Annotated in this window: 112 protein-coding genes, 1 pseudogene, 1 riboswitch and 2 other annotated features (1 of these 116 only partly in view); of the genes and pseudogenes, 94 read left to right on the plus strand and 19 right to left on the minus strand. The window is 38.1% G+C overall.

Going from position 1 to position 115,343, the window contains the following annotated elements; all coding sequences use genetic code 11:
- Positions 1-386 carry the 5' portion of a hypothetical protein gene (locus tag CEF18_RS02170; RefSeq protein ID WP_110934961.1) on the minus strand. The gene continues 16 nt to the left of window position 1, outside the view, so only the first 386 of its 402 coding nucleotides appear in the window; its start codon is at positions 384-386; its stop codon lies off the left edge, out of view.
- A gap of 220 nt (positions 387-606) precedes the next feature.
- Between CEF18_RS02170 and CEF18_RS02175 the strand changes: the two genes are divergently transcribed.
- The 7 genes from CEF18_RS02175 to CEF18_RS02205 all read left to right on the plus strand — a co-directional run bounded on the left by CEF18_RS02175 (position 607) and on the right by CEF18_RS02205 (position 11,253).
- Positions 607-1,668, plus strand: coding sequence for a tetratricopeptide repeat protein (locus CEF18_RS02175; protein ID WP_110934962.1), 1,062 nt, complete (start codon positions 607-609; stop codon positions 1,666-1,668).
- A gap of 146 nt (positions 1,669-1,814) precedes the next feature.
- Positions 1,815-3,110 carry a trigger factor gene (tig, locus tag CEF18_RS02180; RefSeq protein WP_110934963.1) on the plus strand — a complete coding sequence of 432 codons (1,296 nt, stop codon included), beginning with the start codon at positions 1,815-1,817 and terminating at the stop codon, positions 3,108-3,110.
- Positions 3,111-3,468: 358 nt separating this feature from the next.
- Positions 3,469-4,740, plus strand: a complete 1,272-nt coding sequence (clpX, locus tag CEF18_RS02185; protein ID WP_110934964.1) for an ATP-dependent protease ATP-binding subunit ClpX — start codon at positions 3,469-3,471, stop codon at positions 4,738-4,740.
- A gap of 587 nt (positions 4,741-5,327) precedes the next feature.
- On the plus strand, positions 5,328-7,013 hold the full coding sequence (lonB, locus tag CEF18_RS02190) for an ATP-dependent protease LonB (RefSeq protein WP_110934965.1): 1,686 nt from the start codon (positions 5,328-5,330) through the stop codon (positions 7,011-7,013).
- Between the two features lie 233 nt (positions 7,014-7,246).
- Positions 7,247-9,574 carry an endopeptidase La gene (gene lon / locus CEF18_RS02195; protein ID WP_110934966.1) on the plus strand — a complete coding sequence of 776 codons (2,328 nt, stop codon included), beginning with the start codon at positions 7,247-7,249 and terminating at the stop codon, positions 9,572-9,574.
- Positions 9,571-10,206, plus strand: a complete 636-nt coding sequence (gene yihA / locus CEF18_RS02200; RefSeq protein WP_110934967.1) for a ribosome biogenesis GTP-binding protein YihA/YsxC — start codon at positions 9,571-9,573, stop codon at positions 10,204-10,206. The genes lon and yihA overlap by 4 nt, the downstream gene beginning before the upstream one ends.
- Before the next feature lie 324 nt (positions 10,207-10,530).
- Complete coding sequence (locus tag CEF18_RS02205; RefSeq protein ID WP_110937558.1) at positions 10,531-11,253, plus strand: amino acid ABC transporter ATP-binding protein; 723 nt, start codon at positions 10,531-10,533, stop codon at positions 11,251-11,253.
- Positions 11,254-11,374: 121 nt separating this feature from the next.
- Here the strand turns inward: CEF18_RS02205 and CEF18_RS02210 are convergent, their stop codons facing one another.
- The gene (locus CEF18_RS02210; RefSeq protein WP_110934968.1) at positions 11,375-11,860 is read right to left on the minus strand and encodes a hypothetical protein; all 486 of its coding nucleotides are present in this window, start codon (positions 11,858-11,860) and stop codon (positions 11,375-11,377) included.
- 507 nt (positions 11,861-12,367) lie between these two features.
- Between CEF18_RS02210 and hemA the strand changes: the two genes are divergently transcribed.
- The 6 genes from hemA to hemL are packed head-to-tail and all read left to right on the plus strand — an operon-like array spanning position 12,368 to position 18,662.
- On the plus strand, positions 12,368-13,756 hold the full coding sequence (gene hemA / locus CEF18_RS02215; RefSeq protein WP_110934969.1) for a glutamyl-tRNA reductase: 1,389 nt from the start codon (positions 12,368-12,370) through the stop codon (positions 13,754-13,756).
- 12 nt (positions 13,757-13,768) lie between these two features.
- Complete coding sequence (locus tag CEF18_RS02220) at positions 13,769-14,590, plus strand: cytochrome C assembly family protein (RefSeq protein WP_110934970.1); 822 nt, start codon at positions 13,769-13,771, stop codon at positions 14,588-14,590.
- 33 nt (positions 14,591-14,623) lie between these two features.
- Positions 14,624-15,562 (plus strand): hydroxymethylbilane synthase, encoded by a 939-nt coding sequence (gene hemC / locus CEF18_RS02225; RefSeq protein ID WP_110934971.1) that lies wholly within the window; start codon positions 14,624-14,626, stop codon positions 15,560-15,562.
- Between the two features lie 15 nt (positions 15,563-15,577).
- Entirely contained in the window at positions 15,578-16,351 is a 774-nt protein-coding gene (locus CEF18_RS02230; protein ID WP_110934972.1) for a uroporphyrinogen-III synthase, read from the plus strand.
- 21 nt (positions 16,352-16,372) lie between these two features.
- Positions 16,373-17,356, plus strand: a complete 984-nt coding sequence (hemB, locus tag CEF18_RS02235; protein ID WP_110934973.1) for a porphobilinogen synthase — start codon at positions 16,373-16,375, stop codon at positions 17,354-17,356.
- A gap of 19 nt (positions 17,357-17,375) precedes the next feature.
- Positions 17,376-18,662 (plus strand): glutamate-1-semialdehyde 2,1-aminomutase, encoded by a 1,287-nt coding sequence (gene hemL / locus CEF18_RS02240; protein WP_110934974.1) that lies wholly within the window; start codon positions 17,376-17,378, stop codon positions 18,660-18,662.
- Between the two features lie 350 nt (positions 18,663-19,012).
- On the opposite strand, the gene CEF18_RS02245 is transcribed toward hemL, so the two are convergent.
- Positions 19,013-20,407 (minus strand): class II fumarate hydratase, encoded by a 1,395-nt coding sequence (locus CEF18_RS02245; protein ID WP_110934975.1) that lies wholly within the window; start codon positions 20,405-20,407, stop codon positions 19,013-19,015.
- A gap of 142 nt (positions 20,408-20,549) precedes the next feature.
- Between CEF18_RS02245 and CEF18_RS02250 the strand changes: the two genes are divergently transcribed.
- From CEF18_RS02250 to tatC, 10 genes are all read left to right on the plus strand, one after another.
- Entirely contained in the window at positions 20,550-20,996 is a 447-nt protein-coding gene (locus CEF18_RS02250; RefSeq protein WP_110934976.1) for an NUDIX hydrolase, read from the plus strand.
- A gap of 251 nt (positions 20,997-21,247) precedes the next feature.
- On the plus strand, positions 21,248-22,414 hold the full coding sequence (gene spoVID / locus CEF18_RS02255) for a stage VI sporulation protein D (RefSeq protein WP_110934977.1): 1,167 nt from the start codon (positions 21,248-21,250) through the stop codon (positions 22,412-22,414).
- 17 nt (positions 22,415-22,431) lie between these two features.
- On the plus strand, positions 22,432-23,346 hold the full coding sequence (locus tag CEF18_RS02260; protein ID WP_110934978.1) for a hypothetical protein: 915 nt from the start codon (positions 22,432-22,434) through the stop codon (positions 23,344-23,346).
- On the plus strand, positions 23,343-24,350 hold the full coding sequence (gene ysxE / locus CEF18_RS02265) for a spore coat protein YsxE (protein WP_110934979.1): 1,008 nt from the start codon (positions 23,343-23,345) through the stop codon (positions 24,348-24,350). The genes CEF18_RS02260 and ysxE overlap by 4 nt, the downstream gene beginning before the upstream one ends.
- Positions 24,351-24,515: 165 nt before the next feature.
- Complete coding sequence (locus CEF18_RS02270; protein WP_310793585.1) at positions 24,516-25,277, plus strand: gluconate 2-dehydrogenase subunit 3 family protein; 762 nt, start codon at positions 24,516-24,518, stop codon at positions 25,275-25,277.
- Positions 25,278-25,295: 18 nt separating this feature from the next.
- Entirely contained in the window at positions 25,296-27,035 is a 1,740-nt protein-coding gene (locus CEF18_RS02275) for a GMC family oxidoreductase (RefSeq protein ID WP_110934981.1), read from the plus strand.
- Positions 27,036-27,074: 39 nt separating this feature from the next.
- Positions 27,075-27,293 (plus strand): twin-arginine translocase TatA/TatE family subunit, encoded by a 219-nt coding sequence (gene tatA / locus CEF18_RS02280; RefSeq protein ID WP_110934982.1) that lies wholly within the window; start codon positions 27,075-27,077, stop codon positions 27,291-27,293.
- A gap of 24 nt (positions 27,294-27,317) precedes the next feature.
- Positions 27,318-28,628, plus strand: coding sequence for a GMC family oxidoreductase (locus CEF18_RS02285; protein ID WP_456114855.1), 1,311 nt, complete (start codon positions 27,318-27,320; stop codon positions 28,626-28,628).
- Between the two features lie 317 nt (positions 28,629-28,945).
- Positions 28,946-29,167 carry a twin-arginine translocase TatA/TatE family subunit gene (tatA, locus tag CEF18_RS02290; protein WP_110934983.1) on the plus strand — a complete coding sequence of 74 codons (222 nt, stop codon included), beginning with the start codon at positions 28,946-28,948 and terminating at the stop codon, positions 29,165-29,167.
- A gap of 17 nt (positions 29,168-29,184) precedes the next feature.
- Entirely contained in the window at positions 29,185-29,937 is a 753-nt protein-coding gene (gene tatC, locus CEF18_RS02295) for a twin-arginine translocase subunit TatC (RefSeq protein WP_110934984.1), read from the plus strand.
- 313 nt (positions 29,938-30,250) lie between these two features.
- Here the strand turns inward: tatC and CEF18_RS02300 are convergent, their stop codons facing one another.
- Positions 30,251-30,472: a hypothetical protein gene (locus CEF18_RS02300; RefSeq protein ID WP_110934985.1), complete on the minus strand. Its 222-nt coding sequence runs from the start codon at positions 30,470-30,472 to the stop codon at positions 30,251-30,253.
- A gap of 280 nt (positions 30,473-30,752) precedes the next feature.
- Positions 30,753-31,042 (plus strand) — a binding site (T-box leader).
- A gap of 51 nt (positions 31,043-31,093) precedes the next feature.
- Between CEF18_RS02300 and CEF18_RS02305 the strand changes: the two genes are divergently transcribed.
- The 3 genes from CEF18_RS02305 to CEF18_RS02315 all read left to right on the plus strand — a co-directional run bounded on the left by CEF18_RS02305 (position 31,094) and on the right by CEF18_RS02315 (position 35,012).
- Entirely contained in the window at positions 31,094-33,742 is a 2,649-nt protein-coding gene (locus tag CEF18_RS02305; RefSeq protein WP_110934986.1) for a valine--tRNA ligase, read from the plus strand.
- Between the two features lie 46 nt (positions 33,743-33,788).
- Positions 33,789-34,637, plus strand: coding sequence for an aminotransferase class IV (locus CEF18_RS02310; RefSeq protein WP_110934987.1), 849 nt, complete (start codon positions 33,789-33,791; stop codon positions 34,635-34,637).
- 201 nt (positions 34,638-34,838) lie between these two features.
- Positions 34,839-35,012: an imidazoleglycerol-phosphate dehydratase gene (locus CEF18_RS02315; RefSeq protein ID WP_120689067.1), complete on the plus strand. Its 174-nt coding sequence runs from the start codon at positions 34,839-34,841 to the stop codon at positions 35,010-35,012.
- Between the two features lie 229 nt (positions 35,013-35,241).
- Here the strand turns inward: CEF18_RS02315 and CEF18_RS02320 are convergent, their stop codons facing one another.
- Positions 35,242-35,742, minus strand: coding sequence for a hypothetical protein (locus tag CEF18_RS02320; protein ID WP_110934989.1), 501 nt, complete (start codon positions 35,740-35,742; stop codon positions 35,242-35,244).
- Between the two features lie 346 nt (positions 35,743-36,088).
- Here CEF18_RS02320 and CEF18_RS02325 point away from each other — a divergent pair, with 346 nt between their 5' ends.
- The 8 genes from CEF18_RS02325 (at position 36,089) to CEF18_RS02360 (ending at position 44,577) form a co-directional block, all read left to right on the plus strand.
- The gene (locus CEF18_RS02325) at positions 36,089-36,433 is read left to right on the plus strand and encodes a lmo0954 family membrane protein (RefSeq protein WP_110934990.1); all 345 of its coding nucleotides are present in this window, start codon (positions 36,089-36,091) and stop codon (positions 36,431-36,433) included.
- A 65-nt stretch (positions 36,434-36,498) separates the two neighbouring features.
- The gene (locus CEF18_RS02330) at positions 36,499-37,149 is read left to right on the plus strand and encodes a PspA/IM30 family protein (RefSeq protein ID WP_110934991.1); all 651 of its coding nucleotides are present in this window, start codon (positions 36,499-36,501) and stop codon (positions 37,147-37,149) included.
- Between the two features lie 103 nt (positions 37,150-37,252).
- A complete protein-coding gene (gene liaF / locus CEF18_RS02335) occupies positions 37,253-37,981 on the plus strand; it encodes a cell wall-active antibiotics response protein LiaF (protein WP_110934992.1) in 729 nt (242 codons plus the stop codon).
- The gene (locus CEF18_RS02340; protein ID WP_110934993.1) at positions 37,978-39,027 is read left to right on the plus strand and encodes a sensor histidine kinase; all 1,050 of its coding nucleotides are present in this window, start codon (positions 37,978-37,980) and stop codon (positions 39,025-39,027) included. Before liaF ends, CEF18_RS02340 begins: the two co-directional genes overlap by 4 nt.
- Positions 39,020-39,655: a response regulator gene (locus CEF18_RS02345; RefSeq protein WP_110934994.1), complete on the plus strand. Its 636-nt coding sequence runs from the start codon at positions 39,020-39,022 to the stop codon at positions 39,653-39,655. Before CEF18_RS02340 ends, CEF18_RS02345 begins: the two co-directional genes overlap by 8 nt.
- A gap of 292 nt (positions 39,656-39,947) precedes the next feature.
- Positions 39,948-41,561, plus strand: coding sequence for a gamma-glutamyltransferase family protein (locus tag CEF18_RS02350; protein ID WP_110934995.1), 1,614 nt, complete (start codon positions 39,948-39,950; stop codon positions 41,559-41,561).
- A gap of 54 nt (positions 41,562-41,615) precedes the next feature.
- Positions 41,616-43,760 carry a M20/M25/M40 family metallo-hydrolase gene (locus CEF18_RS02355; protein ID WP_110934996.1) on the plus strand — a complete coding sequence of 715 codons (2,145 nt, stop codon included), beginning with the start codon at positions 41,616-41,618 and terminating at the stop codon, positions 43,758-43,760.
- Between the two features lie 7 nt (positions 43,761-43,767).
- On the plus strand, positions 43,768-44,577 hold the full coding sequence (locus CEF18_RS02360; protein ID WP_220693834.1) for an N-formylglutamate amidohydrolase: 810 nt from the start codon (positions 43,768-43,770) through the stop codon (positions 44,575-44,577).
- Between the two features lie 579 nt (positions 44,578-45,156).
- Here the strand turns inward: CEF18_RS02360 and CEF18_RS02365 are convergent.
- The 3 genes from CEF18_RS02365 to CEF18_RS02375 all read right to left on the minus strand — a co-directional run bounded on the left by CEF18_RS02365 (position 45,157) and on the right by CEF18_RS02375 (position 48,045).
- The gene (locus CEF18_RS02365; protein ID WP_110934998.1) at positions 45,157-46,092 is read right to left on the minus strand and encodes an acetamidase/formamidase family protein; all 936 of its coding nucleotides are present in this window, start codon (positions 46,090-46,092) and stop codon (positions 45,157-45,159) included.
- 178 nt (positions 46,093-46,270) lie between these two features.
- Positions 46,271-47,125, minus strand: a complete 855-nt coding sequence (locus CEF18_RS02370) for an ATP-grasp domain-containing protein (RefSeq protein WP_110934999.1) — start codon at positions 47,123-47,125, stop codon at positions 46,271-46,273.
- Entirely contained in the window at positions 47,122-48,045 is a 924-nt protein-coding gene (locus CEF18_RS02375) for an ATP-grasp domain-containing protein (protein WP_110935000.1), read from the minus strand. Before CEF18_RS02375 ends, CEF18_RS02370 begins: the two co-directional genes overlap by 4 nt.
- A 132-nt stretch (positions 48,046-48,177) precedes the next feature.
- Here CEF18_RS02375 and CEF18_RS02380 point away from each other — a divergent pair, with 132 nt between their 5' ends.
- The 3 genes from CEF18_RS02380 to CEF18_RS02390 all read left to right on the plus strand — a co-directional run bounded on the left by CEF18_RS02380 (position 48,178) and on the right by CEF18_RS02390 (position 51,483).
- Entirely contained in the window at positions 48,178-49,407 is a 1,230-nt protein-coding gene (locus tag CEF18_RS02380) for a bifunctional folylpolyglutamate synthase/dihydrofolate synthase (RefSeq protein WP_110935001.1), read from the plus strand.
- Positions 49,408-49,535: 128 nt separating this feature from the next.
- A complete protein-coding gene (locus CEF18_RS02385) occupies positions 49,536-49,799 on the plus strand; it encodes a hypothetical protein (RefSeq protein WP_110935002.1) in 264 nt (87 codons plus the stop codon).
- Positions 49,789-51,483, plus strand: a complete 1,695-nt coding sequence (locus CEF18_RS02390) for a VanW family protein (RefSeq protein WP_110935003.1) — start codon at positions 49,789-49,791, stop codon at positions 51,481-51,483. Before CEF18_RS02385 ends, CEF18_RS02390 begins: the two co-directional genes overlap by 11 nt.
- A gap of 342 nt (positions 51,484-51,825) precedes the next feature.
- On the opposite strand, the gene CEF18_RS02395 is transcribed toward CEF18_RS02390, so the two are convergent.
- From CEF18_RS02395 to CEF18_RS02405, 3 genes are read right to left on the minus strand one after another with little or no spacing between them, the layout of a single operon-like run.
- Positions 51,826-53,337, minus strand: coding sequence for a DUF7305 domain-containing protein (locus CEF18_RS02395; RefSeq protein WP_110935004.1), 1,512 nt, complete (start codon positions 53,335-53,337; stop codon positions 51,826-51,828).
- Between the two features lie 14 nt (positions 53,338-53,351).
- Positions 53,352-53,807 carry a PilW family protein gene (locus tag CEF18_RS02400; RefSeq protein WP_183041163.1) on the minus strand — a complete coding sequence of 152 codons (456 nt, stop codon included), beginning with the start codon at positions 53,805-53,807 and terminating at the stop codon, positions 53,352-53,354.
- The gene (locus CEF18_RS02405; protein ID WP_110935006.1) at positions 53,807-54,256 is read right to left on the minus strand and encodes a type IV pilus modification PilV family protein; all 450 of its coding nucleotides are present in this window, start codon (positions 54,254-54,256) and stop codon (positions 53,807-53,809) included. The genes CEF18_RS02400 and CEF18_RS02405 overlap by 1 nt, the downstream gene beginning before the upstream one ends.
- A gap of 235 nt (positions 54,257-54,491) precedes the next feature.
- Between CEF18_RS02405 and CEF18_RS02410 the strand changes: the two are divergent.
- The 17 genes and pseudogenes from CEF18_RS02410 to CEF18_RS02490 all read left to right on the plus strand — a co-directional run bounded on the left by CEF18_RS02410 (position 54,492) and on the right by CEF18_RS02490 (position 70,178).
- Positions 54,492-56,100, plus strand: a pseudogene (locus tag CEF18_RS02410) (GspE/PulE family protein).
- An 8-nt stretch (positions 56,101-56,108) separates the two neighbouring features.
- Complete coding sequence (locus CEF18_RS02415) at positions 56,109-57,149, plus strand: type IV pilus twitching motility protein PilT (RefSeq protein WP_110935007.1); 1,041 nt, start codon at positions 56,109-56,111, stop codon at positions 57,147-57,149.
- Complete coding sequence (locus CEF18_RS02420) at positions 57,149-58,354, plus strand: type II secretion system F family protein (protein WP_110935008.1); 1,206 nt, start codon at positions 57,149-57,151, stop codon at positions 58,352-58,354. The genes CEF18_RS02415 and CEF18_RS02420 overlap by 1 nt, the downstream gene beginning before the upstream one ends.
- 4 nt (positions 58,355-58,358) lie before the next feature.
- Positions 58,359-58,444, plus strand: a riboswitch (cyclic di-GMP riboswitch).
- 32 nt (positions 58,445-58,476) lie between these two features.
- Complete coding sequence (locus tag CEF18_RS02425; protein WP_110935009.1) at positions 58,477-58,893, plus strand: competence type IV pilus major pilin ComGC; 417 nt, start codon at positions 58,477-58,479, stop codon at positions 58,891-58,893.
- A 126-nt stretch (positions 58,894-59,019) separates the two neighbouring features.
- Positions 59,020-59,787, plus strand: coding sequence for a prepilin peptidase (locus tag CEF18_RS02430; protein ID WP_110935010.1), 768 nt, complete (start codon positions 59,020-59,022; stop codon positions 59,785-59,787).
- Entirely contained in the window at positions 59,787-60,785 is a 999-nt protein-coding gene (pilM, locus tag CEF18_RS02435; protein WP_110935011.1) for a type IV pilus biogenesis protein PilM, read from the plus strand. Before CEF18_RS02430 ends, pilM begins: the two co-directional genes overlap by 1 nt.
- 2 nt (positions 60,786-60,787) lie before the next feature.
- Positions 60,788-61,429, plus strand: coding sequence for a PilN domain-containing protein (locus CEF18_RS02440; protein ID WP_110935012.1), 642 nt, complete (start codon positions 60,788-60,790; stop codon positions 61,427-61,429).
- Complete coding sequence (locus CEF18_RS02445; RefSeq protein ID WP_110935013.1) at positions 61,426-62,235, plus strand: hypothetical protein; 810 nt, start codon at positions 61,426-61,428, stop codon at positions 62,233-62,235. The genes CEF18_RS02440 and CEF18_RS02445 overlap by 4 nt, the downstream gene beginning before the upstream one ends.
- 125 nt (positions 62,236-62,360) lie before the next feature.
- Positions 62,361-63,404, plus strand: a complete 1,044-nt coding sequence (locus tag CEF18_RS02450; RefSeq protein ID WP_110935014.1) for a hypothetical protein — start codon at positions 62,361-62,363, stop codon at positions 63,402-63,404.
- A gap of 133 nt (positions 63,405-63,537) precedes the next feature.
- Complete coding sequence (locus CEF18_RS02455) at positions 63,538-64,104, plus strand: Maf family protein (protein ID WP_110935015.1); 567 nt, start codon at positions 63,538-63,540, stop codon at positions 64,102-64,104.
- A 70-nt stretch (positions 64,105-64,174) separates the two neighbouring features.
- Positions 64,175-64,855, plus strand: a complete 681-nt coding sequence (radC, locus tag CEF18_RS02460) for a RadC family protein (protein ID WP_147422008.1) — start codon at positions 64,175-64,177, stop codon at positions 64,853-64,855.
- A gap of 383 nt (positions 64,856-65,238) precedes the next feature.
- Positions 65,239-66,276: a rod shape-determining protein gene (locus tag CEF18_RS02465; RefSeq protein WP_110935017.1), complete on the plus strand. Its 1,038-nt coding sequence runs from the start codon at positions 65,239-65,241 to the stop codon at positions 66,274-66,276.
- A 16-nt stretch (positions 66,277-66,292) separates the two neighbouring features.
- Entirely contained in the window at positions 66,293-67,243 is a 951-nt protein-coding gene (gene mreC / locus CEF18_RS02470; protein ID WP_110935018.1) for a rod shape-determining protein MreC, read from the plus strand.
- The gene (mreD, locus tag CEF18_RS02475; RefSeq protein WP_223292210.1) at positions 67,240-67,767 is read left to right on the plus strand and encodes a rod shape-determining protein MreD; all 528 of its coding nucleotides are present in this window, start codon (positions 67,240-67,242) and stop codon (positions 67,765-67,767) included. Before mreC ends, mreD begins: the two co-directional genes overlap by 4 nt.
- 45 nt (positions 67,768-67,812) lie before the next feature.
- Complete coding sequence (gene minC / locus CEF18_RS02480; RefSeq protein WP_110935019.1) at positions 67,813-68,493, plus strand: septum site-determining protein MinC; 681 nt, start codon at positions 67,813-67,815, stop codon at positions 68,491-68,493.
- A 176-nt stretch (positions 68,494-68,669) separates the two neighbouring features.
- Positions 68,670-69,470: a septum site-determining protein MinD gene (gene minD, locus CEF18_RS02485; protein ID WP_110935020.1), complete on the plus strand. Its 801-nt coding sequence runs from the start codon at positions 68,670-68,672 to the stop codon at positions 69,468-69,470.
- 204 nt (positions 69,471-69,674) lie between these two features.
- Entirely contained in the window at positions 69,675-70,178 is a 504-nt protein-coding gene (locus CEF18_RS02490; RefSeq protein ID WP_110935021.1) for a hypothetical protein, read from the plus strand.
- A gap of 189 nt (positions 70,179-70,367) precedes the next feature.
- Here CEF18_RS02490 and CEF18_RS02495 read toward each other — a convergent pair whose 3' ends face one another.
- Positions 70,368-70,874: a DUF421 domain-containing protein gene (locus CEF18_RS02495; RefSeq protein ID WP_110935022.1), complete on the minus strand. Its 507-nt coding sequence runs from the start codon at positions 70,872-70,874 to the stop codon at positions 70,368-70,370.
- 394 nt (positions 70,875-71,268) lie between these two features.
- Here CEF18_RS02495 and CEF18_RS02500 point away from each other — a divergent pair, with 394 nt between their 5' ends.
- The 6 genes from CEF18_RS02500 (at position 71,269) to rpmA (ending at position 75,876) form a co-directional block, all read left to right on the plus strand.
- A complete protein-coding gene (locus CEF18_RS02500) occupies positions 71,269-72,105 on the plus strand; it encodes a M23 family metallopeptidase (protein WP_183041162.1) in 837 nt (278 codons plus the stop codon).
- Positions 72,098-72,937: a M50 family metallopeptidase gene (locus CEF18_RS02505; protein WP_110935024.1), complete on the plus strand. Its 840-nt coding sequence runs from the start codon at positions 72,098-72,100 to the stop codon at positions 72,935-72,937. The genes CEF18_RS02500 and CEF18_RS02505 overlap by 8 nt, the downstream gene beginning before the upstream one ends.
- 139 nt (positions 72,938-73,076) lie before the next feature.
- Positions 73,077-74,582 (plus strand): Rne/Rng family ribonuclease, encoded by a 1,506-nt coding sequence (locus CEF18_RS02510; protein ID WP_183041161.1) that lies wholly within the window; start codon positions 73,077-73,079, stop codon positions 74,580-74,582.
- Between the two features lie 235 nt (positions 74,583-74,817).
- Positions 74,818-74,894: a sequence feature (ribosomal protein L21 leader region), on the plus strand.
- Between the two features lie 12 nt (positions 74,895-74,906).
- Positions 74,907-75,215 carry a 50S ribosomal protein L21 gene (rplU, locus tag CEF18_RS02515; RefSeq protein WP_110935026.1) on the plus strand — a complete coding sequence of 103 codons (309 nt, stop codon included), beginning with the start codon at positions 74,907-74,909 and terminating at the stop codon, positions 75,213-75,215.
- A 13-nt stretch (positions 75,216-75,228) separates the two neighbouring features.
- The gene (locus CEF18_RS02520) at positions 75,229-75,564 is read left to right on the plus strand and encodes a ribosomal-processing cysteine protease Prp (protein ID WP_110935027.1); all 336 of its coding nucleotides are present in this window, start codon (positions 75,229-75,231) and stop codon (positions 75,562-75,564) included.
- A 12-nt stretch (positions 75,565-75,576) separates the two neighbouring features.
- A complete protein-coding gene (rpmA, locus tag CEF18_RS02525) occupies positions 75,577-75,876 on the plus strand; it encodes a 50S ribosomal protein L27 (protein ID WP_110935028.1) in 300 nt (99 codons plus the stop codon).
- Positions 75,877-75,932: 56 nt separating this feature from the next.
- On the opposite strand, the gene CEF18_RS02530 is transcribed toward rpmA, so the two are convergent.
- Together CEF18_RS02530 and CEF18_RS02535 are read right to left on the minus strand one after the other, a co-directional pair.
- Positions 75,933-76,799, minus strand: a complete 867-nt coding sequence (locus CEF18_RS02530; protein WP_110935029.1) for an IS3 family transposase — start codon at positions 76,797-76,799, stop codon at positions 75,933-75,935.
- The gene (locus CEF18_RS02535) at positions 76,763-77,326 is read right to left on the minus strand and encodes a helix-turn-helix domain-containing protein (protein ID WP_110935030.1); all 564 of its coding nucleotides are present in this window, start codon (positions 77,324-77,326) and stop codon (positions 76,763-76,765) included. The genes CEF18_RS02530 and CEF18_RS02535 overlap by 37 nt, the downstream gene beginning before the upstream one ends.
- 245 nt (positions 77,327-77,571) lie before the next feature.
- Here CEF18_RS02535 and CEF18_RS02540 point away from each other — a divergent pair, with 245 nt between their 5' ends.
- From CEF18_RS02540 to CEF18_RS02640, 21 genes are all read left to right on the plus strand, one after another.
- A complete protein-coding gene (locus tag CEF18_RS02540) occupies positions 77,572-78,312 on the plus strand; it encodes an MBL fold metallo-hydrolase (RefSeq protein ID WP_110935031.1) in 741 nt (246 codons plus the stop codon).
- A 251-nt stretch (positions 78,313-78,563) separates the two neighbouring features.
- Positions 78,564-79,070 (plus strand): DUF2243 domain-containing protein, encoded by a 507-nt coding sequence (locus CEF18_RS02545; RefSeq protein ID WP_407690380.1) that lies wholly within the window; start codon positions 78,564-78,566, stop codon positions 79,068-79,070.
- On the plus strand, positions 79,070-79,873 hold the full coding sequence (locus CEF18_RS02550; protein ID WP_110935032.1) for a cytochrome c oxidase assembly protein: 804 nt from the start codon (positions 79,070-79,072) through the stop codon (positions 79,871-79,873). The genes CEF18_RS02545 and CEF18_RS02550 overlap by 1 nt, the downstream gene beginning before the upstream one ends.
- A gap of 102 nt (positions 79,874-79,975) precedes the next feature.
- Positions 79,976-80,323 (plus strand): ArsR/SmtB family transcription factor, encoded by a 348-nt coding sequence (locus CEF18_RS02555; RefSeq protein ID WP_110935033.1) that lies wholly within the window; start codon positions 79,976-79,978, stop codon positions 80,321-80,323.
- A gap of 64 nt (positions 80,324-80,387) precedes the next feature.
- Positions 80,388-80,807, plus strand: coding sequence for an arsenate reductase (thioredoxin) (gene arsC / locus CEF18_RS02560; RefSeq protein WP_110935034.1), 420 nt, complete (start codon positions 80,388-80,390; stop codon positions 80,805-80,807).
- Between the two features lie 80 nt (positions 80,808-80,887).
- The gene (gene arsD, locus CEF18_RS02565; RefSeq protein WP_110935035.1) at positions 80,888-81,262 is read left to right on the plus strand and encodes an arsenite efflux transporter metallochaperone ArsD; all 375 of its coding nucleotides are present in this window, start codon (positions 80,888-80,890) and stop codon (positions 81,260-81,262) included.
- Positions 81,262-83,031 carry an arsenical pump-driving ATPase gene (gene arsA / locus CEF18_RS02570; protein WP_110935036.1) on the plus strand — a complete coding sequence of 590 codons (1,770 nt, stop codon included), beginning with the start codon at positions 81,262-81,264 and terminating at the stop codon, positions 83,029-83,031. Before arsD ends, arsA begins: the two co-directional genes overlap by 1 nt.
- Positions 83,032-83,414: 383 nt before the next feature.
- A complete protein-coding gene (locus CEF18_RS02575) occupies positions 83,415-84,452 on the plus strand; it encodes a PstS family phosphate ABC transporter substrate-binding protein (RefSeq protein ID WP_223292211.1) in 1,038 nt (345 codons plus the stop codon).
- 93 nt (positions 84,453-84,545) lie between these two features.
- Positions 84,546-85,478 carry a phosphate ABC transporter permease subunit PstC gene (gene pstC, locus CEF18_RS02580; RefSeq protein WP_110935037.1) on the plus strand — a complete coding sequence of 311 codons (933 nt, stop codon included), beginning with the start codon at positions 84,546-84,548 and terminating at the stop codon, positions 85,476-85,478.
- A gap of 2 nt (positions 85,479-85,480) precedes the next feature.
- Complete coding sequence (pstA, locus tag CEF18_RS02585) at positions 85,481-86,365, plus strand: phosphate ABC transporter permease PstA (protein ID WP_110935038.1); 885 nt, start codon at positions 85,481-85,483, stop codon at positions 86,363-86,365.
- A gap of 17 nt (positions 86,366-86,382) precedes the next feature.
- Complete coding sequence (pstB, locus tag CEF18_RS02590; RefSeq protein ID WP_110935039.1) at positions 86,383-87,222, plus strand: phosphate ABC transporter ATP-binding protein PstB; 840 nt, start codon at positions 86,383-86,385, stop codon at positions 87,220-87,222.
- A 13-nt stretch (positions 87,223-87,235) separates the two neighbouring features.
- On the plus strand, positions 87,236-87,895 hold the full coding sequence (gene phoU / locus CEF18_RS02595; protein ID WP_110935040.1) for a phosphate signaling complex protein PhoU: 660 nt from the start codon (positions 87,236-87,238) through the stop codon (positions 87,893-87,895).
- A 34-nt stretch (positions 87,896-87,929) separates the two neighbouring features.
- A complete protein-coding gene (locus CEF18_RS02600; protein WP_110935041.1) occupies positions 87,930-88,754 on the plus strand; it encodes a response regulator transcription factor in 825 nt (274 codons plus the stop codon).
- 68 nt (positions 88,755-88,822) lie between these two features.
- Positions 88,823-89,185 carry a DUF1516 family protein gene (locus CEF18_RS02605; protein ID WP_110935042.1) on the plus strand — a complete coding sequence of 121 codons (363 nt, stop codon included), beginning with the start codon at positions 88,823-88,825 and terminating at the stop codon, positions 89,183-89,185.
- Between the two features lie 287 nt (positions 89,186-89,472).
- Complete coding sequence (gene phnD, locus CEF18_RS02610; protein WP_223292212.1) at positions 89,473-90,486, plus strand: phosphate/phosphite/phosphonate ABC transporter substrate-binding protein; 1,014 nt, start codon at positions 89,473-89,475, stop codon at positions 90,484-90,486.
- 119 nt (positions 90,487-90,605) lie between these two features.
- Positions 90,606-91,379 carry a phosphonate ABC transporter ATP-binding protein gene (gene phnC, locus CEF18_RS02615; protein ID WP_110935043.1) on the plus strand — a complete coding sequence of 258 codons (774 nt, stop codon included), beginning with the start codon at positions 90,606-90,608 and terminating at the stop codon, positions 91,377-91,379.
- A complete protein-coding gene (phnE, locus tag CEF18_RS02620; protein ID WP_110935044.1) occupies positions 91,379-92,197 on the plus strand; it encodes a phosphonate ABC transporter, permease protein PhnE in 819 nt (272 codons plus the stop codon). Before phnC ends, phnE (CEF18_RS02620) begins: the two co-directional genes overlap by 1 nt.
- Positions 92,197-93,000: a phosphonate ABC transporter, permease protein PhnE gene (gene phnE, locus CEF18_RS02625; protein WP_110935045.1), complete on the plus strand. Its 804-nt coding sequence runs from the start codon at positions 92,197-92,199 to the stop codon at positions 92,998-93,000. The genes phnE (CEF18_RS02620) and phnE (CEF18_RS02625) overlap by 1 nt, the downstream gene beginning before the upstream one ends.
- A gap of 62 nt (positions 93,001-93,062) precedes the next feature.
- Entirely contained in the window at positions 93,063-93,914 is an 852-nt protein-coding gene (locus CEF18_RS02630; RefSeq protein ID WP_223292213.1) for an inositol monophosphatase family protein, read from the plus strand.
- A gap of 58 nt (positions 93,915-93,972) precedes the next feature.
- Complete coding sequence (locus CEF18_RS02635) at positions 93,973-94,785, plus strand: HAD family hydrolase (RefSeq protein ID WP_110935046.1); 813 nt, start codon at positions 93,973-93,975, stop codon at positions 94,783-94,785.
- Positions 94,786-94,905: 120 nt separating this feature from the next.
- Positions 94,906-96,384: a methyl-accepting chemotaxis protein gene (locus tag CEF18_RS02640; RefSeq protein WP_183041049.1), complete on the plus strand. Its 1,479-nt coding sequence runs from the start codon at positions 94,906-94,908 to the stop codon at positions 96,382-96,384.
- 47 nt (positions 96,385-96,431) lie between these two features.
- Here the strand turns inward: CEF18_RS02640 and ald are convergent, their stop codons facing one another.
- Positions 96,432-97,553, minus strand: a complete 1,122-nt coding sequence (gene ald / locus CEF18_RS02645; RefSeq protein ID WP_110935048.1) for an alanine dehydrogenase — start codon at positions 97,551-97,553, stop codon at positions 96,432-96,434.
- A 127-nt stretch (positions 97,554-97,680) separates the two neighbouring features.
- Positions 97,681-97,896 (minus strand): KTSC domain-containing protein, encoded by a 216-nt coding sequence (locus CEF18_RS02650; RefSeq protein WP_110935049.1) that lies wholly within the window; start codon positions 97,894-97,896, stop codon positions 97,681-97,683.
- Positions 97,897-98,170: 274 nt separating this feature from the next.
- Between CEF18_RS02650 and CEF18_RS02655 the strand changes: the two genes are divergently transcribed.
- The 8 genes from CEF18_RS02655 (at position 98,171) to trhA (ending at position 107,156) form a co-directional block, all read left to right on the plus strand.
- A complete protein-coding gene (locus tag CEF18_RS02655) occupies positions 98,171-99,985 on the plus strand; it encodes a GGDEF domain-containing protein (RefSeq protein ID WP_110935050.1) in 1,815 nt (604 codons plus the stop codon).
- A 264-nt stretch (positions 99,986-100,249) separates the two neighbouring features.
- Complete coding sequence (locus tag CEF18_RS02660; protein WP_110935051.1) at positions 100,250-100,678, plus strand: disulfide oxidoreductase; 429 nt, start codon at positions 100,250-100,252, stop codon at positions 100,676-100,678.
- 5 nt (positions 100,679-100,683) lie between these two features.
- Positions 100,684-101,160, plus strand: a complete 477-nt coding sequence (locus CEF18_RS02665; protein WP_110935052.1) for a thioredoxin family protein — start codon at positions 100,684-100,686, stop codon at positions 101,158-101,160.
- Between the two features lie 85 nt (positions 101,161-101,245).
- Entirely contained in the window at positions 101,246-101,512 is a 267-nt protein-coding gene (locus tag CEF18_RS02670; protein WP_110935053.1) for a hypothetical protein, read from the plus strand.
- Positions 101,513-101,630: 118 nt separating this feature from the next.
- Entirely contained in the window at positions 101,631-105,062 is a 3,432-nt protein-coding gene (locus tag CEF18_RS02675) for an efflux RND transporter permease subunit (RefSeq protein ID WP_110935054.1), read from the plus strand.
- 288 nt (positions 105,063-105,350) lie between these two features.
- Entirely contained in the window at positions 105,351-105,641 is a 291-nt protein-coding gene (locus tag CEF18_RS02680) for a hypothetical protein (protein WP_110935055.1), read from the plus strand.
- A gap of 190 nt (positions 105,642-105,831) precedes the next feature.
- A complete protein-coding gene (locus CEF18_RS02685; protein WP_110935056.1) occupies positions 105,832-106,482 on the plus strand; it encodes a hypothetical protein in 651 nt (216 codons plus the stop codon).
- A 26-nt stretch (positions 106,483-106,508) separates the two neighbouring features.
- Positions 106,509-107,156, plus strand: coding sequence for a PAQR family membrane homeostasis protein TrhA (gene trhA, locus CEF18_RS02690; protein WP_110935057.1), 648 nt, complete (start codon positions 106,509-106,511; stop codon positions 107,154-107,156).
- 67 nt (positions 107,157-107,223) lie between these two features.
- Here trhA and CEF18_RS02695 read toward each other — a convergent pair whose 3' ends face one another.
- A complete protein-coding gene (locus CEF18_RS02695; RefSeq protein WP_110935058.1) occupies positions 107,224-107,514 on the minus strand; it encodes a 4a-hydroxytetrahydrobiopterin dehydratase in 291 nt (96 codons plus the stop codon).
- 345 nt (positions 107,515-107,859) lie between these two features.
- Between CEF18_RS02695 and CEF18_RS02700 the strand changes: the two genes are divergently transcribed.
- The 3 genes from CEF18_RS02700 (at position 107,860) to CEF18_RS02710 (ending at position 110,487) form a co-directional block, all read left to right on the plus strand.
- Positions 107,860-108,906 (plus strand): EAL domain-containing protein, encoded by a 1,047-nt coding sequence (locus tag CEF18_RS02700; protein WP_183041048.1) that lies wholly within the window; start codon positions 107,860-107,862, stop codon positions 108,904-108,906.
- A 54-nt stretch (positions 108,907-108,960) separates the two neighbouring features.
- Entirely contained in the window at positions 108,961-109,539 is a 579-nt protein-coding gene (locus tag CEF18_RS02705) for an NAD(P)H-dependent oxidoreductase (RefSeq protein WP_183041047.1), read from the plus strand.
- A 285-nt stretch (positions 109,540-109,824) separates the two neighbouring features.
- A complete protein-coding gene (locus CEF18_RS02710) occupies positions 109,825-110,487 on the plus strand; it encodes a hypothetical protein (RefSeq protein ID WP_110935061.1) in 663 nt (220 codons plus the stop codon).
- A 22-nt stretch (positions 110,488-110,509) separates the two neighbouring features.
- Here the strand turns inward: CEF18_RS02710 and CEF18_RS02715 are convergent, their stop codons facing one another.
- Both CEF18_RS02715 and CEF18_RS02720 read right to left on the minus strand, forming a co-directional pair.
- Complete coding sequence (locus tag CEF18_RS02715; protein ID WP_110935062.1) at positions 110,510-111,307, minus strand: hypothetical protein; 798 nt, start codon at positions 111,305-111,307, stop codon at positions 110,510-110,512.
- Between the two features lie 162 nt (positions 111,308-111,469).
- A complete protein-coding gene (locus tag CEF18_RS02720; protein WP_110935063.1) occupies positions 111,470-112,639 on the minus strand; it encodes a KamA family radical SAM protein in 1,170 nt (389 codons plus the stop codon).
- A gap of 261 nt (positions 112,640-112,900) precedes the next feature.
- On the opposite strand from CEF18_RS02720, the gene CEF18_RS02725 reads away from it, so the two are divergent.
- Together CEF18_RS02725 and CEF18_RS02730 are read left to right on the plus strand one after the other, a co-directional pair.
- Positions 112,901-114,298, plus strand: a complete 1,398-nt coding sequence (locus CEF18_RS02725; RefSeq protein WP_110935064.1) for an aspartate aminotransferase family protein — start codon at positions 112,901-112,903, stop codon at positions 114,296-114,298.
- Between the two features lie 13 nt (positions 114,299-114,311).
- On the plus strand, positions 114,312-115,166 hold the full coding sequence (locus CEF18_RS02730; protein ID WP_110935065.1) for a MurR/RpiR family transcriptional regulator: 855 nt from the start codon (positions 114,312-114,314) through the stop codon (positions 115,164-115,166).
- Positions 115,167-115,343 lie beyond the last annotated feature (177 nt).

Consider the following 115,343-nt stretch of genomic DNA (forward strand, 5'->3'; position numbering starts at 1 on the left):
AGGAAATTACGTGTATCTATTCCATCAAGCATAAGTGTCATGTCCTCGTGTGAAGATTTGACAGAGAAAGAAACGACGTGCCAGCCTTTTAATTTCAAATATAATAAAGAGAGTCTAGAAAAAAGCGTTCTAGGTTTTTCTTCAATGAAAGCCACTCTAAATGGTTCGAGTGCTAAAGGGATAAATACAAAATTAAGTTGCAAACCGCATGATACATAGTATCTTCGAGCAACAAGGGCTTCATATAATTGTCGTTGACTGTCCGTTAAGATACTTAGTTCGTATTTTTTCACAGTAGTAAAATAGGGGCGCGAATAGTGTACGGTCATGGTATGTGTTAATACGATAACGAACATAGCTATCAGCATAAAGAAGAGAGTAGTCATTTTTATCCATCCTCACTTTCTATCTATCGATTGAAAAACTATATGTATACTTAACATTTTCAAAATCGTTGAAAAATAAACGTGAATCACAAAAGTATTGAAAAAAGACGACGATAGTCATAATTGTATTTGTTTTTCTACTTGACAATTGATAAACTAATGAGACAGATGTGAGAAATCTACATAATACAGAATTAAAAACGAAAGGAGGATAGCTAAAATGGGGAAGCAGGCAAATGGTCATGATGACAATGTTATCCTTTTTCCAGGACTTGTTGCAAGGCTTGTAGAAAAAGGAATGTCATCTTTAAAAGAGAAAAAATTGTATGATGCGCTAACATATTTTAAACAGTCGACAGATTTGGAACCGCAGCATCCACAAGCCCGTTATGGACTAGTCATCACGAATATCGAGCTGAACCGTTTAAATGAGGCAAAGAAATATTGTGAATCCATGCTTAAAGAAGGGATTGGAGAATATTTTGATGTGCTTCAAGTTTACGTCTCTCTTCTTATTCAGTTAGGTGATTACGAAGAAGTAGTAGGATTACTGGAGACGGTAATGACAGAAGAGAAACTGCCTGCAAAAATGGCAGAATCATTTTACCACTTGTTGGATTTCGCAAGGAATATGACAGAAGGGTTTGAAGAGATCGCGGACGAAGTAGACTTCGGGGAAAAGGATTCGCTTGAAATGGTCCCTTCAACCGATGAACTTATTAAGGTTTTGGAAAAGGGTCATCCTGATCAGCAATGGGGGGCGATTCAACAACTGAGTCACTATGACTCCAGTGAGGTTCAAAATGCGTATCGTGCTTTTCTGAAAGATAAAGATCATTCACCAGTTCTAAAAAGCTATCTCCTTCAAATTTTAAGAGAAATGAAGCATCAAGGAGTATATGAAGTACATAAATTTAATGAGCAGTATCAAGTGAATATTGAAGACTTGGAAGATGTATTTCATGAAAAGTTTGGAAACGAAGTGATTCACAGACTTGAACATGAACTCGGACAAGAAAATCCATCATTATTTGAAATGGTGGGGCAAGTCTGGTGGCACTATTTATTTGCGATATACCCTCAGGCACCCATTCCTTTAGATATTGAAGTGTGGGCTTGTGCCTTGCATCACATGGGAAACAGTTTAATGGAAGAGGAAACGTCGTATATAGAAGATGTCCTTCCATTCTATGGAAGCGAAAAAGAAGCAACAGTAACCGCAGTGAAACAAATGAAGGAAATCGAGTCATTACTATTTGCAACGGATCAGACACATACATAATAATGGAAAAGAAATTACATACAGATATCTGCATTTTCTAATCAAGCAGAAATCATTGAAATGAATGCAACGTGTGTTATAATGTAGGGGTTGCAAAAAGCTGAAGCGATAAATATGATTTTTTTTATGTTGGAGGGAAAGTATACATGACAGCTAAATGGGAAAAAAAAGAAGGTAACTCCGGAGTCTTAACTGTGGAAGTGAACAGTGAGCGCGTAGACGATGCCTTAGATCAAGCATTTAAAAAAGTATCTAAACAGGTGAATATTCCAGGATTTCGTAAAGGCCGTGTACCGCGTCCGATTTTCGAACAACGTTTTGGTGTAGAATCACTATATCAAGATGCATTGGATATTCTGTTGCCACAAGCTTATACAGAAGCAGTGGAAGAAACGGGAATTAATCCTGTGGACCAGCCTGATATTGATATTGGTGATATGGAAAAGAGTAAGCCTTTATCTTTCACAGCAACTGTAATTGTGAAACCAGAAGTGAAACTTGGTGAGTATAAAGGATTAACAGTAGAGGAAGAAGATACTACTGTTACGGATGAAGATGTGGATCAGGAAATTACACAACTTCAAGAAAAGAACGCAGATCTTGTCGCTGTAGAAGATGGAGAAGTGCAACAAGGCGATACAGTGGTAATGGATTTTGAAGGATTTGTAGACGGCGAACCTTTTGAAGGTGGAACAGCTGAAAACTATTCTTTGGAAATTGGCTCAGGTCAATTCATTCCAGGGTTTGAAGAACAGCTTACAGGTGCAAAATCCGGAGCGGATACAGAAGTAAATGTAGAGTTTCCTGAAGACTATCATTCAGAGGAACTAGCTGGTAAAAAAGCGACATTTAAGGTGAAAGTTCATGATATTAAGCGTAAAGATCTTCCTGAACTTGACGATGAATTCGCGAAAGATGTCAATGAAGAGTATGAAACGTTAGAAGACTTGAAGAAAAATACTCGCGAAAAGCTGGAAACGGCAAAACAACAAGAAGCAGACGCTAAGAAAAAGGATGTTCTTGTTGAAAAAGCAGCAGAAAATGCTGAAGTTGACATTCCTGAAGCAATGGTTAAGACAGAAGTCGACCGTATGCTCGAAGAATTCGGTCAACGTTTGCAGTCACAAGGGATGTCTTTAGACATGTATTACCAATTCTCTCAAACAGATGAAGAAGGTATGAAAGAGCAATTTAAAGAAGACGCTGAAAAGCGTGTTCGAATGAACTTGACTCTTGAAGCTATTTCTATTGAAGAAGAATTGGAAGCATCAGATGAAGATGTTGATAAAGAAATTGAGCAAATGGCTGGCATGTATCAGCGCTCTGCCGATGAAATTAAACAGATTCTTGCAATGCAGGGTGGAGTAGATACGCTTAAGAATGATTTAAAAGTTCGAAAAGCAATTGACTTCTTAGTAGATAACAGCAAAAAAGAAAAATAATTATTTAGTAGGGCAAGGCGCGAAGTAATTCGTGCCTTGCTTTATACATAACCTAATTACATAAAGCTTAAAGCGAATAACTTGACTTTTAAACCGTGACTCCCGTATTCTAGATCAGACTTAGAAGATTTGATTACCCTTTCTTTATGCTCCCGAAATAAAATGTGGTACAATTTAAGGAAAAGGTGTCAAATACAATCTTTTAAGGAAACAAAAATAAATTTAGTGATCATCGTATGAGAACGTGATTAAAAACAGATACGGCTACGTACAATGTAAAGATAGCATAATAAAATATCGAACAGACGAATTTAAGGTTTCCGTGCGAGTTTCAATTTTACTGTAAGGGGTGAAGAGAATGTTTAAATTTAATGAGGAAAAAGGGCAGTTAAAATGCTCTTTTTGTGGAAAGACACAAGATCAAGTGAGAAAGTTAGTTGCCGGACCTGGCGTGTATATATGTGATGAATGTATCGAGCTTTGTACAGAAATTGTAGAAGAGGAGCTAGGTAGCGAAGAGGAAGTGGAGATGGAAGACATTCCAAAGCCTCAGGAAATTCGTGAGATATTAAACGACTATGTCATTGGTCAGGACCAAGCGAAGAAAACTCTATCCGTAGCTGTTTACAATCATTATAAGCGTGTCAATGCGACAACGAAAAATGATGAAGTGGAACTAGCGAAAAGTAATATTTGCTTGATCGGTCCAACAGGTAGTGGTAAAACATTATTAGCTCAAACGCTAGCTAGAATTTTAAATGTTCCGTTTGCTATTGCAGATGCAACATCATTAACAGAAGCCGGGTATGTTGGTGAAGATGTGGAAAACATTCTGTTGAAGCTTATTCAAGCAGCAGATTATGATGTTGAAAAAGCAGAGCGCGGTATCATTTATATTGATGAGATCGACAAAGTGGCCCGAAAATCAGAGAATCCTTCGATTACAAGAGATGTTTCTGGTGAAGGTGTTCAACAAGCATTATTAAAAATTCTTGAGGGAACAACAGCGAGCGTACCTCCACAAGGTGGACGAAAGCATCCTCATCAAGAATTCATTCAAATTGATACAACCAACGTACTGTTTATTGTTGGGGGAGCATTTGATGGTATCGATCAAATTATTAAACGACGTTTAGGCAAAAAAGTTATTGGTTTTGGTTCCGATATAGATAAGGATGACTTGAAGGAAGACCAATATTTATCAAAGATTTTACCAGAAGATTTGCTTAAATACGGACTTATTCCAGAGTTTATTGGTCGACTTCCGGTTATTGCGAGCTTGGAACATTTAGATGAAGCTGCATTAGTAGAGATCCTAACTGCACCTAAAAATGCTCTCGTCAAACAGTATCAGAAGCTGTTGGAATTAGATGAAGTGGAGTTAGAATTTACTGAGGGTGCACTTCGTGAAGTGGCTCATCAAGCAATTGAGCGAAAGACAGGGGCTCGAGGACTAAGATCCATTATTGAGTCAATGATGCTTGATGTCATGTATGAACTTCCATCACGTGAGGATATTGCTAAATGTATCATCACAGATGAAACGGTCCGTGATCTTAAAAGACCAACGCTTCTTTCCAAAGATGGGGAAGAAATCAAAGATCAAAAAGAACCAAAGGAAAGTGCATAATACAATCAAAACCGCTTAAAGGCCTCGGCTTTTAAGCGGTTTTTTTCTGTTTAGGTGGCTCAGTTTAGTTATAAAGTTTTTAGTTTTTTACATATTGTTGTTGACTCTTGAACAGAGGTTCTCGAATCCGCTCTAGGCGGACGCTTTCCGCGGGCAACGACTTCAGCCTCTTAGGGAAAGTTCGCCCTGCAGGGGTCTTCAGTCGTTGCTAATCCGCAGGAGTCGCCGTCTTCGCTTCTTCGAGTTATTTAAGTTAACGTAGCTAGCCTTTCTACATGGTTGGTGTTTATTTACTTTTTTAAGCCTCTTATCAGAAACAATAACGGTTACCTAAACTGCTTTATAATAAATTGTTGTTTGGAAGAATCCGCGAGACTCCTGTGGAAGAATGATCCAAGCGAGACCCCGCAGAGCGTTTGTTAGCTCGAGGAGGCTCCACGGAAAGCGAGCGGTCATTCTTCCAAACAACCTTTCGTGATATCTATTGCGTCATTGCTTCTCCAATTTTTACCTCCTTCCAAAATACAGATTAACTAAACATGGTCGGGAGAGACTAAGTGAACCATGTAATATTAGGAGGATGAAGGATGGCGTTTACAACTTTAGCTTTATTAATTCAACTCTTTTTTGGGTGTGTAATTGGGTTATATTTTTGGAATTTACTACATACACAAAGAAGTAACCGTGTTTCTATTGATAAACAATCACAGAAAGAAATGGAAGAACTTCGCAAGTTACAAAAAGTAAGGCTGAATGAACCTTTATCAGAAAAAATCAGACCGTCAGTTTTTCAGGATATCGTGGGACAAGAGAATGGAATAAGGGCATTACAAGCGGCAATCTGTGGACCAAACCCACAGCATGTCATCATTTATGGACCACCAGGTATCGGTAAAACTGCGGCAGCCCGTTTAGTGCTGGAGGAAGCAAAAAGAAATCCTCATTCTCCGTTCAAACCTAACTCTGTTTTTGTAGAGTTAGACGGTGCTACTGCTCGTTTCGATGAGAGAGGAATAGCAGATCCTTTAATAGGTTCTGTTCATGACCCTATTTATCAAGGTGCCGGAGCGATGGGGCAAGCAGGTATCCCACAACCTAAACAAGGAGCTGTAACAAAAGCACACGGGGGAGTCCTATTTATTGATGAAATAGGAGAATTACATTCTATTCAAATAAATAAATTATTAAAGGTTTTAGAGGAACGAAAGGTAATACTAGATAGTGCTTATTATCATGAAGAAAACAAGCAAATCCCTGAACATATTCATCATATTTTTCAGCACGGGCTTCCGGCAGATTTCCGGTTAATTGCAGCAACAACAAGAAGACCCGAAGAAATACCTCCAGCGATACGGTCAAGGTGCGTAGAAGTCTTTTTCAGGGCACTAACTGCAAATGAAGTTGTCACTGTAGCGAAAAAAGCCGTACAACAACTGAAAATGGATATCGAAACCCCCTCTTACGAATGGATAGGAAGATTTGCCTCTAATGGGCGTGAAGCAGTAAATATGATTCAATTAGCAGCCGGGATAGCGATTAATGAAGGTAGACAAATTATTAAAGAAATTGATATTGAATGGGTCATTCAATCCAGCCAGCACAATCCGAGAATGGATGAACGAGGATCCACCTTACCAAAGGTTGGATTTGTGCGAGGACTAGCTGTTGTGGGCTCTAATGTTGGGATGGTATTAGGAATAGAGGTTACAGCTATTAATAATCCGGGAAGAGGTGCATGTATTGTAACCGGAGTGGTAGACGAAGAAAGTACTGGTGGGGAAGGAAGAACACTGACTCGGAAAAGTTCAGCAAAGAGTTCTGTAGAGAATGTTTCTACCGTACTTCGGCAAATGGGTGTAAAAGTCTCAGATTATGATATACACATTAATTTTCCAGGCGGGGTACCGATGGACGGACCATCTGCTGGTACTGCCATTATTACAGCGATATACTCAGCGATTACAAATACACCAATATCTCCAGATGTAGCTATTACCGGGGAGATAGGTATTCATGGTGACGTTAAACCTGTCGGCGGTGTTATAGCCAAAGTTGAAGCCGCAAGGGAAGCTGGCATAAAAGAAGTTCTAGTACCAAAAGAAAACATGCAAAAAATACTGGAAGAGATGAAAGGTATTCAAGTTTATCCGATGGAAAACGTAAAACAAGTTTTTGATCGAGCATTACTTGTGAAAGATAGAAAAAGAGAAGAAAGAGATGAACTGCTTCAGTCATCCTTTGCTTTGTTAGACAAAGAAGAGACAATAGGATAGAATTGTACAAGAGAATCATGTAAGAGACAAGGCGTGATCCACATACAGGATGACGTCCGTTTTTTTCTAAACTAAAAGTGAATAACAAGCTTTTGGAGTCTCTGTTTGGGGAAAGATGGAGTAGAGCCCTTTAAAAAAGATATAGCAATTTATTTAATAAATTTGGATGTAAGATGTCTTTCAAAGAGAAAATAAGCATAAAACAGAACGAGACATATGGAGGTGTCGTACATATGAGTGATAAACAACAATTAAAAAGATTAGCTTTACTGCCGTTGAGAGGACTACTTGTCTACCCTACGATGGTTTTACATTTAGATGTCGGAAGAAAGAAATCAGTACAGGCTCTCGAAAAAGCTATGGTTGAGGATCATGAAATTTTCTTGACTACTCAAAGGGAGATCTCAACTGATGAGCCGGAAGAAAAAGATATTTATACAATAGGAACACTAGCTAAAGTGAATCAAATGCTGAAGCTTCCGAATGGTACCATTCGAGTCCTTGTCGAAGGTCTTCAACGAGGCACTATCGAAAACTATATCGACAGCGAAGAGTATACAGAAGTAGAAGTAGAATTAATTGATGAACGACAGGAAGCAACAGTAGAGGAACAAGCATTAATGCGTAATGTATTGGATCAATTTGAACAATATATTAAGCTGTCTAAAAAGATATCACAGGAAACATTCGCATCTGTTGCTGATATTATTGAGCCGGGGAGATTAGCAGACATTACATCTTCCCACTTACCGCTTAAAATCGTTCAAAAGCAACAGATCCTTGAAACCTTTTCAGTAGAGGACCGTTTAAAACAAATATTAACGATTCTTAGTAACGAAAAAGAAGTGCTCGGTCTTGAAAAGAAAATAGGACAACGCGTGAAGAAGTCCATGGAAAAAACGCAAAAAGAATACTATTTGCGTGAACAAATGAAGGCCATCCAAAAAGAACTCGGCGATCGAGAAGGAAAAGAAGGCGAAATTGAAGAACTAACCGAAAAAATAACCGAAGCCTTAATGCCGGAAACAGTTGCGGAAAAGGCTTTTAAAGAACTAAAACGCTATGAAAAGATGCCGGCAAGTTCTGCAGAAAGTTCCGTCATTCGAAACTATATTGAATGGTTGACGCAAATACCATGGCACGAGGAAACAGAGGATTTACTTGATATTCACCGTTCTGAAAAGATATTGGATGAGGACCATTACGGTTTGGAAAAAGTAAAGGAACGAGTCTTGGAATATTTAGCAGTACAACAGCTTACGAATGAGTTAAAAGGACCGATTTTATGTCTAGCAGGTCCTCCGGGCGTAGGTAAAACATCGCTGGCTCGTTCGATTGCAAGATCTTTAGACCGAAACTTTGTCCGAATGTCACTGGGTGGGGTGCGGGATGAAGCGGAAATCCGCGGACATCGTCGCACGTATGTAGGGTCTATGCCGGGACGTATTATACAAGGAATGAAAAAAGCAAGCACGATTAACCCTGTTTTTCTATTAGACGAAATCGATAAAATGGCCAATGATTTCAGAGGAGATCCTTCCTCTGCACTTCTCGAAGTGTTAGACCCGGAACAAAACAACACATTTAGCGATCATTTTATTGAGGAACCATATGATCTTTCAAAAGTAATGTTTGTCACAACCGCGAACAACATTGGCGGCATCCCTGCTCCTTTACGGGACCGTATGGAAATTATCCATATTCCAGGGTATACAGAGCTTGAAAAGCTTCAAATTGCCCAAACTTATCTTTTACCGAAACAAGTAAAAGATCATGGTCTTACAAAGGGGAACTTGCAAGTTAAAGAAGAAGCTATTTTAAAAGTGGTGCGTTACTACACAAGAGAAGCCGGGGTTCGTAACTTAGAACGTCAAATGGCAACTATCTGTCGTAAAGCTGCAAAAATGATTGTTTCTAATGAACGGAAAAAAGTAATCGTAACAGAAAAAACGATTGAAAATATGCTCGGTCAACCAAAATTCAGCTATGGTAAAGCAGAATCTGAAGACCAAATTGGTGCGGCTACCGGACTTGCTTATACAACAGCCGGTGGGGATACATTATCCATAGAGGTTTCTTTATCACCAGGAAAAGGAAAGCTTACATTGACTGGAAAGCTTGGCGATGTCATGAAGGAGTCTGCGCAAGCTGCGTTTAGTTATATTCGCTCGAAGTCAGAGGAGCTGAACATAGATCCAACCTTTAATGAGCATAATGATATTCACATTCATGTACCAGAAGGAGCAACACCAAAGGATGGACCTTCAGCTGGAATTACGATGGCAACAGCGCTAATTTCCGCCTTAACAAATCGAGCAGTTCGGCGTGAAGTTGGTATGACAGGAGAAATTACCCTTCGTGGACGAGTGCTTCCAATCGGTGGATTAAAAGAAAAATCGATGAGTGCCCACAGAGCAGGTCTCACGCATATAATTATGCCGAAAGAAAACGAGAAAGATTTAGAAGACATTCCGGAAAGTGTGCGAAAGGACTTAACGTTCATTCCTGTTTCACACTTAGATGAAGTCTTAAAACACGCATTGGTAGGGAATAAAAAATGAAAATATCAAACGCAGAATTAATTATAAGTGCCGCAAAGAAGTTTCAGTTTCCAGAAGGGCCATTTCCAGAAGTGGCTCTTTCTGGACGTTCAAATGTTGGGAAATCCTCGTTTATAAACACTCTTTTGACGAGAAAAGGATTAGCCCGGACATCTCAACAACCAGGAAAAACACAGACTTTGAATTTTTACTTTATTAATCGTCGCTTTCATTTTGTAGATGTGCCCGGGTATGGCTATGCAAAGGTCTCGAAAAGTGAACGTGCAGCCTGGGGTAGAGTGATGGAAACATATATTTCAACCAGGGAGCAATTAAAAGGTGTTGTTTTGCTTATAGATGCTCGCCATAAACCGACAGAAGATGACTTGAAAATGTATGATTGGTTGAAATACCATGATTTGTCTGTATTAATCGTTGCAACAAAGGCGGACAAAATCCCGAAAGGAAAATGGGATAAACATGTGAAAATAATTAAAGAAGATTTGCAAGTAGAGGAAGAAGATACTGTAATTCTTTTTTCCTCGGAAACAAGCTATGGAAAAGATCGGGCATGGAAAGAAATTAACGCGTTACTCTATTCGGATAAAGAACGTGATTTATCGGATGAAGAAGAACCAGCAAAGGAAGAATAATATATTCAAAAGGTCGGCAGAAAAACTATTTCTGTGGGCTTTTTTTTACTAGATAAGAGTTTATATAATTGGCAGCTACCTTCACACCGCGCGTATCAAGGGAAACCCATCCTCCTTTCGAAGTAGCACCTACACGCACTACGTAGGTGCTACTCGGGGCGGTGGAAGCTGACGCTGTACTTAATAAAAGACGGCTATGCCGTTTTTCTTACTAGATAGTCTAGTTGGATGCTATTTGTTGAGAATCCTAAAAAATACTGATAACGTTAATTTCAAAGAATAAAGAAAACGAAGATGCAAATGAGGAGGAACATCATGAAAGAAATGATTCGGGTGGAAAAACTAAATAAATCCTTCGGGGAGTTACATGTGTTGAAGGACATCGACCTGACTGTGAATGAAAAAGATGTGTTATGTCTGATTGGAGCAAGCGGCTCAGGGAAAAGTACGTTGCTTCGTTGTATGAACTTCTTAGAAATCAAAGATACTGGTAAGATAATTTTTGGTGGGGACCAGATTGAACCTGATACACATAATTTAAATAAAGTACGGCAAAAGGTAGGGATGGTCTTCCAGCATTTTAACCTTTTCCCTCATAAAACTGTTTTGGAAAATGTGACAGAAGCTCCGATTATGGTTAGAAAAGTCAAAAAAGCGACAGCAGTATCTGAAGGAAAAGCCTTGTTGGATAAAGTGGGTTTAGAAGATAAATACGATGTCTATCCATCGACACTTTCCGGTGGGCAAAAACAACGTGTTGCAATAGCCAGGGCATTGGCAATGAAGCCTGATATTATGCTGTTTGATGAACCAACGTCAGCGTTAGACCCTGAACTCGTCGGTGAAGTATTAGAAACGATGAAGGACCTTGCAAAGGAAGGAATGACGATGATCATCGTTACCCATGAAATGGGCTTTGCAAAAGAGGTGGCTGATTATACGATTTATATGCATGACGGGCGTATTGTAGAGCGAGGGAATTCGAAAGAACTTTTTGATCACCCACAAGAACAAAGGACAAAAGAATTTTTAAGTAAAGTGCTATAAGAGATAGTCTCAAAAAGTATATAGATATTATTTGAGACTATCTTTATCTTTTCTTAGAGATTGTTGTTACTTTTTGAACAGATGAGCTCTAATACGCTCTAGGCTGTTGCTTTGCGTTTTGTTATCTCTTCTTGAAAAATAATAAGTAGATGCCTATTATAATTAAAATTACCGGCCAATAGGATTCATAACCCGTCATTAGGTTTTGGTAACGTGCCATCAATTGGGGCAGAAATAAAGCACTGGCTGAAATCAGCAGAAGGATAATAGCAGGTGTTATGCCATCACGTTTATTCACAAAGTATTTCATGAAAAAAGCGAATGAAATGATTAAGGTGAAATAAGGCCAATTGTAATTCCAGTAGCCGAATGTGTGGATGCCGTGGAATAAGGTACCAAGACCTAGTAGCACTATCCCCGAAAACATTTTATTATCATCCTTATTTGAGAATCCTTGCCAAGAAAGAATCATTCCAATTAAGAATAAAATAGATGGCCACTTCAGAACAATTTCTGTATAAGGTAATGAAAAAGCAAATTGTTGAGATAAATAATAAATACCGATGATGACTAAAATTAATCCTGGTAAAGCTTGTTTAGATTTCATATTATCATTCTCCTAGGTTGTTTTTTTATGAATGGTTGTTTTCAAAAGGACAGTAACAATGGAATCAGCTTCAGGCAGCTCTCTAAGCTTATTTCCCAAAACAAAGTGTAATTAACCTCTTGTTGGGAAAGATAAAAAAGTAGATAAAAAAAAGTGATCAGAATGCCTTTTAAAGTTGCTTTTGGCTAAGTTTTTATTGAATTAGACATGAAATAGTGGTAATCTAAGAACTTGTATACATATACTTTTTTCAGCATCTTTTTTAAAAGTAACCCGTGACTTTTACTGGTAATATCTAAGGTGAAAGTGTTCGTTTTTATCAACTTTCACAAAAAAGTCATATTACTTGAGCATTTACCTAAATACTTATAGATTAAAAATGTTATAATGTAATACGAGTTATCATTTAGCAAATAATGAAAAGAATAAAAATAAACGACTATATTGTCATTTAAAGAAATACCATGTAAAATGGATGTCGGTTCTAAAGTCAGGGGGGTGACGGTTTTGCACATCCTAGCAGTCAGTTTGAATTATAAATCAACGCCAGTTGAAATACGAGAAAAATTTTCTTTCCAGGATGATTTGGAAGAAGCTTTACCAAAGCTTAGAGACTCCAAAAGCATTTTAGAGTGCGTGGTTGTTTCAACCTGTAATCGCACAGAATTATACGTTGTAGCCGATCAGCTCCATACCGGCCGTTACTATACAAAGGTTTTCCTTTCGGAGTGGTTTAACATTCCTAAAGAAGAATTCAGTCATTACCTTCAAATCAGAGAAGATGAGCATGCGATTGAACATTTGTTTCGTGTAAGTTGTGGGTTGGACTCTATGATTCTTGGGGAAACACAAATTTTAGGTCAGGTCCGTTCCAGCTTTTTAGCTGCTCAAAGCCAGCAAACAACGGGTACAATTTTCAATCATTTATTTAAGCAAGCTATTACACTTGCGAAAAGGGCACATTCTGAAACAGCCATCGGGGAGAACGCCGTGTCTGTCAGTTATGCTGCAGTGGAACTTGGTAAAAAGATTTTTGGCGACTTTTCTAATAAAAAGGTCCTGATCATGGGTGCGGGTAAAATGAGTGAACTCACTGCTAAGCACTTGTCATCCAGTGGTGTAAATGATATTACAGTCATTAATAGAACAAAAGAGAAAGCCGAAGAATTAGCCACGAAGTTTTTTGGACGGGCAGGCAGTATGGATCAGCTCAAAAGTTCTCTTGAAACGACGGATATCGTAATTACCTCAACAGGATCAAAGGATTATGTCATCCGAAAAAAGGATGTACAAGAATTGATCCGCAAGCGAAATGGCCGTCCGTTATTTTTAGTGGATATTGCTGTTCCAAGAGATTTGGATCCTGACTTGGCAGATCTTGAAAATGTCTATTTATATGATATTGACGATCTGCAAGGAATCGTTGCTGCTAATTTAGAAGAACGAAAACAGGAAGCTGAAAAGATTGAATTGATGCTGGAAGAAGAGCTTGTAGAATTTAGTCAATGGCTGGATAAATTAGGGGTAGTCCCTCTTATATCGGCACTTCGTGACAAGGCTACTTCTATTCAACTTGAAACGATGCAAAGTTTAGAAAGAAAGCTAACGAGTCTTTCTGAACGTGAAAAGAAATTAATTCGAAAACATATGAAGAGTATTATCAACCAGTTACTGCGCGATCCAATAACAGCAATCAAAGAGATTCCTGATGAAGATCAGTCAGAGGAACTTCTGGCGTACATGACGAAAGTATTTGCTTTAGAGGAAAAACTTAGTGAACAAGAGAATGTTCTTGCGTGTAATATAAAGATTAACAAAGTTGAGCGAGAGTGGAATATTGAAAAGAAAAAGTCAAAATTGGCTGCGCAAAATGAAGCGGTTGTTCGCTCTATCTAGAGAGGATACATTATGTTCGGTTTAAATCTGTTATATGTCCTCACTATCGTTTTCTACAGTTTGAGTGTGCTAGGTTATTTCATTGACTTTATCCAAAACAACCAGAAGGTGAATCGTGCTGCCTTCTGGTTGCTTTCTAGTGTTTGGGTATTACAACTCTTGTTTATTTTGATGAGAATGATTAAATACGACCGATTTCCCATCATGACAATATTTGAGGGGATGTTTTTCTATGCCTTTATACTGGTTACGATTGCATTAATCATAAATCGGTTATACAAGATGGACTTCTTAGTATTTGTCGTGAATCTTGTAGGGTTCTCAATATTAACGATCAGTTTATTCGCCCCGGCAGGAGATATATCTAGCCGATTATCTGAATTGTTTATATTAGAACTCCTGATCATTCATGTAGTTGTATTACTTCTTTCCTATGGGATGTTTACGCTCTCCTTTGCGTTCTCTATGCTCTATTTTCTGCAACACCAAATGCTGAAGAGAAAGCTCTGGGGAAAACGAATGTCCCGAACAGGAAATTTATCCAATTTAGAAAGAAGGTCTTTTATATTTAACCTGGTAGGTTTTCCTCTCATGCTCATTGGTCTTATTTTAGGTGTCATCTGGGCGTGGGTAACCGTAGAGACAATTCCATGGAACGATGTGAAGGTATTAAGTTCTTTTATCGTATTATTTGTTTATGGGGTATACCTTTTTCAATATCAGGTGAAAAAGAGAAGAGGATATGAACTGGCACTACTTAACATTGCTGCATTTCTAGTGTTGTTAATCAATTACTTTTTATCCAGCTCATTTTCAGAATTTCATATTTGGTAAAATAGACGTGATCTAGGCAAAACGGAGGTTGTTATGAGAAAAGTAGTTATTGGTTCAAGACGAAGTAATTTAGCGATGACCCAAACAAGATGGGTTATTGACCAACTAAACGAATTAAATCTTCCATACGAATTTGAAATTAAAGAAATTGTCACAAAGGGAGATCAAATCCTTGATGTTACACTATCAAAAGTTGGCGGAAAAGGATTGTTTGTAAAAGAAATTGAGAAAGCCATGTATGATGGTGAGATTGATATGGCAGTACATAGTATGAAGGATTTACCTTCAGAAATGGCAGAAGGACTCGTAATCGGAGCAGTCCCGGACCGTGTTGATCCTCGGGATGCATTTATCTCTAACAGTGGTGAAAAGCTGATGGAACTACCGCCAGGATCAATTGTAGGTACAAGCAGCTTAAGACGAAGTGCGCAAGTATTAGCAAGTCGTCCGGATTTGGAAATTCAATGGATTCGGGGGAATATTGATACCCGGCTACGTAAGTGTAGAGAAGAGAACTTCGATGCAATCATTCTAGCTGCAGCTGGACTTGAGCGAGTAGGATGGACGAAAGAGAAAGACTTGGTTACCGAGTATCTTGATCCGGAAACCTGCTTACCTGCAGTAGGACAAGGAGCTTTAGGTATCGAATGCCGAGCAGATGATGAAGATTTATTACAATTGCTAGATAAAATCAATCATCCGGATACTGCAAGAACTGTTTCTGCGGAACGCTCTTTTCTTCATACAGTTGAAGGCGGCTGCCAGGTTCCGATTGGCGGATATGCCGTGTTACAAGAAGACGGTCAGGTGAGTTTAACTGCCCTAGTAGGATCACCCGATGGAAAAATCATTTTCAAAGAAAACATTGTAGGACAGGATCCTATTGCAATCGGGAAAGAAGTTGCTGAAAAAATGTTAAATCAGGGTGCAAAAGAAGTACTCGATAAAGTAAAAGCTGAATTAGATCAATAACTGAGGGGATACACGATGAAAGCACTCCAAGGTGTAACAGTATTAAACACGAGAGCGACTCATCAAGCTGCTTCGTTAACTGAAATGATCGAAAAACGAGGGGGAATTTCAATAGAAATTCCCCTTATTGCGATTAAAGAACCTGAAAATTTTCTTGAAAGAAATCGTCAGCTTCAACAAGTAATGCACTGTGATTGGCTTATTTTCACGAGTGCAAATAGCTTCGAGTTTACAATGAATGCGATGATAGCAGGAAATATGCCTTTCCGTGAAATTATCATGCAGCGAAAAATTGCAGTAGTGGGCTCGAAGACAAAGGCCGCCGTAGAAAAAAAAGGGTTTAACGTCGATTTGTATCCACGAGATTTTGATGCAGAGCACTTAGCAGAAAAACTAATTGATCATACTAGTAAAGGGGAGACCTTTTTTTATCCTAGAAGCAACTTATCAAGAAAAGTATTAGTGGATAAATTGAAGCTGTCAAATCGCCATGTTAGTGAAATGGTTGCCTATGAAACAACGATAAATAAGCAGTTTCAAGAAGAATTGAATGAAATCATTTATAAAAAATCTGTCGATGTCGTTATTCTCACAAGCCCATCCGCTGTGTGTTCCTTTTTTGAACAAATCACAAGCGAGAACAAAGTATACGTAAAAGAAACTTTAACGATAGCAGTGATAGGGCGTGTGACAGAAGAGGCACTTTCGCGATATGATGTAAGTAACATCCTTGTACCTGAAACATATACACTGGAAGCCGTTCTGGCATTAATTGAAAAAAATACATAACGTTTTGAAGGAGGAAATACAATGGAAAATGCTGAATTCCGTCGCCATCGTAGGTTAAGAAGGACTGCTGGAATCCGTTCGAGTGTCCGAGAAACACATCTTCGCACAGAAGACTTTATCTATCCTCTTTTTGTTGTAGAAGGCAAAAATGTAAAAAATGAGGTAGCATCTATGCCGGGTGTTTATCACCGCTCTCTCGACTTATTAAACGGAGAAGTAGATGAAGCCGTTGAGAGAGGCATTCAGTCGATTATTTTATTTGGCCTTCCTGATGAGAAAGATGATGTAGGTTCGTGTGCATATGATACAAATGGAATTGTTCAAAGAGCAACAAGACAAATTAAAGCTAGCCATCCGGAGTTAACGGTGATCGCTGATACGTGTCTTTGTCAATTTACAGACCATGGACACTGTGGGGTAGTGGAGGATGGAAACATCCTTAATGATGAATCACTGGCATTACTCGCAAAGACAGCCGTATCCCAAGCAGAGGCGGGTGCAGATATTATTGCACCGTCGAATATGATGGATGGTTTTGTTTCAGCCATCCGTGCCGGGTTGGACCAAGCAGGCTATGAAGACATTCCGATTATGAGCTATGCTGTGAAATATGCTTCAGCATTTTACGGACCATTCCGTGATGCTGCGAATAGTTCGCCGAAGTCTGGTGACCGTAAAACATACCAAATGGACCCAGCGAACAGACGTGAAGCTTTCCGTGAAGCACAATCGGATGTCGATGAAGGAGCGGACTTTTTAATTGTGAAACCTGCTCTGTCCTATCTCGATATTATCCGGGACATTCGTGATCGTCATGATTTGCCAATCGTTGCCTATAACGTCAGCGGGGAATATGCGATGGTGAAGGCTGCCGCACAAAACGGCTGGATTGATGAGAAAGAAGTAGTATTGGAGAAACTAACAAGTATGAAACGCGCCGGTGCAGATATGATCCTGACTTATTTTGCAAAAGACGCAGCAGCTTGGTTGAACGAAAGTAATTAATAGAAAGGTGGAAACATGCATGAATTGGAGTAAATCTGTCGAAGCATTTAACGAAGCAAAGCCACTAATGCCAGGCGGGGTAAATAGTCCCGTACGAGCATTTAAATCAGTAAACATGGATCCTATTTATATGGACCACGGAAAAGGTTCTCATATTTGGGATATCGATGGCAATGAATATATTGATTATATTCTTTCATGGGGACCACTGGTTCACGGTCACGCAGATGACCAAGTGGTAGATGCAATAAAAGCTGTCGCAGAAAAAGGGACGAGCTTCGGGGCTCCTCATGAAATGGAATCAAAGCTTGCAAAACTAGTGATTGAGCGCGTTCCGTCGATAGAGGTTGTGCGAATGGTCAACTCAGGAACAGAGGCGACGATGAGTGCACTACGGTTAGCGAGAGGTTATACAGGACGTGATAAGATCTTGAAATTTGAAGGCTGTTATCACGGACACGGGGATTCATTATTAATTAAAGCAGGATCCGGTGTCGCAACGTTAGGGCTTCCTGATAGCCCTGGTGTACCCAAATCAGTGGCAGCAACAACACTGACGGTCCCTTACAATGATTTAGATAGTTTAAAGGTTGCTTTCGAAAACTTTGGTGACGATATTGCTGCTGTAATTTTAGAGCCAGTAGCCGGTAATATGGGTGTTGTTAGACCTGAACCCGGATTTTTAGAAGGTGTACGAGCTGTTACGGAAGATCACGGTTCATTAATGATTATGGATGAGGTAATGACCGGATTCCGTGTCGGTTACAACTGTGCGCAGGGAGAACTTGGAGTAACACCCGATCTAACTTGCTTAGGAAAAGTTATTGGGGGCGGTCTTCCTGTAGGTGCTTTTGGTGGTAAAAGAGAAATCATGGAGCGAATTGCTCCGGCTGGAGACATTTATCAAGCTGGCACACTTTCCGGAAATCCGTTGGCAATGACAGCTGGTTACGAAACATTAAGTCAGTTAACGAAAGAAAGCTATGAGCACTTTGATAAATTAGGGAAACAACTTGCAAAAGGTTTGGCAGCAGCAGCAGCTAAACATAATATCCCTCATTATGTAACGAGAGCAGGATCAATGGTAGGTTTCTTCTTTACGAATGAAAAAGTAATTAATTTTGAAACAGCGTCGTCGTCAAATTTAGATATGTTTAATCAGTATTTCCGGCTTATGCTCGAGAGTGGAGTATCCATCGCTCCTTCCCAATTTGAAGGGATGTTCTTGTCAACAAAGCATACGGAACAAGATATTAATCAAACAATTGATGCAGCAGAGAAAGCTTTTGCTCAAATTCAAAAATAACAGTAATAAGATCCCTTGAAGAAAGTGTCATTCTTTTAAGGGATCTTTTTTTGATTGTCTTTTTAGTGACACGTAGATTAGCATTTGGGTGTGAGTGTCACTAAGATGCCCAGATAGGATAGGTACTCTCAACTGTCTTCAGGCGTGTGAATGTCGGCTAACCAACAGGATAGTGACATTCAGACTAGAGAGCCGCATCTGAGTGTTTCTAAGGGATGTTTACAGTTCCACTCAGATGAGATCAGCCAGACTCAGTGTCACTATAAAACATAAATGGAGAAAAAACACTCGCCTCCTGACCCTTATCTAGAAAAACAAGACTACTTTTTTAATAAAAGAGCCATTTCGATTTAAATCAGTCCCTCATGCGTGATCGCTTTTTCCACTTCATCGGTTAATAAACCCATTTCTAGAAGCACCTGCTTCAAGGTTTTATTCTCGATATCCGCCTGCATCCCGATTTTTGCAGCAAGGTCATAACCCATAATTGGATTAAGTCCTGTTACAAGAGATAAGCTCGATTCCATAAACGTTTTACATGCTACTTCATCTGCTTGGATGCCAAGGATACATTTTGCAACAAGTGTCGATATAGCATTCGACATAATTTCAATGGAATCTAGTAAAGTGTGTGCAATGAGGGGCATCATCACATTGATTTCCAACTGGCTGGCTATTCCGGCTGTAGCTATGGCTGTTTCATAACCGATGACTTGGCAGCATACCATATGGACCATTTCTAAGATTGCCGGGTTAACCTTTCCGGGCATAATGGTCGACCCAGGTTGGACAGGAGGAAGGCTGATTTCAGCTAACCCTGTTCGAGGACCTGAGCTTAATAGTCGTAGGTCGCTAGTAATTTTAATTAAATGGACGGCCAGTTCTTTCAGTGCCCCCATGGTATGAATCGCGGCATTTCTATTTTGCATAAAACTAAACATATTACTAGGTTGTCGAAAAGGCATTTCTAATCGATTACTAATGACCTGGACTACTTTTTTTGGGTAATCTGGATGAGTGTTGATGACTGTTCCAATTGCATTTCCGCCAAGACCGATTTCATATAATGGGTCTAGAGTAGCTTCAATTTGGGTATAAACCGATTGAATAGTGCTTGCAAAACCGGAGAATTCTTGTCCTAATTGAATGGGAACTGCATCGTGTAAATGAGTTCTACCGGATTTCAATATCGGCATAAATTCAACTGATTTATCTTGAAGTGCCTGTTGTAAATCTAACAGTGCAGGCATAAGTTTACTAGTGATATTTTCAACTGCTGCTATATGGAGTGCAGACGGAAAAGTATCGTTTGTTGATTGGGCCATGTTGACGTGATCATTTGGGTGGACTCGAAAAGATCCCACCGGTCCATTGGAGGAATTCTTTAATAATTCAGTAGCACGGTTTCCAATAACCTCATTTGCATTCATATTTTGAGAGGTTCCAGCACCGGCTTGGTAAACATCCACTTTAAATTGGTCATCCCATTTTCCTTGGATAACCTCTTCAGATGCCTCTATAATGGCATTAGCCGTTTCTTTAGGTAGTTTTCCTAATTCCATGTTTGTTAAAGCTGCAGAAGACTTAATGATCCCTTGAGCTCTAATAAAAGACCGGGGTAATGTTTTATTACTTATTGGAAAGTTTCCTATGGCACGTTGAGTTTGAGATCCATAATACGCGGAAGCAGGAACCAGTACGACACCCAACGTATCCATTTCTTTACGGTATTGATCGGAAGACATGAAATCCACTCCTTCGTTACCAATTTTATAGTAAACTTTGACTAACCGTTATTATGACCATAGGTGAGGATTAATAACCGAATGTTAAAAGACAAACGCGACAAACAAAAAAAACTTATTTTGAAATGGAGCATGATAGAAAATGAGTTATTATAAAATGTTACGGGATCATGTAGGGCAAGAACCGTTAATTTTACCAGGATCGACAGTGATTTTAATGAAAGAAAATCAAGTTTTATTACAAAAGCGAGATGACGGAGACTGGGGACTTCCAGGTGGTCTGATGGAGAGAGGAGAAAGTTTTGAGGAAACAGCTGTGCGAGAGGTTTTTGAAGAAACAGGCTTGCGGATTGAAAAAAAAGCCCTGAACAAAATAGATGTGTTCTCCGGAAAAGATTATTATGTAGTGGCACCAAATGGGGACCCCTTTTATGTTATCGCCGCGCTGTTTTATACGAATAATTTTACAGGTGAATTAGTCATTGATAACGAAGAAACGTTAGACTTAAAATATTATTCTTTGAATGAACTTCCGGAAAAAATAAAAGGATCTCATCGGCATTTTTTAAAGTTATTTTCAGAGATATAGATATATTTTGTAACTATTATCGACGGGGATTCATGTTGGACCCGTCGATGGAATATCCTCTGATAGCGACATTAATATTTTTATCCTCCGTCTTTACTTCTCTATCCTCATATTCTCCTATTAGGCATAATTGACTTCCTTTTTACATACAAGTGTATCGTATGAGTCTTTGTTCGTTCAGAAGTTGGACAACAAGCTAAAGTGCTCAATAGTAGTGAGATTTAGCAGGATGGAAAAGAGGAGGAATCATATTGAATAATGAAGGGTCTACATCGTTATCCTTTCCCATGAAAGAAGGGATTTGGCTTGATCGAGGGAAAAAACTAGATGAATTATTGACACTATCCTTAGAACCGGTTATCGACGTGGATGAAAAGGAAGATGAAGTAACTGTAAAAGGCGTACTTCAACTGTTTGGTGAATATCGCCCCTTAGAAAAGGAAGAATCTACGGGGAATCAGGCATCGTCCCTTGTTGATCAGTCAGCCTTCCGATCCGTGGAAGAGGTATCGTTATCTGAGGAAGGAATTGGTGAAATCCGGCACGAGTTCCCGATTGAAGTAACTATCCCTAGAGAACGTGTAGCTCGCCTTGAAGATATTTCTGTGGAAATAAATGAATTCGATTATGTTATGCCTGAGAAAGGTTTTCTGGAAATTACCGCTGATCTATCTATTTCTGGTGTGAGAGCCGAAGAACCAGTCTCAACTTCTGATGACGCAGAAGAGAGCACAGAGAAAGAGCTTGCACGTGAGGATAGGTCCTTTACGTTTGAGCAAGTAAGGAAAGTGGATGAGAAGGAACCGGATCAACTGTTTGGTGTTAGTGAGTCATCAGAAGGTTCTGAAGAGGAAGATTCAAGTGAAGAAGAAGAAAGTCAAGAAAATGAATTGACTTTCCAAGAACCGGTTACAGAAATCAAACGAGAACCATCGTGGTTGGATGAGAAAGAACTAGTTGGTACCATCGATGTTGAGGAAGAAGAGGATCATGCACCAAAAGTAAGCTTCCGATCCGTATTAGACGAAGAGGAAACGATAGAAGTTAGGGAAGAGCCAGAAGCATCCCATGATAATGACTATCAAAAAGAAGTGGTAAAAGCGCCACGTCGTTTCCCAAAAAATGAGACCAGAAAGCTAGAGGATGAGGAAAAATCCACGGAATCAAATGTGAAAGATGAAGAAGAAAGAGAACATGAAAATGCTCTGTATTTAACAAAGATGATGGCAAATGAGGCAGAAGCTTATTCAAAATTAAGGATGTGTATTGTCCAAGATGGCGAATCTTTGGATATGATTGCTGATCGCTACAAACTACAAGTGAGTCACCTGATGAGAACAAATCGTTTAGATGAGGAACAGGTTTCTGAAGGGCAAATATTATATATTCCAAGTCGACAATCTTCCTCAACCAGTTAAGGAAAGGGGGAGGAGTTATGATTAAGATTGAGCTATTGGAAAGAAGTTATCCTTTTCAATCGATAAGATGGATGATTGAAGGGAAAATTATGGATACGAATAAAGGAATGAAGGCTGTTCAACTTTGGAAAGACGAAGATTTATTAGCATGGCATATCAAGTGGAGAGATGCATTAGCAGAGCACACTGGTATCATGACCAATCGTATGATTCAGACAATTACGGGGGAGAAGGTTCTATCGACTGATCTTGGGTTTATTACGGTCCATGATGTTGTGGAAGAAGCCTTTCCAATTTTCGATCATCCCAAGCAGATAGGGCAGTTTCTGGGGAAATATCTCGCATGCACGGCTACTGAAGAAGATGATAGAGAAGTTCCTATCATTCCCGATCTAGAAAGAGATTTTGACATTCGTTTTTTTGAAGATTTGTCACAATGGGATATTCTCCAAAAATTGAATCTAGAAGCTAAAAAAAGAGTGACAAAGGTTCGTGAACTGTTAAAAAATCATAGTCAGATCGTCTACCATAACATCGTGCCACCGATTGAGTCTCTTATCCAAGCAAGATCTATTCATCACCAGCTGTTCTGGGAGACCAGTGAAAAGAAACCTATATCTTGTTATGAAGCCTTAAGAAATGTGCTCCATGAATGGCATACAGAGGGACATGGGGCAAAAATAAAAGAAGTACTAGATGGTATTGATGAAACTTTCCCTCTCTCGGAAGAACGTGGAACGGCGTTATTAGCGAACTGTTTGTATCCTTGGGAATTACGGTCATTCGTTGCGAACGCTCTTGATAATGATGGTACTGGAACAATGGAGCAGCACTTTCAGTCATTTGCGCAGGAGTGGGACATTTCAAGGCAGCTTGTCAAAGATGTTGCAGGATGGTTGGTAAATAGCAGAGAGGGGGTTGTTCAAGGATGAAGGAAACCTTGTCTACACCGTCAATAAGGGCAATCCTCTTTCACTATGATCTTTTCCCGCAAAAATTAGAAGCGATAGGAAAAATAGTTAAAGTAGAGACCCGGTACGGGACCTTTGCATTGAAACAAACAAAAATGACTCGGGAGGAAGGGGAATGGTTTATCCATGTTATCCGGCGACTAGATAGAATGAACTATCCGTTCGTTGTCCCAATCATTCCTACAAAATACGGGGATTACCTTGCGATGGATGATCATTCCACCTATTACCTCATGCCCTGGTACGAGGACCATCATGAGTTTCGTCACCCTGTCCAACCGGAAGAAACGCTCATTGAAGAAATTGCTAAGTTACATGGGCTAACGGAAAGAGTGCAGGATTATTCCGAAGAGTCTTTATTAGAATCTTATAACCATTTGAAAAAAAGGTGGGATTTAAGGAAACTTGAGGTAGAAAAATTTGTAGATAGGATAGAGGCGCATACGTTTTATTCTCCATTTGAAATGGCATTTCTTACTCATTTCGAACGAGTTTCGCAAATGGCTCAAGAAGCAGAAAGAAATTTAGACCTATGGCTTGAGAAAGCAAAAGAATTGAAAAGTTACCGAAGTGTCTTGTGTCATGGACGTGTGAAACGAAACCATGCACTGTTTGATCCTTATGGTGCAGCACATTTTATTAACTTTGAAAAAGCTGTACTTGATTCTCCGGCAAGAGACCTGGCAACGCTTTTCCGGCACTTTTTTCATGAAGAACCTTGGAATGACATTGACGGGCTTCACTGGCTTGCGATCTATGAAAAACAATTTGCACTTTTTGATGATGAGCGCCACTTATTCATTAGCTATTTAGCGTTTCCAGAAAGTATTTATCAGATGATGGACCATTATGTGAAGCCAAATCGAACTATATCTGAACTCGCTTGTGTAAAGCAGCTTGAACGTCGTTTGTTAACGATGGGAAGAATTCATCGGTTAATGAGTGAAATGTATAAAAAAGAGTAATCGGGTGTAAGGGAAAACCTGACAAAAGGAAACTACCAATTTATAGTTGGTAGTTTCCTTTTTGATCTATAAGCTCTAAATTCAGATGTAGTTATGAATAAATGTGTAAATGGTGGAAATAATACTCATAATTACTAATGTTAAATTTGGAAAGGAGTGAAAAAAGTGACAGAAAAAAAGACTTCAAAAATGTCCCGGCGCCGGTTCATCAAAAACTCGAGCTATGCAGCCGGGGGTGCGATCGGCGGGGGCTTTCTAGGTACGGTCCTTAGCAAGAACCTTTTTGGCAACAACAATGAAAACCAGGGACAGAAACAGGGAGCAACCAACAACGAATCAACGAATTACAATCAGGCATTGATGTACTTTACGAGACAGAGTGATTTTGAAATTCTCAGCTCCGCGACGGAACGGATTTTCCCGGAGGATGATAATGGACCAGGGGCAGTGAAACTCGGAGTGCCGTTTTTTATCGATCACCAGTTAGCCGGTTCATACGGCAGAAACGACAGGGAATATATGCGGGGTCCGTTTTATCCTGCTTCTGACTTTCAGGGCTACCAGACGAGACTGAAAAGACATGAAGTATTTGATGTCGGCATCCAGGCAATCGAACGAGAAAGCAAAAACCAATTTGACACTTCTTTTGTCGATCTTGAAGGCGAACAGCAAGATCAAATACTACAAAAATTCCAGGACGGAGAAGTCGACCTGAAAGGGGTAACTCCCACTACTTTCTTTGAATTACTCCGGTCGGCAACGATTGAAGGGGCTTATTCTGACCCGCTTTACGGAGGGAATAACAACATGGAAGGCTGGATGATGAAAGAGTTTCCGGGCAACTACATGAGTTACATCAATGAAATCGACAAAAAAGATTTTATTAAAAAAGAACCAAAAGCTTTAAGAGCACACATCGCTCACTAGAGAAAAGGAGGACGAACAGTGGCTACAACATTGGATAAGGTAGAAGTAGTTACCGTCGGAGTTGGCTGGACAGGCGGTATTATTGCAGCTGAACTTGCCAAACAAGGAGTTCAAGTCGTCGGTCTTGAACGAGGCAAAGCAAGATCCACGGAAGACTTTCAACATATCCACGACGAATACCGTTATGCGATCCGATATGAATTGATGCAGGATCTTTCCCGGGAAACTATTACATTTCGTAATCACCGGGATGAACGCGCTTTGCCAATGCGGCAATTAGGTTCTTTCCTATTAGGAGAAGGGCTTGGTGGTGCGGGCGTCCACTGGAACGGCCAGACATATCGGTTTTTGCCATATGATCTGCAAATCAAGACGATGACCGAAGAAAAGTATGGAAAAAACAAACTCGGTGAAGACTACATCCTTCAGGACTGGGGGATCAGTTACGAAGAGTTGGAACCGTATTTTTATAAATTCGAACAGACGGCAGGAATAAGCGGAGAAGACAACAAGAACAGTGCTCCGCGAGAAAACGATTATCCGACCCCGCCGATGAAAGAAACACCGATCACGAAGCGATTCAAGGACGCAGCAAAAAACTTGAAATTGAGTCCCTACCATATGCCATCCGGAAACCTTTCTGAAAATTATGAGAACCCTGATGGCCAAACGATCAACCAGTGCCAATATTGTGGTTTTTGTGAACGTTTCGGTTGTGAATATGGGGCGAAATCTTCCCCGAATGTGACGGTAATTCCTACGGCTGAGAAAACAGGGAAATTTGAATTAAGAACCCATGCCAATGTGACGGAAGTGATCTATGAGGGAGGCAAAGCTACCGGAGTAAAATATATCGACCTGCAAACAGGCGAAGAATTTATTCAACCCGCAGATATTGTCGTGCTGACAAGTTATGTCATGAACAATGTCCGGTTATTGTTGAATTCCGGAATCGGACGTCCTTATGATCCGGAGAGTAGAACCGGAGTTATTGGCAAAAACTATTGTTATCAAATATTACCTGGTGCGACAGGTTTCTTTGAGGAAGAAAAATTCAACACCTATATGGGGGCAGGTTCGCTTGGGGCTTCTGTGGATGATTATAATGGCGATAACTTTGATCATTCGAATCTGGACTTCATACACGGGGGTGTAATAGCGATTACGCAAACGGGGAAGCGTCCTATCAACAACAACACCGCGCCTAACGATACACCGAACTGGGGGAAAGAGTTCAAGTCCCAGTCGATCAAATATTATCACCGGAATCTGGCAGTCGGTGTACAAGGTGCTTCCATTCCCCATCGCAACAATTACTTGAGCCTGGACCCGGAATATGAGGATATTTTCGGTTATCCGCTGCTCCGTTTGACCTATGACTATACCGAACAGGACCGGAATCTGCACAACTATTTGACAGAGAAGAGTGCAGAAATCATGAAGGAAATGGGTGCAAGCAGGGTAGAACCTAGAGAAATCAGCGACCATTACAGTATTGTCCCATACCAAACCACTCATAATACCGGCGGAGTGATCATGGGAGGGGACCCCGAAACCTCGGCCGTGAACAATTACTCCCAAATGTGGGATGTCGAGAATTTGTTCGTGGTCGGTGCTTCGGCTTTCGCACATAATGGTGGTTACAACCCGACAGGTACAGTAGGTGCTTTGGCATACCGGGCAGCCGAAGGTATCTTGAAGTATCGAGAAGAAAGCGGACAATTAGTGAAAATTGTTAACGACAGGAAACACGCTTAGAAGAATGCTTGATGGATAATTAAAAAGGAGGGACTGGGGATGGGACTAACGAATATTGGCATTCCAGGGTTGATTATTATTCTGATAGTGACATTGATCATTTTCGGACCGAAGAAATTGCCGGAAATCGGTGCCGCGTTCGGTCAAACACTGTCAGAGTTTAAGAGATCTGCAAGCAATCTGATGAATGATGATTTAGAGGAACAGAAAGTACCTATAGAGTCCGCGGAAACAGACAAAAAAGATAGTCCATCTTGACCAGCCGGGGGGAATCGATGATGCGTGAAGCACATATGGACAATCAAACGTTGGAAGCAGAACAGACGCTCGTTGAACACCTTACCGATTGAAAAAATGGCCGGAACTAGTGGCGAACTTAATCCATTAAGGCCTGAAAGAGAAAATGACTATCCCACACCACCAATGAAAAGTACTCCAATGCTTGACCGTTTTGTGTCAGCAGGGAAAAACTTAGGTCTTCATCCTTTTCGATTACCATCTGCTAACATATCTGAAACCTATGAAAATCCCGATGGAGAAACGTTATATCAATGCCAGTATTGTGGATTTTGTGAAAAATTCGGTTGTGAATATGGGGCAAAATCTACACCGAATGTTACGGTCATTCCAACTGCAAAAAAAACAGGGAACTTTGATCTAAGAACACGTGCCAATGTAACAGCGATCCACCATGACGGAAAGCGTGCAATAGGTGTTAGGTACGTGGACGTCCAAACAGGAGAAGAGTTTGATCAGCCAGCAGATATCGTTGTGTTAACGAGTTATACGTTGAACAATACTCGTCTTTTGTTACAGTCAGATATAGGTCGTCCTTATGATCCTGCAACGGGAAGCGGAGTGATAGGTAAGAATTATTGTTACCATATTACTCCAGTTGTTACTGGTTTCTTTAAGGATAAATTCAATGCTGCTATGGGAGCAGGATCACTAGGATCTACATTAGACGATTATAACAATGACAATTTTGACCACACGAACTTAAATTTTATCCACGGTGGTTCGATAACGATCAAACAATTGGGAAAAAGACCTATTAACGAAAATGCTGCGCCAAGAGATACTCCAACTTGGGGAAAAGAATTTAAAGCAGAATCAATTAAATACTTTAACCGATCTATTCCCGTTACGTCTCAAGGGACATCGTTGCCACATCGCAACAATTATTTAAGTCTTGATCCAACATATAAAGATAGCTATGGAAATCCACTAATTCGTCTAACGTATGACTTTACTGAACATGATCGTACGTTGCATGACTTTATCACAGAAAAATGTGGAGAGATTTTAGAAGAGATGGGTGCGGAGACTGTGGAACCTCGTGAACTGATGGAACACTTTGATATCGTCCCTGGTCACAATGACCATATTACTGGCGGTGTCATCATTGGAGCTGATCCGGAAACCTCCGCATTAAATAACTACTTGCAAATGTGGGATATGGATAATTTATTCGTCATCGGAGCTTCTGCTTTTCCACATAATGGAGGTTATAATCCAACAGGTACGGTTGGGCATTGGCATATCGGGCAGCAGAAGGTATCATCAAGTACCGAGAAGAAAACGGTCCACTAGTAACAGTCAAAAAAGGCAGTGAACATGTATAAGCTTGCAGCTACTTTTACGTCACACGTTCAAGGGAAACCCGACCTCCTTTCGAGTAGCACCTACACTTAGTACGTAGGTGCTACTCGGGGCGGTGGAAGCTGACGCTGCATTTAATAAAAGACGCTTTGCGTTTTTCTTACAAGATAAGAATATATAAGTTGACAGCTATCTTTACGCCACGCGTGTCAAGGGAAAACCACCCTTGACACTTAAATGATGGTGGCGAAAGATAACGATGTATATAAGAAAAGACGCTACGCGTTTTTCTTAAGGAGGTAACACATATGAGTTTAACTAACATAGGTATTCCTGGCTTGATCATTATCCTTGTTGTAACCTTGATTATTTTTGGACCGAAAAAACTCCCTGAAATTGGAGCGGCATTTGGCCAAACTTTATCGGAGTTTAAAAAATCAGCAAATAGTCTGATGAACGAAGAAGAGTCTGAAAAGAAAAGCAAGAATTCGTCAGAGGATGAAAAAGATACTCCATTTAAAAACGTATAGTTTTAGGGGGGATAATGATGCCTGAAGCAAGTAATCCATCATTAGATGAAGAACAGTCACTGATAGCACATATTACGGATCTTAGAAAATCAATCATTCGTTCTGTTGTTTTCTTTTTAGTTTGTTTTATCATATTTCTAGTAGCTATTAATTATGTAATACCACTACTGACAAATGAAAATAAACTAGTGATGTTAGGTCCACTCGATGTAGTAAGGTTTTATACTGGGATTGCAGGAAGTTTGAGTCTTGGATTTTCTGCTCCATTTATTGGTTATCAAATATGGAAGTTTGTAAAACCTGCTTTGACACCGCAAGAAAGTAAAACAGCTTTGTCGTTTATTCCAAGTATTTTTCTTAGCTTTCTAGCAGGTATTGCTTTTGGTTTTTTTATTATCTTTCCAACTTGTTATGGGTTTCTTATGAATATAGGAACCAATAATTTTGATATGATGATCACGGCCAAAGAGTACTTTTCCTTTATGCTGATGACATCCATTCCGCTTGGATTTTTGTTTGAAGTGCCGTTATTACTTATGTTTTTAACGGCGGTTGGGGTAGTGACACCGAAGAAATTAGCGGAAATCAGAAAGTATGGTTATCTCATGATGGCTATTGTATCTGCATTGATCACCCCCCCGGATGTGATTTCGCAAATTATTGTTCTAGGGCCTTTAATTGGTTTGTACGAGTTGGGATTAATTCTTTCAAAAGTGATGTATAAACGTAAATTGCGCCAAGAGGAGAGTCCATCAGAAACTATATCTTAGACCTAAAAGCTATATGCCTAGAAAATTAGACCACTAATAAAGTCTGAAATTACCTGGCAATGTCTTCGCTCTCCGCAAGCCTATTTGGAGAAATGTGCTCCTAATAGGCTTGCGAAGGATGCATAGGCTTCATCGAATCAGAAAAAGGGCACTGAAAAAGTAAAAACCAACTTTTTCCAGTACCCTTAGGCATGTGGGCGTTCTTTTAGAAATGAGATTTTATAGTTTACAGCTATCTTCTTGCCGCTGTCTCAGGGAAAAATCTTAAACATGCAGAAGAAGATTAACGCTGTATAACCTGCTCGTCGTCTCTTTATTTAAAATAATGAAATAAATAAATAACAGTTAAAATACCGAGAAATATTACGTCGAAGGTTGTTGGCAAGAGTAAGGTACGAATAAATTGAAAAATGATTAAAAGAAGCACCACTTGAAAAAATCCGTCTACAATATATTGAAAACGCCAATGAGTTCTTTTTCTTCCCATATTTCTCTGCATTTTACGATACATGTGATGTTGCTTGATTTTTCTCATTATAACGATACCTCCTCTTTTTCTTAAGTGTCATTCTGTAAGTTCCTACGGTGGTTTCTGAAAGGTGGGATAGCCTTAAAGTTCACTCTAGGCGACTACTTTTCTGCAAAACAGTTTAATAACAACCTCATGTATATTGCAGACTATGCTACAACTGTTTAATTGGTGTGTAAGAGGATTAATTATCATTTATTTTGGTAATCCTATAGTAAATTGGATGGAAAATGAAACCTCTATTGATTATATGAATCATAAGGGGTAAAATACGAATATAGTTGAAAATGAAATGTGGAAAGGGAAGAGTACATCTCGAAACCATAAGAGAGGAAAACCAGCGTATATCGTTGCTGAGAGGTTTTCTTGGTGTTAAAGATGGAAAGTCGCCCTGGAGTTGTGGTTTTGAACAGAAAAGAGATTCTTTTCTTAGTAGTTATTGCCGGATCAGCCCGTTAACGCCTTGAGTGTACAGATCTGTTTTCGTTTGTTTTTTGGAAAATGAAAGTTTGTGTTGCTAGGAAGATCTGTAAACAAAGGTGGTACCGCGAGGAATATAATCCCTTCGTCCTTTGACGAAGGGTTTTTTTTGTATGCAATTTAATCGTTTTCAAGGAGGAGTTTATTATGACAGAGGAACAAAATCAAGTTTCAATGCCGTCTAAGTATGATCCGTTAGGAACAGAAGCGAAGTGGTATAAATACTGGATCGACGGTAAATTTTTTGAAGCTACTGGTGATAAAACGAAAGAACCATATACCATTGTTATTCCACCACCGAACGTAACAGGAAAGCTCCATTTAGGCCATGCTTGGGATTCAACGTTACAGGATATCCTTGTCCGTGTGAAGCGGATGCAAGGCTATGATGCACTTTGGTTGCCTGGGATGGACCATGCGGGGATTGCAACACAAGCTAAAGTTGAAGGAAAACTTCGTGAACAAGGCACCTCTCGTTATGATCTAGGCAGAGAAAAATTCATAGAAAAATCATGGGAATGGAAAGGCGAATATGCGGAGTTTATTCGTGAACAATGGGCAAAACTTGGACTATCCCTTGATTATTCCCGTGAGCGGTTTACGCTGGACGAAGGATTGTCAGAAGCGGTTAAAGAAGTATTTGTTCGTCTTTATGAGGAAGGGCTTATTTACCGTGGAGAATACATTATAAACTGGGATCCTGACACCAAAACAGCGCTGTCGGACATTGAGGTTATTTATAAGGATGTGCAGGGTGGTTTTTATCATATGAAATATCCGCTCGCAGATGGTTCTGGACATATCGAAGTGGCAACAACCCGTCCGGAAACAATGCTTGGTGATACAGCTGTTGCTGTTCATCCTAAAGATGAGCGATATCAAGATCTTGTCGGAAAAAAAGTAATTTTACCGATTGTAGGAAGAGAAATTGAGATTGTTGCCGATGATTATGTAGATATGGAATTTGGTTCTGGAGCAGTGAAGATTACGCCAGCTCATGATCCGAACGATTTTGAAATAGGGAACAGACATGATCTTGAGCGAGTCTTGGTCATGGACGAAGGCGGTAAAATGAATGGAAATGCCGGGAAGTATCAAGGAATGGATCGTTTTGAGTGTCGGAAGCAAATCGTAAAAGACTTGCAAGAAGATGGGATTCTATTTCATATTGAAGAACATGCGCACAGTGTTGGACATTCGGAACGAAGCGGCGCTGTTGTGGAGCCATACCTTTCTACACAATGGTTTGTTAAAATGGGGCCATTAGCGGAACAAGCGATTGAATTGCAGAAAAGTGAAGGAAAAGTAAACTTTGTTCCAGAACGATTTGAAAAAACATATATGCACTGGATCGAAAATATCAGAGACTGGTGCATTTCCCGTCAATTATGGTGGGGTCACCGGATTCCGGCATGGCATCATAAAGAAACGGATGAAATTTATGTTGGAAGAACAGCACCTCAGGATATTGAGAAGTGGGAGCAGGATGAAGATGTATTAGATACGTGGTTTAGCTCTGCGTTATGGCCGTTCTCCACAATGGGCTGGCCGAACGTGGATGCAGAAGATTTCCAACGGCATTACTCGACTAACGCACTCGTTACAGGATACGACATCATCTATTTCTGGGTGGCTCGCATGATTTTCCAAGGAATACATTTCACTGATGAAAGACCGTTTAAAGATGTGTTAATCCATGGGCTTATTCGTGACGAACAAGGTCGTAAAATGAGTAAATCCTTAGGAAATGGTGTTGATCCACTTGAAGTGATTGATAAGTACGGAGCAGATGCTCTTCGCTTTTTCATCAGCACTGGCAGTTCTCCAGGGAATGACCTTCGTTTTTATTGGGAAAAGGTCGAGGCGAACTGGAACTTTGCAAATAAGATCTGGAATGCATCCCGTTTTGCGTTAATGAATATGAATGGATTAAAGTATGAAGAGATCGATATTAGTGGCAAAAAATCGATCGCGGATAAGTGGATTCTTACCCGATTACAGGAGACAACCGATCACGTTACCAAATTTATTGATACGTATGAGTTTGGTGAAGTTGGCCGATCGTTGTATAACTTTATTTGGGATGATTTCTGTGATTGGTACATTGAAATGGCAAAGTTACCGTTAAATGGGGAAGACGAAGAAGCCAAGCATACGACGCGATCCATTCTTGCCTATGTATTAGATGAAACGATGAGATTGTTACATCCGTTTATGCCTTTTATTACGGAAGAGGTTTGGCAACACCTTCCTCATAAAGGGGAATCGATTACGATTGCTTCATGGCCGGTGAAAGAAGAGTCTCTTATGGACACCGAGTCTGTAAAAGATATGCAACTTTTGCAAGAGATCATTCGCTCTGTTAGAAATACCCGTTCAGAATTAAATGTTCCAATGAGCAGAGAAATAAAGCTTTACATTAAAGCAAACTCTTCTAATGTGCTAGCACAATTGGAACGTGGAAAGTCATACTTAGAGCGTTTCTGTAATCCAAGTGAATTAGTGATCTCGACAGACTTAGAGGCACCAGAGAAATCAATGAGTTCCATTTTATCAGGTGTTGAACTTTACATGCCGCTTGAAGGACTTTTGGATCTTGATGCCGAAATAGATAGATTAAACAAAGAAGTAAAACGTTTAGATGGAGAAGTAATCAGACTTCAGAAAAAACTAGGAAACGAAGGCTTCATCAAAAAAGCACCTGAAAGTGTGGTTGCTGAAGAACGAGAAAAAGAAAAAGACTACACAGCTCAACGTGAAAAAGTCCAATTAAGAATAGCAGAATTGAAAAAATAACTGTTTTCCAAATAATGGGGGGTCTGTCCCCCATAGAGGTGATGACATGCAAGAGATTGCTTTTTACAATGATCAATTTGTAGATATGAATGAAAAAGTGGTACCAATTCAGGAACGTGGCCATCAATTTGGTGATGGCATTTACGAAGTAATTCGCGTCTACCATGGCGTCCCGTTTTATTTGGATGCTCATATGCAGCGGCTCAAAAAAAGTGCGGCTGCAATTGAGCTTCAATTACCTTTTTCTGTTGCTGAAATAAAAGAATTATGCATGGAAGGACTTCGCAGGTCTGACATGGAGGAAGCAGAAATATATATGCAGATTACCCGTGGAATTCACAGTCGTCAGCATCACTATCCAGATCAAGCAAACTCTGTTTTTTCGATGACTGTTAGAAGAGCAAAAATTATCTCCAGTCAAGTCCGGACTGAAGGAATTAATGTTTTAACAGTAGAAGACGATCGTTGGAAAAAATGCTATATCAAATCTCTTAATCTATTACCTAATGTGATGGCAAAGCAAAAAGCTATCACAAATGGCTGTCAAGAAGCGGTTTACCATGACAATGGGATTGTGAAAGAAGGATGCAGCAGTAATCTCTTTATCGTAAAAAATGGAGTATTAGCGACATATCCGGCGTTAGATGGTATTTTACATGGAATTACTAGACAAATAGTTATGGAATTAGCAAAAGAGAGAAACATAAAAGTCGTTGAGAAAACTTTTACACTTGATGATCTTAAACAAGCAGACGAGGCATTTGTGACGAGTACGAATATGGAAATTGTTCCTTTGAAGCAGGTAGATGAAGATATTCTGCCAACGGAGCGACCAATAAGTAATCAACTTATCAAAGCATATCAACGAAAAGTACTGGAAAAAGTAACTAGCTAAACAAGTAAAATAACAACAACCAAATTATATTTCTAGAAGAGGCTGAATTAAATCAGTCTCTTTTTTTTTTTGCGGGGATTTATAAATTATTTTATCCTAATCAGTCGTCAATAATTCCCATCACTTTTATAGGTGGTTCGTAATGAAACAAGTTCAACTTTGGAATGATAACAAGGCGTGTAAAAATAGGAGGTGTTAATGATGACTAAGCGTAATAATAAAGGTGGCAGTAAAAATCAAAGCGCTCCGGAAAGAGGCGGAAACCTAGACACAGAATTTGGTCAAGAAGTAGCTAGTGGCGATAACAATAAAGGAAAAGATTATAACTCCAAACGTGGCAGCAAATCGTCATTAAAAAACCCAAGTAATCATTAATTAAGAAAAACGCAAAGCGTCTTTTATTAAACACAGCGTGATCTTTAAAGCTACCCCGAGTAGCACCTACGTAATGCGTGTAGGTGCTACTCGAAAGGAGGACGAACTTCCCTTGACGCGTGTGGCGTAAAGATAGCTGTCAACTTATAAATTTTTGTAAAAAGGGAGCCATTCTTGGTTCCTTTTTCTACTCAGTTCTTATCTAGCATTCTTTATAGTATTGACCTTATTAAAACATATGAATGATATAAAAACAGCAAATTTGATAGATATATGTTAAGGAAAGGATAAATAAAATCAAATTCATCACCGACTGAGTATGTTTGCTTTTATTTTTGTTCTTTGCATACCTGTAAAAGAGCCAGTACCAAATAACAAGCATCATAACGGGTGTTCCAAGAAACATCCATAATGGAGCAGATTCAATAGGTATGGGAAACAAAGTTGTTAAAAATAAACTAAAGACCGTGGATACACCCGCAAGGAAAAGACTGATAAATTCCCAACTTTTCAGTCGAAAAAAGTGATTCACACCATTTGGATATGATTCTAAATGAAGGAAAATCCATAAATAACCACTGATCCACAACGCACTTAAGACAGAAGGAGTAAGTAATACATATATGTTAATCTCTCCTACAAATCCAAAACCAAATAAAATAGCAAAGGAAAAGAAAGATAGGATAATAAGGGCGATTAAATAAACCGTATGAAAAAGAAATACCTTCACAATAATCTCCCACCTCGTAAACAAACTTAAGATAAGTCCCGTGCATAGTTCAACAGAATGAAAAGTCATTTTATACTTCTAGTTAAATTTTAACATAAATATCCAATTACTTTTGGAACACAGCTATACCTAAAATGCCTGACAAATTATATGGTAATTTGTCAGGCATTTTAGGTTATTATGAAATCGATTTTATGCGTGTGAAATTATGACGCTCTTCATTGTCACCTGTGCTTTTCTTCTAAATTACGCCTTAAGTCTTATGAAAGATAATACTCAGGAGCATTATACCGACAAAGGTTTCCAGATAAGATGAAGATAAGAAATTAAGAAAGGAGGAGAAGCAATGAAATCATTTCTCATGTTTGTGTTAGGAATTGCGGCAGTGTTTGTATTCTTAGCGAATTTAGGACCATTAATCTTGTTTGGCATAAGCCTATTCCTACTCTATGTCATTTACAAACAGTTTATAAAGTCAGAATCTACTTTCTCGAAGGTGGTTTGGATCGTTCTAGGGCTAATCGTATTAAGTATGACGGTCTCTAATATATTTGCCCTTGTGGGAGTTTTAGCTCTTTATTTGCTGTATGTTATGTTTCGCGGAGATAAGGAAGAAAAAGCGGAGAAAGCTTCAAAAACAGAAGACCCATTTGTGAACTTTGAACGAGAGTGGGCAGAGCTAAAAAATTAATATTAATACCAGATAAAAGTCTAAAAGCGGATTGTATTTAAATAAATTTACGAGGAGAGAATATCATGTCAAATATATTTACCAGAATGAAGGAAACGGTAGCGAGTGATTTGCACGGAATGATGGATAAAAAAGATGAAAAAAATCCAATTTCAGCCTTGAATCATTATTTAAGGCAAAGTGAGCAAGAAACGGAAAAAGTACGTGTGTTAGTGGAAAGACAGCACCGTTTAAAAGAAGAGTTTTCACGTGAACGACTGCTGGCAGAAGAGATGGCTGAGAAGCGAAAGCGCCAGCTGGAAATAGCCAAAGAAGCAGGAGAATCGGAGTTGACTCAATTCGTCCAGCATGAATATGAAGAATACTCAGAACGGGCGGAGCGATTAACGTTAAGCCAAATAGAAGCGATGAAGCAGCTTGAAGCCCTAGAGAAAAAGTACGAAGAAATGATGCACAAGTTGAAGGATATGCGTATAAAACGCATGGAACTTATGGGCCGTGAAAATGTCGCAAAAGCGCGTCACCAAATGAGTAGGATAACAGAAGAAACGGTCGAAGAACCTTACTCGAAATTTGGAGAGATGGAGCGTTACATCGAGGGATTAGAACATAAATTAAATCGTGATTATTATCACCATACGATTGATAGCAAAATCGCAGCCTTAGAGAAAAATCGTAATTTTCAACAAAATAATACGGTATTAGAGGAAAAGTGATATGATAGAAAAAGACGTTTCAGCGTTTTTGTAACACTCAAAAATGCGAACAATACCTAGTCAAACCTTGCCCAAAACACTCAACTAGAAGGAGGCCACCATCATGCTGAAGAAACTGTCAACGAATACGGTAAATTGGATCATCATGATTACTTTGGCGATTCTTCTAGTTGAATTAATGTTTTTTGGCGGGGGATTTTTGTTTAACACCCTCTTCCTCGGATTTCTTATATTTCTAGGTTGGAAAAATTACCATGGACTGATTGGCAAAGTTTTATTTTGGATAGGAATAGTGAGTCTTGCACTAACCGTATTAAACATGGTTGCTATCAGGTTTTTGTTTATATCCCTTATTATTCTTTTCTTCATACAATACAGACGTTCAAAAAATGAACCGGAATATATAAAGCCAAGATTTGATGCCAGTATAAAGCCGGAAACAGAAACCTTAACAGAAATTAAACCGCTTTTGCAGCATCGTTTTTACGGGGAACATAAAACAGAGGATGTCCCTTACCAGTGGCGTGATGTGAATATTCATGGAGGTTTCGGAGATCGGATCATAGATTTAAGTAACACCGTTATCCAGGAAGATGCCGTGATCTCGATCCGCCATTTTATGGGAAGTATCAAAATATATGTACCGTATGAAATGGAAGTCTCTGTCCAACACAGCTGTATGTTTGGACATCTTTCTATTTTTCAGAGTCATGAAATGAAACTGTTTAACCAATCTGTTGTCTTTCAAACGGATAATTACACCGGCGGCAAGCCAAGAGTAAAGATCGTAACCTCAATATTCTCTGGAGATATTGAGGTGAGACGATCGTGAATCTCTTTATTCGGCAAACGTTGCTCGCCTTTCTTGGATTTAGTATCGTAGCATTGATCTTATTATTCGTTACCTTTACTGCTTTTCCAATCACAGAATGGTCTCTTCTTTGGCAGGTAAAAGTCTTCGATCTTCCCTACCTGTATTTTATTTTGGCGATTATCGGAGCTTCCTCTTTAATTGTAGGCATGTCACAGAGTGCTTTTTGGAGAAAGAAGCTGGGAGCGATTCGGCAAAATTTAGATGACTTAATAAAAGGGCAAAAATTAGGCTCAGCGTCAGAAGAAACTGTTCAGGAATTGACAACGGTACAGGAACAGATCTTTCGTTTGGAATCGAAACTGTTAAAACAGACGGAAGCTGCCCAAAAGCTTGCGACTGAAAGAACAGATGAACGAGAGAAAAGTCTTCAAGAAGTAGTTATCCAGGAACGGAACAGGCTGGCAAGAGAACTTCATGATTCCGTAAGTCAGCAGCTTTTTGCTGCATCCATGATGATGGCAACAATTAATGAAACGAATCCGCCTGAAGATCGTGTGATGAAAAAGCAATTAGCGATGATTGAAAAAATGATTGACCAATCTCAGTTAGAAATGCGAGCATTGTTACTTCATTTAAGACCTGCAGCATTAAAAGGGAAGTCACTCACAGAAGGAATAAATGAATTACTGATTGAATTAAAAGAGAAAGTACCAATGGAGATGGAAACGAAGATAGAATCGTTGGATTTAGATAGAGGCGTTGAGGATCATCTTTTTCGGATTTTACAAGAAAGCATCTCTAACACATTGAGACATTCCAAAGCTAGTCATCTACAAGTAATGCTGATTGAGCGAGATGATAATGTCATTATGCGAATTGCCGATGATGGCGTTGGTTTTGATGTGCAGGAAGTGCAAAATCACGGCTCCTATGGCATGCAGAATATGAGTGAACGAGCGTTGGAAATCGGCGGAACATTAAAAGTTGTAAGTGTCAGGGAAGAAGGAACTCGGTTAGAAGTAAAAGTGCCTGCGATCAGGAAAGAGGGAGAAACGGATGATTAGCGTATTATTTGTAGATGATCATGAAATGGTCCGCATAGGAGTGTCAGCATATCTATCTGCTCAGCCAGATATTGATGTCATTGCAGAGGCAGATGATGGAACAAAGGCAGTTAAACTCGCGTTGGATTTAAGGCCTGATATTATATTAATGGACTTGGTTATGAAAGAAATGGACGGTATCGAAGCAACCAAACGGATCATTAATGAATGGCCGCAAGCAAAGATTATTATCGTAACCAGTTTCTTAGACGACGAAAAGGTGTATCCTGCTTTAGAAGCCGGGGCAACAAGTTATATGCTGAAAACTTCAAAGGCAAGTGAGATTGCAAAAGCGATTCGAGCAACGTACGAAGGGCAAACAGTACTAGAGCCGGAAGTCACCGGAAAACTAATGTCAAAGATGCGCAAAAATAGTCAGGCGCCGGTTCTCCATGAACAATTAACAGAGAGAGAGAAAGATGTATTACGGCTCATGAAACAAGGTAAGAGCAATCAGGAAATCGCCGATGAACTTTACATCGCTCTTAAAACAGTCAAAGTCCATGTGAGTAATATATTAGGAAAATTGGACGTTCACGATCGGACACAAGCCGTGATTTATGCCTTTAATCAGAAGTTGTATGAATAAATTGTGATAATAGAATGTAACAGTACTGCTAAAGTCAATATTCGCTAAAAAAAGTGAGGATTCTGATAAATCTTTTATTGTACAGAACTTAAACGTGACATATAATTACAAGTGAAACGTCAGTTAAAAAGTGTACGAGAAGTACAATCATATTAAATTTCAAAGCTTTTCTTTTTAGGGAAGCTTTTTTTACATTCGTGAATGTATTGTATGTCAAAAAAGTAATACCTTTCGTTTTATAATTAAAAGTCTGAATTATCAATCTTTTTAATGCGTAAGGAGAGGTACAATCATGGAGGACAACGAGAGAGAAATTTCATCCGCACAAGGTAGCTACGGGATGGTTTCAACAGCTTCAAAACAATCAACAGAAGCAGGAGTAGAGATATTAGAAAAAGGAGGCAATGCGATTGATGCAGCAGTAGCCGCTGCTTTTTGCCTCGGAGTTTCAGAGCCTCAGGCTTCAGGTATTGGAGGACAATCTATGGCTTTAGTGCATCTTGCGCAAGAGAAACGTATTTTTGCATTGGATGGCTCTTCACGTGCCCCTTTTGCACTTCAACCTGCAAGAAATCCAAAGAAACCGATTAAATTAGGACTAAAATCCAGTACTGTTCCGTCGACAGTAGCCTCTTTAGGATACTTACAAGAAACATACGGAAACTTATCGTTTTCGGATGTACTGGAACCTGCAATTAAAGTTGCAGAACAAGGGTTTACTGTGACCCCACTTATTCATCGACTATTAAGAAAAGAGACAGTTCAACTGTTAAAAGACAGAAATATTAAGCGATTATTCTTTCACAATAATACGCCAAAACAACCTGGGGATACCGTCATTCAACCTGAATTGGCAGCAACTATGCGGAGAATGGCTGTGAAGGGTTGGCGTGATTTTTATACGGGGGATATTGCAGGTTTTATCGTTAAGGACATGCAAAAACGTGGGGGATTAATTACGAAACTGGATTTGAACCAGATTCCTATGCCAGTTGAAAGAGAAGCACTTGAGAGTACATACAGAGACTATGATATATACACGTATCCACCACCAGGAGCGGGAAGAGTACTTGTACAAATATTAAATACGCTCGAGGGTTTTCCTTCAGAAAGCTTAAATCCTGATAAGCCTATAGGAGCAGTGATTTCTGCGCTAGCATTTCGATTCGCTCTTAATTATCGAAAACGGATGCCAGTCCATCCTGATCATTATTTACAGTCCGTTAACCAGATGTTGGTTGATAAAGGGTACGCAAAAGAAATTACGAAACGAATCCAAGAAATTTATAATTTAGCACTGAAAGATACGTTTTTGCCACCACCTACCAGTGGGGAGACGACCCATTTATCGGTTGTTGATAAGGATGGAAATTCAGTAGGCATCACACAATCCATTGAACTCGTTTTCGGAAGTAAGACAATGGCTGATGGACTTGGATTTTTTTATAACAATTATATGAGTGCATTTGAATACAAAAATATAGCTCATCCATATTATTTATTACCTGGTGGAAGACCATGGAGCAGTGTGGCACCCGTACTGTTATTTTCGAAAGGAAAGCCGCAGTATTTGCTGGGGAGTCCTGGAAGCAGCCGAATATCAACGGCTTTGGCTCAAGTCATTGTTCGTCTCATAGACAATGAAGAGTCCCTGGAAGAAGCAATCAGCGCTCCTCGTTTTCACGCCTCCGATACCGGGGAGTTATTAATAGAAAAAGATCGGTTTGACCAAGAGATTTATACAGCACTTGAAATTTCGGGATTTGATTTGAAAAAACGAGGCTCTTACAGTTTTTCTTTAGGATGTGTGCAAGGAGTTCAAATGCCAGTGAAGTGGCGTGAATCTTATAAGGGGGTGGCAGATCCTAGACGTGATGGAACAGCCCGCGGACCAGAAGAGGCCTAGACAAGAAGTCGGTTAAGTCAAATATGAAAAATCGGGAATAGGGGTTGAACAGGAATGAAAATAGCTGTGGTCTATAATAGGGAAAGTCAGGCAGTTATTAATTTATTTGGTACGCAAAACCGTGAAAAATACGGGCTGGAAACGATTAAAATGATAAAGGAAGGTCTCGTTTCCGGGGGACATCAAGTCAAGACCTTTGAGGGAGATAAAAACCTCATTAAAAATCTGGAAGAATTTATGCCAACTGTTATTTCCGGTGAACGTCCTGGACTTGTGTTTAACCTTAGCTACGGTATTCAAGGAAGAGGAAGATACATGCATGTTCCAGGCATTCTTGAAATGCTGGGCGTGCCTTATGTTGGATCAGGACCGGAAACTCATGCCTTGGCCCTTGATAAAGTAGTGACGAAAATGATCCTTCTTCAAAAAGGATTGCCGACACCAAAATTTTCAGTTCTTGATAATCCTGATTCGCCGCTTACAGAAAACTTAATGTACCCGCTTATCGTCAAGCCGAAAGATGAGGCTGTTTCATTTGGTTTGAAGATTGTTCATAACGAAGAGGAACTCCGCGAAGGTGTGCAAGTAATCTATGAAACATACAATGCGCCAACTTTAGTAGAAGAATATATTGCCGGAAGAGAAGTAAACGTCGGGATCTTGGGAAATAATCCTGTGCAAGCACTTCCACCTGTGGAGCTTGTATTTGGTGAAGGACCGCAAATCTTCACATACGAAGATAAAAAGAATAAAAGTGGGCGAACAGTTGAAAAAGTGTGTCCTGCACCGTTAACTGAAAAGGAAACAGAAAGGATTCAAGAGTTAGCGATCCAAACATTTAAAGCATTAAATTGTTATGATACGGCTCGTGTGGATTTCCGTATTGACAACGAAGGAAACCCATATATTTTGGAAGTGAATTCGATGGCCAGCTTAGGTGCAGATGGCTCATTTATTTATGCTGCAGAGCAAATCGGACTGACTTATAAAGCATTAATGAATCGAATTATTGATATAACGTGCGAACGGTATTTTGGGGCTGATTTCCTTGCACCGGTGGAGGAAGACTTTCAGAAGATGGATGTCCGTTTATTTAATCGACTTACGAAAAAACGAAGTATGATGGAGACGGACTTAAAGGCTTGGACAAATATCTCAAGCCGAACGGAAGATCCTGTAGGTTTAAGCAGAATTAGAAATAAGCTTGAAGAGAGATTACTTAAATTAGGGATGAATCCTGTTGATGAGTTTACGAATGGTCGCTCTGCATGGACATTTGAAACTGGAGCAGGAATGAAAGATGGGACACTTATCGTCGTGCCTATTGATGTTCCGGGAGAAAGAACAGGATTCCCAATTCCATTTAGAACAGAACAAGAATGGCTCTATGGAGAGGGAATAGCATCGAGTAGAGGCGGAATTACTGTGATGTTAAGTGCTTTAAATGCCTTAAAAGAGCAGAAGCTTTTAAGTAAAAAAAATGTTGGTGTACTCTTCTATTCAGATGAAGGCCGGGGAATGCGCTATAGCTCTTCGACATTGCGGAAAGCAACGAAAGAAGTGAAAGAGGTTATCGTACTACAACCTGGCTTTACAGATGGGAAAGTGGTGGATCAACGCCGCGGTACAAAGCAGTTCAGCGTAATCGTAGAAGGAGATCCAGTACGAATCGGTAAGGAAACAAAATCGATAGATGTTCTTCAGATGTTTATAAAAAATGCTGAAAAAGTACAGAAATTAAACAACAGAAAAGGGAAATTAGCTATTGCGATACAGGATGTCAGGTCTGAACGGTATTCTGTCTTAAAACCACACCGTGTCTATGCGACGTTGTCGATTACTTATATTGACGAAGCTCTTGCTGAAGAAACCGAAAAAGCTATTAGAGAGTTGTTTACCGTAAATTCAAAAGGGATACGTACCAATATTGAAAAGCTGGTCGAGCGTCCACCGTTAATTAGGAAGAAGAATCATTTACTATTAGATACATTAAAGAATTTGAGTGAAGCGTGGAACTTACCTTTTGGAACAGAATCCAGCTTGTTATCTTCGGCTGCAGGTGAGGTTGCTAAAGATACACCGGTTGTATGTGGGTTTTCGCCAGCAAGTAAAGGGCTCTATACACCGGAAGAAAGCCTTCATCGCAGTGAATTAGTTCAGCGATCGTTACTTCTTGCTTTGTATTTGAATGAGGGATAATGACACCATGACCGAGAAATTGCCGATACTCATTTCTGTTCCACACGCTGGGATGAAAAAACCAGCCTTTATTCAAACTACATGCTTACTAACTGATATGGATATTTTACTGGATGGCGATACATGGACAGATCACCTCTTTGCATTTAATGGCCGAGTAGAAGAATTTCATCAAATGGATGTGTCGAGAATTTTTCTGGATTTAAATAGGGAAGAAACCGATCTTCCTCCCTTAAATCCCGATGGCATTGTAAAAACAAGGACGGTCACCGGCAAGAAGGTGTGGGATACCCCTTCCGGACTTCGCCCATTAGAGCGGGAGAAGCTCATTCAAGATTACTACCTTCCATATCATCGTAAACTCGAAAAGGCTGCTAGAAATCCTAAAGTAAAAGTGGCGATTGATTGCCATTCGATGCTTGATTATGGCCCGGGTAATAAACTAATTAATTGGCAGCATCGTCCTTTATTTTGTATTGGGAATCGCGGGACGACATCGGGAGAACAAGGAGATGAGGACCTGACAGCGCCGGTGGAAATGGTCGTGAAGTTAAAGAGATTATTGGAAAAGAAGTTTCAAAGGTATAAGACAGACAGTCAGCAATTTGTCACAATGAATGATCCTTTTAAAGGTGGATTTGTCACACGCCATCATGGCGCTTTAGGGGAGATTCCTTGGATTCAGCTGGAAGTTAACCGCAACTTGTATTTACCGGAGCGAGAGTTCATGAATCTTCAGCCTAGTGAATCGCAAAAGCAGAAACTTGGAGAATTCAGAGAGATGTTATATGACGTCTTGCTGAGTTTCTCAAAGTAATTCCGTTTAATGGGGAAGAAGATTTATAGTTGCAAGGGCACTGAAAAAGTTTATTTTAACTTTTCCAGTGTCCTTTTGTTGTAGTGAGCCAAGCTGCTGCAGTTTTTCTAAGCCTATAAGAAACGTTTTTCGTAATAGGCGCGAGGAAAGGGATTTGTCATTCTTCCAAACAACCTTCGATTAGATTAAGGTGACAAAATGCTTACCTAGCTGCAAGTTAAATTTAGAAAGTTTTACAGTGTTTGCATTCCAAAAGTGTTACGACGGAAGGCAGAAGTCTTTAAGTGACACTCGCACCGATAAAACGGACATGAATGTCACAAATAATAGTGCATAGTAACTTTCAAGCTCCCAGATCGGATTAAATGTCACTATAAGAGGCTCAAAGTGACAATCAGAAGAGTTTGGTCACCCCTGAGTGTCGCTAAAAAAGATTATGGCTACATTCAGCTTGCCACGCTCGTGTAAATGGCACCCAAATTCAATAATTCTCTTTGCCGATAATTCTTTGGCAAGATAAGATAGCATAGATTCAGACCATTTTTACATTATTTTAATTATGATTCTGCACCTTGTTTCTTATCGAATGGATCCGTGTGGTAATACAGCGTGAACACCTTTGACGCCATTCACAACTTGGGTGACTCTTAAATCAACAGCTACACTTGCCAATGCCGTTGCTTCTACCTTAGTGATCTGATAGTGCTGTTCCATCAATTGAACCATTTCATCTAGAGCATCTGCAGCAGCTTTGTTCAAGTCTTCTGCAAATCCAAACGTAATCCATCCCGCCGGCGTATTGGCTCTTGGTAGTTTTAAAACCATATCATCCCTAACCGTTAGCGTAAGATCCACATGGTCCATCGGACATTCGATCGCGGTTCCGGAAACTTCCCCGTCCCCTTGAAGGGCATGACCATCACCAACTGAGAACAATGCTCCATCTACAGCAACAGGAAGATAAAGGGTACTTCCTTTGACAAGTTCTTTGCAGTCAATGTTTCCTCCACAGTATCGTGGTGGTGCGGTTTCATGAATGCCAGTTTCTGCAGGAGCGACGCCTAACACGCCCATGAAAGGACGAAGGCCAACATGATAATTTTTCTCTCCGATAGCAGTGCTTCCGGTCATCGTTGTTGACTCAAGTTCCCAATCTAAAGTAATTGTATCTTCTCCACTTATTCCTAGCTGGTCGTTTTGCCAGTTAGATTCTCCACCGGCCCAATTTTGACCATACCAGCCAGGAACGATCTCATGTAACTGAATTTCCAAGACAGTTCCGGCTTTTGCACCTCGGATGGCAATGGGACCAAGGATTGGATGCCCGGGATTAGCTTCTTTTTCACGAGAATGAAAAATTGTGCGGGCTTCTGATTTTTCAGAAGAATAGCCCCATCGAATGTCCGATGTCGTTAAGTGAAGAGAGTCACCGGAATCAATTGTCAATACAGGGGAGTATTCCTTACTAAAGGAACCGTGAAGATTATTAGAGTTTAACTCAAGTTTATGGATCATATTTATTCTCCTTTAGGGTAGATAGATTATTTTATGAGCTTCTTCATTCATTAATCATTGGCTGTTTACGATAAATTTTTGCTGATAAAAGAATTAGCATGCGAATTCGCGCTATCTGCGGAAAGCGAACCGATGCAGTCCAACGAAGCTGCATAGATTCATCGTTTGACCAAATGAATTATGAAATTGATTCAGCCACATATTCCATAAAAATACTGGCAATATTGATCGAACTATTCATGTAAAGGCTGCGGCATCCAACGGCGTCTTCCATTTCATTAAACAATAGTCTTCCATTATGATCTATCAGGAAGTCTATGCCAACGAAATCCATGTGCATAGAATCGGAAATTCTGTTTACTATCTTCGTTTCTTCTTCGGTTAAGGTATAAAGACGGGAGCTTCCCCCTATGGATATGTTGGCTCGGAAATCTGTCGCCGATTCCCTTAATACTGCTGCGACAATTTCATTTCCAACAAGATACACTCTTAAATCTTGTCCTTTTTTTCCACCAACGGGTTGGTATAACAATTCTTCAGAAAGCATCGAGGACATCAGTTTTCCTTTCTCAAGAGATTCTATATATTTGACACCGGTTCCACCTCTGCCTTGAGGGTCTTTTAAAATAAAAGGAGTTGGTAAATGATTGTGATGATAGAAAAGAGCCGAACTGTGAATCGTTTTACTCGTGAGCATGGGAATTCCAAGGCTGGATATGACTGCGTGGGCAAGTCGTTTATCATTTGCAATACGAGCAACATAGGCACTGTTGAAACAAGGGATATTTTTCACCTCAGCTACTTCATTCAACCAAGGTGAAACGGAACGGTTGATGATAAAATCAGGAGTTTTCTCTCCATTTCTTGTGAATATGTTGTCAACACTGGACACATTGACCTGGATTTCCTCATAGGGAACAACAACTAGTGTCATGCCAAAGCTTTGTGCTGCATCCTTCACAAAACCTATGAATCTGTCATTGCGTATGATATCTTTTTTTCGATAAACAACCCATCCTATTTTCAACGTCATGATAGTTTCCTTTCTTTTTGACCAGATAATATAGCGTCAATATGTTCGATCATTGGGACCGCAACATCAATTCCAGTGCATTCATAAATGCTGCGAATATGTGGGTTAGAATTCACTTCACATACGACAGGTCCTTCTTTTTCGAGCAAAAGATCAACCCCGGCAAAATCCGCGCCTACTGCGGCAGCAGCTTGAACTGCTAATGTTTTTTCTTCCAGGGAAGGGTCATAAGGAGTGGTCGAGCCTCCAGCAGTGACATTGGCACGGAAATCCGTCTGAGATGTTCTCTTCATCGATGCTACCACTTTGCCGCCTACTACATTTATTCGAATATCTTTACCCAAACTGTGATGAACGGGTTTTTGGTAAAGGTGGTCTTTTCCCGCCAGTTTCTTCGCCATGATCTCAAGTTGCTCTTTGGAGTCAATCCAATATACTTGTTGACCAAATGACCCGAAAGCTTCTTTTATAATCATCGGTAATCCGATCGCCTCAATAATGCGTTCTATATATGTTACTTCCTTTACTTCAATACCGTTAAAGGTCATCGGTGCAATGATCGTCATCGGAGTAGGAATCGATTTTTCAACTAAATGGTGATGCATGAGTGATTTATTATCACAAATTTCTATTGATTTGGATCGATTAAAAAGAGGAATATTCATCGATTCCAGTTGTCTGGCAAGATGCAGATCTTTATCAGCGTAATGAACAAAATCAGGGTGGAAGTTCTCACACCACGTTTTTGAAAAAAGAAGTGGTTTTGTCTTATCGTTTGAGACCAATATCTCATCATTAGTAAAAACTTCCAGATGTATATTGGCCTTTTCTGCGGATTGTTTAAACCATGTTACATAGTCTAAGAATTTATCGGATTTTAACTGACCGTTATAGATGATCCAACCAGATAATTTAGTCATTTTACTGTCAATCCTTTCTTGCGAGATCACGCAGAGCGTATTATTATGTAATATGATAAAGTAAAATATGTCATTGAATTGATCATGGCACTTTTTCCAGTTAAAATCAATTATTGAAATGAAGTGATAGTGATGAGAATAGAGAATTATGACCAAGCAAGAGCCTTTCTTTTTTCGAAAAAAAAGGCAGGTATTGCTTATACATTAGATCGAATGGAAGAATTAATGGAACAATTAGGTCATCCGGAAAGGCAGATTCGGGCTATTCATGTGGCTGGCACGAACGGTAAAGGATCAACCTGTGCTTTTTTAGCTGCTATTTTGCAGGAGGAGGGCTATAAGGTTGGAGCTTTTAACACGCCAGCATTCGGACCGGAAAAGAATCAACTGACGTTGAATGGTGTGCCTCTTACCGAAGAGGAATTCAGAATGGCATGTGACGAAATTGTCCAAGCTGTGCATATTGTAGAAGATCGTCGCGGAGAAATGGTGAGTGAGTTCGAGCTCATGGTTGCTTTAACGTATCATTTTTTTTCTACCATTCATCCTGTCGATATCGTGTTAGTGGAAGCGGGAATGGGTGGTAGACTTGATGCTACTAATGTACTGACTTCTCCCATAGCTACGATTGTGACAAATGTAGGTCTTGATCACCGACAGTACCTCGGTGATACGGTGAAAGAGATCGCTCGAGAAAAAGCCGGAATAGCGAAAAAAGGTGTTCCTATGTTTACAGCTAGTAGTAATGAAGTCTTGCATGAGGTACAAACTGTCGTTCAGGAACTAGGTGCCTATATGGTTGAAGTGATACACCTTGAGGAAGGATTGTCAGAGCGTATTCGTATGCAAGGGGAACATCAAAAGAAAAATGCCGCGATTGCCGTTGCAGTAGCAAAAGAATTAGACGATAGAACGATAATAGAACTAGGTCAATCAAGTATCGTCAAAGGTTTAGAAAAAGCTTTTTTAGCGGGACGTTGGGAGCGGGTTCAGCAATCTCCTGAAATAATAATAGATACGGCTCATAACGTGGAAGCAATGCAAACTGTCTGTGAACAGATAAAGGGATTTCCTGAGGACATGCAGGTGGAAGTGTTATTTGGCGCAATGCGCGATAAACCGGTTAAAGAAATGCTAGAAAACTTGCGGGAAGCCGGAACCGTTATTCACATTACAGGTTTTGGTTCTGAAAGAAGTATGGATTTGGAAGACTATCAATCACAGTCTATTTTACAAGAGAGCAATTATATTAAAAATCCGGAACAATGGATACGTGAATGGAGCAACCAGGGATCAACAGGAAAGGTACTGGTTGTTACAGGGTCTCATCAGTTTGCAGGTGAAGTAAGAGAGCTTATTTAGAGGTGAATAATAGAAGAGTTTAACATTCGATATACAAAATTGGTAATGAAAATTTCAAAAAGATCCGTAATGTGGTTGGAAAAATGGTATATTTAATACTAACATGTTGTTTTAAAGGAGGAGTACGCATGGTTTATCTATTTTTACTCATAGGTTTTATACTATTAATTCCTATAATATTTATTCTTCCTCCCGTTTTTTCTCGATTCGTGCTTTTTTTGCATGTTTTTTTATCTGTAATTTACGTGTGGCTTGGTTACTATATATCCTCTATCATTCACTGGAGTGTAGCTATTATAGTAGTTCTGCTGCTGGCGGGGATTACGGCTATCTTTTTCACAAAAGTAAAAGTTGATTCTGAGAGTGGGAAAGAGGGATCTTATGAAAATTAAATATTTTGTAAATTCGATGATTTTGTTAAGCGGTAGTATTCTCTTTCTTTTTTATATTACATTTGGCGGTGACTATGTTTATACCGCTTACTATGAAGAAGAAACGTTTGAAAACAATACATTTATTGCAACGGCTGATATTAGTAATCTAACGCATGAAGAAGCAATAGCGGTAGTTGAAACAGAAGTGGAGAATTGGAAGGTATCAGCAGAAGCATCATTTCGATGGTATGAACAGGAAGTTAAATCTAATGTGGAATCAATAGATTTTTTTGTGGAAGAATCGGTGACGAATGCTGACATGAACAAAGCATCGTCGTATGATTTAATGGCAGAGATTGATGTGACTTATCTTCGTGATAACTTATCTCAGTTCTCTTTTTACTTTCAAGATATGAATCTGGTAAATGAAGAGCAGCTAGAAATAGAGGTTTTGGAAACTGCAGTGAGTTTACCTAACTCGGAGCTAGAGTTAAATGTGCATGAGTTTTTAAACTCTGATGTTCAAGAGAAGGAAACGGTTCTCTATAGTGCTACGAGGCAACTTGATTCCCCCTTGTTAGAAGCATGGTCCAATGAGATGCCTGAAATTGTGATAGAAGGTGATAGTCGTTTCTCATTGTCAGAAGTGTTTGAAGGGCAAAATATTGAATCCACAGAAGGCAACCCCTTATCAATATTAGGTTCAGCAGTTTTTGAAACGCTTTTACACAGTAACTTTCAATTAGTGGAGCGGCACCAGCCTGAACGTTTAAATGAAGGGATACCACTAGGATTTGATACTCAAGTTGTAATCGGTGAGCAAGACTTGGTATTTGATAACCCTAATCCGGTCAGTTATGAACTGGAACTTGAGTACGATAATGGCTTATTAACTGTTGAGCTAATAGGGGAGAATCTGCCTTATACAGTCACTGTGGAAATGGAAGATGTTCATGATTTAGAACCAAAAACAATTGTTAACTATACAGAACAACTTTCTTCAGGAGGTTCTTCGGTTGAAGAGATGGGTTCAAATGGGACAACTTACGATATTGTCAGAACGTTTGATTTCCCAGAAAATGAGTGGCAGGTCGAAGAGTGGATAGCCAATGACTATTATCCACCAGAACATCGAGTGGAGTTGCGAAATGTTGACGATCTGAGAGTTACTGAGGAAGAGGAAATGGGCTTAGACGAGTACGGAAATCCTATCGCTGAGAATCCCAATCCGGATGACTACGATTCCGTCGATGAATTTTTGGATGATTACTATGGTACGGAAACAGGTAATGAAAGCGGATATGGAAGTACGGATGGAACTAATGGTGGAACAAATTCAGGCAGTAATGATGATACAGGCTTTGGAACCAATTATGATACGGAATTTGATACAGGTTACGGAAATGATTATGATTACGATACTGATTTTGATTCAGGTTATGGATCTGGTTCTGATGGATCCAACTCGGGAGGCACAAACCAAAGTCCTGAATCGGATACTCGTTGGTCTGATTTTTGGAGCGGTAACGGAAGTCAAGGAACTAGTGGAGGAACAGGTCAAAACGGTGTGACTCCTTCTTATGAGAATGATAGTAGTACAGGAGGAAATGGAACAGGGACATCAGAATATCCAAACACCAACAATGGTGGAAGTAACTTTCCAAGAGAAGATGAGGAAAGGGAGCCGGTTAAAGGGTATTAAAAACATGCTTTTTCGAAAGCTTTAATAGACCTTTTGATACAGGCAGAAGATGACGTTAAAGTCATCTTCTTTTTTTAACACCACAATTAAAAAAATTGTGATTTTTAGAGGTTGTTGCATGTGAAAAGAGGGCTCGAATCCGCTCTAGGCGGATGCTTTCCGCGGGCAACGACTTCAGCCTCCGTGGGAAAATTCGGCCATGCTGGGTCTTCAGTAGTTGCTTTCCCGCAAGGAGTCGCAGCCTTCGCTACTTCGAGCTTTTAAAAACTTATGGTTAAGAAAGCAGTTGCTTTTGCTCTAAATAAGACGCTACGCGTTTTATTATACGGATACGAATTGAATTTATTGTTCTCTAATAGGAGAGGTATCAATAATTAACTTATCAATATTTACTATTTCTTCTCCTTGAGAAGGTGGGAAGAATGGGAGAAGACTTTCGTTTTCAATTTCTTCAAATGTAACTTGACTTCCTCCACTTGCATCAAAACTGTTACTAATAATTCTTCCCTTCAGAGCGCCTCCCCCTCCCATAGAGAAATGAGCATTTGGCGCATAGAAAACACGTGTTTTATTGTCGGATCCGCCAGAAATATTAATACTCGTTCCCCCAGTTAGAATATTACCTTGAAATCCTCCCCCTCCAGATAAAGATATATTAGTATCTTCTCCGTAAAATGAAGCAAATATTTTTTGTGCACCACCTAAAGTCAATGACTTTGGCTGAGAGGGATTATTAGAGGATTGGAGAAACAATTGGAGTTGATCACTATTGCCGTTATTATTAATGGTACTTCCTGAACCCATTGTGATTCCAGCAGTGATATACATTTTTAAAGAACCGTTTCCTTTTATATTTAAGTGACCATTTGGAATATTAAGATGATCAACTACAATAACTTTATTAGAATCCCCGATATCTATCGTTACATTTCTATTTGAATTTATTTTAATCTCGGGTATATAGAAATCTTGATCTAATACAAACTCATAATTATTTGCTACGTAACTAGTGATAAGAAGACTCCCGTCGTTTATGACTAAATGATGATTATTTCCGTTATCATCTAATTGTAAATTGGAAGCCTTAGGAAGCGCTTCAGGATAGGTTGGAAAAGGAGGCAAGTCGTATACCATTTCTCTCGGAATATTTCCTACCTTTGAATAATCTAAATTATAGTTTGATGGTTTCTTAATTGAACCATTGATATCACTAACTCCGGTGCCTACCAAGATATTTCCGGATACTGAAGACCCCCAATCTAGTTCTATTGTCTTTTCTGCATTGGAGTTTGTTGCAATACTCCCTTGAATAGGAATACTTGTATATATAGATTGATTGGAAAAAACAGCTACATCATCTAAAAATTCCACTGTAGATCCTTGATCTTTTTCTATCCAGTTTATAGTAATGTCTTTAGTTACTTCTCGAGAACGATTGTCAATGGTGCCTTTTGAATAAATAGAATACGTGTGTGTATTATCTTCTTGTTCAATTCTAGAAACAATCGTGTCAGAAATAGTTTCGAGTTTTTCAAAATTGTTTACGGAAATAAAATCATCAAGGGATATAGAATCTTCAAACTGCAGGAAAAATGCATTTTTAGAATTGGTTTCTTTGTAGGCTTTGATTATTGCCTCTTCAATCTCTTGCATCCTTACATTTATTCCTGCCTCCGCAATGTAATAAGAGGATTGATGATCGCGTTCTCCAGTTGTTAAAGTTAGATTCGAAGATGTTACGCCTATGACACCTAATGTTAATACAGAAAAAATCATGACTAACAGCAATACCAAAACCAAAGCCATGCCATTTTCATTATTTAATTTCTTAGTTGATAGAAATTTATGTATCATAGAAAATCCTCCGTTCAATTCCTAATATAAATAGAAGATGAGATGGTCGTTGATTGTCCGTTCGTCGGTGAGAAACTTTCTATCGTTATCTTTGTTTTTTCGATATGATCCTCATCGGGATGTGCAGTAAACATTTTTATGTTGTCAACGAGCTTGTTCTTATCCTCATCCACAGTTTCCCAAATCGTACTTGATCCTGCCTCAAAATAAATCCATTCCTCATTATTCAGATAGATTGCATCATCTTTTGTAGTTATCTGAGAACCATCTGCAGACCTTATCTTCCGTTGAATATCATTCATTGCATATCTAACGTCAGCCTGACTGTCTACGTGTTCTGTTTGATTCATGAACTGATTTTGTCCGAATAGTTGAATAGAAGTAACGATTAAAAGAATCATAGATAAGAGAGAGACGGAAACCAGCAGCTCAATCAGACTTAAACCTCTGTCATTTTTCAGAATAGACATCATTCGCCCTCCCAATATAAAATGGTTTCCATATAAGTATCAAATCTATCATAAGGATAAACTTCAGATACACCGACAATTAAGGAAATCAAACCTTCTTGCGCTTCATTCTTTTCTAATTTAATGGTTATATATTCTCCGTCTATTACTTTGTAACCAGCGTAAGTGTCTTCATTACTAGTTATTTCGGTAAAACCTTCTGCTGTCAGTTGAGCGGATACTTGGTCAAACGGAATAGTTTTAGAATAGTACGTCACTGTTTCTATATATTCCTGAACAATATACGTTTCATCAAGAATAGTATCCGATACTTGAATCGACTTAGCAGATTGGATGAACAATCCTGATATAGGAATAATGACAATAGCGAGAATAGTGAGAGATATGAGAACTTCAAGTAAACTTAATCCCTTTTGCGAGACTAAATTTTTTATTATGAAAGGTACCATTTTTATGTCACCACCTGTATAATTATCAGTTAATTAAAATGTGATCTCTTTTAAGTTCTAAATTTAGACATATTTTTTGTGAAAACAACTGTATTTAGTCCTATTATACATTATAATGAGTATACAGATAGCTACATTTACCTGTATGGGAAATAGTTATTTTTTCACTATTATGTTCACTATAGTGGATACAATTGGTAAAAAGTAGTATTTTTGTTGGAATGGGTGAAGGTAGTTGAAAAAAACACGTAAAAGATTAGGAGATTTATTAGTAGATTCAGGTCTCATCACCAGTGAACAGCTTGAAGAAACGTTAAGTCAAAAATCGAGTAACCAAAAACTTGGAGATTCTTTGCTGCAGCAAGGGTTTATTACAGAACAGCAGTTAATCGAAGTATTAGAATTTCAACTAGGAATCCCGCATGTCAGTTTATACAGGTACCCTATTGATCAGAAAATGGTTTCACTTATCCCAAAGGAAATGGCTATGAGAAATTATATCATGCCTTTGAAATTGGAGGGCGATAAATTATTTATTGCCATGGCGGATCCAATGGATTATTTTACGATAGACGACATCAGGTTATCAACCGGATTTCAAGTAGAAGTTGCAATTGCTACAAAAGACGACATTATTCGTACGATTAATAAATACTATGATCTTGATGACTCTGTTGAAAACATGTTAGGGGAAGAATTCAATCCCGAACAGCAAGAGGAGGAGTCAATTGCCGAAGAAGATTCTCCGATGGTGAAGCTTGTAAATCAGTTACTCCTTCGGGCTATACAAGAGAGAGCCAGTGATATTCATGTGGACCCTCAGGAAGATAAGGTGAACATTCGATATCGTATTGATGGTGTGCTAAGAACCGAACGGAATTTACCTAAACATATGCAAAGCATGTTAATTGCGAGAATTAAAATCATGGCTAATCTAGATATTACAGAATCGCGCGTCCCTCAAGATGGGAGAATCAAGATGAACGTTGAATTTCATCCTGTCGACTTAAGAATATCGTCACTGCCAACTGTTTATGGTGAAAAAGTAGTGATGAGGATACTAGACTTGGGAAACGCCATAAATGATTTGAATAAACTAGGATTCAGTCCTACGCATCATGAGAAGTTTAAAGATCTTTTGAAGGAGCCTAATGGAATCATCTTGATAACAGGTCCAACAGGTTCCGGGAAATCATCCACGTTATACGCGGGCTTGAACGATTTAAACAGTGATCAGGTAAATATTATTACTGTAGAAGACCCTGTGGAATATCAAATTGAGGGGATTAATCAACTCCAAGTAAATACCAAAGTAGGCATGACATTTGCTAATGGACTCAGATCAATTTTAAGACAGGATCCCGATATAATTATGGTCGGTGAAATTAGAGATTCTGAAACAGCAGAAATTGCGGTAAGAGCTTCATTGACTGGCCATCTTGTTCTAAGCACGATTCATACGAATGATGCGATCAGCACCGTCAATCGACTAATCGATATGAAAATTGAACCGTTTCTATTGGCATCGTCTCTGTCTGGTATCATTTCACAGAGACTCGTTCGAAAAATCTGTCGCGATTGCAAAGGTACAAGAGAAGTAACAAAACGGGAAGCGGATATTTTCCAGCGACATGACCGGGTATCGCGGAAGATTAGCTATTCATGAAGTTTTGACCTTAGACGATACGATTAAAAATATGATAATGAACGAAAAAACAGGCTCGGAAATTAGAGATTATGCACACTCAATGGGAATGAATTTCCTCATTGATGATGGACTTTATAAAATCAAACAAGGTATAACCACCACCGAAGAAGTTTTACGAGTGGCAACAGATAAGTAGGTGAAACATTGAAAGAAAAAATAGATTTATTACTTGAAAAAGCAGTGAATGTTCAGGCATCTGACCTACATTTAACAATTGGTATGCCACCGATATTTCGTATACATGGTGACTTGGTAAAGGTAGATGAAGACAAGATATCGCCAGAAGAAATGATCGGAATCACGGAAGCACTGCTTCCTAGCAGTCACTTAAAGGTTTTGAAAGAAAAAGGAGAAGTCGATTTTTCCTATGGTATTCCGCAAGTGTCACGATTTCGAATTAATGCTTATTATCAACGATCTCACGTGAGTTTTGCGATTCGAATTATTCCAATGGGAGTTCCTAGTCTCGAAGATTTACAGCTTCCGCAATTACTAAACAAAATTGCGGAAAAAAAGCAAGGTCTTGTGCTTGTTACTGGTCCAACGGGTAGTGGGAAATCCACTACTCTAGCAGCGATGTTGAAGTACATTAACCACTCGTTTAAAAAACATATTATTACGCTGGAAGATCCAATTGAGTATTTACACAAACATGATAATAGTATTGTGGACCAACGGGAAGTTGGTTTTGATACAAAAACGTTTGCGAATGGTCTTCGGGCAGCTTTAAGACAAGATCCGGATGTCATTCTTGTCGGAGAAATGAGAGATTTAGAAACGATTTCTACCGCTATTACAGCTGCTGAAACAGGTCACTTAGTCTTAGCAACCTTACACACGTCAAGTGCACCGGCGACAATTGATCGAATTATCGATGTGTTTCCATCTGAACAGCAAGCGCAAATTAGAATTCAACTTGCCTCCGTTTTGACTGCGATTATTTCACAACGGTTATTTCCTTCTACTAATCATCGCAGCAGAAGGGCAGCTACTGAAATTCTTGTGAATAATTCCGCGATTGCAAATATGATCCGGAATGAAAAAATTCACCAGATTTATAATGTCATGCAGACAAGTCGCAGTGAGGGTATGCACACACTTGAGATGTCACTTCGAGAACTACTTAGGCGGAACGAGGTAAGTCACGAAGAGGTTGCTCCGTACTTACAAGAGAGGGATTCCTAATGGCTCAATTTAAATACGAAGGCAAACTGAAAAATGGAACAAAGAAGCAAGGGGTTGTCCTAGGTCAAACGCGGCGGCAAGCCATTCAAAAGCTACGGGCACAAGGAGTCGCACAAGCTTCTCTTACAGAAGTGGCGCCTTCGTTATTAAATAAAGAGATTTCACTTGGTAATCCGGTTAAATTACAGGATTTTGTATTGTTTTTAAGGCAGTTTGCTACATTACTCAAATCAGGTGTTTCTCTCTTGGACACGACAATGATCTTGTCGAAGCAGACAGAAAGTAAAGTTTTAGGACGAGCGCTTGCACAAATAGCCGATGAATTATTAACAGGAAAAGCATTCTCGGACTCAGCCTCGGAACATAAAAAAGTGTTTCCGCCTATTTTCCTTAATATGGTTCGTGCAGGTGAAGTAAGTGGGTCATTAGATGAAACGTTAGAGCAACTTGCTTTGCAGTTTGAAAAACAGCATGAAACAAGGCAAAAAGTAAAAGCGGCTTTAGCTTATCCTGCTATTGTGGGAGTGGTTGCCATCGGTGTGGTAATCTTTCTTCTTTCATCTGTTGTCCCAACTTTTGCAAGTATGTTGAGTGATGTCGGGGGAGAACTGCCGGCTATTACCCTATTTGTATTAGGGGCAAGTGATTTTGTGTCTGGATTTTGGTGGTTGCTGATCTTATTACTAGTTATGTTAATTGTTGGTCTATGGGCTGTTCAACAAACTCCCAAAACGAAATATTACTATGACTATGCCCTGTTAAAAATGCCGATTTTTGGTTCGCTATTGCAAAAAGCGGCGTTAGCTAGAATGTCTAGAACTCTTAGTACATTATTCTATAGCTCTGTTCCAGTATTACAATCGATGCAAATTGTTGAAAAGGTAGTCGAGAATGAAGTGATTTCCCAATCTTTGAAACAGTCACGGGAAGCGTTGGAAAGAGGACAAAAACTAACGACTCCAATGAAAGAGCACTGGGTATATCCGCCTTTAGTGATTCAGATGATCTCGATAGGCGAGGAAACAGGAGCATTGGATGATATGTTAGCAAAAATTGCAGATTTCTATGAGAAAGAAGTAGAATATGCAACGGACAAATTAAAAGCATTAATTGAACCGGTAATGATTATTTTATTAGCGGTCGTCGTAGGAACAATCGTTATTTCGATTATGGTGCCGATGTTCCAAATTTATTCAGAAATATAAATGAGATAGCAAAGGACGCGATGAAAGATGATCGATTCATATGGGTACTTGGATCATCAGGAGTGAGTAGTGCAACCGGCCTTCTCTATAAATAAAAGATTAAAAAAGAGGAGAGAAAAAACATGATTAAAAAGCTAAGAAAAATGTTGAAGAATGAAGATGGGCTTACGCTTATTGAATTATTGGTTGTTGTTGTAATTTTGGGGATTATTGCTGCAATTGCGATTCCTAGTGTAGGTGGGTTGATTGATAATTCTAGACAGGATGCTCATGTTGCTAACGCTCAGACAATGGTTAGTTCTGCAAGACTATATCAGGCATCTAATCCAGATGCAACAAGTGTTACTCTTTTAGAGTTACAAGAAGGAGGCTATATTGAAAGTATGGAAGATCCAGACGGCGGAGATTATACTGATGCCAGTTCTGTTACCTTTGACACTAATACTGCTGGGGACCATACAGTTACTTTAGCAAATTCTGATGGTACAATTTTTAACGGTGTAGCACGATCTAACTTAAGTAGAGATGAAATTCAATAAATAGTTCCTTGTAATGTGCAAACACCTATGCCATCCCCCACTCTTGTGGGGGACATTTCTTTATAATGAACTTCAAAAGTTAAAACATAGAAAACTTTAGATTTAAATATGAAAGGAAGCATGTTCATGGAAGTTCTTTTTCATGTATACTTATTTGTAGTAGGAGCAACATTCGGGTCCTTTTATAATGTTGTAGGCTTGCGGATTCCTGCAGGCGAATCGATTGTTACTCCGAGATCAAACTGTCAAACTTGTAAGCGAACACTTACATGGAAAGAGCTTATACCGGTTGTATCCTATGTGGTGCAGCGGGGACATTGCAAAAAATGTGCATCATACATATCGGTAAAATACCCATTATTTGAACTGGCAACAGCAAGTCTATTCTCACTTTCTCCTATCATTGTTGGATGGTCAATGGAATTAGTAGTTGCTCTTGTTTTTGTTTCGATGTTAATCATTATTACAATATCTGATTTAGAGACAATGCTGATCCCAGACAAAGTATTGTTGTTTTTTTTAGTTCCGCTTATCCTATTAAGAGTGATCGAACCGTTACCAAATTGGTGGGATAGTCTTGCCGGAGCAGCATTTGGTTTCCTTTTATTTTTGCTCTTAGCAATTCTAAGCAAGGGCGGCATGGGTGGAGGAGATATCAAGTTAATGGCTGTAGTTGGTTTGGTACTAGGTTTTTCAGGAACATTATTAACGATATTTTTATCGTCATTCCTTGGGGCTGTGTTTGGTATTATCGGACTTATAACTGGTAAACTAAAAAGAAAACATCCAATCCCTTTTGGACCTTTTATTGCCTTAGGAGCAATTCTAAGCTATTATTTCTATGATCCAATACTAGATTGGTATGTCAACTTACTACTTAATGGAGGTTTCTAATGACAGGTTTATTAAATTTCAGAAAACAAGATCATGTAAGCTTACAATTTAAAGATCACGTCATCCGTTGTGTCATTACAAAAGAAGCCTCGGAAGCATCTATGGTGGCATTCTATGAGAAAGCAGTTCCTGAAGGTATCATAGAAAAAGGAAAAATTATTGATGAAACTAATTTCGTTCTGATTTTAGAAGAGTGTATCGCGAATTGGAAATTAAAAAGAAAAAACATTAAATTTCTCGTCCCTGACTCTTCGATTTTCTTTCGGAAGCTGTCTCTTCCTAATAATCTAACGAAAGAAGAAATACGAGGTCATATTAATTTTGAAATAGGAACCTCTATTCATCTTCCTTTTGAAGATGCTTCTTTTGATTTTCATATTTTAGATTCTGAGGAAGAAACGGAAACGATTGAGATTCTTTTTTTTGCGGTTCCAGAACCGTTATTAAAACAGTATGTTAAGCATTTGGAAGACGGAAATACAAAACCAGATGTTGCAGATGTCGCAGCGTTGTCTCTTTACCGATTCTATTACTTGAATTATTTAGATCAGATAGATGACGATGCTCACATTATGTTATTGGAATGGGACATGACTTCGATAAATGTTAGTGTCTTCAACCATCATAAACCGATTTTTCTGAGGAGTATTCCTCATTACTTAGATGTAGAAAATTGGGAAATGACGCAAGAGGATTCTCTTGTAACGTGGAAAGATATTAATAGTGAAAAGATAGATGGTGATCTAGCTGATTCGTTTACGGAAATTGAACGAGTCATAGACTTTTATAAATACACCTTGTTTAAAGGTGAGAAAGAAGTGTCAAAAATCTTTCTAACGGGAGATCATCCAATGTTAATGAAGGTTAAAAAAATGCTGGAAAATTCCACGGGTCTGGAGATAGAGATGAAACATTCTATAGGTGATATTATTGAAGATAATAGTAATGTAGCTAACAAATTTCTTCTCCCTCTAAGCCTTTGTCTAAAAGAGGTGTAGTGATGAACGTTGAGATTAATTTACTTCCGAAAAAAGCAAGGGGTAATCGCATTCAACTTCTTCTTCTGTTTCTTTTAATTATCACGATGATGATGGTAGTCGTATTTGCCTTTCTTTTTCATCAAAATCAAGAGCAACGAAGTCAACAGTTGGAAAGAGAGATTGAAAATGTTAGAGAAATGCAACAGGTTATTACTGCGAGACAAGCTAACATGGGTTCAGACGGAAGTAAGTTGGAATCGGCAGTGGAAGAATTAGAGGGGCAACGAAAGCCAATATCTCGATTACTAGAGACATTTGTCCGTCAACTTCCTGAACGCGGCTTTATTGAAACGTTTGAATATCAAGAGGAAGGTATTATTACAGCGGATATTCAATTTGATGAACAACGAGAGGCAGCAAGCTTTCTCCATGCCGTTGATGAGCTAGTTGTTGTCGAAGAAGCGATGATTGATGAAATGTTAGCAGAAGAAATTATCTTTAATGAAGATGAATGGAACGAAGAGGTATTACCCAGGTATATCGCTAGTTTTACGATTACTCTTGACACAAAAATGCTTTTAAGCCCTGATTTGTGGGAGGAACAACTAGAAGATGAATTAGAAGAAGTGCTTGACGAGGGAATGGAAGGTGAAAATGAATGAATGTAGAAAATAAAAGAATTCGGATCCTTGCTATTTCCTTAATAAGTCTTTTCTCTATAGGTTTACTGGCATATTACCTTTTAGTTATTCAACCACTTAACGAGCAAATTTCTGACCAGGAAGAACAACTTATGACCGAAGAAGACATTTTATACTCTCTTGAAAATTCGCAGGAGGAGACTGTTGAATACGAGGACCATCAAATCACTTCACTTCTCAAGCGAGTTCCTGTACACCCTTGGATTGATCATTGGATGATTGATATTGAGAGATTGGAAATCGTCTCTGACATCTCTATAGAGGAGTTTGTTTTTTCGAAAGATATATTGCTCAGGCCATCATTTGATAATATCGAAGAAGAATCAGAGGAAGCAGAAGAAAGCATTACCGATCAAAATGAACCTGCAGAGGAGCTTGATTCTGATATAGAAGATGTCGAGGATCCAGTTGCAGTAGAAACCGATTCAACTCAAGAAGATATAAATGGAATAACGGCAAGCTTAACTGGGCACGCTGAGACATACGAAAATATATATGACTATATTGCTGAAATTGAAAAATTGGAACGTTTTACAGAGGTCTATTCCCTTTATTTTGAGGCCCCGTCTGAAAAAATCCTATTAGAGGATGAGTATGAGTTAGAAGGAGAAGCAGAAGTTGAAGAGGAGGATGAAACAATCGTCTTTAATGTTCTTGTCAGCACATACTATATGGAAGAATTACTACCTGAGTTTGGAGAATTTGAACGACAGGGCCCATTTAGCACTCCTTTTAATAAAGAAACACCTTTCTTCCAATTACCATAGCTAAAATTATAAACTATCTTATAAAAGACATGTGAGATGACCTTTTCTTTTCTATCTTTTTTGTTCTAATCTATCTTTTTGGAACGTAAAATAATATAAACGTATTGAAAAAGGGGACAGGTAGAATGAAAAAAAGTCTCGTCAGCCTAAATAAAGAACGTCATATATATTATAAGATAGAGAATGGCAGAAATGATTTACCTTTGGATAAGAATGAGAATCCTCAGCCTGTTACCGGCATCTCCAGTGACGATGATCCAAACAAAGTAATTGGTATGGAAAGCAAACGAAAAAAACCCATTGAGCCCTTTTGGGATGATGGTATAAGTGAACAAAGTCCAAAACTTCCACCTGTTAAAAGAAAAAAGAGTAAAGGTAGCCAATTCAAGCTCAATTTTTTTAAAAATATTGTTTTTTTATCAATAGCATCTGCCATTTTAGTAGGTGGAGCTTTTGGTATGATGTTGCTTTCTTTGTTTACTAATAACAGTGAGAACACAACTGACCTGGGGATAGAGCAGAGCACTCCTCAGAGTCAAGTGCAAGGTGTAAGTTCGGAAGGGGAAAATCAGAAATTTTCCGTTCCTGCACTTGATGTATTTGTTGCGCAGGGCGGAGCATTTACTACGGAAGAAAAAGGCAAAGAAATGCAGAATCTACTCTCTGAAAAAGGACAACCTTCCGTGCTCATGAAAGAGGGAGACACGCAGTATTTATTTATGGGTGTCGCTGCAGGTAAAGAAACATCAGAAGCTCTAGGCAATTATTACCAAAAACAAGAAATGGATACGTACATGAAATCTTATGCGATATATGCTGATCAAATCGAAGTTGAAAAGCCAGTACATCAATTTTTAGCAGATGGGGTGCAATGGATGAAAGGCGCAACGCAAATTTCTATGAATGAAATAGCGGGAGCGCAGCCAACCGAGAATGAGATTTCCCAGTTTCAGCAATTGGGTGCAAAGTGGATTACATCTTTTAAAGAGTTGCCTAGTCAAGATGAAAAGATGAATACTTTATTGAAAGATTGGATTGTAAATAGCCAAGCTGTTATGGATGTCTATTCTTCAAATGAAACTGCTGCCCCTCATGCATGGGAAATTCAAAAAAGCGTTCTAGAAGGAATGATCGATTACAATGCGATTGTTAATCAATTAGAGTCATGAAAAAATAATCAATTGTTTTCTGGATATAAGATTGAATCAAGAGGAAGAGTTTGCTAAAATTTAATAGTCTCTTCCTCTTATCTTTATAAATGACTACTCTTCGGTTTTTAATAGAGTAAAGGAGCAGACGCGCATGAAACCTTTGATATTAGCCTCGCAATCGCCAAGAAGAAAGCAGCTTTTAGAACAAGCCGGCCTTTCATTTACCGTAATCCCAAGTGATGTAGAAGAAAAATTGACGAAGAAAAACCTACCTGAAGATTTGGTAGCTTCTTTAGCCTATCAAAAGGCGTTAAATGTATTCGAGCGATATCCTGGTCATCTAGTACTTGGATCGGACACCGTTGTCTCGCTTGACTCACACATACTAGGAAAGCCAACTGATGATGATGACGCAAGGAGAATGCTTCAGATGTTATCGGGAGGCTGGCATACGGTACTGACAGGGGTCACTCTCCTTTCTGCCGAAAAAGAAGTGACGTTTGTGGAAAAAACGGAGGTGAATTTTTTCTCATTAAGCGAGGAAGATATTAGTATGTACATAAAAAGTGGTGAACCCGTTGATAAAGCAGGAGCCTATGGAATTCAAGGGTTAGGTGCCATGTTGGTAGAAAAAATAAATGGTGATTATTTTGCGATTGTCGGGTTGCCGATTGCAAAGGTTGTTCGTGCATTGAAGACGTTTAATGATCATGTGTGAATTCCTGAAGTACCCAGCTGAATCTTGACTCTAGGTACGAAAGGTATCAAAAGGAGGAATTATATTGACAATGCCTATGATGATTCGAGATGTGCCGAAAAGTGAGAGGCCTAGAGAACGATTAGTCAGAGATGGCCCCCAGGCTTTATCCAATCAGGATCTTATTGCCTTACTTCTTGGATCTGGAACGAAATCTGAGTCCGTTATTCAATTATCGGCAAGAGTTATTCAACACTTTGATGGATTGAAGTTACTGAAAGAGGCATCGATCAAAGAGTTAATGGATATTCGGGGAATTGGAGAAGCGAAAGCAGTACAGCTTAAAGCAGCCCTCGAATTAGGAAGAAGAATTCACCAATACCCCGCAGAAGACCGCTATGTTATCAGATCCCCCGAAGACGTATCGAATTATATGATGGAAGAGATGCGTCACCTTCAACAGGAACACTTCATTTGCCTTTACCTCAATACGAAAAATCAAGTTATCCATAAACAAACAATATTTATCGGTAGTTTAAATGCAAGTATCGTTCATCCACGTGAGGTGTTCAAAGAAGCTTTTCGCTACTCAGCAGCCTCGATTATATGCCTTCATAATCATCCATCCGGGGATCCATCACCAAGTAAAGAAGATATCGATGTGACAAAACGCCTAATAGAATCTGGTCGAATGATTGGGATTGAGGTACTTGATCACATTATTATTGGAGATCATAGGTTTATATCCCTAAAAGAAAAAGGTCATTTATAATCAAAATTTACCATTACAAAACGGGACTTCTGCTTCAGCATCTTGCTAATCCCCATCCTGTCTGTTCTAGTCTACTTCTCGATGTACAGGATTCATTGGTTGTGTTAGGATAAAATGAGGATTTTTTTGTTGATTCATGAAAAAGCTACTCAATAGATGATTCTTTGAGTATAATTATCTTTATCGACGAGAAATCATGAAGTAACTGTTCAAAAAAATCTTATGGCTTAAAGTAAAACGTAAGGAATAAGGCTGAGCCGTCAGCATAACTATTCGAAACAGGGCCATTTTTAATGACTATTTGAAGATTTTATGACAAGAAATTAAGTTGATACAAACCAATAGATGAGAATAAGCTCGAATGGATGAAGGGAGATACATAGATGTTTGCAGGATTTTCAAAGGATTTAGGAATTGATTTAGGTACAGCTAACACACTAGTTTACGTAAAGGGAAAAGGGGTTATTTTACGTGAACCTTCTGTGGTTGCTATTCGTTCTGACTCAGGTTCTATCGAGGCAGTTGGTAGCGATGCACGAAATATGATCGGAAGAACACCAGGAAATATTGTCGCAATACGTCCAATGAAAGATGGAGTTATTGCCGATTTTGATACAACAGCGACGATGATGAAGTACTTTATCCAACAGGCGCTTCGTAACCGTTCCATTTTCACACGTAAACCAAACGTTATGGTATGTGTCCCGTCTGGAATAACTGCTGTTGAGAAAAGGGCAGTAGAAGATGCAACGAAGCAAGCCGGAGCTAGAGAAGCATTTACAATAGAAGAGCCATTTGCGGCTGCGATCGGCGCGAATTTACCTGTCTGGGAGCCTACTGGAAGTATGATTGTTGACATTGGTGGCGGTACGACAGAAGTTGCTATTATTTCTCTCGGTGGTATTGTAACAAGCCAGTCAGTTCGTGTAGCTGGTGACGAGATGGACGATGCAATTATTCAGTATGTAAAGAAATCGTATAGTTTAATGATTGGTGAACGTACAGCGGAAGCAATTAAATTTGAGATCGGTTCTGCAGGAGAAGCAGAAGAAACAGAAGTCATGGATATTAGAGGTAGAGATCTTGTTTCAGGGTTACCTAAAACGATTTCGATTCATGCGAAAGAAATTGCGGGCGCACTGCAAGATACTGTTACACAAATTGTTCAAGCAGTGAAAGATACTTTAGAACAATCTCCCCCCGAATTAGCCGCTGATATTATGGACCGCGGTATTGTTTTGACCGGTGGCGGAGCTTTGTTAAGAAACTTGGATAAAGTATTAAGTGAAGAAACAAATATGCCTGTTCTCGTATCAGAAGATCCTTTAGACTGTGTAGCCATTGGTACGGGAAGAGCACTTGAAAACCTTCATCTATTCCGCTCTAAAGCTGGAATAACTGTTCGTTCAAATAGAAAATGATAAGTAGGTGTCGCAAATGACTCCATTTTTTTCAAATAAACGCCTTATTATCTTGCTTGTATGTATGATCATCCTCGTAGGTTTAATCGGCTACTCTATGAGTGATCGACGTGACTTGTCTTGGCCGGAGCAATTCGTTCAAGATACAGTCGGCTGGGTACAGTCCGCGTTTTCAGGACCCTCACATATAGCAGCGGGGTTCTTTGAGAGCGTGAGTGATATGAGAAATCTTTATGAAGAGAACCAAGTATTAAAATCACATTTAGACGAGTACGCGACAATTCAAGTAGAAGTAAATGAACTTCGAAGACGGAACGATGAACTTGAAGGTGCAATAGATCTAAAAGAAGATTATGATTTGATGGATTACACGGTGCGGTCCGCACTTGTTATCCAGCGTTCTCCTGATCGCTGGAATGAGCAGGTAGGGATTAACAAAGGTGCACAAAATGGGATCGAAGAAAATATGGCTGTCATTACTTCTGAAGGTTTGATTGGTAAAATCGATCAAGTTTCGCAATTTTCTTCAACGATCCAACTTTTAAGTGATCAGGATATATTAAACCGAATTTCAGCAACGGTTGATGCAGATGAAGCAGTTCAAGGTTTTATTGAAGGTATAGATCCGGAAACAGGCTATTTACAATTCACTAAAATTAATATTGATGTAGAGCTTGAAAATGGTCAAACAGTGGTTACCTCAGGTTTAGGTGGTGTTTTTCCGCGTAATCTTCAAATAGGTGAAATTGTAGACTATGAGTATGATGAATTTGGTTTAACTCAAACAGCCTATGTTGAACCGTCTGCTGATTTTTATCAGTTGGATTATGTCATGGTCGTTGAAAGAAGTGCGGATAAATTAGAGGAAGACATTGATCCAGATGCTGAAGGCTTCGGTGAATCTGAGAACGAGGATAATGCGGATAGTGAAGAGAGTAATAATGAGTCCGGAGACGAAGACTCATGATGATAAGAGTCTCGTTGTTTCTCGTTTTGTTTTTTTTATTTATTGTAGAAGGTACTGTTTACCAAATTTTTGCTCCTAATGCTGGTGAATTTGATTATCAGGTAATCCCTCGTTGGATGTTTATGTTGATTTTATTTGCCGGAATTTTTCGAGGAAGAGCAAATGGGCTCTTTTATGCCGTTATATTTGGTGTGATTTATGATATCGTTTATTCTTCCACTTTAGGAATTTATACTTTTGGAATGGGTGTTATTGTCTATTTACTTTCTATTTCCATTCCGTTTTTTAAAAGAAATTTGTCGATGACAATCATCATTGTCATTGTTGGAGTTGGCTTATTAGAATACTATGTGTACGGAATGATGATTCTACTTGGCTTAACAGAAATGTCGAATGATGAGTTTCTCTCGGTCCGCTTTTTACCAACACTATTGATGAATTTGATCGTATTGGCTGTTGTAGCTTATCCTTTACGAATAGGTTTTCTATATTTGGAAAAAAGATTGGGAGAATTAAATGACTAAGAATTCTAGGGTTCTTGATTCTAGTTTTAGGAGGTGACAGGCGCAATGCCCAATACAAGCAAGAAACAATTTGTCGTTATTAAAGGTACAAAAGATGGGTTAACATTCTTACTTGACGATCAATGCACTTTAGATCATTTAAAGGAAGAATTAAAGGACAAACTATCTGAGCGGCCTGAAACCTTGTCGCCTTCTCAAGGACCTATTAAGGCGAAAATCGTTATTGGTACACGTTATTTGAATCTTGAACAAGAAAAAGAGTTAGAGAGTCTTTTTTCGCAGGAAATGAACGTGAGAATCGAAGCGATTGAATCAGAAGTTATTTCAAAAGTAAAAGCAGAAGAAATTAGACAGTTGCAACAAATAAATCGCATAGTAACCGTTGTTAGATCTGGCCAGGTATTAGAAGTTAAAGGGGACCTCCTTTTAATAGGGGACGTTAACCCTGGTGCTACTGTAAAGGCAACAGGAAGTATATACATAATGGGGAAATTACGGGGAATTGCTCATGCGGGTTATTTAGGAGAAGATCAAGCTGTCATTTGTGCATCTACAATGGAACCAACGCAATTAAGAGTGGCTTCTATTATCCGCAGACCTCCTGAGGATGACGAAGAACTACAGAGCAATATTGAATGTGCGTATGTCAATGATGATAAAGAAATGGTATTGGATAAATTATTAAAACTAAGAAAGATTCGTCCTACATTATCCATGGATATTTAAAAGAATACTAGTAGTGACTTTGTGGAAGATTGCTAGGGTGATACGAACTTCAGCACGATCATATGAGGAAATAGCTTTATAAACGAACCGCCGTACGTGTTGTTGATACTTTAATAGATATTAATGGTAGAATGAAATAAAGGGGAAAAGATTGTTTTAAGAAAGGGGAGAATAAAGTGGGAGAAGCGATTGTAATTACATCAGGTAAGGGTGGTGTAGGTAAAACTACAACTACTGCCAATATAGGAACAGCCCTTGCACTTTCCGGGAAAAAAGTATGTTTAATTGATACTGATATAGGCCTTCGAAACCTTGACGTTGTCATGGGATTAGAAAATCGGATCATTTATGACCTGGTAGATGTTGTTCAAGGTAACTGTCGAATTAAGCAAGCACTAATTAAGGATAAACGATTCGAGCACCTTTATCTCCTCCCTGCAGCCCAAACAAAAGATAAAACTTCTGTGGAACCAGAACAGGTTAAAGAAATCGTGGACGAGCTTAAGCAGGATTATGACTATATATTAATTGATTGTCCGGCAGGGATTGAACAAGGTTTTAAAAATGCAGTTTCTGGAGCAGACAAGGCTATAGTTGTAACGACACCGGAAATATCTTCTGTTCGCGATGCAGATCGTATTATAGGCCTTTTGGAAAAAGAAGAGGGCGTTGCTGCTCCAAAGTTAGTGATAAACCGTATTCGCAGGCATATGATGAAAAACGGAGATGCTATGGATGTGGAAGAAATAGTATCCATTTTAGCTATCGATTTGCTCGGGATTGTTGTAGATGACGACGACGTTATAAAAGCATCTAATAAAGGGGAACCAATTGCCCTAGATCCTACGAGTAAAGCTTCTATTGCCTATCGGAATATAGGTCGCCGTATAAATGGGGAAACCGTACCACTTATGTCTTTAGAAGATAAAGATGGTGTATTTAAGAAAATGAAAAAATTCCTCGGTATGAGAGGATAAATACGAACAAGCACAACAGTCAATTGTTGTTGCAGGCTACGGGGAAATTCTCCTTGGCCTTTTTTTGCGTTTGATGGGATGAAAATTAATTTCTCCTAAAACATAGTTTAATAACCGGCGAACTGTGGAAAAGAAAAATAAGAGTCACCAACTAATTAGACGGATCTTTATTATTAAAAAATATATGAAAGAGGAGAGATAACATTGACTAGTGAAAAGTATACAAAGCATAATGAGCAAGAAAACGGAGTAGGTAGCAAGATAATGACTGGAATGGCGGTAGGAGCATTAGCTGGAGCCGCAGTAGTGATGTTTGATTCAAATTCTCGTTCAAAGGTTATGAGAAGTGCGGGCCAAGCAAAAGATTCTGTCGTCAAAATGAGTAGTGATGTGAAAGCAGACCCAACTGCGGCGAAGGATCAAATGATGGAACGTATTCAGAATGCAACTGTTGTTTTAAAGGAAGCAGTAGGGGATCTTCAGAAAATTAATAACAAGGCAAATGAAGAAGTCGTTGAACAGGTAAATGATGTAAAAAAAGATGCTCAGGATATTATCTCCTCTGCCAAGGAGACAGGAGAAGATCTTAAGGATGTGGGCTCAAAAGCAGTCGAAGCAAAAGATGAGCTAGTTAACAATTCCGGCACGGAGGAAGCCTCCGAAGAAAACACCAAGGAAGGGAACACCATTACAAACCGTCCTGTTTAATACGACTCACAGAAACGAGTATAATAGTTATAGTAAAGAACAAAAAGTAACCCTTTCCTAATTCGGAAAGGGTTTTTTCCATATAATGGGGGGTCTGACCCCTTTATATGACAGGTAAATCCTCAGATATATCAAGAGAATAATGCAGTTAGTTCACCTGATCACATTACCCAGTTTTAGAAGATATCCTTATTTTTCAAGGTCTTTTAACATAGTTTCCTCTACTTGTTCTTGCTTTTGAATAACGGATAATGAACCATCTGTTTCCAATACAACGGCATGGATATCATCAAAAGCTGCTTTCCCATTCGATCGCAACGCCTGTTTTATTTCATCTTTATTGATGCGTTCTTTCTTCATTGCTTTGGAATTGAATTCATTATTGTAAAATAAAAGTCTAGGCTCTCCTTTGATCATTTCATTAAATGCAGCAAAACGAACGGACATCCAGGTTATTATAAACTGAAAAAGGATTAGCATTCCTAGTCCAACGATACCTTCTACATAGGAAACATTTTCACTTAACAGAATAGTTGCAACTGTGGAACCGAGTGCAATAGTTATAATAAAATCAAACATATTCATTTTCGACAAGGTGCGTTTGCCAGATATTCTCAGCATTATTATAAGAACAGGATATGTGCAAACTGCAATGACAACGGTCCTGAAAACCCCTTCCCAATCATCAAAAAACACTTCTTTCACTCCTAACTTTTTTCTTATTTATTTTTCTCTCTCTTATAGATATTCACCAATGGATCATTTATAAAACGTTACATAGCCTCATTATTTATCGTGAGACTAGAAGAATATTAGTGTTTTGGCAAAATCACATTTTATTAATAAACGAATAAACTAATACTACCCCCTTATATTTATATATCGCCCTTTCCCCCAGGAAAGGGCCTTTTTCCATATAATGGGGGGTCTGACCCTTTTGGACTGCCCCTTTTTGGACCCCTTTTGGGAAACGTTGTTACTTCGTAATTTTCGCATATTGGTTTGCATTGCTTTTTCTTTGAGTTCTATCGGTCTTGGACAAGGCATAGAAATACAGTACAACGAATCTTTGGACAAGGAAGGGAAGCCTATGAATCAAAAAGTCGCAAAGCTAAAACGAGAAATGGATGCGAAAAGAAGACAGCGTACCTATGATAGAACTCCCGAGAAAATAAAGCAGCGAGTTAGAAGTGACGGCAGACCTATTTATGATATAAAGCATGATGAGGAAAGAGAAGATACGGTATATTCTTTTGATCACGATAGCAAGGGACTTTATGAACCGAAACAAAAGCAAGAGCCTCTATTTAGGAAAGATACATTTTTTATGCAAATATTAGCTAGCATATGCCTCTTCTTAGGTGTGAGTATTTTATTTCATACGAATGCAACTTTTCTTGAAGTACCGAAACAATATATTCAGACGTCCTTTCAGGAGGAATTTGAATTCGATCAAGTTGCGATATGGTACGAAGAGATGTTTGGCAGACCAATTGCATTATTACCTACTCAAATGGAAACTGTAGCCCCAGGAGACATGGATTCTGAGGAGGAACAATTAGAGCAATTCGCATTACCAGCAACCGGAAAAATTCGAGAATCATTTGAAGAAAACGGCAGAGGAATTTATGTTGAAACTGAAATGGAAGAATCTGTGGAAGCTGTTAAGAGTGGATTAGTCCGGTTTATTGGGGAAGATGAAGAGGGTGAGTGGGGGAAAGTTGTTGTTGTTCGCCACTATGATGGAGGAGAATCCTGGTACGGAATGCTGGATGATATCCATGTTAACTTGTACGATTATGTTGATAGCGGTGAAGTACTTGCCAGTGTTTCTCCTAATGATGAAGAATCTGTCGGCGTCTACTACTTTGCCCTGAAAGAAGGCGATTCGTTTATAGACCCAATTGAAGTGATCACACTTGATTGATTTTATCCGAAAAATAACCATCCATCCTGTTCTTTGGGTCATCCTTGGGATTGGAGGAATGACAGGGCTTTTCAAAGAGATATTAATGATTCTTATTATTGTTTTTATCCATGAATTAGGACATAGTCTTGTTGCCTTGCGATTTGGATGGAGGATACGTAAAATTACCCTTTTACCCTTTGGTGGCATGGCTGAAATGGATGAATACGGGAATCGACCCGCGAAAGAAGAAATTCTCGTTACTATTGCTGGACCTATCCAGCATATATGGCTTATTGGCATTAGTTATTTACTTGTCACAACACCGGTTTGGTCGGAAGGCGACCACCGGCTGTTTTTATTTCATAATTTAACTATTTTGGCATTTAATCTTCTTCCAGTTTTACCTTTGGATGGGGGGAAATTGATTTTTACCCTCACAAGTATGTTTCTTCCTTTTCAAAAATCCTATGATAGAAGCTTTGGCTTGTCAGTTTTTTTACTTATAAATCTAACGTGTATCAGCCTTCTGATTCTTCCATTTCATTTGAATTTAATCGTCATTATTTGTTTTATCTGGGTGCAGCATTACTTAGAATGGCGACAAAGACATTACCACTTTCTTCGTTTTATCTTAGAAAGGAACTCCTCTAAGCAAGTAAGGGAGATCCAATTGATGCAAGTTTCTTCCGGGTTAACGGTTGCTCAGGCGATTCAGAAGATTTACCGAGAAAAAGAATTAATTTTCTATTTTAAAAAGGGGAATGAAGTTGTTCAAGTAAATGAAAAAAAACTTCTCCAGGCGTATTTTCAACGAAATGCTCGTGGAGTAGCTATTTCTCACTTAGCTTAAATATGGGAACAAATCTAAATGCTATCACTTTTAATCCAGCATCTATTTCGTTGTTCAAGTCCCTTGCACTTTTCTTATCAAAACAATTATAATGAGCCCAGGAAGCACGAGATTTAAGATAGAATGGGGTCATGCTAACGTGCGAAAAATTATCATTCATCGTTATTCAACAGGAGTTAGGGGAGCCGTTCTAGAACAGGGAACAGTTGTAGAATGGTTAATTGATCAAGAAATTGAGGGAGATATTCCTCCGGGAGTAATTATCCAAGGGAAAGTAATCGATATTCTACCCGGTATGGATGCAGCTTTTATAGATATAGGTGCTGAAAAAAATGGTTTTCTTTTAAAAAAAGAACTAGTAGATTATCAGCAGAAGAAAAATGAAAATAATAATCAGCCTGTTTCCGTCTCGAAACCAATTAATTCGTTGTTAACAAAAGGGCAACGCGTTATTGTTCAAGTGAAAAAAGAAGAAACTGGAACAAAAGGGGCCAAATTAACGGAGATCGTATCATTTCCCGGAAAATATATTGTGTATATGCCCCATGGTGGCTATGTAGCTGTCTCCAAGAAAATGAACGAAGATTTAAATCGAGACACCTTCCGAGCACTTGGGCAGGCATGGATTCAGGGAAGTGAAGGGATTATTTTTCGAACATTAGCAGAGGATGCCAATCCAGAAGATGTCCGTAAAGAGTTTGAATGGTTACGCGAACAATATCACTCTTTTATCGCAAAAGGCAATGAATCGCCTAGTAAAGTGATGTATCTCTACAATGAATCTTCTATTTTTTCGCGAGTTGGTCGAGATTATTTACATGATGACGAAACGATTATCGTCGTTGACAACCGAGAGGATTATCTTCTGTTAAAAAAGCAGTTGCCTGTGGACAAGTCCTGGAAGTTAGAATTCCATCAAGAAAAGCAGGGCATATTTAGCTATTTTGACTTGCAAACTGCTTTAGACAGGTCACTTAAACCTTTTTTGTGGTTAAGGAGCGGCGGGTCTCTTTTTATTAATTATACAGAAGCAATGACTGTCATTGATGTAAATACAGCGAAATTCACCGGAAAAAATGATCAGAAAGAGACAGCTTTTAAAACAAACAAAGAAGCTGCAGCAGTGATTGCTGAACAATTAAGGCTACGCGATATTGGTGGCATTGTGCTTATTGACTTCATTGATATGAAATCGGATAAGGAACAAGAAGAGATTCTTCAAGTAATTAAACGAACGTTACGAAATGATCGCACCACGACGAATGTACTTGGTTTTACAAAACTGGGACTTCTGGAAATGACAAGAAAAAAAACAAGAAAACCATTACATGAGGCATTACAAATTCCTTGCCAAACATGTGACGGAAGTGGATGGATTAAAACAAGTGAGGAATTAACAAGAGAATTGGAAGATGAACTTTTCGCACGGCGATTCGCGATAGAGGATGCGTATTTAGTGGAAGTAGAAGATCGCATGATGGCTTTGTTAACAGCAGAGAATAAAAAGCGATTGACGCTTTTAAAACAGGTTAGTGGAAAAGAACTTTTCATGGTTCCTTCTGAAAAAGTTTCCGGGTATGAGATACGCTTAGCTGGTGATCGAGAAGAAATACAGCAACAGTGGGAGATGCGTCAGCATTCTTAATTAATAAACAGTAGAAATTTAAAAGAAAGTATAAGTTGACAGCTATCTTTACGCCACGCGTGTCAAGGGAAACCCACCTCCTTTCGAGTAGCACCTACACGCACTACGTAGGTGCTACTCGGGAGTGGCGAAAGATACGCTGTATTTAATAAAAGACAGATATGCTGTTTTTCTTAATTGACATAAAGATTTAAATCATGATATGATATCCTGTGTTAGTTGTTTGGAAGCGCCCAAAGAGCTACAACCGCACGGACCAGGTTTTCAAGCAATTTAAAGATTGCACCTGTGATGGCGAGTCTGAGTATTAAAGGAGGTGCGCACATGTACGCAATTATTGAAACTGGTGGAAAGCAAGTGAAAGTTACTGAAGGACAAGAAGTTTACATTGAAAAACTTGATGTAACTGCAGGAGACACAGTAACATTTGACCGTGTTCTATTTGTAGGTGGAGATGAGACTAAAGTTGGTTCTCCATTACTTGACGGAGCTACTGTGACGGCAAAGGTTGAGAAACAAGGCCGCGCGAAGAAGTTAACTGTATTCACTTATAAAGCTAAGAAGAACTATCATCGTAAGCAAGGTCATCGTCAGCCTTACACAAAAGTTACGATCGACAAGATCAGCTTGTAAGGATGTGCAGACCATGATTCATATCAAGTTTGATCGGAACAAAGATGGAACCATTCATATGTTTACAATGTCAGGTCATGCAGATGCAGGGCCCCATGGACAAGATCTTGTCTGTGCCGGAGCATCAGCTGTTTCTTTTGGGACAGTGAATGCTATTGCAGCAATTTGCAATACGGAATTGGATGTCGAGCTATTGGATGATGGAGGTTTCCTCCGCTGTCGAGTTCCTGAAAAACTGGATGATGAAACGTATAATAATGTTCAATTATTACTTGAGGGCATGCTAGTTTCCATGCAAACAATGGAAGAACAGTATCGCCAATTTATACACATTGAATCTAAACTATAGGAGGTGAAGACCATGTTCTTGAAATTGGACCTTCAATTTTTCGCCAGTAAAAAAGGTGTAGGTAGTACGAAAAACGGTCGTGACTCAGAATCGAAACGTCTTGGTACAAAGCGTGGAGACGGACAGTCAGTTACAGGTGGATCTATCTTAGTTCGCCAACGCGGAACTCGTATTTACCCTGGAGTAAACGTAGGTAGAGGTGGAGACGATACTTTATTTTCTAAAGTAGACGGCGTTGTGAAATTTGAACGCGTCGGACGTAACCGCAAGCAAGTTAGTGTTTATCCAGAACCAGCACTACAAGAAGCATAAATTACACATGAAAGACCCTAATGATTAGGTGGCTACCCCCAAAAGTTAGAGTTTTTTTATGCAGCTGATTGGCTGGATTGAGTTCGGTATTCTACTGGACTCAATCCGGCCAATTTTATTTTTGATCGTTCATTGTTATACCAGTCGATATATTCTTCTATCCGTCTTTTTAATTCTTCATAGCTTACTAATTTTTCCCCATAATACATTTCTTGTTTTAAGATGCCAAAGAAATTTTCCATTGAAGCGTTGTCTGCGCAGGTTGCTTTACGTGACATGCTTTGGAATACTTTATTTTCTTTTAATGTCCTCACCCATTGATTGTGCTGGTAATGCCAACCTTGATCAGAATGAATGGTAGTGCGATAAGTTGCATGATTCTTTATTATCTGTAGCGCCCTTGTTAAAGGTTCTATGACAAGATCTAGTGTTGGACGTTTCCTGATTTCAAACGCAATTACTTCTCCGTTATAAAGGTCAAGAATTGGATTTAAATATAACTTCTCTTCGCCTAGACATTTGAATTCTGTAATGTCGGTTACTAACTTTTGAAGAGGGATAGGTGTGCTAAAGCGGCGGGACAATCGGTTTATCGCTACCTTTCCTACGTTTCCCTTATATGAATTGTATTTACGGGATTTCCGCATAAATTTCACACATTTTAACCCTAGTTCCAGCATAATGCGATACACTTTTTTATGGTTGATAGAATGTCCTAATTTGTTTAATTCTCTTGTGACACGTTTATAACCATAGCGTTCATGAAACTGCTTAAATAGGCTTGTAATCAGTTTTTTTAGTTCTGTATCTGAGTCTTCTTGTCCAAAGTTTTTCACATGATAGTGATAGGTTGCTTCAGGAATACCTACAACAATGAATATATTTTTTAATCGGAATCCTTCTTCTTTGAGTTCGAATGCCACTTTTGCCTGTGCTTTTCGTGGAAGGCATTTGGATTCTCCCGAAAAGCTTTCAACTTTTTTAGGTAAGCATTTTCTAGTCTTAGTAGTTCATTCTCACGTTCTAATTCTTCTTCACGTGTTAACTTTGTCTCTTCCTTATTCTTGGATTTAGTTGGTTTCTTAGACATAGAAGGTCGCCCCTTTGATATTGGTTTCAGGCCTTCTATCCCTCGTTCATTAAATGTTTTCATCCAACGATAAATTAAGGAAGGATTGTTCAATCTAAATTGATCAGCAGTTTCCTGATAAGAAGCACCTGTCTCTAGTATAAATTGTATCGTATCTAATTTAAATTGAACAGAGTACCCTTCCTGCATCTTTCTTCGTTTTAATCCATCCATGCCCTGTGTTTTATAGGATCTCACCCAATTTTTTAATGGGGTGGAACTGGGTATATTATATTTTTTCGACAACGATTTGTATCCAAGATTCCCATACAAATACTCGGTGACGAGCTTCATTTTAAATTCTTCACTATATTTGGCCATAAAAACACCCCCGAAAGTTAGATTTTCTACTCTAACTTTCGGGGGTCGGTACCTTATTAATAATCATTAGGGTCTTTTTTACAAGAAAAACTATAAAATGATCGTTTTTTTAGAGATTGTTGTTTTCGTTGAACAGAGAGGTTCGAATCTGCTCTAGGTGGCTGCTTACGCGGGCAACGCTTGAGTCAGCAACTTTGGCTTATAATCGAATAAACACTTCGATATTATTAAAAGGAGATGTATGCATGAAACTTACTGTCATCGGTTTTTGGGGAGCCTATCCGGAAAAAAATGAAGCAACGAGTTGTTTTTTACTAGAAGATGCAGGAACATCGATTCTGCTCGATTGCGGAAGTGGTGCCGTTGCGCAACTCCAAAACTATCTGGACTTACATACACTGGATGCGGTCATGCTTAGTCATTATCATCATGATCACGTCGCAGATTTAGGTGTGCTCACTTACAGTCGCGTTGTTGATATAAACTTGAAAAAAACAGAGATACCACTGAAGATCCATGCCCATAAAGATGATGAAGCAGCATTCGAAAAATTAAGAAGACCTCCATTCACAGAGGTAACCAGTTATCAACATGATAGTAAAGTAAAAATTGGGCCGTTTACCATTACGTTTCAAAAAACAGATCATCCAGCCCCTTGCTATGCGATGAGAATTGAAAGCTCAGAAACAAATCATACTATTGTTTATACTGCAGACACTACTTTTCAAGAATCATTGATACCCTTTGCAAGAAATGCTTCCTTGCTCATTGCTGAAACAAGTTTTTACGCAGACCAATCTGCTGAAAAGTTCGGGCATATGAACAGCAAAGAAGTAGCAATGCTTGCGGAGGAAAGTGAAACCAAAGAGGTCATCCTTTCTCATCTTCCTCACTTCGGGGATCATAAGCAGTTAGTTAATGAAGTCGCGAAAACTTATAGTGGTAAGATTTCATTAGCAGAAACCGGAAAGACATGGCTTTTGTAGATGAACTCAAACATTCCTAAAGTATATAGGAATGTTTTTTTGCGTTTTATGGGAATAACGTACATTAAGGAGGTTCTTAATACATAAGAAATTAGCGCTTGAGCAAAAGCATGTTACAACATTACAACACTATAAATTTTAGCTATCAGCCACTTTTATCCAGATTTACCCATTAAGATGTTTATAAAATGCTTATCTAAGAGAAAATAAGACAAGGGAAGAAAGATTAATACGTGTAAAGGTTGGATGATATGAAAACACATAGTGTAAACTCAACAATGAATAATACCGATGCAAACATTACACCTTATTCAACTAGAAACTTATGGACAGGCATTTTGTTTGGACTTGGATTAATAGCTTTTTTTGATGAAGTAGTTTTTCATCAATTACTTCATTGGCACCATTTCTATGATAGATCTACTTCGGAGATTGGATTAGTGTCAGATGGATTGTTTCATGCGTTTAGTTGGTTTGCAACGATTGCGTCTTTGTTTATTTTTGCTGATCTCAGAAGAAGAAATGCTATGCGCCTCAAGAGGTGGTGGGGTGGTGTTTTATTCGGGGCTGGCTTATTTCAATTGTATGACGGTATAGTCCAACATAAACTGATGCAAATCCATCAGATTCGATATAATGTTCCTCTGTTTCCTTACGATGTTACCTGGAATATTACTGCTTTCATAATGATTGTAATCGGGGTAATTTTAATTTATAAAACGCAAACGATCAAGACTACGCGGGGAGAAGTTACATAATGGTCAATAATCACCTTCATTATAGAGAGTGGACTGCTTTTCAACCCGTTATAGTAATAGGATATCTACTTATTATTAGTATATATATTTTTGCCGCTGTGAAATCTAACCAACGACTTAGACATTGGCCGTTACATCGCTCAGTCTTTTGGATTTTAGGAGTTAGTTGTGTATTTTTCGTTGTTGGACCATTGGCTCCCCATGCTCATATAGATTTCACAGTACACATGATTGGTCATTTGCTTTTAGGAATGTTGGCACCTCTATTTATTGTCCTGTCGGCACCTATGACATTACTACTTCGAACATTATCTGTTCAAAAAGCTAGGTTTCTGTCAAAATTATTACAGACAAGGCTATCCCGGTTTTTAGTTGACCCAGCTGTATCGGCACTTCTCAATTTTGGTGGGCTTTGGATTCTTTACACTACGAGTTTGTACTTAGCAATGCAACAAAACATGTTGATACATGTCGTCATCCATTTCCATGTGTTTGTGGCTGGTTTTCTGTTTACGACTTCCATGATCTCTATTGATTCATTCGTATATAAGACAAGTTTTTTATATCGAGCCATTGTCTTAGTGATTGCTCTTGGCAGTCACAGTATATTGTCTAAATATATTTATGCCTATCCATTAACTGGAGTATCGGTCTACGAGTCTGAAATTGGAGGAAAGCTTATGTTTTACGGAGGAGATGTTGTTGATATAATTCTGATCTACCTGTTTTGTCTGCAATGGTATAATGCTACATCACCTAAATTACCAATTGCCTCTGTTAACAAAGTGGTTACTGAATACTAATATTGCTAGTCTACATGTGTTTAATTGAAATGGATTTTATATATACAGTTTGACTTATATAAGTATTTTATTATACAATGATAAAGAAGGGGGAGGGTATGCATGGTGACGTCTACCAAACAAACCTCAAGAGAAGTTGTTGAATGCCTTAAGGTAATTAGTGATCCGACGAGGTTATTAATAATGAAATTAGTTGAGCAAAAAGAATACTGTGTCTGTCAATTTGTTGATATGTTTGCAATCAGTCAACCAGCAATTAGTCAACACTTACGTAAACTCAAACAAGCGGGGCTTGTGAAAGAAGATCGACGGGGGCAGTGGCGGTATTATTCCATAGATGAATCATCGGTTCATTCACATCTTGTAAAAGGTATATTGAACCACATTGATAAGGAAGACGAACAGTTTAACTTATTGTTGTCAAAAGAAACGCCAGTTAATTGTAAATAATAATTTATCGTATCGTAATGAGCTATTGTTAGCACTTATACTTAATAAAGAGGAGACATTTTGCATGACTAAGAAATCAATTTATTTTTTATGTACAGGTAATTCATGCCGTAGTCAAATGGCAGAAGGATGGGCGAAACAGCATTTAGGCGAGGACTGGAATGTATACAGCGCTGGCATAGAGGCACATGGTCTTAATCCAAACGCAGTGAAAGCAATGAATGAAGTCAGTATTGATATTTCGAGCCAAACATCAGACATCATTGATTCAGAGCTTTTAAACAATGCAGATTTTGTTGTGACACTTTGTGGGGATGCAGCCGACAAATGTCCAATGACACCCCCTCACGTAAAACGTGCTCACTGGGGTTTTGATGATCCTGCAAAAGCAGAAGGATCGGATGAAGAAAAATGGGCATTTTTCCAACGCGTTCGTGATGATATTGGCGTTAGAATTAAAACATATGCTGAAACAGGCGAATAACTACATCAATGGCCGGGAAATTCCTTTCTCGGCTTTTTATCAAGTCTTTAAATAATTTCTTATGAAGGAGAGATCTTGTGATGAAAAAAATAGAGATATATGATCCAGCAATGTGTTGTGATACCGGAGTTTGTGGTCCAACCGTAGATCCGGAATTAACTAAACTTGCGACGGCGATCTATTCCCTAAACAAAAAAGGCTATCCAGTCACACGTTATAATCTTGCTAATGATCCAGCAGCTTTTGCAGAAAATGAGGTAGTAAACGGTGTGCTTCACGATAAAGGACCAGATGCACTACCAATTGTTCTGGTCGATGGTGAAGTGTATAAAATAGGAGAATATCCGTCTAATGACGAGTTTTCGGTATGGTTTAACATAGACGAAAATGATTTAACAATTAAAAACCCTAAAGTTCGACTAGATATCAATGTGACAACGCAGGAGGGTAACTAATGTTTGAACCGTTCAAGCCATCCTTTCTTAGTGATACTCCTTTTCTATTTTTCACAGGAAAAGGCGGCGTCGGTAAAACGACAACAGCTTCTGCAACAGCAGTTGCGATGGCAGATGCAGGTAAAAAAGTTCTTATAGTTAGTACGGATCCAGCATCTAATTTGCAGGATGTGTTTGGTATGGATTTAACAAATGATCCTCAGCCTGTAAACGGTGTAGATCGTCTTTATGCTTGTAATCTTGATCCTGAGGAATCGGCTCGTCAATATCGGGATAATTTAGTCGGTCCATACCGAGGCAAATTGCCCGATGCCGTCGTGGATCAAATGGAAGAGCAGATGTCCGGTGCTTGTACGGTTGAAATCGCTGCTTTTGATGAATTTACAAACTTACTTGCGGATGGGAAAATGATGGAGCAGTTTGACCATATACTATTTGATACTGCACCGACAGGCCATACTTTACGTTTGCTCAAATTGCCAACGGCCTGGAGTGGTTTTCTGGAAGATTCCACTCATGGTGCTTCTTGTCTCGGTCCTCTCGCGGGGTTGGCTGAAAAGAAAGATCTATATGAAAAGACAGTTCGGGCACTCTCTAATCCCAAACAGACTACACTCATTCTTGTCACCCGACCTGACGTCACTTCTTTTCGGGAAGCGGAACGGACATCATGCGAACTTAGAGAGATTGGAATTGATAACCAGAAACTAATTCTGAATGGACACTATCAGGCAAAACTTCAAGGAGACAGTATTTCCGAAGCCTTTTCTCGAAAACATGAGCAAGCGATTGATACGATGTCGGTATACTTAAGTGGGATGAACATTTCTAGTATACCTTTCATGGCGCAGTCGCTAACAGGTATTGAAAGCTTGAGAAGTCTTTTTCATGCTCGTGAAAACGTAGATTCTGAAATAGAGAAAACTATTCTTCAGGAGCAGTCACTCGAGTCTGTGAAACAGTTGGTTGACGAATATTCCGAGAACGGCACACGGGTTGTCATGACAATGGGGAAGGGTGGAGTAGGGAAAACGACGCTTGCCTCTTTGATTGCCGTTGGGTTAGTTGAAAAAGGGCATAAGGTTCATTTAACGACAACAGACCCGGCAGCCCATTTAACTGATCGTTTTAAAGGAACAGGGTCTGATTTATTAACGGTTTCTCGAATTGATCCTGTTCAGGAAGTAGAAGATTATAAGGCGGAAGTAATGAAGACTGCTGGAGAATTGGATGATGAAGCTAAGGCGTACTTAGAAGAAGATTTACGTTCTCCATGTACGGAAGAAATTGCTGTTTTCCGTGCCTTTGCAGATGTAGTGGGTGGAGCCGACAATGAGATTGTCGTTATTGATACAGCTCCAACAGGACATACTTTATTGTTGTTGGATGCTACACAGTCCTATCATAAGGAACTGGAACGATCAACAGGTGAAGTACCGGATAATGTAAAGAATTTACTTCCGCGACTTCGAAATGCAAAAGAAACTGATGTAGTGCTGATAACACTACCAGAAGCAACACCCGTATTAGAAGCGTCTAGGCTGCAAGCAGATTTAAAGCGTGCAGATATTTATCCCAAAGCTTGGGTAATTAACCAAAGTCTTTATGGGACAGCTGTAACGGAACCGGTTTTAAAGGGAAAGGCAGAAGCAGAAAAAGTATGGATAAAAAAAGTTAGTGAAGAACTTTCCGTAAGAACCATTTTAATTCCTTGGCAAGAGGAAGATAGTATTGGTTATGAAAAAATGAAAGAATTAGTCACGAAGTAAACATAGAGAGTTTTTTATGCGAAGATTCAAAACACCTGGAGAGCTTTTTTCTTCAGGTGTTTTTTTTAGAATTTAAATTGTATATTGATCGTTTAATCATAAAATTATAGAGGCTGGGTGAGAAAATAATAGATTTAAACAAGTTTTATATAGAATTTTTAATAATAAAGTAATGTAAATTCATAAAAAAGGATACAAACAGGGAGTTTTCAGCAGATTTATGTAACAATCGACAAGGAAATTTACGAAAATTTACAATAAATTCACAAAGCATTTACGTTACATTCATTCTACCTTAATATTCAACTATTATACTTCAATTGTGGCCAAGAGAGAGAGGCCCAAAAACACATAGTTTTATAAATTCGAGGAGGAATGTAACAGTGAAAAGAGTTAAATTATCACTTATGTTAGCAGGACTTATGACATTCGCCGTAGCTTGTGGCGAGGAAGATGAGGCTTCTGGTACATCTAACAACGGAAATAATGCAAATACCGGAAATGAGAATACTGAAGAAACTGCTGAAGGAACAAATGAAACTAACGAAGAAACGTCTGAAGAATTATCAGGAACTGTATCGGTTGATGGATCGGGAACTGTATATCCACTCATGGCTCGCTTAGCTGAAGAATATATGACAACAGAACAAGAAGGTGTCAGCGTTGAAGTAGGACGTGCAGGAACAAGTGCAGGAATGGAAAAATTCATTAATGGCGAAACGGATCTTTCGAACGCGTCTAGACCTGTTAAAGAAGAAGAGCTAGCTGGTTTAGAAGAAGCTGGAATTGAATCAAAAGAATTCAAGGTAGCTTTAGATGGATTAACGATTGTCATTCATCCAGATAATGATTGGGCAAATGAAATGACAGAAGAAGAAATTAAAGAAGTTTTCGTTACAGGAAACTTTAAAGATGACGATGTTGTTTTATGGTCTGATGTAAGACCGGAATGGCCAGAAGAAGAAATCAATTTTTACGGACCAAACGAAAATCACGGAACATATGAGTTCTTCGTAGATGAAATCATTGAAGAACAAGATTTAGTAGAAGGAATTAATCTTCAACAAGAATATTCTACGCTTGTAGAACTAGTTTCTGAAGACGAAAATGCTATTGGATTCTTTGGTTTTGGTTACTATACAAATAATGATGACAAACTAGGAGCCGTTCATGTGGACTTCGGAGACGGACCAGTTGAACCTTCTCTTGAAACTATTGGAGAAGAAAGTGCATATGCACCATTTACTCGTCCTGTATTTACGAACTTAAGTGTGAATGCTGCACAAGAAAAACCAGAAGTAAAAGACTTTATTAAATATGTATTAACTGCTGCAGATGATTTCTCTGGTGAAACAGGATTTGCTCCACTTCCAGAAGAAGAGCTTAATAGTTATTTAGAAGAAGTCGAAGCTATCGAATAATAGAGATTCATTGTTTAACGAAGGTGAGGAGAATTCCATTTTTCTCACCTTCCTTAAAAGTGTTTATAGAATGGCTGGAAGGGGTCAGTTCAGATGTCAGAGAGATTAAATGTAAAAGAAGCTATTCAAGCTAAAAGAAAAAATAATAAATCTGTTTTTGTTGAAAAAATGGTTCCCGTAATTTTATTCTTGGCTGCCTTTATTTCGATTATTACCACGATTGGAATCGTTGGCACATTAACTTATGAAACGATTCTGTTTTTTAGGGAAGTTTCCTTTACCGAATTTTTTACCACTACGGATTTGAGTCCTTTGAACCCTACTGACCCTAAATTCAGTATTTTACCATTGTTAATGGGTACCGTGATGTCTTCGTTAATTGCTATGTTCGTTGCAATTCCGATTGGGCTTACAACGGCCGTTTACTTAAGTGAATATGCAAGCAGTAATTCTAGAAAAGTCTTAAAACCAATGATTGAAGTTTTAGCAGGAATACCAACAATTGTTTATGGATTTTTTGCATTTACTTTTGTTACTCCGGTTCTACAAGAGGTTATTCCTATTTTGGATAGAACGAATGTGCTTAGCCCTGGAATTGTCATGGGTATCATGATTATTCCAATGGTAGCTTCTCTATCAGAAGATGCAATGAACTCTGTGCCTAATTCGATGAGAGAAGGTGCATTGGCTTTAGGTGCAACTCCTTTGGAAGTGGCATTTCGTGTTGTTATCCCTGCTGCAATTTCAGGAATTATCGCTTCCTTTGTTTTAGGAATATCCCGTGCGATTGGGGAAACGATGATTGTTACTATTGCAAGTGGTAGTACAAAGAATTTTACATTTGATGTTACACAGTCGATGCAGACAATGACGGCCTATATTGTGGAAGTAACAAGTGGTGATGCTGGTGCTGGAACTACGGCTTACTTTAGTTTATATGCTGTTGGTATGACATTATTTGTATTTACGTTATTGATGAACATGTTTGCTACCTATATAACTCGTAGGTTCAGGGAGGTATATTAATTATGGAATACATTGATCGTGGACATGTGCAAAAAAAGATGCGGACGCGTTTACTGTTGAATAAGGTATTTAAATATTTATTCTTAGCTGCAACACTTTTTGGTTTAGTTTTTCTGGCAATATTAATAACAAGAGTGTTTATTGATAGTATCGGTTGGCTTGATTTTAGTTTCTTGACGAACAGATTGTCCTTCAATCCGGAAATAGCAGGCATAAAGGGAGCAGCAGCCGGTACATTATGGCTTATGGTGATTGTCGGACCAGTAACGATGACACTCGGTGTGGGAACAGCAATTTATTTAGAAGAGTATGCTAAAAAGGGCCGACTCCATTCATTCATACAAACAAATATTTCAAATTTAGCGGGTGTCCCTTCCATCGTTTTTGGATTACTTGGTTTAACTGTCTTTGTTAGAGTATTAGGTTTCGGTTCGAGTATTATAGCTGGTGGATTAACGATGTCATTACTAGTACTCCCAATTGTAGTGGTGGCAGCTCAAGAGGCAATACGCTCAGTGCCTGGATTTTTAAGAGAAGCTTCTTATGGTATGGGAGCCACAAAGTGGCAGACCATAAAAAAAGTTGTGTTACCAGCTGCTATACCAGGTATTTTAACGGGGATGATACTGGCACTGTCTAGAGCAATTGGAGAAACAGCTCCATTAGTTGCACTGGGAATTCCAGCATTAATTATCCCAGTACCCGGTAGTATTTTTGATAATTTTACAGCATTACCTATGCAAGTTTATTATTGGACAATAGATTCTGCTCTAACGGCAGAATATTTAAATTTAGCTGCAGCAACGATTATTGTTTTACTGGTAGTATTATTTTTAATGAATTCGGTTGCTATTATTATCCGAAATAAATTTCAAAAAAGATATTAATATAGGAGGCGAACATTATGTCATCATTGACTTCATTTGATCCAGAAGAAAGCAAAGAAAAGAATGAAAATCAAAGTCCAACGATTACAAAGGACAGGCCAAAAGCTCCTGTCTACCAAACGAAAGCATTAAATCTTTGGTATGGTCAAACACATGCCTTGAAAGATATTAATTTACCGATCTTTGAAAATGAAGTGACTGCAATTATCGGACCATCAGGATGTGGAAAATCTACCTATATTAAAACGCTGAACAGAATGGTGGAAATGGTGGAAAGTGTTAAAATATCCGGTGAAATTTTATACAGAGATAAAAATATATTTGATAAAAACTACCGTGTCGAAGAACTTCGTACTCGAGTTGGAATGGTATTTCAAAAACCAAATCCTTTTCCAAAAACAATATTTGAAAATGTTGCTTACGGACCAAAGGTTCACGGTATTCGAGACAAAAAACTTTTGAAACAAATTGTTGAAAATAGTTTGAAAGGTGCAGCTATATGGGAGGAAGTAAAAGATAGGTTACATGAAAATGCTTATGGGCTTTCCGGCGGACAACAGCAACGCTTATGTATTGCTCGTTGTCTAGCAATTGAACCAGATGTGATTTTAATGGATGAACCGACCTCAGCATTAGATCCTAAGTCAACATTAAAAGTAGAAGAGTTAGTACAGGAATTAAAAAAGAATTACTCTATCGTCATTGTTACTCATAACATGCAGCAAGCAGCAAGAATTTCAGATAAAACGGCATTTTTCTTGAATGGTGAAGTAGTGGAAAATGAAAAGACAGATTTCATTTTTTCAACACCTAATGATAACCGTACGGAAGACTATATTTCTGGCCGATTCGGATAATAGGAGAGATGATATGACAGTCAGAGAGAATTTTAATTTAGAAATGATAGAGTTAAAAGAGGAAATTAAGCTGTTGGGTTCGATGGTAGAAAAAGCTTTCTTTGACACAATGGATGCTTTTCATAGCAAGAATAAAGCTAAGTTTGAGCAAATTATAGAAAATGATAAATATATTAATGCGATTGAATTAGATATCAATGAAAAAGCAACACTATTAATTGCTAAGCAACAACCAGTTGCCAGTGATTTAAGAAAAATTATTGTTGCTTTGAAAGTATCAAGTGATTTAGAGAGAATGGGTGATTTAGCAGTTGATTTAGCAAAAGCTGCTGAAAGGATGCATGATTACGAAAAATTTAAAGAATATGAAATCTCTTTATTGGAAATGGCAAATAAAGCACAACATATGATGAATAATGTTCTGATTGCTTATAAGGAAAGCAAAGTCATGGACGCACAGCATGTTGCCTCTATGGATGATGTTGTAGATGCTGCTTACGGTGAATTTATTTGGAAAATTATTAATATAACGATCACAGATAAAAGAGATATCGAACATATTACGCAAATGACGTTTATTGCCAGATACATCGAGAGAATCGCAGACTATTGTACTAATATATCTGAATGGATCATTTATGAAGTAAACGGACAAAGATTTGATTTAAATTAACGATTGATTAAGAAGCGGGAAGGTAGCTGATTTCATGAATGAATCTAATAGGAATCAATCTGTCTTAGTTGTTGATCATCATTTAAGCACTCGTTTGAAGATTGAGGATGTATTTAGGTCCAATGGGTTTAAAACATGGGGCTCAAGTTCAGGCGAAGATGCTTTAAAAAAAGCATTAACGCTTTCTCCAAGTACGATTGTCATAGAATTGAGCCTGCCCGATATGGGCGGTCTTGATTTGTGCAGAGAGATGCGGCAAATCCATAATAATTGGACGCCTATTATATTTATTTCGGAAAACAAAGATGAAATTGATACAGTATTAGGTTTGGAGTTGGGCGCCGATGATCATATGACTAAGCCTTTACGTATGAAAGAACTGGTAGCCAGGGTGAAATCTATTCACCGCAGGGGATTTTTATGTTGTAATACGCCTAACTCGATGGAAGAAAAAAAAGATTTACTTCAAATAGATACGTTTATAACAAATGGCTATTTAGCTATTGATCCCTCTCAATTTATGGTTTATAAATCGGGAGAGGCGCTTGAATTTACTAGAAAAGAGTTTGAATTAATTTATTACCTGTTAAAGAACAAAGGAAAAGCTTTTTCACGACACCATTTACTATGCATGTTATCCACAGATAACTCACAAAATGATGAGCGTATTATTGATGTGTTCATTAGTCGAATTCGTCAAAAGATAGAACCATATTATCGAAACCCCACTTATATCAAAACCATAAGAAATGTTGGCTACATGATGAATCCTATTTCTGTTGTAGCAGATAATCAACCTCTGAGAGGGGGTGATGATGACAGAAGTTTAGTAAAAAATTACATAAATATTAGAGAGTGATGTTCTTTTTTTCCCTTGAATCGTTTATACTATTCAATTGTATAGATCGGTTAAAGGAGGCAATCTTAATGGAACATTACCAGGTGTTTTTACATTCCCATTCGTTATTTTGGTTCATTAGTATCGTACTTTTTGTATTAACGGTTATTCTTTTATTTTTTGGGAAGTTTAGTATGGCTAAAGTATTCCAAATGATACTACGTGTACTCTATATTCTAGTCCTAACGACTGGTGTATTCCTAATTATAATGAATATTTCGTGGGAATCAATATTAAAAGGACTTTTGTCTTTTTGGTTGATTTATGTCATGGAATTAATTACGAATCGTATGGCAAAAAAACAATTAACATCAAAGAAAAAAGTATTTTTTTGGCTCCAATTTTTCATAGTAATTACTGTTGTGTTGTATATTGGTTTTAACATCAGCTGATTGTGTAAAGTTTTAGTTCACCTTTTAAGTTTTCTTTCCCATTTCTGTTATTGTTCTGGCATTAAATTGCTTTATTATGCTTTTAAACTCTAAACTGTCAGGATAGTTTAATTAGAAAATTGCTTAATAAAAGTTTGTGAAGTGGGATTTTATAAGAGATAGGTGTCAGATGTCTTATGTTATATTTTCCTACAATCTCATTGACAGCATGTCTGAGAAGATTAATAATCTAGGAATAAGTTCAAAAATATAGGACAAAAGATCTAACAAAAATGGAGGGTCTTATTATGATTAAAAAGTCTATTTTAACGCTTGTTTCAGTAATTGTGATGACTACTGTTGTCGCTTGTGGTGAGAATACTGAAAACAATGCAGACGGAAATGTGAATAATGCACCTGAAAACAACGCGGGCAATACTGAAGAACCTGAAAATAATGCAGCCGAAAATGAAAGTAACACTGCAGAAGAAAACACTGCTTCAGGGGGAGAGGAAATTGACAAGTTGGTAATGGGTTTCATTCCTTCCCAAGATGCTAGTGAGATAGCAACAACAGCGGAACCTTTGGAAGAATTTCTTTCTGAAGAATTAGGCATTGAAGTTCAAGCGGAAGTAATGGTTGACTACAGTGGTTTAATTGAAGCGATGAGAACTCAGCAAGTTGATATCGGATTCTTGAATCCATTCGGTTATGTACAAGCAGAAGAACGCGCTGGTGTTGAAGTTATCTTGAAATCGATTCGTTATGGAGAAGATTCTTATGTTGCACAATATACAGTACCTGCAGATTCAGAGATTGAGAGTATCGAAGATTTAATAGCTTCAGAAGATAAATTAGTATGGGCGTATCCAGATGTATTATCAACATCAGGTTATCTTTTCCCAGCAAAGCAAATGATGGATATGGGGGTTGAAAACTTGGACGATCAATTTGAGGCCTTAAGTGTTGGTGGTCATGATAATGCGATCATGCAATTGGTTGATGGACAGGCTGATTTTGCGACAACATTTGATGACGCACGTGACACACTTGCTGAAGAGTTTCCTGATATTTACGATGATTTACGTGTTATTGGTTATACGGATCCTATTCCAAACGATACGATTACTGTTCGAAGTGAACTTCCGGAAGATGTGAAACAGGGAATTACAGATGCATTTATGAGCTTAAACGATAATGAAGAAATGCTTAAAGTTATGAATGAAATCTATACATGGGACGGAATTGCTGAAGCAGAAGCTGCTGACTATGATATTGTAAGAGAGGTTTTCGCTGAATTTGAAGACGATTTAGATAACTAATTTTACTGGATTTTATTTATGATAAAGGTATCTGTCTTAACTGGGAATGCATTTCGCAGTTACGTACAGATACTTTTCTTTTACATAACAAAAGGTGACTACTAGGAAGGTGAACTAAATTGATCGAATTTAAAAACGTTTCTTTAAAGTATCCCAATGGACATCAAGGATTGAAAAATATCAATCTCAAAATAAACGATGGAGAATTTGTTGTGATCGTTGGTATGTCCGGTGCGGGAAAGTCATCGTTAATTCGCAGTATTAACCGCATGGTGACGCCGACAGAAGGAAAGATACTTGTAGATGATCAAGACATTATCACTTTTAACGAAAAGAAACTCAGAAAATTAAGAACAGAAGTAGGAATGATTTTTCAAAGCTATAATCTAGTAAAACGCATGTCTGTTTTGCGCAATGTGTTAGCCGGACGGTTGGGGCATACAGGAACAATTCGAAGTATGCTCGGTTTGTTCCCTCAAAAAGATATTCAGTTTGCATTGGATAATTTGGACCGAGTAAGCATTCATGAAAAGGCCTATACTCGTGCCGATCAATTGAGCGGCGGACAACAGCAGCGTGTCAGTATAGCGAGGGTACTTACGCAACAGCCGAAAGTGATTCTAGCAGATGAACCAGTAGCAAGTCTTGATCCTCCAACCTCACATAAAGTGATGAAGGATTTGAAGCGAGTAAGTCGCGAAGATAATTTAACGACGATTGTTAATTTACATTTTATTGATATGGCACAGGAATATGCTGATCGTATTATTGGTTTACGAGATGGTGAGGTGGTCTTCGATGGGCCTATCGATCAAGTAACGGAGAAGACGTTTGAAGAAATCTATGGTCGTCCGATCAAAGAAGATGATCTTCTCGGAGGAGATGATGACTAATGCCAAATTCGGAGAATATCAATCCTACACCGCGTAAGCGTCATCCTGTTACGCCCAAAGGATTGAAATGGTCCCTGGGAACATCTTTGCTGATTGTAATTGTGCTTTATATTTTATCGGTCTATCAGACAACTGCGTTTCCTAACCGAGTGGTCGACGGATTTCCGATCATTTTCAACTTTGTTGTTGATGACTTATGGCCACCAAACTGGAGTTACTTTGATCGGGTAGCAATGAGTTTGTTAGAGACATGGAACATGGCTTTATTTAGCTCAACGTTTGCTGCATTAATAGCCTTACCAATGAGCTTTCTTGCCGCTAGTAATATAAATCGCAATGCATACTTTTATCAATTTATTCGTAACTTTCTTAATTTGTTACGTACAATTCCTGAAATTATTCTAGCTGTGTTGTTTGTGGCAGTAGTTGGGATTGGTGCTGTATCAGGTATTCTTGCTTTAACTGTGTTTTCTATTGGTATTTTAGCAAAATTGATCAGTGAAACAGTTGAAGCGGTTGATCCAGGACCTCTTGAAGCAATTAGAGCATCAGGAGGAAATGTCTTTCAGGTCATTAGTTTTGGGGTAATGCCTCAAATTTTACCGCAATACGCATCTTACTCATTATATGTATTAGAGATAAATGTGAAAGCATCGGTTGTACTTGGATTTGTTGGGGCAGGCGGTATTGGACTTATACTCAATCAACAATTAAGTTTGTTTAACTATGATAATGTTTCAACGATCATCATCGTGTTATTTTTGACGATTACAATCATTGACTTGATTAGTAATCGCTTAAGGGGGCGATTAGAGTAATGAATGAAAAACCAATAGTTTCCTTACGTCAAGCAAGAACAAATAAAAGTAAATTTTATTTATATACGATAGTATTTATATTGAGTGCAATATATATTATAGGGTTATTTACAACACCCTTCTCTGTATCAGGATCTGCAGCATCACCATTAGATACATTAAGACGAATTTTTATCGTTCCTTTAACGGACATGGAGTATATTGTTCAATTCCCTGTATACATAGGGTATATGATTGAAACGGTAGCTATTGCATACGCAGGTGTTACTGTCGCAACAATTTTGGCTGTTCCAGTTGCTTTTCTTGCAGCACGTAACGTAACAAAACGATATTCTTATGTAGGAAAGGCTCTATTAAATGCGATTCGTGCTGTACCTGAATTAATCTTCGCAATTATCTTTGTTGCTGCTGTAGGTATCGGACCATATGCAGGTGTTCTGGCAATTAGTATTAATTCTATTGGAATGCTAGGAAAATTGTACGCAGAAGTGATTGAGTCTATTGATCAAAGCAATGTCGATGCAATTAAAGCTAGTGGTGGAAACCGAATTCAAGCAATGTGGTACGGTGTTCTTCCTCAAGTATTGCCTGAGTTTTCATCTTATTCCATCTATCGTTTTGAAATTGATGTACGGGCTTCGACGGTATTAGGTATTGTCGGTGCTGGAGGTATTGGTGCGCCACTTATTCTAGCTACGTATCAGCGTAGTTGGGAAGATGTCGGTATGATTTTAATTGTCGTAGTTGTATTTGTAAGTCTTATTGATTTAATCAGTGGTAAAATTCGTAAAAGGCTAGTGTAATGAATTCGACAGAATATGTGCAAGATAAACGAAATAAGCAGTAAAAAGATGAGGGTCCGACAATGGACGGATCCTCATCTCTATTTTTTTACATAGAAGGGACAGAAATAATGAACAAGCAAGAAATTTATCGTTTTACAAAGGAATGGGTATATGAGGCAGGCGTTATTTTAAGAGAATCAGTCACGATGGATCTAGAAGTAGAATACAAGACATCAGCAGCTGATCTTGTTACTGAGAAAGATAAAGAGATTGAAATGTTTTTTGTTAAGAAGATTAATGCAACATTTCCGAACCATTATATTTTAGGGGAAGAAGATACTGCTTCTGATCAGAAAGATTATAATCCGCAAAATGAAGTTGTCTGGTTAGTGGATCCGATTGATGGAACAACAAACTTCGTCCATCAAAAACGAAATTTCTGTATTTCAGTCGGTGTTTATGACAATGGTAAGCCAGTTGTGGGCGTTATTTATGATCCGATATCAGATGAGATGTTTCATGCCCTTGCTGGTGAAGGAGTTTATTTAAACGATCAGCGGATGAAACTACCTTCTAAGGTAACAACTTATGAGCAAGCATTGATCAGTATGAATCATTTATGGTTAGCACCGAATGATTTTCTTTGTGAGCAGCCTATCCAACAGATGGCAACGGATATTCGGGGATTTCGTTATATCGGTTCAGCAGCATTAGAGCTTGCTTATGTATCAGTAGGTCGGTTAGATGGGGCTATTTTTGCAGGTCTAGGATCGTGGGATTTTGGAGCAGGATATATACTACTTCAAGAACAAGGTTTGAGTGTAACAACATTAGCAGGTGATGGAATTGATTTTTTTAAGCCCTCTTCTTTACTAACTTCATCTAAAGAATTACACCAGGTGGTTCAATCAAATTATATTCGGTTAAAATGAAAATAAATACGTAATAGATTTAAGCGTAACATTATCTGATAAGAAAGGATTGAAGTAAGTGGAGAAATTGTACATATTTGATTTAGATGGAACACTCTACGAAGGTACCGACCATTTTGATTACTATGCAGAACGTTTAGCTACGAGTGTAGCAGAAGAGAAAAGGCTTGAATATTGGAACGACTATAAAAAAATGAAAAATGGCAACCATACTGTACAAATTGGTAAAGGATATGATGTCGCCAATGATGCAACTTTAACAATTGATGCTATGACATTAGAAGTGGTAGATGCCCACGATTGGGATGGGAATAAATTACCTGCTATTATTTCATTATATAAAAACAAGGAGATTCAATTTGATTTCGAAAAAATTATTGCGATTGGCGATGGATGGTGGCTTCCTTTTGTTTGCGCGAAACATTATGGTGTAAAGAATTGCTATCCTCATTATTTAGAGACAAAGGATTACATGAGTAGTGAAAAGTTTAATTTAGACAAGATTTCTGGTCTTAAAGAAGGACTATTAAAATTAAAACAGAAAAATAAAGTTGTTTTAATAACGAACAGTGATAAAGATGATGTAGAAAGACTCATGGAAAACTTAGATTTAACAAATATTTTCGATGAGATTATAAGCTCTGCAAAAAAACCAAGTCTTACTACCGAGCACTTCAAAAAACTACAGCATAACAATAAGATTTCTTATAAAAATATGATATCGATCGGTGATAATTTTATGAATGAAATAGCGCCAGCTTTGTTATTAGGCATAAAAGCAGTATATATTGCAGAACATAAAGCCCCTATTACACACAGGGACTTAACTCACATACATAAAATAGGTCCATGGATTAAGCAACTTACTTGATTTTAATTATATTTCCACTTTTCTGAAAAAAATATAGTGAAATATTACCATTTTTTTGATAATATGATAATATTAACAGTATTGAATGGTTATTCATTCATAGAGGAGTGGAATATAAGGATGAATTCGAAAATAGAAATTCTTCAGAAAAGAAATGCATTAATGATGAAATTGCTATGGTTTGCTTACATACTGGGTTTAGTGAGTAACTTCATAGCTGGAGTTCCCGTAAATGGGGTTATTACTTACGGAATAGTAGGTCTCGCTGCTGTTAGTATTATTACTGTTTTAACACTCAAAGGAATCAGTATTGCCTATATTCAATATGTGATAGTTGTTAACTTTTCCATATTAATCTATTTTATGGTTTCGACTTCTCCCAAGCTGTCAAATTACATGATGATTTATGTCGCGATTGCTTTTATCACATTGTTTCATAACAGTAGATCTATTGCACTATCAGCAGTATTAGGCCTAGGGTTATCCAACTTCTTTTTTATTAGGTTTCAAGAAGAAATGTTTTACGGAGCAGGGTTTGATATATTAATATCCCTGAACGTGATGTTTGTTATTATTACTTCTGCGCTCATTGCCCAAGCAAAAATTGGTGAAAATATGCAATCGGAAATGAACGAAAACTTCAAGGTAATGGTGGAAGCTAAGGAAAGATCTGATAGATTGTTAGTAGAGGTAGAAAAATCGATAAGTGTTATTACTTCTTTCAGTTCCCACCTCAAAGAGAATATATCCTCTGCGGAAAGAATTGCTTCTGAAATAACTGGTTCATATGGTGAGATGGCTCAAGGGGTCGAAGCATCAGCTGCAAGTGCCTCTCAAATACAGTTGGTGATAGGTAAAACTACGAAAGATATGCGTGAGATTGCAACTAATTTTTCAAGTATGAACCAACGGTCACAGGCTACTTCTGACGCAACGTTAGAAGGGAATAAACGTGTAGAAGAGCTGACAGTACAAATGAACAAAATGAGTGAATTGATGAGTATTCAAAACGAAGTTGTAGCAAAATTATTTTCGGAGAGTAAAGAAATATCAACTATTTTAACTGCAATAACAGCTATATCGGAACAAACTAATCTTTTAGCATTAAATGCTTCTATTGAGGCTGCAAGAGCAGGTGAACACGGAAAAGGTTTTGCAGTTGTGGCAGATGAAGTTAGAAAACTAGCCGAAAATTCTCAAGAGTCTACGATGCAAATAAAAAATATTTTACAGGAAATACATAGCAAGATTGAGCTGGTAAAACAAAAAGGAGAATTAAACAACCAATCAATTGAGAAAAGTCTCCTTGTGACTAAGGCAACAAAAGGACAGTTTTCACAAATCGAAAAGCATGCAAATGACTCCTTGGCTCAGTCCTTACAAGTAAACAAACAAATAGAAGGAATGAATCTTTCAACCGAAAAAATACTCGTCGAAATTCATGAAGTAACAACCCACACAGACGCGTCAAGTGCAACTGTAGAGGAAATGCTTGCTTCGATGGAGGAACAAAATGACAGAATTCAATCTATTGTTAGCAGCTTTAGTGAATTGGAATCGTTAACGTTGAGTTTAACTAAATTGACGCAACAGGCCTAGTTTTAATCAGGTGTTTCTCTTAAACAGCTAGGACACACCTCTTCCAATTATTCCAGGTTTAATGCTTTTATAATTGGTTCGAACGAGTATCCTAAGGCCTCTGCTACAGCTGCGTAAGTTACATAACCATTGGCGGTGTTAATTCCTTTAGCTAGCGCAGGATTGTATTTAATAGCTTCTCTTAATCCTCTATTAGCGATTTGTAGTGCGTATGGGACAGTGACATTGGTTAATCCAATTGTCGATGTTCTGGGAACTGCTCCTGGCATATTAGCAACGGCATAATGGACTACGCCATGCTTTGTGTATGTGGGATTGTCGTGTGTAGTAGTTTGGTTAACTGTTTCAATAATTCCGCCTTGATCAATTGCAACGTCAATGACTACAGAACCATTCTTCATACTATTAATCATATTCTCAGTAACAAGTTTTGGGGCTCTTGCTCCAGGTATAAGCACAGCACCAATAACTAAATCAGAGTCCTTCACGGCTTGAGCGATGTTTAATGGATTGCTCATCATTGTATTAATTTCTAATCCAAAAATATCATCTAATTGTCGTAATCGTTCTGGATTTAGGTCGATAATCGTAACTTCTGCACCAAGTCCAATCGCAATTTTTGCTGCATTTGTACCAACTACGCCACCGCCAATGATCGTTACTTTGCCTCTTTTTACACCAGGAATACCTGAGAGTAAGATTCCACTTCCGCCGTTCGGCCTTTCTAAAAACTGTGCACCTATTTGAGAAGCCATTCTGCCAGCTACTTCACTCATTGGAGTGAGAAGTGGGAGTGTTCTATTTATCTCAACTGTTTCATATGCTACTGAGGTAACTTTCTTATCTATAAGAGCCTTACAAAGGGAAGGTACTGCAGCTAAATGTAGATACGTAAATAAGATGAGTCCTTCCTTAAAATATTTATATTCAGATTCCAATGGCTCTTTTACTTTCATGATCATTTCAGCACGTTGCCAAACGTTAAATGCTTCACCGATAATGTCTGCCCCACTATTTACATAATCATCATCATTAAAGCCACTCTCCGTGCCAGCTTCTGATTGTAAAAGAACTTTATGACCAGCTTGTGTAAATGTAAGTACACCTGCAGGGGTTAATGCTACGCGATTTTCATTATTTTTTATTTCTCGAGGTATCCCGATTATCATAGTTTTTCCTTCCTTTATTCGTAGAATAAATAATTAGCATTAAAAATCTAAGCTTGATTTAAACAGCTCTAAAACAATTTAAAGGACAAAGCTACTATATTTATAAGCTTTGTCCTTTAAGATATTTCTATTCATTCACTACGTCATGGGGAAAGGCGGGTTCGATTTCTTCTTGAAAAAATTTTTTAGTTTGATTATTGGAGATCAAACCTAAATATTCAGATTTCCTCACTTCATAATAAATCACATATCGGCCACTTTGGAATCTTACATGTAATTGTTTGTTAGTATCGTCATATCCAATAGAGTTAAAATAATCATCCTTCAATTCTGTAACTTCCATAATATCCCCTTTCTATAAAAACGTATTGTAAGTATGATACCCAGACAGAATGAATCCCAAACGATACTATCCAAATAACTTGATATTAAGTAAGGTTAAAACTCGAGATTCACATCGTTGCAATAAAAATATATTATCTAATCTTTAAAATAACTTGTATGCATGGGATAATAGTCATAAAATGAATAGAGATAACAACTAGGTACAATCTATCATATGGGTCCTATTTTATGAATTATTAAACATATAAAACAGCATAAAAAAGGGGGGGAATATGAATAAATACTTAAACAACATTCAAAAAAACTTGTTAAGTAACAATGCAAGAGATGATATTACCTCAATCCTGCATGATATTTGGAAAAATTGCAGTATTGAAGAGAATGATGATAATGATTATTCGTATTTATTACCAGTTGTTCAAGTATTAAAGCAGGCTTTAGAAGAGATCTCGTACGTGGTGGTTACGGATCAGCTAGGAAAACTATCCTATGCAAGTACACAATATCTATCAACGTTTTATGATTCGGATGAAAAAATTCTGAACCGAGATTATTTAGAGATTCTCCGTTCATTTACGGAAGAAGAATACATAGAGGATTTATCTGATGCTATGGATCGACAAATAATTTTAAAAGTAAAAGGAGAGAGAGGAAGAAAAAATGATTATCCTATCACATTAGAAACATCTGTGTTTCCTGTAATTCATCCGAATAAAGGAGTTGTAGCATATCTTATTTTACATCAGGACGTGACACCACTTGCCGAAGCGGAAGAGACTATTAAGAAACTTGTTTCAATGGATGTTCTAACGGGACTTAAAACTCGAAAACAGTTTGAGAACGATTTGAAAAAAACTGTCCTAGATGCTACAAAACCAGTATTTAAAGTTGGCGTTTTATTTGTAGATTTAGATAGGTTTAAATATTACAATGATACGTTAGGTCACTTTACAGGAGATATGCTTATCAAGGAAATTGCACGGCACATGAAAATGTTTGAGGACGGTAAACAGCAGGTTTATCGATATGGCGGAGATGAGTTTGCCATTATAGTGGATAACTTTAGCAACGATCGTGTTCTTGAGCAACTCTCTGAAAAACTGTTAAAGTTATTTGAGTATCCTTTCATTGTTCAAGGAAGTGAACTTTTTATTACCGCAAGTATTGGTTTTTCTATTTTCCCCGAGACAGGCAAAACAGCAGACGATCTCGTTCAGCAAGCAGAGATGGCAATGCATGTTGCAAAAGAGAGAGGGAAAGATGACTACCAAAAATATTTACCAACCTTAAGGACAAAACGTGATGAAAAGCTAAGTATTGAAAAGCGTGTAAGAGTAGCAATTGCCCAAAAGTCGTTTCAGGTGTATTATCAACCTCAAATTGACCTGAGAGAGAAAAGAGTAGTTGGGCTGGAAGCTCTACTTCGTTGGACGGACAAAAAACTCGGTGTTATATCTCCCAGTGTTTTCATACCAATTGCTGAAGAATCAGGTCTGATTTCTTCAATTGGCGATTGGGTTTTAGAAGAAGCGTGTTTACAAGCAAAAAAATGGTCTGAAAAAGGGTTTACAATGAGAATGGGAATTAATATTTCTCCGATTCAATTTCAACGCCCCGACTTCGTGAGCAAGGTTAAATCGATTCTAAGAGATACTGGCTTAAACCCACAATTGTTGGATTTGGAAATAACAGAAAACGTTTTGCTCTATAATAGAGAAGAGTGTGCAAAAACTCTAACAAGGCTAAAGGAGTTAGGTATTCAAATATCGATTGACGATTTCGGTACAGGATACAGCTCTTTAAGCTATTTAAGACAGTTCCCAATAGACACATTGAAGATTGATAAATCATTTATATTGGAAGTATTAGATAATTCTAATGATCAAGCGATTGTCACATCGATTATACAATTGGCTCATAATATGAATATGAGGGTAATTGCAGAAGGTGTGGAATCAACAGAAATGATTCCTTTTTTGAATGATCGGGAATGCGATGAAATGCAAGGATTTTTGTATAGCAAACCGTTGCCCGCCAATGAGGTTACGAGCTTTGTTGCTAAAACGGAGCCCTCAATAGTTTTTTAAGAAAGAAGAAGCATGCGTTGACTAATCCAAAGGAGGGACACCTTTCGCTTTTTAAGTTATATTTATAAAAGCATCAATAATAGTAAAAAGGATGAAAAACTCTTAAGAGAAATTTTCATCCTTTTTACTATCTACCGAAAGAAGTTATATTGTATAATGCCAAGAGAATAATAACTTTATTTAAGATTTTTTTTTGTGTCGATAGACATAATTAATAATTACCTGTATCTTGAATAAGGAAAGCAAGAAAGCGAGGGATGTTGATTGAAAAAAAATGCAGAAAAAATTGAATTAATTATGATGAGTGCCTGGGGATTTGCATTGATAGCTGTATTGGGATCACTTTACTTTTCAGAGATCAGAAATTATGTACCTTGTGAATTGTGCTGGATTCAACGCATTTTTATGTATCCATTAGCGATTACTTTAGCAATAGCTACAGTGAAAAAGGATTCTAAACAGGCATTCTATACACTTCCTTTAAGTGTTATAGGAACAGCCTTTTCCTTATATCATTACATGATCCAAAAAGTTCCCTTATTTGCGGAATCCGGAGAAGCCTGTGGGGTTATACCTTGTAATTATCAGTATATTAATTATTTTGGCTTTATCACGATTCCATTCTTAGCGTTTATCGCATTTTTCTCCATATCTATTCTTATGATATGGGTCATTAAATTAGCAAAGGAGTAAATGACATGAAAAAAATTATTATTTTTGGTGGCATCATTATCGTCTTATTTGCAGCCATTGCATTCTTAACTTCTTATCAAAGCCAACAACAGTCTGAAGGTAATCCATTTGGAAAGGACCGACTTCATTCTGAGACAATTGATCAGCTTGATGATCCAGTGTATCAAAATATAATTTTACCTGAAGAATTAGACGAGAAATTAGAGGCAGGTGAAACAGCTACTATTTACTTTTATAGTGGTCAATGTGAATATTGTGTTGAAGCATCACCAATTGTAGTACCGAAAGCAGAAGAACTAGGTGTTAATTTAGAGCTATATAACATTTTAGAATTCGAACAAGGCTGGGGAGATTATGGAATAGAAAGTACTCCAAGTATTGTTCATTATGAAAACGGTGAAGAAAAAGGGCGAATTGTAGGACTTCATGATGAGGAAACTTATGAACAGTTCTTTCAGCAAGTGGTTCAAGCTGAAGAATAGTTATAGGGTATAGATTTATTAATTTAACCCGAATAGTCGTTGAAGTATTGGCAATAATAACAGGAGAAAGAAAGGACTGTCTCCAATGGAAAAACTTATTAAGTGGATAGGGCTGGGAATATTTATCGGATGGAGTTTAGCAATTTTAGTGAATTACTCCATTTACATGCATGCTACATCCCAACTAACACTTGTACACCCTATGGTCGACGGCATCTTATTTATGGCGTTAATGTTCGGTATATACGTGTTTATTTGGAGAAGTGTTCGAAAGAAGGTATCTATTGCTAGTTTCCAATTAGGCGCTTTTGGAGCGGTAGCATTGGTTTTAGCAGTGATTTTCGCGATTTAGCAGGAGTATGAAAGATGTGTTTAAAAATCTGTAAAGATTTTAACACATCTTTTTTGTTTCTATTTAGAGATTCTTAGTGTGAAAATTCATGAATAAATGAAGACAAAGGAGACCATTCATGAGAATAATTAATTTTTCAATTAAGCGGCCGGTGTTTACGTTAGTCACAATGACTTTATTTTTACTATTGGGTGCAATCTCGTTAATTAACATCCCATTAAAACTAATCCCGGATATTGATCCTCCGATAGCTGCCGTAGTAACCAGCTATGATGAAGCTGGACCAAAGGAAGTAGTAGATAATATTTCTCGTCCAATGGAAGAAAGTTTATCGACATTGCCCGGACTTAATTCTATTAGTTCCATTTCAAGAGAAGGCTCATCAATGACGATTTTGGAATTTTCTTGGGCGACGTCAATCGACGATATTAAGAATGACATTATTACTAGTATGAACCAAGCTCCATTACCCTCGGGTGCCGGAAATCCTCAATTTTTGAAATTTGATCCATCACAGTTCCCTATTATTCAGCTTTCCATATCAGCGATGAGTGATAATGTTAATTTAGATGCATTAACCCAGGACCTTGAATCTGAATTATTAAAAATAAATGGTCTTGCCTCTGTCGATTTACAAGGTGTCTCCACCGAAGAAATACAAGTAGAGTTAGACCAACCATCCTTAGAAGAATTCGGACTAGATCAAGATGATGTGGTTCAGTCTTTACAAACACATAATGTGACTGCACCCGGGGGTACTGTTAGAAATGAAGATTCCGTTATTTCTACACGTGTATTATTTCAAATGCACAATGTGGAAGACATAGAGTCCGTTGTTTTGACTGTAGATACTGAAACAGGCGATGATGTTACCGTAAATGATGTTGCAGATGTTGGAATTATGTCAAATGAACCGGATACGATCACACAGACAAATCAAGCCACAGCCATACTCATGAGTATACAACAGCAATCAAATGCAAATACAGCACAAGTCTCAAGTGATGTTAGTGAAAGATTAGAAGAGCTACTGGCAGAGAGCAATTACAAAGATTTAGAAACAGCAGTACTCTTCGATCAAGGAGATTATATCGAAGAAGCTATTTCTAGTGTTTCTATGGCTTTAATAGCAGGTGGATTGATAGCAATGACGGTGTTATTTGTTTTTTTACGAAGTATAACAACGCCCTTAATTATTGGAATTGCCATCCCTTTTTCTGTCATAGTGACATTTGTTTTGCTTTATTTTACTAGCTTTTCCCTTAACATCATGACTCTTGGCGGTTTAGCGCTTGGTATTGGAATGTTAGTAGATAATTCTATTGTGGTCATAGAAAATATATATCGTCATTTATCGATGAAAAAGGAACCTAAAAAAGCTGCATTAGATGGGGCTAGTGAAGCGGCAACAGCGATAACAGCATCAACATTTACGACAATTTCGGTTTTTCTGCCTGTTGTGTTTATAACTGGAATCGTCGGAAATCTATTTAGAGAATTTGCTCTAACTGTGTCATTCAGTCTTTTAGCTTCATTACTTGTTGCTTTAACAGTGGTTCCAATGATAGCCAGCAGAGTTTTAAAAGCACCTGAGAAAGACTTGGAAAAGAAAAGGCAACAATCAAGATTTGTTAAAACTTTTGATAAATCTACTCGTTGGTCATTAAAAAATCGTACTGTCATACTTGTCATTACCTTAATCCTTCTTATTGGTGGTGGATTTGGAGTAATTTCAGTAGGAACTGCATTTTTGCCGGCTACTGATGAAGGCTTCTTCCAAATTGATGTAGAAATGAAGCCTGGTACTCCTAGAGAAGATACATTTGAAGCGATTGAAGAAATCGAAGTGGTGCTGGAAAATGAAACAGAAGTCGATCATTATACTTCTGTAACTGGTGCAAGCGGAAATGGCATGATGATGGGGGAAGGGAATTCAAACAAAGCGTCGGTTTATGTCACAATGGCTCCTATCGATCAACGAACCGTTTCTACGATGGACTTTTCTGATTCCATTCGAAGAGATTTAGAGCAAGCAGTCCCTAATGGAGAAATCTCAGTTCAAATGGATGCTTCATTTGGAAATAGTCCAAACACTTTTACCTTTAATTTAAGGGATTCCAGTCCTAATCGTCTAGAAGAAGTAGCTGCAGAAGTGCAAGCAGAATTTGCAGATATGAGTGAACTTACAGAGGTTACAAACGACTTAAATGAAACGATTGAAGAATTGCAAATAACCGTAAATGAAGAAGCGGCTAGAGAGGAAGGGTTTGTCCCTGCCCAAATAGCAAGTATCGTAAATAACCAAATGACTGGAGTTACAGCCACGCAAATTGTAACTGCCGAAGATGAGATTTATGAAGTACACGTTCATTTTGCACAAGAATATACAGAAGATGTAGAAGCGATAGAGAATCTTCTGCTTAGAAATCGAGAAAGAGATTACATACGGCTAGATGATATTTCAACTATCGAAATAGGTGTAGGGCCAGAAACAATTCATCGAGTTGATCTGGAAAATGCGGTTCAATTTACTTTGCAGTATGGATCAGAAAATAATTTAGGTGAGATTCGTACACTTGTAGAGGAAACTTTTGAGGACCTTTCGATTCCTGATGAAACAACGGTATCCTATACAGGAGATACAGAATTATTAGATGATGCCATATCAGATCTCACATTAGCACTAATCTTGGCAGTAGTATTTGTTTATCTCGTGTTAGCAGCTCAATTCGAGTCATTAAAATACCCGTTCGTAATCATGTTCACGGTACCTTTAATTGTTATTGGAGTTGCGATTGGACTTACAGTAACTGAAACACCAGTTAGTGTGATGGCTTTTATTGGTCTAATCGTACTAGTAGGAATCGTCGTAAACAATGCGATTGTACTGGTGGATTATATAAATCAGAGAAAAGCATCTGGAATGAAGAGTTATGAAGCGATCGTAGACGGTGTAAAAGACCGTGCAAGGCCAATCCTAATGACAGCGACTACTACGATACTAGGTTTAGTACCATTAGCAATTGGATTAGGGGAAGGTACGGAGCTTCAACAGCCACTAGCAATAACCGTTATTAGTGGTTTGATTAGTGCTACATTCCTGACATTAATTTTAATTCCAGTCATTTACAGTTTTTTTGATAAAGATACTAGAAATTTAAATCGTAAGTATATGATGCCGAATGGACAACTAATTCCGGCTTACCTGATCGAGAATAATTATACGAAAGAGGAAGGGGAATCGAGAACTCATTATCTTATTGATGAACATGGAAATAAAGGGATAGCTTCTCAGGAAGAGAATTTTTCTGACTTCTATAAGGAAACAGATGATAGGCGAGTAAGTGAGTCTACCCAAGAAACAGAAAAGTTATTAGATGAAGCTGAACTAAAAACTGTAAATAACTCATTCTATGAAGGTAACGAGCAGTCAGTAAAATTTCGCTCTAGGAAAGAGAAACACCATACTTCTGAAATGTCTCGAGAAGATTTGCTGGATATGTTGGAGGATATTATAGCAAGAAATCCTAAAAAGAAACATGATAAATGAATAAGAGTAGGATTAAAAATTGAGGGGCCTTCTGGGCTCTTTTTTTATGGATATTTAAAAATCTTGGTTTTTAAAGGATTTTGTTGACTTTTGAATAGCGAGAGGGTCAACTTTTTGCGTGTGCTTTACACTTTCTACGAGTATTTTAAAAGACACAATGTATCCGAGAACAGTTTTTACGTTAGTTAGTACAAGATATATTTTTTTATTATTGAGACTTAGGTCAGTGGTCCAAACATAATCGATTCTTATAAATAAACTAATAAGAAAAGATTTGGAGGTGAGTTTATGACTTACGGAAATCACTATTATGACATATGCTGCAGATACAAAGGAAAACATGTTCGAATCGTTGATTTAAAAGGACTGGAGCATCATGGAAAGATTGTTGATGTAGATAATAAATATGTTTATTTGGAGAAAGAGGGAAGAGGGTATTCTGGTTTTGGCTACGGCTACGGTGGATATTATCCCGGATATGGATATCCCGGATATACTCCTTATCCGTATAGACCAGTAGTACCAATAGCATTAGCGGCAATTGGTGGTTTTGCATTAGGCGCAGCTTTTTTTTGGTAATAATGAAAGGGAAAACCTTGCGATGTTGACCAACTTCATGTCGAATGGAGTTGGTTTTTTGGTTACTTTAATCTTTTCATGTTAGGTCAATAAATGATAAAATATAGAAGTTATTAATCATTTCTTTTCATGTGTATGAAATTCTGTATAATAGAGTAATAATAGGTTTGGATAAAAAAGGGGAATGAATATGAAATACTTGAAGATTCCGCTCTTATTAATTGGTGTATTGTTTTTTGCAGCCTGTTCTGAAAATGAGGAACCCGAGGATCTATCAGTGAATGAAGAAGCTGTAAATGATTTAGATACATTAATAGCTACCAATGAACAGTTAGTAGGCCAACTTGAAAAAGAGCTAACAGAGAGAGAGCAACTTCAAGAAAGAGTTCAAGAACTAGAAGATGAAAATGTGTCACTAAAAGATGATGTTCTTACGTATAAACAACTAACGATTGAACTAGAAGAAAATTATGAGAAGGAACGTGTTTTAAGAAGGCAGCTTGATGAAAAATCCCGTGAGTTTTTTCAATTCATGCATGAAAGAAACCATTCAGAGTTAGAGAACATGGTAGCGGATAACATTACTGTAAACTCGGAATCAGACACGCTAGAGTTACTAGAGGATAACTCTATTTCCCAAACGTTTCATTACCTACATTTAGAACCTGTCATTTATATACGCCAACGAACGTTTTCTTATAATGATGATCAGAGTGAATTTACTACAGAGTATGAATTCTATACGGAATCAGAAGAGAGCTTTCAATTTGATGGTGGGATAGAGATTATTTTTAAGGAAGAAGAAGAATGGAAAGTTTCTTCTATTCGATATGTTCAATAGAATAAAATAATGAAAGGGAGATAGAAATGGGAAGTACTCATGTCTTCACGAAAAAAGAAGAAATCGCAAATGCTATCACACACGGTATAGGTGTGTTAGTCAGCATTGCTGCACTAGTTCTTCTTATTGTATTTGCCAGCTTATATGGAACCACAGCACATCTGGTAAGCTTTACAATTTATGGTGTGACGTTAGTATTAATGTTTACATGTTCCACTCTATTACATAGTTTTCCAAATGGGAAGGTAAAGAATATTTTTGAAGTTTTAGATCATTCTGCTATCTATTTGTTTATTGCAGGAACATATACACCTCTTATGGTTATAGTTGTGGACGGTACGATTGGTTGGGTTTTACTCTCTATTGTCTGGGCTTTAGCAATTAGTGGAATAATCTTTAAAGCATTTTTTGTCAAAAGATTTATTTTCTTATCGACGTTACTATATATTTCAATGGGTTGGATGGTTGCATTTGTTCTGAATCCTATTGCTTCGAAAGTGGAAACGACAGGGTTAGTTTTATTAGTAATTGGCGGAGTTTTATATACCGTTGGAACAGTTTTTTACGTGTGGCGAACCTTTCATTATCATCATGCAGTGTGGCATCTCTTTGTCCTGGCTGCAAGTATTGTGCACTTTCTAACAATACTAATGTATGTTCTACCATTACGTTAATAAATACAATTTAATTTTAAAGAAAAAAGACTACCTCATTTTTTTAAGGTAGCCTTTTTATTGTTTACTAATCGTACTTTAGAAATGTAACATCATAAGCGTGAGCAGATTCGAAATCTTTCTGAGATAACCCGCCTTCATCAATTGTGCTTAATTTGATTGTTACATTTTTGTGGTCAATAATTAAGTACGGATGATGCTGTCGGTCTTCTGCTAAGTTTGCGAGTTCATTTACAAACTGTATCGCTTTAGGAAATGTACTTAAGGTAAAATGTTTTTTTATCCATTTGTCCCCTTCTAACTCCCATCCCTTTGAATCTTCAAGGTTAGCTTGGATATCTTCACTAGATAAAATCATGGATAGATCTCCTCCCGTTCGAATGAATTTTCAAAATATACCATGTTCGTATCATATCAAATATAAAATTCAAATTAAAGATTATTAGGAAACTTGTATATATGAGGAGTATAGTTTCAGTATTAGCTGAAAAAATGAATGGTTTATTTTAACAAAAAAGTAAGTAGTGATAATACATATAAATGAATTAAAGTAATACTAATAGTTTAATAACCTTTATATTTGAGGAAATATCATTCTTATGATTCATATATATAAATTTTTTTTGATTCAAATGACCTATCTATGTTTCAAACTAAGCGGATAGGGTATTTTTAAACTATTATGATGAAAGAAGGTGTATTAATGGAAGGGTGTCAATTTTGTCAGGTGAAAATGCCTTTATCGGATGAAGGCATGATAAAAATAGTTTTTTTAGGAGATGTTAGTCTTACTGAGATTATAAATAAATCCGAAAGTATTGGATTTGAACTATTTCATGTTGATCATAGTTTACATTTTACATATGCTTCTTGGGAACAGTTACAACAGTTTATTAAAATGATAGAGTTGGAACTTTCGAAATTACAGTTAAATGAAACTCATGGATATTTTATTGAAGAGGGATATGAGGCAATTAATTTGAAGACAAAGATCCCTTTTACTCAACTTGCACTTAGAATTAAAAATCCTACTTACGTGAAAGTTATACAAGAACAACTTTTCTACTCGTTTATGCAACCAATCCTAGCGTGTGATTCAGAAGAGGTATACGGCTATGAATTTCTTTTGAGACCTAGCAGCCGATTATATCCATTCTCTCCAGCGGATCTTTTTAATTTTTCCCAAGATTCCGGCCTTCAATCAATGTTGGATAGTCAATCAAGGATTAATGCTATTCGCACTGGTGCTCAGATGTTAAGTAAAGGAACGAAGCATTTTATTAATTTTTTACCATCATCTATTTACGATCCCACCCATTGTTTAAAAAGTACTTTTCAAGCAGTCAAAGAGTATAACGTTGATCCAGAAGACCTTGTCTTTGAAGTGGTAGAAACGGAACGAATAGAAGATATGAAACATTTGAAAAGTATCTTTACTCAATATCAGAAAGCTGGAGTAAAAGTAGCATTAGATGATATAGGTTCAGGCTTCGCAACAATAGATGTTTTACAAGAGTTGGCACCGGATTATGCTAAAATTGATCGAGAGCTTATCAGAAACTGTTATGCGGACGATAATAAGATGTCCCTCATTGCAAATTTACGAGAAGTTACAAAGGAAATGGGAACAATTTTACTTGCAGAAGGGATTGAAACCGAAGAAGAGTATATTGCAATTAAACCATATGTGGATCTAGTTCAAGGTTATTACTTTGGGAAACCTTTAAATACACCAGCAGTTTTGAGTTAAAGTGATAGAAAATATGGATTCTAAGGGCTAACAATTCTGTGAAAGGGGGAAATGATGAATTACTTAGTAGTTTTCATGCATCCAACAAAAGATAGCTTCAATGGCTCCATTTTAGAAAGTGTAGTCGCTACTATAAAAGACAAAAAGGCTGAAGTGAGAATTAGAAATTTAGCAGAACAGTCATTTCACCCCCATTTATCCAGGGAAGAATATGAAGAAAGTTATCAAAGGTATTATAAGACTGATGTTGTGAAGGAACAGGACTTCATAAAATGGGCGGATCATATAATTTTTATTTTCCCTGTTTGGTGGGGGGGATTTCCCGCCATAGGTAAAGGTTTTATTGATCGTGTTTTTTCTTTTGGATTTGCTTATGAATTAGAAGGAGAGAACCCTATTCCTAAACTGGTATGTAAAAAAGCATCTCTTCTATATACTACCGGTGCACCAAAGGAGGAGTTTGAAAACTCTGGAATGAACGAGGCGATGCTCCGTTTAATCGATCAAAGTATTTTACAATTTTGCGGGCTGTCTTTACACGGAAGTCTTCATTTTGGAAATGTTATTCAAGGCACGGATCTGGAAAGAAAGAATATGCTAATAGATACAATTGACTTTATAAATACTATTTGAATAGGGATCATGTCTCTAAATAAACGGCGGGGATGCCGTTTATTGCTTTTTTTTACGAAGGGAAACCTATCTCCTTTCGAGCAGCACCTACACGCACTTCGTAGGTGCTGCTTCTGGTTGGCGAGACCTCGCTGAATATAACAAAAGACGCTACGCGTTTTTCTTATATTCAAAACTAGGGAGATGTCACGTTTTAAGTGCAAAGACATAGGATGAACTGAACCGCTTCAAATATGAATATTTTAAAAATAAGGGGTTCCTATAAAGGAAAGAAAGGGGTTTTATATGAGTTGTAATTGTCAAAAACCAAAGCAACAAGGAATGCAGCACCCGATGAACAACCAGCCAATGGTTCAAGGGATGCAGCACCCGATGAATAACCAGCCAATGGTTCAAGGGATGCAGCACCCGAAGAATAACCAGCCAATGGTTCAAGGAATGCAGCACCCGATGAACAACCAGCAGATGGTTCAAGGGATGCAGCACCCGATGAATAACCAGCCGATGGTTCAGGGAATGCAGCACTCGATGAACAACCAGCCAATGGTTCAAGGAATGCAGCACCCGATGAATAACCAGCCGATGGTTCAAGGAATGCAGCACCCGATGAATAATCAGCCAATGGAAGAACATCATCCAGAATTAGGTCATGTTGAAGGTCATGGCTACACTCCAATGCCTAACTCGATGCATCAGCCCTATGGACAGCAAGGACAATTCCAAACACCGTTAGATAATCATCATATGCCAATGCAGAATGAAGGTGTGTATTCACAATATTCTCAACCCGGAATGCACGAGCAAGCCCAGTATCCTGGGGTGATGCAACCACAACCATCCTATAATCAGGAAATGCCGGCAAATAATAATTACATGATGAATGGTCATGGACCTTCAGCACCACAAATGGGTTATATTCCAGAAGAACATGATGATGATTTTGATTGAATAATGAAAAACGACGATTCTTTTAAGAGTCGTCGTTTTTAGTTATTGGTACAGCAAAGGACAAGCGCCATTTCGGAAGAGCGAGAGTGGATCCTTTTATTAAAAATTTTGCAGGATAATCGATTGATTGTGCAAATTTCAATTCGACGTTTAAGGATTTGTCGTTTTGGTCAAAGTTTGAGAATAAAGGATAAGTTAATTGATTGTCCAAAACATATGAAAATATATGAACCTCACCAGGATTACCATGTCTTTTTTGATTGTCATTGATTGTAAATGAGACAGTTTGACCGTCAATTTTAATATTATCAATAACGGTATCAGCAACTTTAGTCCGTGTAATGTCTTCATTGGTAACTTGAAAAGGATAGCCTTTTTCAAAAAGACTAGGGATCACATAGAATGGAATATGCAGAGATGCAGATTCTTTGGTGAGTGTCTGGGCCAAGAGAATAGTTATGGCAATCTTGTGTATACCTAACTCTTTTTTATGGTGCTTAGAGTTTTTGCTAATATCCACCTTTTCAATCTCATACATGATCCCCTCATTATCTGAAACATATTTGGGCCATTGAAATTGATAGTCATCTATAAATATTTCTGATCCATCGATATGTTCGGCGATAAATTCAATGGATGATTTGCCGTCAGGATATGTAATAGAATCAAAAGTTATATGGAGCGGTGCTTCTGTCACTTCTGGAACGATTGGGACAGCATCATTGTTAGAAGTTGACTGAGATGGAAAGATGGCTTCACTGCTGCATGAAGAAATCATACCTATAGATAATAATAAGATTAAAAAAGAATATAATCTCATATAATCCCCCCTTCCAATGAATCCAATATTCATAATTAATATTGTACTAGAAATTACACGATAAAAGGGGGATAGTTAAGAATACTATAAAATACCTTCTCTCATTTCATCAAAAAGGGCAATGAAAAAAGTAAAAATCGACTTTTTCATTGCCCTTGCAAATTATTTAGTTAATGCTTGTTCTTTGTTAGCAATTTTTTCATTTGCGGATTGGAAGCCCTCAAACTTTTTGCTAGGTTTGACCCAGTGTTCTTCGTTTCCTGGGAGGTCATCAAACCAAGAAGCATTTTCAGGACAATCTAAAATCATAAACTTACCGTAATTTCCATCTCTGGATTGATGATACTTTAAATAAGCTTTTCCATTGTCTATGGCAAGAATCTCAATTTTTCCCGATGTGTGACTCATAGAAAGGCGAACTCTTTTTCCTAATCCAGATGTTTTCGATTTCGCTTCTTCGACAATATCATACGCTTCTGTTAATGATAGGACGAAATCATTATTCCCTGCAACAGGTCGGTTTATAAAGAAATAGTATGGTGTAACTCCGGCCCAGGATAATTTATCCAGTAACTCGGCAAGTACATCAGGATCATCGTTGATACCTCTTAACACAGGAGTCTGATTAACAACAATAGCCCCCGCATCATGTAATGCCTCGAAACCTCTCTTAGCTTCAGGTGTAATCTCAACTGGATGGTTAATATGTGCCATAACATAAATACGCTGCTCAGGTGTAGAATATTCACGAATTAACTCTAGAAGAGCTTCATCCTCATATATTCTCATTGGATTAAAAACAGGCATTTTAGAGCCGAGACGGATAATCTTTACATGAGGAATCTCACGTAATTGCTCGATGATAATCCGTAGTTTTTTCGTTGCAAGTATAAGAGAATCCCCACCGGTTAACAGCACATTTGTGATCTCGGGGTGTTCTTTTATATATTCAATCCCGGGCTGCACATCTGACATCGCCTCTTTAATATCATTTCGGAATAAACGCTTTCTAAAGCAATATCTGCAATAAGCCCCGCAAACTTCTGAAACGATTAATAAAGCTGTTTGATCATATTTATGCTGACATCCTGGCACAACATAGTTCGTATCTTCGTCAGAAGAATCCCAGCGCCCATATTCTTCAAGTTCACCTTCATTAGGAATAACCAATTTTCGAATAGGATCATTTGGATCTGCCCAGTCGATTAAACCTAAATAATATTCATTCACACGAAAAACGAATTTTTCAGTAATTTTCTTTAGTTTTTGCTTTTCTTCATCGGATAGGTGAGGGACCTTTTCAATATTCATAATGTACTTCGGTTGAGCCATAAAATCATCCTCCTTTGGATATGTCTGTATATTCATTTAAACACAAGTATTAAAATCGGTCAAAAACGGAGGAAATCATTACTTACATTCGATTAATGAAATAAATGCTTCATTTCTCTCGCTATATATCGATATATTTCTTGTTTTTGATAGAGCATTTAAAAAGCTAAAAATTGGTCTTCAACTTAGAAGCAAGGATGACATAAAATGAAATAAATGATTCACGAAAGTGAATGAGTGAAAGGTGGCATCCATTTTCTTATGGCGATTGATAAAGTAGGGCACAATGCTTTAAATTATCAGAGCAAAACAATTCTCTCGAAAAGACAGATGAAAGATGCTGAAAACTATCTTCCTGGAGGAGTAACTGCAAATATTAAATATTTTGCACCTTATCCTATTGTGATGAAAAAAGGAAAAGGTGCCTGGTTAACGGATGTTGACGGAAATTCATACGTCGATTACTTAATGGGCTATGGGGCATTAGCATTAGGACATGGACATTCTCGAATGAATGATGCTATTACTGAACAATTGAACCAGGACGGGACGCATCTCTTTGGAACACCTCACCTTAAAGAAGTTGAATTCGCTAAAAAAATTCAGCAGTACTATCCTTCTATTAAAAAACTAAGATATACGAACTCTGGAACAGAAGCAACCCAATTGGCAATTAGGATAGCGAAAGTGTTTACTAAAAAGAAAAAAATAGCGAAATTTGAAGGTCATTACCATGGGGGATTTAAAGAAGTTCTTTATAGCATCAATCCTCCTCTTACGGAAGCAGGAGCAATAGATAGGCCAATCGCAGTTCCAGAATCGGCTGGAGTAGAAGTGGACGGATTAGAGCCTTTTATCCTCCCTTTTAATGATGTCGAAGGGGTAGAAAAGATAATTAGTCAGAGTCATCAGGAAATTGCAGCAGTTTTAATTGAACCTGTTCAAGCAGGGTTTATTTTAGCGGAACAAGCGTTTATGGATAAATTAAGAGAACTAACCTTGAAGTATGGTATCATTCTCATTTTTGATGAAATTAAAACTGGATTTCGAATTGCACTTGGAGGTGCCCAGGAGCTATACCGAATCGATCCTGATATAACAACCCTAGGTAAGATAATTGGTGGAGGTTTCCCTATAGGGTTAGTGGGTGGCAGGGAAGATATCATGGAAGTAAGTTCTCCAAAACGAGGATTCGATGTATTTGAGGCAGGAGTAGATGGAAAAGAGACTGCAAAAGATGTGCTATTTCACAGTGGTACGTATAATGGACATCCAACCATTTTAGCTGCTGGATTAGCAACAATTCAAGAACTAGAAGTTTCTTTTCCGCAAATAGTTAATTATACAATGGAGTTAAGAAAGCGGATTGAGGAAGTCGGCTTAAAGTCTGGCATTCCGATACGAACATATGGTGCTGGTACCGTATTTAATGTAGTATGGAATGAGGAAAAGAAATTGCGGCACTACCGAGATCTTCTTCAGTCAAATACCATGAAGAGAAAGGAACTAGATTTCGAGTTATTACAACTAGGAGTTTATACAAAGCCGTTAAACCGCTATAGCATCTCTGCCGCGCATGGCGATAAAGAATTAGATCACACGATCAGTGCCTATGAAAATGTTTGTTACTGTTTCAAAGAAGGTTCAGGAGTGAGTTAAAGGGGGGAGTTCTTTGCTGGAAAGTGATGTTTATCTGAGGATGATCCAAAATAGGGAAAAAATGAGTAAATCTCATAAAAAAATTGCCAACTATTTAATCGAAAATCATGAAACAGCTTCTTTTCTGACGGCATCTAAATTAGCTAAAAATGTTAAAGTTGGAGAAGCAACAGTTATTCGTTTCGCTTTTTTCCTTAATTATAAGGGATATCCGGACCTGCAAAGACATTTACAAGAAGCACTTCAACGAAGAATGACTTCTGCTGAGGTTCTTGCCAGAACAACAGATGCCAATGATACAACTGAAAATGTGGTAACCGAAGTTTTGTCAGATGATATTCAAAATTTGAAAGTAACGTTAAATCAAATAGACCCACTTGTATTTGAGCAAGTTGTCTATGAAATGATTGCAGCAAAACGTATATATATTATAGCCTATCGCAGCGCAACCAGCATTGGGGGATTTTTAGAGTTTTATCTTGATTTAGTTCTTCAAAACACGGAATTGATTCATCAAGCGGATGGTGTCTCTGAGCACTTACTGGATATCTCTAAAGATGATCTGGTGATAGGATTAGGTTTTTCCAGATACACGAAGCGAACAGTGGAAGTATTAAAGTACGTGAAGCAAAGAGATGCAAAAATAGTGGTGATCACCGATCATTTACTAAGTCCTCTTGTACCTTATGCAGATTATAAAATTGTTGCAGCAACAGAAATAAATTCATTTATTGATTCCTTTTCGGCACCAATGAGTATTGCTAGTGCGCTCATCACGGCTTTAACAAGATCAGAACATAAAAAAGTAGAGAAGCGGTTAAAAGAGTTAGAGGGTCTATGGGAAACATTTGATGTGTTTTATGATTAAAAAAGAATAAGAAAAACGCGTAGCGTCTTTTATTAAATACAGCGTGATCTTTTTAGCCACCCCCGAGTAGCACCTACGTAGTGCGTGTAGGTGCTACTCGAAAGGAGGTGGGTTTCCCTTGATACGTGTGGCGTAAAGATAGCTGTCATTTTATACTCCCTCTGTAAAAAAAAGGAG

It is taken from the genome of Salipaludibacillus neizhouensis (genome assembly GCF_002886185.1).
Lineage (GTDB): Bacteria > Bacillota > Bacilli > Bacillales > Salisediminibacteriaceae > Salipaludibacillus > Salipaludibacillus neizhouensis.

Coding starts and splice junctions, on each gene's coding strand:
- hemB (WP_110934973.1), top strand. CDS start 16,373: ATGGAAAATGCTGAATTCCGTCGCCATCGTAGGTTAAGAAGGACTGCT.
- CEF18_RS02685 (WP_110935056.1), top strand. CDS start 105,832: ATGAAATACTTGAAGATTCCGCTCTTATTAATTGGTGTATTGTTTTTT.
- CEF18_RS02365 (WP_110934998.1), bottom strand. CDS start 46,092: ATGATCCATAAACTTGAGTTAAACTCTAATAATCTTCACGGTTCCTTT.
- CEF18_RS02205 (WP_110937558.1), top strand. CDS start 10,531: ATGATTCGGGTGGAAAAACTAAATAAATCCTTCGGGGAGTTACATGTG.
- CEF18_RS02210 (WP_110934968.1), bottom strand. CDS start 11,860: ATGAAATCTAAACAAGCTTTACCAGGATTAATTTTAGTCATCATCGGT.
- ald (WP_110935048.1), bottom strand. CDS start 97,553: ATGATAATCGGGATACCTCGAGAAATAAAAAATAATGAAAATCGCGTA.
- CEF18_RS02390 (WP_110935003.1), top strand. CDS start 49,789: ATGAAAATTAAATATTTTGTAAATTCGATGATTTTGTTAAGCGGTAGT.
- CEF18_RS02430 (WP_110935010.1), top strand. CDS start 59,020: ATGGAAGTTCTTTTTCATGTATACTTATTTGTAGTAGGAGCAACATTC.
- CEF18_RS02245 (WP_110934975.1), bottom strand. CDS start 20,407: ATGTCTTCCGATCAATACCGTAAAGAAATGGATACGTTGGGTGTCGTA.
- CEF18_RS02325 (WP_110934990.1), top strand. CDS start 36,089: ATGAAATCATTTCTCATGTTTGTGTTAGGAATTGCGGCAGTGTTTGTA.
- CEF18_RS02250 (WP_110934976.1), top strand. CDS start 20,550: ATGAGTTATTATAAAATGTTACGGGATCATGTAGGGCAAGAACCGTTA.
- CEF18_RS02360 (WP_220693834.1), top strand. CDS start 43,768: ATGACCGAGAAATTGCCGATACTCATTTCTGTTCCACACGCTGGGATG.
- CEF18_RS02520 (WP_110935027.1), top strand. CDS start 75,229: ATGATTCATATCAAGTTTGATCGGAACAAAGATGGAACCATTCATATG.
- CEF18_RS02715 (WP_110935062.1), bottom strand. CDS start 111,307: ATGAGATTATATTCTTTTTTAATCTTATTATTATCTATAGGTATGATT.
- CEF18_RS02300 (WP_110934985.1), bottom strand. CDS start 30,472: ATGAGAAAAATCAAGCAACATCACATGTATCGTAAAATGCAGAGAAAT.
- mreD (WP_223292210.1), top strand. CDS start 67,240: ATGATGATAAGAGTCTCGTTGTTTCTCGTTTTGTTTTTTTTATTTATT.
- CEF18_RS02630 (WP_223292213.1), top strand. CDS start 93,063: ATGGACGGATCCTCATCTCTATTTTTTTACATAGAAGGGACAGAAATA.
- CEF18_RS02220 (WP_110934970.1), top strand. CDS start 13,769: ATGTTCGGTTTAAATCTGTTATATGTCCTCACTATCGTTTTCTACAGT.
- CEF18_RS02175 (WP_110934962.1), top strand. CDS start 607: ATGGGGAAGCAGGCAAATGGTCATGATGACAATGTTATCCTTTTTCCA.
- CEF18_RS02370 (WP_110934999.1), bottom strand. CDS start 47,125: ATGACGTTGAAAATAGGATGGGTTGTTTATCGAAAAAAAGATATCATA.
- CEF18_RS02310 (WP_110934987.1), top strand. CDS start 33,789: ATGCAAGAGATTGCTTTTTACAATGATCAATTTGTAGATATGAATGAA.
- CEF18_RS02710 (WP_110935061.1), top strand. CDS start 109,825: ATGAGTTGTAATTGTCAAAAACCAAAGCAACAAGGAATGCAGCACCCG.
- CEF18_RS02355 (WP_110934996.1), top strand. CDS start 41,616: ATGAAAATAGCTGTGGTCTATAATAGGGAAAGTCAGGCAGTTATTAAT.
- CEF18_RS02545 (WP_407690380.1), top strand. CDS start 78,564: ATGAAAACACATAGTGTAAACTCAACAATGAATAATACCGATGCAAAC.
- CEF18_RS02440 (WP_110935012.1), top strand. CDS start 60,788: ATGAACGTTGAGATTAATTTACTTCCGAAAAAAGCAAGGGGTAATCGC.
- pstB (WP_110935039.1), top strand. CDS start 86,383: ATGTCATCATTGACTTCATTTGATCCAGAAGAAAGCAAAGAAAAGAAT.
- arsD (WP_110935035.1), top strand. CDS start 80,888: ATGAAAAAAATAGAGATATATGATCCAGCAATGTGTTGTGATACCGGA.
- pstA (WP_110935038.1), top strand. CDS start 85,481: ATGGAATACATTGATCGTGGACATGTGCAAAAAAAGATGCGGACGCGT.
- CEF18_RS02450 (WP_110935014.1), top strand. CDS start 62,361: ATGAAAAAAAGTCTCGTCAGCCTAAATAAAGAACGTCATATATATTAT.
- CEF18_RS02230 (WP_110934972.1), top strand. CDS start 15,578: ATGAAAGCACTCCAAGGTGTAACAGTATTAAACACGAGAGCGACTCAT.
- CEF18_RS02535 (WP_110935030.1), bottom strand. CDS start 77,326: ATGGCCAAATATAGTGAAGAATTTAAAATGAAGCTCGTCACCGAGTAT.
- phoU (WP_110935040.1), top strand. CDS start 87,236: ATGACAGTCAGAGAGAATTTTAATTTAGAAATGATAGAGTTAAAAGAG.
- rpmA (WP_110935028.1), top strand. CDS start 75,577: ATGTTCTTGAAATTGGACCTTCAATTTTTCGCCAGTAAAAAAGGTGTA.
- hemL (WP_110934974.1), top strand. CDS start 17,376: ATGAATTGGAGTAAATCTGTCGAAGCATTTAACGAAGCAAAGCCACTA.
- CEF18_RS02700 (WP_183041048.1), top strand. CDS start 107,860: ATGGAAGGGTGTCAATTTTGTCAGGTGAAAATGCCTTTATCGGATGAA.
- CEF18_RS02695 (WP_110935058.1), bottom strand. CDS start 107,514: ATGATTTTATCTAGTGAAGATATCCAAGCTAACCTTGAAGATTCAAAG.
- trhA (WP_110935057.1), top strand. CDS start 106,509: ATGGGAAGTACTCATGTCTTCACGAAAAAAGAAGAAATCGCAAATGCT.
- CEF18_RS02705 (WP_183041047.1), top strand. CDS start 108,961: ATGAATTACTTAGTAGTTTTCATGCATCCAACAAAAGATAGCTTCAAT.
- lon (WP_110934966.1), top strand. CDS start 7,247: ATGAGTGATAAACAACAATTAAAAAGATTAGCTTTACTGCCGTTGAGA.
- CEF18_RS02600 (WP_110935041.1), top strand. CDS start 87,930: ATGAATGAATCTAATAGGAATCAATCTGTCTTAGTTGTTGATCATCAT.
- CEF18_RS02540 (WP_110935031.1), top strand. CDS start 77,572: ATGAAACTTACTGTCATCGGTTTTTGGGGAGCCTATCCGGAAAAAAAT.
- ysxE (WP_110934979.1), top strand. CDS start 23,343: ATGAAGGAAACCTTGTCTACACCGTCAATAAGGGCAATCCTCTTTCAC.
- rplU (WP_110935026.1), top strand. CDS start 74,907: ATGTACGCAATTATTGAAACTGGTGGAAAGCAAGTGAAAGTTACTGAA.
- radC (WP_147422008.1), top strand. CDS start 64,175: ATGCCTATGATGATTCGAGATGTGCCGAAAAGTGAGAGGCCTAGAGAA.
- CEF18_RS02680 (WP_110935055.1), top strand. CDS start 105,351: ATGACTTACGGAAATCACTATTATGACATATGCTGCAGATACAAAGGA.
- pstC (WP_110935037.1), top strand. CDS start 84,546: ATGTCAGAGAGATTAAATGTAAAAGAAGCTATTCAAGCTAAAAGAAAA.
- minC (WP_110935019.1), top strand. CDS start 67,813: ATGCCCAATACAAGCAAGAAACAATTTGTCGTTATTAAAGGTACAAAA.
- CEF18_RS02395 (WP_110935004.1), bottom strand. CDS start 53,337: ATGATACATAAATTTCTATCAACTAAGAAATTAAATAATGAAAATGGC.
- tatA (WP_110934982.1), top strand. CDS start 27,075: ATGGGACTAACGAATATTGGCATTCCAGGGTTGATTATTATTCTGATA.
- arsC (WP_110935034.1), top strand. CDS start 80,388: ATGACTAAGAAATCAATTTATTTTTTATGTACAGGTAATTCATGCCGT.
- mreC (WP_110935018.1), top strand. CDS start 66,293: ATGACTCCATTTTTTTCAAATAAACGCCTTATTATCTTGCTTGTATGT.
- CEF18_RS02455 (WP_110935015.1), top strand. CDS start 63,538: ATGAAACCTTTGATATTAGCCTCGCAATCGCCAAGAAGAAAGCAGCTT.
- phnE (WP_110935044.1), top strand. CDS start 91,379: ATGCCAAATTCGGAGAATATCAATCCTACACCGCGTAAGCGTCATCCT.
- arsA (WP_110935036.1), top strand. CDS start 81,262: ATGTTTGAACCGTTCAAGCCATCCTTTCTTAGTGATACTCCTTTTCTA.
- CEF18_RS02655 (WP_110935050.1), top strand. CDS start 98,171: ATGAATAAATACTTAAACAACATTCAAAAAAACTTGTTAAGTAACAAT.
- tatA (WP_110934983.1), top strand. CDS start 28,946: ATGAGTTTAACTAACATAGGTATTCCTGGCTTGATCATTATCCTTGTT.
- phnE (WP_110935045.1), top strand. CDS start 92,197: ATGAATGAAAAACCAATAGTTTCCTTACGTCAAGCAAGAACAAATAAA.
- CEF18_RS02350 (WP_110934995.1), top strand. CDS start 39,948: ATGGAGGACAACGAGAGAGAAATTTCATCCGCACAAGGTAGCTACGGG.
- pilM (WP_110935011.1), top strand. CDS start 59,787: ATGACAGGTTTATTAAATTTCAGAAAACAAGATCATGTAAGCTTACAA.
- CEF18_RS02305 (WP_110934986.1), top strand. CDS start 31,094: ATGACAGAGGAACAAAATCAAGTTTCAATGCCGTCTAAGTATGATCCG.
- CEF18_RS02445 (WP_110935013.1), top strand. CDS start 61,426: ATGAATGTAGAAAATAAAAGAATTCGGATCCTTGCTATTTCCTTAATA.
- tig (WP_110934963.1), top strand. CDS start 1,815: ATGACAGCTAAATGGGAAAAAAAAGAAGGTAACTCCGGAGTCTTAACT.
- CEF18_RS02405 (WP_110935006.1), bottom strand. CDS start 54,256: ATGGTACCTTTCATAATAAAAAATTTAGTCTCGCAAAAGGGATTAAGT.
- CEF18_RS02375 (WP_110935000.1), bottom strand. CDS start 48,045: ATGACTAAATTATCTGGTTGGATCATCTATAACGGTCAGTTAAAATCC.
- tatC (WP_110934984.1), top strand. CDS start 29,185: ATGCCTGAAGCAAGTAATCCATCATTAGATGAAGAACAGTCACTGATA.
- lonB (WP_110934965.1), top strand. CDS start 5,328: ATGGCGTTTACAACTTTAGCTTTATTAATTCAACTCTTTTTTGGGTGT.
- CEF18_RS02420 (WP_110935008.1), top strand. CDS start 57,149: ATGGCTCAATTTAAATACGAAGGCAAACTGAAAAATGGAACAAAGAAG.
- CEF18_RS02650 (WP_110935049.1), bottom strand. CDS start 97,896: ATGGAAGTTACAGAATTGAAGGATGATTATTTTAACTCTATTGGATAT.
- hemC (WP_110934971.1), top strand. CDS start 14,624: ATGAGAAAAGTAGTTATTGGTTCAAGACGAAGTAATTTAGCGATGACC.
- liaF (WP_110934992.1), top strand. CDS start 37,253: ATGCTGAAGAAACTGTCAACGAATACGGTAAATTGGATCATCATGATT.
- CEF18_RS02720 (WP_110935063.1), bottom strand. CDS start 112,639: ATGGCTCAACCGAAGTACATTATGAATATTGAAAAGGTCCCTCACCTA.
- CEF18_RS02675 (WP_110935054.1), top strand. CDS start 101,631: ATGAGAATAATTAATTTTTCAATTAAGCGGCCGGTGTTTACGTTAGTC.
- CEF18_RS02400 (WP_183041163.1), bottom strand. CDS start 53,807: ATGTCTATTCTGAAAAATGACAGAGGTTTAAGTCTGATTGAGCTGCTG.
- CEF18_RS02465 (WP_110935017.1), top strand. CDS start 65,239: ATGTTTGCAGGATTTTCAAAGGATTTAGGAATTGATTTAGGTACAGCT.
- CEF18_RS02640 (WP_183041049.1), top strand. CDS start 94,906: ATGAATTCGAAAATAGAAATTCTTCAGAAAAGAAATGCATTAATGATG.
- CEF18_RS02330 (WP_110934991.1), top strand. CDS start 36,499: ATGTCAAATATATTTACCAGAATGAAGGAAACGGTAGCGAGTGATTTG.
- CEF18_RS02315 (WP_120689067.1), top strand. CDS start 34,839: ATGACTAAGCGTAATAATAAAGGTGGCAGTAAAAATCAAAGCGCTCCG.
- CEF18_RS02260 (WP_110934978.1), top strand. CDS start 22,432: ATGATTAAGATTGAGCTATTGGAAAGAAGTTATCCTTTTCAATCGATA.
- phnD (WP_223292212.1), top strand. CDS start 89,473: ATGATTAAAAAGTCTATTTTAACGCTTGTTTCAGTAATTGTGATGACT.
- CEF18_RS02425 (WP_110935009.1), top strand. CDS start 58,477: ATGATTAAAAAGCTAAGAAAAATGTTGAAGAATGAAGATGGGCTTACG.
- clpX (WP_110934964.1), top strand. CDS start 3,469: ATGTTTAAATTTAATGAGGAAAAAGGGCAGTTAAAATGCTCTTTTTGT.
- CEF18_RS02665 (WP_110935052.1), top strand. CDS start 100,684: ATGAAAAAAATTATTATTTTTGGTGGCATCATTATCGTCTTATTTGCA.
- CEF18_RS02725 (WP_110935064.1), top strand. CDS start 112,901: ATGGCGATTGATAAAGTAGGGCACAATGCTTTAAATTATCAGAGCAAA.
- CEF18_RS02670 (WP_110935053.1), top strand. CDS start 101,246: ATGGAAAAACTTATTAAGTGGATAGGGCTGGGAATATTTATCGGATGG.
- yihA (WP_110934967.1), top strand. CDS start 9,571: ATGAAAATATCAAACGCAGAATTAATTATAAGTGCCGCAAAGAAGTTT.
- CEF18_RS02550 (WP_110935032.1), top strand. CDS start 79,070: ATGGTCAATAATCACCTTCATTATAGAGAGTGGACTGCTTTTCAACCC.
- CEF18_RS02380 (WP_110935001.1), top strand. CDS start 48,178: ATGAGAATAGAGAATTATGACCAAGCAAGAGCCTTTCTTTTTTCGAAA.
- CEF18_RS02605 (WP_110935042.1), top strand. CDS start 88,823: ATGGAACATTACCAGGTGTTTTTACATTCCCATTCGTTATTTTGGTTC.
- CEF18_RS02385 (WP_110935002.1), top strand. CDS start 49,536: ATGGTTTATCTATTTTTACTCATAGGTTTTATACTATTAATTCCTATA.
- CEF18_RS02345 (WP_110934994.1), top strand. CDS start 39,020: ATGATTAGCGTATTATTTGTAGATGATCATGAAATGGTCCGCATAGGA.
- CEF18_RS02555 (WP_110935033.1), top strand. CDS start 79,976: ATGGTGACGTCTACCAAACAAACCTCAAGAGAAGTTGTTGAATGCCTT.
- CEF18_RS02500 (WP_183041162.1), top strand. CDS start 71,269: ATGAATCAAAAAGTCGCAAAGCTAAAACGAGAAATGGATGCGAAAAGA.